Source organism: Streptomyces capitiformicae, from assembly GCF_002214185.1.
Lineage (GTDB): Bacteria > Actinomycetota > Actinomycetes > Streptomycetales > Streptomycetaceae > Streptomyces > Streptomyces capitiformicae.
The window spans coordinates 10479191-10594533 of sequence record NZ_CP022161.1 but is presented as its reverse complement, the minus strand read 5'-3'; the positions used below and the strand labels follow the sequence as shown (position 1 = coordinate 10594533).

The 115343-nt window shown below is 69.9% G+C and carries 72 protein-coding genes and 19 pseudogenes (2 of these 91 running past the window's edge); 43 read left to right on the top strand and 48 right to left on the bottom strand.

Annotated features, from left to right (window positions below):
* On the bottom strand, positions 1-412 hold the start of the coding sequence (locus CES90_RS47430; RefSeq protein WP_189788721.1) for an LLM class F420-dependent oxidoreductase. The gene continues 470 nt to the left of window position 1, outside the view; the window shows 412 of its 882 coding nt (coding positions 1-412); its start codon is at positions 410-412; the stop codon falls past the left edge of the window.
* Positions 413-587: 175 nt separating this feature from the next.
* Between CES90_RS47430 and CES90_RS47425 the strand changes: the two genes are divergently transcribed.
* Positions 588-2120 (top strand): family 43 glycosylhydrolase, encoded by a 1533-nt coding sequence (locus CES90_RS47425; protein ID WP_189788720.1) that lies wholly within the window; start codon positions 588-590, stop codon positions 2118-2120.
* Between the two features lie 325 nt (positions 2121-2445).
* Here the strand turns inward: CES90_RS47425 and CES90_RS47420 are convergent, their stop codons facing one another.
* The 8 genes from CES90_RS47420 to trhA all read right to left on the bottom strand — a co-directional run bounded on the left by CES90_RS47420 (position 2446) and on the right by trhA (position 9540).
* Positions 2446-3267, bottom strand: coding sequence for a PP2C family serine/threonine-protein phosphatase (locus CES90_RS47420; protein ID WP_189784755.1), 822 nt, complete (start codon positions 3265-3267; stop codon positions 2446-2448).
* A gap of 1 nt (position 3268) precedes the next feature.
* Positions 3269-4030 (bottom strand): vWA domain-containing protein, encoded by a 762-nt coding sequence (locus CES90_RS47415; RefSeq protein WP_189784756.1) that lies wholly within the window; start codon positions 4028-4030, stop codon positions 3269-3271.
* Between the two features lie 116 nt (positions 4031-4146).
* Entirely contained in the window at positions 4147-5223 is a 1077-nt protein-coding gene (locus CES90_RS47410; protein WP_229914021.1) for a hypothetical protein, read from the bottom strand.
* 187 nt (positions 5224-5410) lie between these two features.
* Positions 5411-5929 (bottom strand): hypothetical protein, encoded by a 519-nt coding sequence (locus CES90_RS47405; RefSeq protein ID WP_229914022.1) that lies wholly within the window; start codon positions 5927-5929, stop codon positions 5411-5413.
* Positions 5916-6896 carry a serine/threonine-protein kinase gene (locus CES90_RS47400; protein WP_229914023.1) on the bottom strand — a complete coding sequence of 327 codons (981 nt, stop codon included), beginning with the start codon at positions 6894-6896 and terminating at the stop codon, positions 5916-5918. The genes CES90_RS47405 and CES90_RS47400 overlap by 14 nt, the downstream gene beginning before the upstream one ends.
* 337 nt (positions 6897-7233) lie before the next feature.
* Positions 7234-7959, bottom strand: a complete 726-nt coding sequence (locus CES90_RS47395; RefSeq protein WP_189784760.1) for a Mut7-C RNAse domain-containing protein — start codon at positions 7957-7959, stop codon at positions 7234-7236.
* 33 nt (positions 7960-7992) lie between these two features.
* Positions 7993-8673, bottom strand: a complete 681-nt coding sequence (locus tag CES90_RS47390; protein ID WP_373313450.1) for a TetR/AcrR family transcriptional regulator — start codon at positions 8671-8673, stop codon at positions 7993-7995.
* Between the two features lie 129 nt (positions 8674-8802).
* Positions 8803-9540, bottom strand: coding sequence for a PAQR family membrane homeostasis protein TrhA (gene trhA, locus CES90_RS47385; protein ID WP_189784762.1), 738 nt, complete (start codon positions 9538-9540; stop codon positions 8803-8805).
* Positions 9541-9900: 360 nt separating this feature from the next.
* Between trhA and CES90_RS47380 the strand changes: the two genes are divergently transcribed.
* Positions 9901-11736, top strand: coding sequence for a phosphoenolpyruvate carboxykinase (GTP) (locus CES90_RS47380; RefSeq protein WP_189784763.1), 1836 nt, complete (start codon positions 9901-9903; stop codon positions 11734-11736).
* A gap of 643 nt (positions 11737-12379) precedes the next feature.
* Here the strand turns inward: CES90_RS47380 and CES90_RS52325 are convergent.
* The 4 genes and pseudogenes from CES90_RS52325 to ilvA all read right to left on the bottom strand — a co-directional run.
* Positions 12380-12490: pseudogene (locus tag CES90_RS52325) on the bottom strand (AbfB domain-containing protein); the annotation flags it as partial.
* 76 nt (positions 12491-12566) lie between these two features.
* Positions 12567-13412 (bottom strand): ABC transporter permease, encoded by an 846-nt coding sequence (locus CES90_RS47370; protein ID WP_189788042.1) that lies wholly within the window; start codon positions 13410-13412, stop codon positions 12567-12569.
* Entirely contained in the window at positions 13409-14389 is a 981-nt protein-coding gene (locus tag CES90_RS47365; protein WP_189788043.1) for an ATP-binding cassette domain-containing protein, read from the bottom strand. The genes CES90_RS47370 and CES90_RS47365 overlap by 4 nt, the downstream gene beginning before the upstream one ends.
* A 207-nt stretch (positions 14390-14596) precedes the next feature.
* Positions 14597-15826: a threonine ammonia-lyase gene (gene ilvA, locus CES90_RS47360; RefSeq protein WP_189788044.1), complete on the bottom strand. Its 1230-nt coding sequence runs from the start codon at positions 15824-15826 to the stop codon at positions 14597-14599.
* Between the two features lie 163 nt (positions 15827-15989).
* Between ilvA and CES90_RS47355 the strand changes: the two genes are divergently transcribed.
* From CES90_RS47355 to CES90_RS47345, 3 genes are all read left to right on the top strand, one after another.
* Entirely contained in the window at positions 15990-16484 is a 495-nt protein-coding gene (locus CES90_RS47355; protein ID WP_189788059.1) for a MarR family winged helix-turn-helix transcriptional regulator, read from the top strand.
* A 184-nt stretch (positions 16485-16668) separates the two neighbouring features.
* Positions 16669-17142 carry a sigma factor-like helix-turn-helix DNA-binding protein gene (locus CES90_RS47350; protein WP_373313611.1) on the top strand — a complete coding sequence of 158 codons (474 nt, stop codon included), beginning with the start codon at positions 16669-16671 and terminating at the stop codon, positions 17140-17142.
* On the top strand, positions 17139-17387 hold the full coding sequence (locus CES90_RS47345; RefSeq protein ID WP_189788046.1) for a hypothetical protein: 249 nt from the start codon (positions 17139-17141) through the stop codon (positions 17385-17387). The genes CES90_RS47350 and CES90_RS47345 overlap by 4 nt, the downstream gene beginning before the upstream one ends.
* 118 nt (positions 17388-17505) lie before the next feature.
* Here CES90_RS47345 and CES90_RS47340 read toward each other — a convergent pair whose 3' ends face one another.
* Positions 17506-18660 carry a cystathionine gamma-synthase gene (locus CES90_RS47340; protein ID WP_189788047.1) on the bottom strand — a complete coding sequence of 385 codons (1155 nt, stop codon included), beginning with the start codon at positions 18658-18660 and terminating at the stop codon, positions 17506-17508.
* A gap of 199 nt (positions 18661-18859) precedes the next feature.
* Positions 18860-20144, bottom strand: a pseudogene (locus CES90_RS47335) (IS701 family transposase).
* Between the two features lie 157 nt (positions 20145-20301).
* Between CES90_RS47335 and CES90_RS47330 the strand changes: the two are divergent.
* The 5 genes from CES90_RS47330 (at position 20302) to CES90_RS47310 (ending at position 22313) form a co-directional block, all read left to right on the top strand.
* The gene (locus CES90_RS47330) at positions 20302-20472 is read left to right on the top strand and encodes a hypothetical protein (protein WP_189788048.1); all 171 of its coding nucleotides are present in this window, start codon (positions 20302-20304) and stop codon (positions 20470-20472) included.
* Between the two features lie 150 nt (positions 20473-20622).
* The gene (locus CES90_RS52320) at positions 20623-21141 is read left to right on the top strand and encodes a recombinase family protein (RefSeq protein WP_408646649.1); all 519 of its coding nucleotides are present in this window, start codon (positions 20623-20625) and stop codon (positions 21139-21141) included.
* Positions 21135-21296, top strand: coding sequence for a helix-turn-helix domain-containing protein (locus CES90_RS47320; RefSeq protein ID WP_208921727.1), 162 nt, complete (start codon positions 21135-21137; stop codon positions 21294-21296). Before CES90_RS52320 ends, CES90_RS47320 begins: the two co-directional genes overlap by 7 nt.
* 187 nt (positions 21297-21483) lie before the next feature.
* Complete coding sequence (locus tag CES90_RS47315) at positions 21484-21903, top strand: hypothetical protein (protein ID WP_189788049.1); 420 nt, start codon at positions 21484-21486, stop codon at positions 21901-21903.
* Positions 21904-22025: 122 nt separating this feature from the next.
* Positions 22026-22313: a hypothetical protein gene (locus tag CES90_RS47310; protein WP_229914447.1), complete on the top strand. Its 288-nt coding sequence runs from the start codon at positions 22026-22028 to the stop codon at positions 22311-22313.
* 21 nt (positions 22314-22334) lie between these two features.
* On the opposite strand, the pseudogene CES90_RS47305 reads toward CES90_RS47310, so the two are convergent.
* The 4 genes and pseudogenes from CES90_RS47305 to aztA form a co-directional block, all read right to left on the bottom strand.
* A pseudogene (locus CES90_RS47305) lies at positions 22335-22802 on the bottom strand (transposase); the annotation flags it as partial.
* A gap of 17 nt (positions 22803-22819) precedes the next feature.
* Positions 22820-33718, bottom strand: a pseudogene (locus CES90_RS47300) (type I polyketide synthase); the annotation flags it as partial.
* A 152-nt stretch (positions 33719-33870) separates the two neighbouring features.
* Positions 33871-34797: pseudogene (locus tag CES90_RS50940) on the bottom strand (IS701 family transposase); the annotation flags it as partial.
* 139 nt (positions 34798-34936) lie between these two features.
* A complete protein-coding gene (gene aztA, locus CES90_RS47295; RefSeq protein ID WP_373313641.1) occupies positions 34937-35677 on the bottom strand; it encodes a zinc ABC transporter ATP-binding protein AztA in 741 nt (246 codons plus the stop codon).
* Positions 35678-35691: 14 nt separating this feature from the next.
* On the opposite strand from aztA, the gene aztB reads away from it, so the two are divergent.
* From aztB to CES90_RS47265, 7 genes and pseudogenes are all read left to right on the top strand, one after another.
* Positions 35692-36606, top strand: a complete 915-nt coding sequence (gene aztB, locus CES90_RS47290; RefSeq protein WP_189788544.1) for a zinc ABC transporter permease AztB — start codon at positions 35692-35694, stop codon at positions 36604-36606.
* 31 nt (positions 36607-36637) lie between these two features.
* Complete coding sequence (locus tag CES90_RS47285; RefSeq protein WP_189788543.1) at positions 36638-37849, top strand: hypothetical protein; 1212 nt, start codon at positions 36638-36640, stop codon at positions 37847-37849.
* Positions 37846-38805 carry a zinc ABC transporter substrate-binding protein AztC gene (gene aztC, locus CES90_RS47280; RefSeq protein WP_189788542.1) on the top strand — a complete coding sequence of 320 codons (960 nt, stop codon included), beginning with the start codon at positions 37846-37848 and terminating at the stop codon, positions 38803-38805. The genes CES90_RS47285 and aztC overlap by 4 nt, the downstream gene beginning before the upstream one ends.
* A gap of 97 nt (positions 38806-38902) precedes the next feature.
* Positions 38903-40102, top strand: coding sequence for a zinc metallochaperone AztD (gene aztD, locus CES90_RS47275; RefSeq protein ID WP_189788541.1), 1200 nt, complete (start codon positions 38903-38905; stop codon positions 40100-40102).
* A gap of 556 nt (positions 40103-40658) precedes the next feature.
* A pseudogene (locus CES90_RS50935) lies at positions 40659-41033 on the top strand (aldo/keto reductase); the annotation flags it as partial.
* Positions 41034-41125: 92 nt separating this feature from the next.
* Positions 41126-41440, top strand: coding sequence for a hypothetical protein (locus tag CES90_RS50930; protein ID WP_229914533.1), 315 nt, complete (start codon positions 41126-41128; stop codon positions 41438-41440).
* 142 nt (positions 41441-41582) lie between these two features.
* Entirely contained in the window at positions 41583-42860 is a 1278-nt protein-coding gene (locus CES90_RS47265; protein ID WP_189788540.1) for a DUF418 domain-containing protein, read from the top strand.
* A 660-nt stretch (positions 42861-43520) separates the two neighbouring features.
* Here the strand turns inward: CES90_RS47265 and CES90_RS47260 are convergent.
* On the bottom strand, positions 43521-44000 hold the full coding sequence (locus tag CES90_RS47260; protein WP_189788539.1) for a TIM-barrel domain-containing protein: 480 nt from the start codon (positions 43998-44000) through the stop codon (positions 43521-43523).
* A 182-nt stretch (positions 44001-44182) separates the two neighbouring features.
* On the opposite strand from CES90_RS47260, the pseudogene CES90_RS47255 reads away from it, so the two are divergent.
* The 3 genes and pseudogenes from CES90_RS47255 to CES90_RS47220 all read left to right on the top strand — a co-directional run.
* Positions 44183-44965, top strand: a pseudogene (locus CES90_RS47255) (heparan-alpha-glucosaminide N-acetyltransferase domain-containing protein); the annotation flags it as partial.
* Positions 44944-54735, top strand: a complete 9792-nt coding sequence (locus CES90_RS50925; RefSeq protein ID WP_408646648.1) for an SDR family NAD(P)-dependent oxidoreductase — start codon at positions 44944-44946, stop codon at positions 54733-54735. The pseudogene CES90_RS47255 and the gene CES90_RS50925, both read left to right, overlap by 22 nt.
* Positions 54736-54826: 91 nt before the next feature.
* Positions 54827-56185: pseudogene (locus CES90_RS47220) on the top strand (type I polyketide synthase); the annotation flags it as partial.
* A gap of 624 nt (positions 56186-56809) precedes the next feature.
* Here the strand turns inward: CES90_RS47220 and CES90_RS47215 are convergent.
* Positions 56810-59077 (bottom strand): glycoside hydrolase family 97 protein, encoded by a 2268-nt coding sequence (locus CES90_RS47215; protein ID WP_208921723.1) that lies wholly within the window; start codon positions 59075-59077, stop codon positions 56810-56812.
* A 796-nt stretch (positions 59078-59873) separates the two neighbouring features.
* Here CES90_RS47215 and CES90_RS47210 point away from each other — a divergent pair.
* The 4 genes and pseudogenes from CES90_RS47210 to CES90_RS47195 form a co-directional block, all read left to right on the top strand.
* The gene (locus CES90_RS47210) at positions 59874-61301 is read left to right on the top strand and encodes a glycoside hydrolase family 43 protein (protein WP_208921721.1); all 1428 of its coding nucleotides are present in this window, start codon (positions 59874-59876) and stop codon (positions 61299-61301) included.
* A gap of 583 nt (positions 61302-61884) precedes the next feature.
* Complete coding sequence (locus CES90_RS47205; protein ID WP_208921719.1) at positions 61885-63261, top strand: glycoside hydrolase family 43 protein; 1377 nt, start codon at positions 61885-61887, stop codon at positions 63259-63261.
* A 706-nt stretch (positions 63262-63967) separates the two neighbouring features.
* Positions 63968-65392, top strand: coding sequence for a family 43 glycosylhydrolase (locus CES90_RS47200; RefSeq protein ID WP_208921717.1), 1425 nt, complete (start codon positions 63968-63970; stop codon positions 65390-65392).
* Positions 65393-66515: 1123 nt separating this feature from the next.
* Positions 66516-67967: pseudogene (locus CES90_RS47195) on the top strand (alpha-L-fucosidase); the annotation flags it as partial.
* A 67-nt stretch (positions 67968-68034) separates the two neighbouring features.
* On the opposite strand, the gene CES90_RS47190 reads toward CES90_RS47195, so the two are convergent.
* Positions 68035-68406: a hypothetical protein gene (locus CES90_RS47190; RefSeq protein ID WP_229914546.1), complete on the bottom strand. Its 372-nt coding sequence runs from the start codon at positions 68404-68406 to the stop codon at positions 68035-68037.
* A gap of 146 nt (positions 68407-68552) precedes the next feature.
* Between CES90_RS47190 and tap the strand changes: the two are divergent.
* The 3 genes and pseudogenes from tap to CES90_RS47175 all read left to right on the top strand — a co-directional run.
* Positions 68553-70484 (top strand): annotated as a pseudogene (gene tap, locus CES90_RS47185) (telomere-associated protein Tap); the annotation flags it as partial.
* Between the two features lie 13 nt (positions 70485-70497).
* Positions 70498-71055 carry a telomere-protecting terminal protein Tpg gene (gene tpg / locus CES90_RS47180; RefSeq protein WP_189788711.1) on the top strand — a complete coding sequence of 186 codons (558 nt, stop codon included), beginning with the start codon at positions 70498-70500 and terminating at the stop codon, positions 71053-71055.
* Positions 71056-71293: 238 nt separating this feature from the next.
* Entirely contained in the window at positions 71294-71935 is a 642-nt protein-coding gene (locus CES90_RS47175) for a nucleotidyltransferase domain-containing protein (RefSeq protein ID WP_189788712.1), read from the top strand.
* A 28-nt stretch (positions 71936-71963) separates the two neighbouring features.
* Here the strand turns inward: CES90_RS47175 and CES90_RS47170 are convergent, their stop codons facing one another.
* The 6 genes from CES90_RS47170 to CES90_RS47145 form a co-directional block, all read right to left on the bottom strand.
* On the bottom strand, positions 71964-73502 hold the full coding sequence (locus tag CES90_RS47170) for a hypothetical protein (protein WP_189788713.1): 1539 nt from the start codon (positions 73500-73502) through the stop codon (positions 71964-71966).
* Positions 73499-73831 (bottom strand): helix-turn-helix domain-containing protein, encoded by a 333-nt coding sequence (locus CES90_RS47165; RefSeq protein WP_189788714.1) that lies wholly within the window; start codon positions 73829-73831, stop codon positions 73499-73501. Before CES90_RS47165 ends, CES90_RS47170 begins: the two co-directional genes overlap by 4 nt.
* A complete protein-coding gene (locus CES90_RS47160; RefSeq protein ID WP_229914548.1) occupies positions 73828-74955 on the bottom strand; it encodes a tyrosine-type recombinase/integrase in 1128 nt (375 codons plus the stop codon). Before CES90_RS47160 ends, CES90_RS47165 begins: the two co-directional genes overlap by 4 nt.
* A gap of 287 nt (positions 74956-75242) precedes the next feature.
* Complete coding sequence (locus CES90_RS47155; protein ID WP_208921715.1) at positions 75243-76115, bottom strand: recombinase family protein; 873 nt, start codon at positions 76113-76115, stop codon at positions 75243-75245.
* Positions 76116-76285: 170 nt separating this feature from the next.
* Positions 76286-77950, bottom strand: coding sequence for a serine/threonine protein kinase (locus CES90_RS47150; protein WP_189788716.1), 1665 nt, complete (start codon positions 77948-77950; stop codon positions 76286-76288).
* Positions 77951-78066: 116 nt separating this feature from the next.
* Positions 78067-79671, bottom strand: coding sequence for a Tn3 family transposase (locus CES90_RS47145; RefSeq protein WP_268257091.1), 1605 nt, complete (start codon positions 79669-79671; stop codon positions 78067-78069).
* A gap of 329 nt (positions 79672-80000) precedes the next feature.
* Here CES90_RS47145 and CES90_RS47140 point away from each other — a divergent pair, with 329 nt between their 5' ends.
* From CES90_RS47140 to CES90_RS47130, 3 genes are all read left to right on the top strand, one after another.
* Positions 80001-81662 (top strand): M4 family metallopeptidase, encoded by a 1662-nt coding sequence (locus CES90_RS47140; RefSeq protein ID WP_189785794.1) that lies wholly within the window; start codon positions 80001-80003, stop codon positions 81660-81662.
* Between the two features lie 100 nt (positions 81663-81762).
* Entirely contained in the window at positions 81763-82305 is a 543-nt protein-coding gene (locus CES90_RS47135) for a DUF1990 family protein (protein ID WP_189785795.1), read from the top strand.
* A 76-nt stretch (positions 82306-82381) separates the two neighbouring features.
* Positions 82382-83470, top strand: a complete 1089-nt coding sequence (locus tag CES90_RS47130; RefSeq protein WP_189785796.1) for a hypothetical protein — start codon at positions 82382-82384, stop codon at positions 83468-83470.
* Positions 83471-83479: 9 nt separating this feature from the next.
* Here the strand turns inward: CES90_RS47130 and CES90_RS47125 are convergent.
* Both CES90_RS47125 and CES90_RS47120 read right to left on the bottom strand, forming a co-directional pair.
* Positions 83480-83623, bottom strand: a pseudogene (locus tag CES90_RS47125) (IS5/IS1182 family transposase); the annotation flags it as partial.
* 43 nt (positions 83624-83666) lie between these two features.
* A pseudogene (locus CES90_RS47120) lies at positions 83667-84216 on the bottom strand (transposase); the annotation flags it as partial.
* Positions 84217-84582: 366 nt separating this feature from the next.
* Here CES90_RS47120 and CES90_RS47115 point away from each other — a divergent pair.
* Together CES90_RS47115 and CES90_RS47110 are read left to right on the top strand one after the other, a co-directional pair.
* Complete coding sequence (locus CES90_RS47115; RefSeq protein WP_189785797.1) at positions 84583-85059, top strand: hypothetical protein; 477 nt, start codon at positions 84583-84585, stop codon at positions 85057-85059.
* 519 nt (positions 85060-85578) lie between these two features.
* Positions 85579-85806 carry a hypothetical protein gene (locus CES90_RS47110; RefSeq protein ID WP_189785798.1) on the top strand — a complete coding sequence of 76 codons (228 nt, stop codon included), beginning with the start codon at positions 85579-85581 and terminating at the stop codon, positions 85804-85806.
* Positions 85807-85863: 57 nt separating this feature from the next.
* Here the strand turns inward: CES90_RS47110 and CES90_RS47105 are convergent, their stop codons facing one another.
* Positions 85864-86511, bottom strand: a complete 648-nt coding sequence (locus CES90_RS47105; RefSeq protein WP_189785799.1) for a dihydrofolate reductase family protein — start codon at positions 86509-86511, stop codon at positions 85864-85866.
* Between the two features lie 329 nt (positions 86512-86840).
* Positions 86841-89483: a glycosyltransferase family 1 protein gene (locus tag CES90_RS47100; protein ID WP_189785859.1), complete on the bottom strand. Its 2643-nt coding sequence runs from the start codon at positions 89481-89483 to the stop codon at positions 86841-86843.
* A gap of 511 nt (positions 89484-89994) precedes the next feature.
* Between CES90_RS47100 and CES90_RS47095 the strand changes: the two genes are divergently transcribed.
* Together CES90_RS47095 and CES90_RS47090 are read left to right on the top strand one after the other, a co-directional pair.
* Positions 89995-91206, top strand: coding sequence for a S8 family peptidase (locus CES90_RS47095; RefSeq protein ID WP_189785800.1), 1212 nt, complete (start codon positions 89995-89997; stop codon positions 91204-91206).
* 230 nt (positions 91207-91436) lie between these two features.
* Positions 91437-91994: pseudogene (locus CES90_RS47090) on the top strand (maltotransferase domain-containing protein); the annotation flags it as partial.
* Here CES90_RS47090 and CES90_RS52315 read toward each other — a convergent pair.
* Positions 91980-92099 (bottom strand): annotated as a pseudogene (locus CES90_RS52315) (ADP-ribosylglycohydrolase family protein); the annotation flags it as partial. The pseudogenes CES90_RS47090 and CES90_RS52315 overlap by 15 nt on opposite strands.
* A gap of 44 nt (positions 92100-92143) precedes the next feature.
* A pseudogene (locus CES90_RS47085) lies at positions 92144-92761 on the bottom strand (transposase family protein); the annotation flags it as partial.
* A gap of 9 nt (positions 92762-92770) precedes the next feature.
* On the opposite strand from CES90_RS47085, the pseudogene CES90_RS47080 reads away from it, so the two are divergent.
* A pseudogene (locus CES90_RS47080) lies at positions 92771-92887 on the top strand (IS5/IS1182 family transposase); the annotation flags it as partial.
* 40 nt (positions 92888-92927) lie between these two features.
* Complete coding sequence (locus CES90_RS47075; RefSeq protein ID WP_189788169.1) at positions 92928-94445, top strand: recombinase family protein; 1518 nt, start codon at positions 92928-92930, stop codon at positions 94443-94445.
* Positions 94446-94626: 181 nt separating this feature from the next.
* Here the strand turns inward: CES90_RS47075 and CES90_RS52540 are convergent.
* Positions 94627-94763: pseudogene (locus CES90_RS52540) on the bottom strand (IS481 family transposase); the annotation flags it as partial.
* Between the two features lie 827 nt (positions 94764-95590).
* Positions 95591-96070, bottom strand: coding sequence for an aldehyde dehydrogenase family protein (locus CES90_RS47065; protein WP_373313617.1), 480 nt, complete (start codon positions 96068-96070; stop codon positions 95591-95593).
* Here CES90_RS47065 and CES90_RS47060 point away from each other — a divergent pair.
* From CES90_RS47060 to CES90_RS47045, 4 genes are read left to right on the top strand one after another with little or no spacing between them, the layout of a single operon-like run.
* Positions 95967-96575, top strand: coding sequence for an amidohydrolase family protein (locus CES90_RS47060; protein WP_308437939.1), 609 nt, complete (start codon positions 95967-95969; stop codon positions 96573-96575). The two genes, CES90_RS47065 and CES90_RS47060, sit on opposite strands and share 104 nt — an antisense overlap.
* On the top strand, positions 96572-97231 hold the full coding sequence (locus CES90_RS47055) for an RraA family protein (protein ID WP_189788172.1): 660 nt from the start codon (positions 96572-96574) through the stop codon (positions 97229-97231). Before CES90_RS47060 ends, CES90_RS47055 begins: the two co-directional genes overlap by 4 nt.
* Positions 97218-97883, top strand: coding sequence for an RraA family protein (locus CES90_RS47050; protein WP_189788173.1), 666 nt, complete (start codon positions 97218-97220; stop codon positions 97881-97883). Before CES90_RS47055 ends, CES90_RS47050 begins: the two co-directional genes overlap by 14 nt.
* On the top strand, positions 97880-98482 hold the full coding sequence (locus CES90_RS47045) for an RraA family protein (protein ID WP_208921712.1): 603 nt from the start codon (positions 97880-97882) through the stop codon (positions 98480-98482). The genes CES90_RS47050 and CES90_RS47045 overlap by 4 nt, the downstream gene beginning before the upstream one ends.
* Here the strand turns inward: CES90_RS47045 and CES90_RS47035 are convergent.
* Positions 98467-99912: a transposase gene (locus CES90_RS47035; RefSeq protein WP_229914464.1), complete on the bottom strand. Its 1446-nt coding sequence runs from the start codon at positions 99910-99912 to the stop codon at positions 98467-98469. The two genes, CES90_RS47045 and CES90_RS47035, sit on opposite strands and share 16 nt — an antisense overlap.
* Before the next feature lie 90 nt (positions 99913-100002).
* On the opposite strand from CES90_RS47035, the gene CES90_RS47030 reads away from it, so the two are divergent.
* Positions 100003-100494, top strand: coding sequence for a branched-chain amino acid ABC transporter permease (locus CES90_RS47030; RefSeq protein WP_208921710.1), 492 nt, complete (start codon positions 100003-100005; stop codon positions 100492-100494).
* A 502-nt stretch (positions 100495-100996) separates the two neighbouring features.
* On the opposite strand, the gene CES90_RS47025 is transcribed toward CES90_RS47030, so the two are convergent.
* The 11 genes and pseudogenes from CES90_RS47025 to CES90_RS46975 all read right to left on the bottom strand — a co-directional run bounded on the left by CES90_RS47025 (position 100997) and on the right by CES90_RS46975 (position 110887).
* Positions 100997-101902, bottom strand: coding sequence for an NADP-dependent oxidoreductase (locus CES90_RS47025; protein ID WP_189788175.1), 906 nt, complete (start codon positions 101900-101902; stop codon positions 100997-100999).
* A 335-nt stretch (positions 101903-102237) separates the two neighbouring features.
* Positions 102238-102687, bottom strand: coding sequence for a nitroreductase family deazaflavin-dependent oxidoreductase (locus CES90_RS47020; protein WP_189788176.1), 450 nt, complete (start codon positions 102685-102687; stop codon positions 102238-102240).
* A gap of 84 nt (positions 102688-102771) precedes the next feature.
* Positions 102772-103080 (bottom strand): annotated as a pseudogene (locus CES90_RS47015) (lysine transporter LysE); the annotation flags it as partial.
* A gap of 19 nt (positions 103081-103099) precedes the next feature.
* Positions 103100-103861 carry an SDR family NAD(P)-dependent oxidoreductase gene (locus tag CES90_RS47010; RefSeq protein ID WP_189788177.1) on the bottom strand — a complete coding sequence of 254 codons (762 nt, stop codon included), beginning with the start codon at positions 103859-103861 and terminating at the stop codon, positions 103100-103102.
* Positions 103858-104352, bottom strand: a pseudogene (locus tag CES90_RS47005) (oxidoreductase C-terminal domain-containing protein); the annotation flags it as partial. The gene CES90_RS47010 and the pseudogene CES90_RS47005, both read right to left, overlap by 4 nt.
* Positions 104353-104422: 70 nt before the next feature.
* Entirely contained in the window at positions 104423-104860 is a 438-nt protein-coding gene (locus tag CES90_RS47000) for an RbsD/FucU family protein (protein WP_208921708.1), read from the bottom strand.
* Positions 104851-105753, bottom strand: coding sequence for an amidohydrolase family protein (locus tag CES90_RS46995; protein WP_208921706.1), 903 nt, complete (start codon positions 105751-105753; stop codon positions 104851-104853). Before CES90_RS46995 ends, CES90_RS47000 begins: the two co-directional genes overlap by 10 nt.
* Positions 105746-107080 carry an L-fuconate dehydratase gene (locus CES90_RS46990; RefSeq protein WP_208921704.1) on the bottom strand — a complete coding sequence of 445 codons (1335 nt, stop codon included), beginning with the start codon at positions 107078-107080 and terminating at the stop codon, positions 105746-105748. Before CES90_RS46990 ends, CES90_RS46995 begins: the two co-directional genes overlap by 8 nt.
* A 101-nt stretch (positions 107081-107181) precedes the next feature.
* The gene (locus CES90_RS46985) at positions 107182-108225 is read right to left on the bottom strand and encodes an ABC transporter permease (RefSeq protein ID WP_208921702.1); all 1044 of its coding nucleotides are present in this window, start codon (positions 108223-108225) and stop codon (positions 107182-107184) included.
* Entirely contained in the window at positions 108218-109780 is a 1563-nt protein-coding gene (locus CES90_RS46980) for a sugar ABC transporter ATP-binding protein (RefSeq protein ID WP_208921700.1), read from the bottom strand. The genes CES90_RS46985 and CES90_RS46980 overlap by 8 nt, the downstream gene beginning before the upstream one ends.
* A 45-nt stretch (positions 109781-109825) precedes the next feature.
* Complete coding sequence (locus tag CES90_RS46975) at positions 109826-110887, bottom strand: sugar ABC transporter substrate-binding protein (protein ID WP_208921698.1); 1062 nt, start codon at positions 110885-110887, stop codon at positions 109826-109828.
* A gap of 464 nt (positions 110888-111351) precedes the next feature.
* Here CES90_RS46975 and CES90_RS46970 point away from each other — a divergent pair, with 464 nt between their 5' ends.
* A complete protein-coding gene (locus tag CES90_RS46970) occupies positions 111352-113583 on the top strand; it encodes an alpha-L-fucosidase (RefSeq protein WP_208921696.1) in 2232 nt (743 codons plus the stop codon).
* A 138-nt stretch (positions 113584-113721) separates the two neighbouring features.
* On the top strand, positions 113722-115343 hold the 5' portion of the coding sequence (locus CES90_RS46965) for a glycosyl hydrolase family 95 catalytic domain-containing protein (protein ID WP_208921694.1). Its footprint extends 1267 nt past the window's final position; 1622 of the gene's 2889 nt are visible here — the first part of the coding sequence; its start codon is at positions 113722-113724; the stop codon falls past the right edge of the window.

The following is a 115343-nucleotide window of genomic DNA, read 5'->3' as shown; positions in this document are numbered from 1 at the left end:
CGGCGAGGACGCGGCGGTCGGCGGGTACGCCGGCCGCGTCCAGGGCGTCCAGGTAGGCGACCATCGCCGAGTAGGGGCGGCGGTACTCTTCCGCCAGCTTGGCGTGGCTCACGCCGAGGCCGAGCAGGAAGCGGCCGGGGTGGGCGGCCTCCAGGTCGGCGAAGGCCGCCGCCGTGTCGGTGGCCTCGTACTGCCAGATGCTCTGGATGCCGGTGGCCACGGTGATCCGCTTCGTCGCCTCGACGAGCGGTACCGCGTGGCGTACGGCGGTGCTGCCGCCGAGCCAGATCGCGCCGAAGCCCAGTTCCTCCAACTCGGCCGCCGCTTCGGCCAGTTCACCGGCCCGTGCCGGGTCCTCCGTGCGCAGCCCGATGCTGAAGATGCCGTACCGTCCCAGGTTCTGTTCGCTCATGCAGGCGCCAACCCGGAAGTCCGCGCATACTATTCCGCGACCCGTTCCGAGACATGAAACGTGTCGCAACCATTGACGTCCCTCCCGCCTCACCTTTACCTTCTGGCCGAAGTTACGTACAGCATTCGAAGTTTCGAACATTGTCGTTTCGAGTCGCTCCCGGAAGAGACTTGTCGTGTCCCCCACCCCCGCCCGCGTCCGCCCGCGCCCCTGGTCGACGCCTCGACACCTGTTGACGCTGGCTGCAGCGCTGCTGGCTCTCTTCGCGTCGCTCCTGGTGGTACAGCCCTCGCAGCCCGCTGTCGCTGCCGACGGCAAGCCGTACACCAACCCGGTCAAGTCCCAGAAGGGGGCCGATCCGTGGCTGGAGTACTACAACGGCAACTACTACCTGGTGACGACGTCGTTCACCGGTGAGCTGACCATGCGGAAGTCGCCGACGCTGGCGGGGCTGAGCACGGCGCCCAGCGTGCAGGTGTGGTCGGACAGCACCAGCAGCCGCAACTGGAACATGTGGGCGCCGGAGATCCACTTCTTCGACGGCAAGTGGTACCTGTACTACTCCGCCGGTCCGCGCGGCGCCGCCTGCTGCGACGACCAGCGCACCCATGTGCTGGAGAGCGCGGGCTCCGACCCGATGGGGCCGTACACCTACAAGAACATGCTCGCCGGGTCGAACCTGAACCCGGGCGGCTGGCTCATCGACGCCAGCGTGCTCAAGCACAACAACAAGCTGTACCTGGTGGGGAGCGGGTCGGCCGGTGGCAGCAAGCAGAGCCTCGTCATCGCGCCGCTGACCAACCCGTACACCCTCGCGAGCTCCACCTTCACCGTGATCTCCAGCCCGACGCTCAGCTGGGAGACACAGAGCGGTGAGGTCAACGAAGGGCCCGAGCCGCTGTACCGCAACGGGCGTACCTTCCTCATCTACTCCGCGAGCGCCTGCTGGGGCCCCGACTACAAGCTCGGCCAGCTGGAGCTGACCGGTTCCGACCCGCTCCTCGCCTCCTCCTGGACGAAGAAGCAGACCCCGGTGTTCCAGAGGAACGACGCCGCCGGCGTGTACGCGCCCGGTCACAACGGGTTCTTCACCTCGCCCGACGGCACCGAGAACTGGATCGTCTACCATGCCAACGACGCCGCGAGCGACGGCTGCGACAACGGCCGTACGACCCGCGCGCAGAAGTTCACCTGGAACGCGGACGGCACCCCGAACTTCGGCACCCCGGTCGCCCTCGGGACCACCATCGCCGGGCTCTCCGGTGAGACCGCGACGACCCCGACCGCGTACACCATCGTCAACCGCAACAGCGGCAAGTGCCTCGACGTCAACGGCGGCAACACCGCCGACGGCACCAACATCTTCCAGTGGACCTGCAACGGCGGCGCCAACCAGAAGTGGCGCATCGAGGACCGCGCCGACGACACCAGCCGCCTCGTCAACGTCGCCACCGGCAAGGTCGCCGACGTCGCCGACTGCGCCACCGCCGACGGCACCGACATCCGCCAGTGGTCCTGGCTGAACAACAACTGCCAGAAGTTCCGCATGGTCTACCTCGGCGGCGACTACGTCCGCATCGTCAACGCCGCCACCGGCAAGGTCATGGACGTCGCCAACTGCGGCACGGCCAACGGTACCGACGTCCGCCAGTGGTCCTGGCTCAGCAACACCTGCCAGCAGTGGCGGCTCGTCCCCACAGCCGCCTGATCCCGAAGGGCCGCAACACAAACATGAGACATCTCGCCAGACGGGTTCTGGTGGCCGCGGCGGCGGCGCTCGCCGTGCTCACCACCGTGACGACCCCTGCCCAGGCCGCCGTGCCCGCGTCCCCCGCCGTCACCTTCACCAACACCGGACCCGAGCCGCCGTCGCCACCCGTCACCGGACCCGAGCCGCCGTCGCCACCCGTCACCGGACCCGAGCCGCCGTCGCCCACCCTCACCAGTCCCCACCACCCGCCATATCCCGGCTTGTCCCGCCTTGTTCCGCCATCCCCCGCACCCCTCGGCCGTCACCGACAGGCCCCGCTCGCTCATCTCCCGGGCGTGCGTACGGCACGCAGCAGGGTCTTGTCGTCGGCGTTCAGGGCGGTCAGGCGGTCCGAGCGAAGGAGGGCGGCCAGGCTGCCGTCATGGGTGTTCCGGTCGTCCTCGGCGGCGGTGTCGAGGGAGCGGAAGACGGCGTCGGCGAAGGACGTGTTCGGGGACTGGGCCCCGCCGGCCGGCCGGTTGAGCATGGCCTGCGCGAGCCCGTCCGTCGACAGCAGCACCCCGTCGAGCCCGTCGTCCGCCACGCACTCGGTGTGCGTCCAGCGGGCCACGTCCGGCGAGGTCAGGAACACCGTCTCGTTGCTGTACTCGCTGGCCGCCGCGGCCTGCGGCAGCAGATGGAACTGCCGCTCCCCGTTCTCCGTCCCCGCCCGTACGACGACGAACCCGTCCCCCACACTGAGATGCCCCAGCCACCCCGGCGCGAGCACCACCACGGTCAGTGTCGTCGCGAAGTCCTGCGCGTCCGCGCCGGTCCGGCCCAGGAACTCCTTGCTGACGTCGTGCAGGGCGTCCCGCAGCAGCTCGTGCACAGCTTCCCCGGGCCGCACCTCCACAGCCGCCCCGGCCCGCCGCGCGAAGTGCTCCGCGGCGAGCTTCACCGCCAGCTGCGCCCCTTCCTCCGACCGCGGCCGGCTTCCGGCCCCGTCGGCGACCGCGAGCACGGCGACGTGGGAGGTGGTGGCGTAGGCGCAGGCGTCCTGACAGGGCAGGCCCTGGCGCCGGTGCCGATAGCCTTCGACGCTGAGCCCGTGGATGCGCCAGGGCGGGGCAGTCGGGGCAGTCGGGGCGGTCGGGGCGGTCACCTCACGCCTCCCAGGCCGGGCGTTGCGTCTTGAACTGGCTGAAGATCTTCTCGAACACCTCGTCCCCCGCCCCCTTCTGTTCGGCGTTCGCACTGGCGGACATCATCTGGAGCAGCTCCCGGAACGGGAATCCCTGCAACCGCGCGTTGAACTTGGGCGCGAACGCCCGCAGCACCTGCTCCCCCATGTCCGTGATCCCGCCGACCCCGATCGCGTACAACCGGAACCGCCGCGCCCGCTGCTCCTCCTCGAGAACGGGGACCAGCCGGTGCCAGGAATCGGTGAGATGACCCGTCGGGTCGGTCGGCAGTCCGTCCGTGACGAGGCAGATCTGCGGCCGGTAGTACTGCAGCCCGGAGGCTCGCAGCTCCGCCTTGCGGGCCGCGACGATGTGCATCGACAGCTCCAGCGCCTCGGTCATCAGCGTGACCCCGGCGGCGGCGAGCTGCGGCGCCTGGAAGGCGTGCGCCGGGATGAAGGGACTCACCCGGGTGCGCGGGTCGAGGAGCTGGGGCCCGCGCCAGGCGCCGACGCCCTGCCCGCCGAAGGTGACGACGGCGACCTCCACGCTGTAACTGAGGCTGACGTCGTCGTGGAGCTCCCGGGTCCACTCGGCGAGCGCGTTGTTGAGCATCTGTATCGGCGGGCCGGCCATGGAGCTGGAGGTGTCGAGGCACAGCACGAGCGGCATGCGCTGGGCGTTGTTCTCGAACTCGATGTCGGCGTACTCCGCCGGCATGGTGGGCGGGTATTCGCTGTGCATCGGTCGTCCCCCTGATGTTTCTGGTGTTTCTGGTGTTTCTGTGTTCCTGGTTGTTTCTGTGTTCCTGGTTGTTTGTGTTGTTTCTGTTGTTCGTGGTGCTGCTTCGGCTGTCAGGGCTATCGGGGCGTGCCCTTGGCGTGGCGTGCGGCGGTGGGCGGGAAGGCGTACAGGACGTCGGAGTCCGGTTCGTGTGTGTCGGTGACATCGACGAGTGAGCCGGGCGCGGGCGGCGGGCGGCCCGGTTCGGCCCACACCGCTCGGTGGAGCACCCGGTCGACCTCGACGTAACCCTGCGGGTGCAGTTCGGTGCGTACGACCGCGGTCCGGGCGTGGGCCGGGCGGGCACCCACCTGCCGGCCGTGGCGCGGTGTCGGCGCCACCCGCAGCCGGGTGGTGCGCTCCTCGCCGCGTACGGCGGCGGGGGCGCGGGCGTGGCCGACGGCGGGCCGCCTGGGCGGCGCGCGGTGGCCCACCGCGACGGGGCCCCGGGAGCGACGGACCACGATCACGAAGGCCAGGAGCAGAAGACCGAGAAGGAGCGCCATCCAGAAGGCGGTCCAGGTGGAGGTGCTGTAGCCGGAGGCCTCGGGGTCGGGGTTGGGGACAGGGCTGGGGTTGCTGGTCTCGCGAGAGGTGGAGCCCGGGTCCGGCGACACGGGGACGATGGCTTCGACGTGGGTGGACATGTCGGCGACGAGCCCGTCCTCGATCAGCTTCCGGCCCTTCAACGGCTGTGTGTCGCGGCCGCTTTCGGTGACCAGGTTGCACAGCAGCTGCGGGACGCAGACGCCCGCCTCGCGCAGTTCGTCGACGGCCCACGCCGGTACCCGGTCGATGGTCGCGTCGGGATGGACCATACGGCCCCCGGCCAGGACGAGCAGTGCGGTACCGCCGGGTCCCGTACGGCTGCCCTTCGGCACCTCCACCACGAGCTGGTGCCGACGTTCCTGGACACGGTTCTTGAGAATTGTTCGCTGTCGCCGGCCGGGCTCGACCAGCGACAGCTTCTCGTTCAGCGTGACGACGTAGGGCCCGTTGCCCTGGACCCGCTCGTCCCAGCACTCCAGCCATTTCTCGACGACGGGATCGGTGCACGGCTCCACGGCCCCCGTGGCCCCCGTGGCCTCCGTGGCCTCCGTGGCCTCCACGGCCGAGGCTGTTCCCCACGGCACCAGAGCGACCAGCAATCCCACAAGCACACCGAGAAAGCCCGAACGCCCGACAGCACCCATCGCACCAACCCCCCGTGGCCTGAAAGGCGCGCCCCCGCGGCCCTGAAAGACCCACCCAATAGTGGAGCAGACGGCCGGGCGACCGGAAGGGTTTGGATATTTTCACCGGCGGACTTCCGGTGATTTCCGTTTGGTTCGCGATTCACTTCTACAACTTGAACACCTGATGGCAACGACTGAACATCTGCCGCGCCCGATCGACCCAGTCATTGGCCAGGGCATCGAAGTCCGCCTGGGTGATACGGCAGGTCAACGGGAGGTCGCAGACCCCGGCGAGACAGGGGCGCGGCCCTCGTACGTCCCACACGGAAAGCATGGGGTTCAGTTGTTCGGTATTCCATGCGTTCGATGCCGCGGCGGCGATGGCGAGTTGGTCCTGCCGTAGGTAGTTCCCGTCCGTGGCGAAGGCGACGAGGAGTTTCTTGGTGGTCATGAATCTCACCGTGACCATGCGTCCCGCTTCATGCAGATCGAATTGCAGGGAGACGGACACGGTGTCGTCAGCCGTGTGGTAATTCCGCCGGGCCACCCAGTTCTGCACCAACTGCCGCCAGTGCGTGCCGAGGTCGAAGATCTCGGGGTTGCGCCCCGGGTAGGAGTCACGCCCGGCGTACGGGTCGCGCCCCGCGGACGAGTCCCGCCCGAGGTAGGAGTCAGGCGCCGTCACGGACCACCGCCTCGGCGACCATGGCATCGGTCAGCCCGGCGTCGAGCAGCGCCTGGGCGTGCAGCAGCAGACAGGAGGGCACGGACTCACTCGTCCCCGTACGGCGTCGATGCCGGTCCTTCAACTCCTCGTACCGCACCTCGATCGTCCGGGCCACCTGCGGCGGCGGCCACGCCACCACGGTCGGCGCCTCCGCCACCAACTCCTCCAGGATCTCCGTGAGTTGCGGCCGCTCCTCGGGCCGCTTGGCCAGGCACCGGGAGATGATCGGCCGCAACCGTGCAGGCACCCCGTCAAGTTGAGGTGTCCCTCGTACGACTTCGACCCGCACGCCCTCTCCGCTGCCGTGCGGCGGCCGCCCCGTGAGCGCGTACACCAGGACCCCGCCCAGCGAGAACACATCGCTCGGCGGGCCGACCCGGGCTCCCCTGATCTGCTCCGGCGACATGAACGGCGGGGTGCCGACGACGATGCCGACCCTGGTGAGGCCGGGGGCGCCGTCCACGCGGGAGATGCCGAAGTCGATGACGCGGGGGCCGTCACCGGCGAGCAGGACGTTCGCGGGCTTGAGGTCGCGGTGGACGACACGCGCGGCGTGGATGGCCTGCAATGCCTCGACCAGGCCGGCGCCGAGGGAACGGACCTGGGCCTCGGGCAGCGGGCCGTCCGCGCGGACCGCCTCCGCGAGGGAGGGGCCGGGCACGTAGAGCGTGGCCAGCCAGGGGAGTTCGGCCTCGGTGTCGGCGTCCACGACGGCCGCGGTGTACGCGCCGCTGACCACACGGGCGGCGGCGACCTCGCGGGCGAAGCGTTCACGGAACTCGGGTTCCGCGGCGAGTTCGGGGCGGACGACCTTGACGGCGACCTCACGCCCTGCGGGCGAGCGGCCGAGGTAGACCCATCCCATGCCGCCCGACCCGAGTCGGCCGACTATGCGGTACGGCCCGATCTTCATGGGGTCACTCACGGGTGTACGCACCCCGCTCACCTCATTTCGGGGTTCGGTGCGGATGTCCCGAGTGTCCCGCGAAATCCCACGCGTGGGGGGACTTTTCACCCCCGAGAAGGGCTGCGCCGCTTCACCCCCCGGGGAAGAGCACGGGGATGGGGGTGTGTTGGCGTGTGCGGGTGAGTTGTGGTTGCTCGCGCAGTTCCCCGCGCCCCTGAAAGACACGGCCCTGCGGGCCGATGAAAAGCTGGGGCGCAGCCCCGCTTTTCGGGGGCGCGGGGAACTGCGCGACAAGCCCTCACCCACCCGCACCCGCAAGTGACGCCCGACCCACAACGGCGCCTGGGCGATCCGCTCACGCCGACCGCATGGTCAGCGCCTCCCGAACTATCGCCTCCAACTGCTCGTGGTGCGCGCCCTTCCAATAGGCCCGCCCACACTCCTCGCACTGTGCGAACACGTCGTACGACCGATGCGTACCGTCTTCGAGACGTTCGGCGACCTCCTCCTTCGTCGCCGGCCTGAGCAACCCGTTGCAGGCGGTACACCGCGTCCAGGGCCGCAACTCGGGCGTGAACCGATCCAGCACATCCCGGAGTTGGTCCTCCGGCCGCGTGCTGTAGATGAACGCCCCGGCCCACAGCTCACGCCGCCGCAGCAACCCCCGATCGCGGCTGAGCATGACGCGCCGCTCGGCGGCGGAGCGCGCGGCCAGCGCGGGGTCGCCGATGTCCGTCGACTCGTACGCCGCGTCGACGCCCAACAGCCGCAGGCGACGCGCCAGCGTGCCGAGGTGGACGTCGAGGAGGAAGCGGAGCGGGGCGCCGGGGACGGGCTGGGGGCGCCGGACCGGGCGGACACGTACCGACTCGCCGTGGACCGGGATGTGCGACACCGGCACCTCGCGGCCGTCCACGACCAGCGCGCCGACCTCCGTCAGCGGGATACCGAGGGACTCGATGACATGGCCGAGGGTCGAGACCCCGTCGGTGGCGAGCGGCGTCGCGCCCCCGCGGCGGCCGTGCGGGACGAACAGGTCCAGCTCGGGGGCGATTTCGACGTGGATCTCGGCTGCGTTCACCTGGTCAGAATGGCATGGACGGGCCGGCCGGACTCAGCGGTTTTCCGTGAGGCCTTCCGTGGGGCTTTCCGTGGGGCTTTCCGTGAGGCTCTCCGTGAGGAGGCCGTGTTGCAGGACCTCCAGCGTACGGTCGACGAGGGAGGCGAAGTCGTCGCGGTGGTGGTTCTCCGCCCAGTACAGGGAGGTCTCCATGAGGCCGCCGATGAGGGACATCGCGTAGACCCGTACCTCCAGACTCTCCGGATCCCGGCCGGTGCGCTCGGCGACGGCGGTGCAGACCATACGGCCGGTGACCGACATGCTCTCCATCATCCGGGACCGTACCGCCGGGACCTGGACCATGAGCTGGGTGCGCAGCTTCGCCACCTCCAGGTCCTCCTCGATGCCCGTACGGACGGCCTCCCGCATCACGTGCCGGATGGTGTCCGGCCACGGTTCGTCCGCGGGCCGGGCCCGGAGTTCCTCCAGCAGGACAGGGTCGTACTCGTCCGTGAGGACGATGTCCTCCTTGGTCGGGAAGTAGCGGAAGACGGTCGACGGCGACACTTCGGCGCGGTCGGCGATCTGCTCGATCGTCGTGGCGTCGTACCCCTGCTCCCCGACCAAGGCGTAGGTCGCGGTGCGGATCGCCTCACGGGTCTTGATCTTCTTCCGCTCACGGAGCCCGAGCGGGGGGCGATCTGCGGGGGACGTGGGGGAATGTGCTGCCGTCATGCCGATCATTGTCGGCCATCGGTCTTCGCGGCGACCACGGCAGCACATGGCGTGGACGTACGAACTGTGGCCGCGGCTTGGTCAGCCGCGGCCACAGAAGAGCGCCCGAGCCCTCCGTCGTCCGGAGGGTCAGCCGTGCTGGTACGCCACCAGCGAGATCCCCACGTAATGCACGACGAACGCCGCCAGCGTGAAGGAGTGGAAAACCTCATGGAAGCCGAACCATCGCGGTGACGGATCCGGCCGCTTGAGGCCGTAGATGACACCGCCCGCGCTGTACAGCAGACCCCCGACGATCACCAGGACGAGAACGGCGATGCCGCCGGTGCGCATGAAGTCGGGCAGGAAGAAGACGGCCGCCCAGCCCATCGCGATGTAGCAGGGGGTGTAGAGCCAGCGCGGGGCACCGACCCAGAACACCCGGAAGATGATCCCGGCGAGCGCGGCCGCCCAGATGCCCCACAGGAGCCACTGACCCTTGGCGCCCGGCAGGAGCAGCATCGTCAGCGGGGTGTAGGAGCCCGCGATGATCAGAAAGATGTTGGCGTGATCCAGACGGCGCAGGATGCCGTCCATGCGCGGGTTCCAGTTGCCCCGGTGGTACAGCGCGCTCACGCCGAACAGGAGGCAGGCCGTGAGGGCGAAGATCCCGCAGGCGATGCGTCCGCGCGTGGAGTCCGCGAGAGCGGTGAGCACCAGTCCGGCGACGAGAACGGCCGGGAACATGCCGAGATGGAGCCAGCCCCGGAGCTTGGGCTTGATCTCATCCGTGATTTGGTGGGCGATCTGATGTGGCAGGGAGTGCGCGTCGGGACGGTGGCCGTCGGCCGGCGTCTCCGTAGGCGCGTCGGGGACGGACGCAGTCATGCCCCGCATCGTATCTACGGAACCGTAAGTAGCGGGATGGTACGGGCTGTTCGCCTATCCGGAAGTGGCCATCGTCTCACGCTGAGCTCATGCGACGTCCGGATCGGCGTTACACGGGTGAATTCACGGATACCAAGGGTGAACCGGTGGTGACACGTGGAAACCCTCCGGATGGACGCGAATGAGTGGCGATGCTCACGATGCTCAGGTGTGCGGCCCTCTGGACATATGGGCATCACCGTCGGATGATCAAATGAGTGCGGTCGGCACCGGATGAGCGCCAAGATCTCCCACCGTGAAGCATCCGGGCCGCAGCCCCCACGGGGCCTCCAACAAAAAATCCCTCATTTAGGAGCAATCGTGGCGCGCGACATCGCGGCTCCCCCGTCAACCGTCCCCACCACCCACCGAGAACTCGTCGCATGGGTGAACGAGATCGCCGAACTGACGCAGCCGGACAACGTGGTCTGGTGTGACGGATCCGAGGCCGAGTACGAGCGCCTGTGCGAGGAGCTCGTCGAGAAGGGCACCTTCCGGAAGCTCGACCCCATCAAACGCCCGAACTCCTACTACGCGGCCTCCGACCCGACCGATGTCGCCCGGGTCGAGGACCGTACGTTCATCTGTTCGGAGAAGGAGGAGGACGCCGGCCCGACCAACCACTGGAAGGCCCCCGCCGAGATGCGGGAAGTCTTCCAGGGCTCCGGAGGGGAAGGGGGCCTGTTCCGCGGCGCGATGCGCGGCCGCACGATGTACGTCGTCCCCTTCTGCATGGGCCCTCTCGGCTCTCCCCTCTCCGCGATCGGCGTAGAGATCACGGACTCCGCGTACGTAGCCGTGTCGATGCGCACGATGACCCGCATGGGCCAGCCGGTCCTCGACGAGCTCGGCTCCGAGGGCTTCTTCGTCAAGGCCGTCCACTCCCTGGGCGCCCCGCTGTCGGAAGGGGAGGCGGACGTCCCCTGGCCCTGCAACAGCACCAAGTACATCTCCCACTTCCCCGAGAGCCGCGAGATCTGGTCGTACGGCTCCGGATACGGCGGCAACGCACTCCTCGGCAAGAAGTGCTACGCCCTGCGCATCGCGTCCGTGATGGCGCGCGACGAGGGCTGGCTGGCCGAGCACATGCTGATCCTCAAGCTGACGCCCCCGCAGGGCGAGTCGAAGTACGTGGCGGCGGCCTTCCCCTCCGCCTGCGGCAAGACAAACCTGGCGATGCTGGAGCCGACCGTCCGGGGCTGGACGGTCGAGACGATCGGCGACGACATCGCGTGGATGCGCTTCGGCGAGGACGGCCGCCTCTACGCCATCAACCCCGAGGCCGGCTTCTTCGGCGTCGCCCCCGGCACCGGCGAGCACACCAACGCCAACGCGATGAAGACGCTGTGGGGCAACTCGGTCTTCACAAACGTGGCGCTGACGGACGACGGTGACATCTGGTGGGAGGGGATGACGCAGGAAACCCCGTCACACCTGACCGACTGGAAGGGCAACGACTGGACCCCGTCCTCCGAGACCCCGGCCGCCCACCCGAACGCCCGCTTCACGGTGCCGGCTTCCCAGTGCCCGATCATCGCCCCCGAATGGGAGGACCCGAAGGGCGTCCCGATCTCGGCGATCCTCTTCGGCGGTCGCCGCGCGACCGCGGTCCCGCTGGTGACGGAGTCCTTCGACTGGAACCACGGCGTGTTCCTGGGCGCGAACGTGGCGAGCGAGAAGACAGCGGCGGCCGAAGGCAAGGTAGGCGAGTTGCGCCGCGACCCCTTCGCCATGCTCCCCTTCTGCGGCTACAACATGGGCGACTACATGGGCCACTGGGTCGACGTAGCCAAGGGCAAGGACCAGTCCAAACTCCCCAAGATCTACTACGTCAACTGGTTCCGCAAGAACGACGAGGGCAAGTTCGTCTGGCCGGGCTTCGGCGAGAACAGCCGCGTCCTGAAGTGGATCGTGGACCGCCTGGACGGCAAGGCGGAGGGGGTCGAAACCCCGATCGGCATCCTGCCGACGGCCGAGGCCCTGGACACGGAGGGGTTGGAACTATCCGCGTCCGACCTCGACTTCCTCCTGACGGTCGACAAGGAGGTCTGGCGCGAGGAGGCCTCCCTCGTCCCGGACCACCTCAACACCTTCGGCGACCACACGCCGAAGGAGCTGTGGGACGAGTACCGGGCGCTGGTGGAACGCCTGGGCTGATGCCCTCCGAGGGTGTCCCCCGCTGGGGGACACCCGCTCGGGCTGACGCCCTCCGAGCCGATGCCCTCTTGGGCTGACGCTCCCGCTACTCCGCGGCCGGTCGTGTATATGGGTTGCCCTGACCAGCGACGTCTCCTCGACCGGCCGCGGATTCTTCTGCCTTCAGACGCTGAAGCCACCCTCGACTGCCTGCGAGCCACCCTGTTCGGCCATACACCGCTGCCTGCTCCACCGGGAGATCTAGGCTGCGCGCTGCCCGCTCGGCGCCGTGGTTCCCCGTGGTTTCCGGCTGGATCGGACACGGATGGGGCACGGATGCCTTCTTGTCCGTAGCTCTACAGAGATCGGTCATTGAAGGTGATGCAGGCTGCCGGGAAAGCCCTAAGGGCCGGTGTCGGTCGCTGCGGTTGCTGTACTTCGCTGCTGTACCGCATCACAGATCCACACGGGACTCCGTCTCACGGCTCCCCTGCCGCAACACGACGTACGCCGGCCTGAACGGCAGGCATGACAGTGAGCCACCCGCGCGCCGCCCTGAGGTGACGCGCCGATGGCTCACTGATCACATAGCTCTTCGCTCAACCCGGTCGCCCGGCCCGGTTCCGGTCCCTCGCGGAAACCCGATCGGTGCGTCCGGCCGGTCCTACTCCTTGTAGAAGGTGGCGTCCTGCTGGCCGACGGTGGTGGTCACCGGCTGGGTGTAGAGCAGGTGGTTGTAGTGCCGGATGTACCGGCCGGGGAAGTTGTACGACTCGGCGGCTCATACCGGCCGCCAGTCACCGCTCACCCCGTCCGCCGGATCGCGGCTCATACCGGCCGCCAGTCACCGCTCACCCCGCCGCCGAGCGGTACTTCCGTACCGCCAGGGTCCGGAATATGACGATGATGAGAATCGAGTAGATCAGGGAAGCCCATACCGGATGCTGCATGGGCCAGGCGTCTGACGGTGACACTCCCGGGTTGCCGAACAGCTCGCGGCAGGCCTGGACTGTGGCGCTGAACGGGTTCCAGTCGGCGACGTGCTGCAGCCAGGGCGTCATCCTGCTGGAGTCCACGAACGCGTTCGAGATGAAGGTGACGGGGAAGAGCCAGATCAGTCCACCGGAGGTGGCCGCCTCGGGGGTGCGCACGGAGAGGCCGATGAGTGCGCCGACCCAGGTGAACGCGTATCCGAGCAGGAGCAGCAGCCCGAAGGCGCCGAGCACCTCGCCGATGCCGGTGTGGGTGCGCCAGCCGACGAGTAGGGCGACCAAGGCCAGGACGGCGAGGGTGAGCGCCGTCTGGACCAGGTCCGCGAGCGTCCGTCCGGTCAGGACGGCCCCGCGCGCCATGGGCAGCGACCGGAAGCGGTCTATCAGCCCCTTGTGCATGTCGTCGGCGATACCGGCGCCCGCTCCGGCGGTGGCGAAGGTGACGGTCTGCGCGAAGATGCCGGCCATCAGGAACTCGGTGTAGACATCCGGGTCGGTGGTGCCGCCGATGTTCATGGAGCCGCCGAACACATAGGTGAACAGCACCACGAACATGATGGGTTGAATAAGCCCGAAGATGACCATTTCTGGAATTCGAGACATACGGATCAAGTTCCGTTTTGCGACGACCAGTGAGTCCCGGATGGACTGAGTGATCGGATTGCCGGGCGGCGCGACCCGCACGGCGTCGGTGACAGCGCTCATTTGACAACCTCGCCGTTCTCCTCGGCTTCGTCCTTGACCTCGGCGATGTGTCCCGTGAGGGAGAGGAACACGTCGTCCAGGGTGGGGCGGCGCAGGCCGATGTCGTCGATCTCGATGCCGCGGAGGTCCAGCTCTCGGATGACTTCGGCGAGGAGCTTGGCGCCGCCGGTCACGGGCACGGTGAGCTTGCGTGTGTGCTCCTCGACGGTGGTCTCGCCCTTGCCGAAGCCCGCCAGCACCTCTCTCGCGGGCGCTATCTGCTCGCGCTCATGCACGACGACCTCGACGCGCTCGCCGCCGGTGCGGGCCTTGAGTTGGTCGGAGGTGCCGCGGGCGATGACACGGCCGTGGTCGACCACGGCGATGTCGTGCGCCAGGTTGTCGGCCTCTTCGAGGTACTGGGTGGTGAGCAGCAGGGTCGTACCGCCGGAGACGAGTCGCTTGATGACGTCCCACAGCATCTGGCGGTTGCGCGGGTCGAGTCCGGTGGTCGGCTCGTCCATGAACATCACCGGCGGTGAGACCACCAGCGCGGCAGCCAGGTCGAGTCGGCGGCGCATACCGCCGGAGTAGGTCTTGGCGGTGCGGTCGGCGGCGTCGGTGAGGTTGAACTGCTCCAGCAGTTCACCCGCGCGCACCTTCGCGTCCTTGGCCCGCATCTGGTAGAGCTGGCCGACCATCTGCAGGTTCTCACGGCCCGTCAGATACTCGTCCACCGCGGCGAACTGGCCGGAGAGGCCCACGGAGCGGCGTACGGCGTCGGGATGCTTGAGTACGTCGATGCCCGCGACGACGGCTTTGCCGCGGTCGGGCCGCAGGAGGGTCGTGAGGCATCGGACGGCGGTCGTCTTGCCCGCGCCGTTCGGCCCGAGCAGCCCCAGGACGGTGCCCTCGGGTACATCGAGGTCGACACCGTCCAGAGCCCTTACGTCACCGAAGGTCTTCACCAGGCCTTCGGCATAAATAGCGCCTGGCATGTGATTTCTCCACGTCGTCGGGGTTCCTTCGCAAAGCCTGTGTTTGTACTTTTTGCTCCACCTGACGGGCGGCGCGAGCCACACCGTCGAGCAGCCACACGACACACCATAACGCGATGTATCGCGTCTCTCAATGGAATTGGCCGAGTACCCCCCGATCGAGTGAGAACGGGGCTCTGACCTGGTTCGATGGGCTCCTGGCGCGGTTCAGTCGATGACCGTGTAACCCGCCTCGCGGAGTGCGAGACCGACCTCGGCGCAGTGCTCCGGACCCCTCGTCTCCAGGTGCAGCTCGACCTCCACCTCCGTGAGCCCGAGCCGGGGATCGGTCCGGACATGGCTCACGTCGAGGACATTAGCGTCGACCACTGACAACACCCCCAGCAGCGTCGCGAGGGCGCCGGGGCGGTCGGTGAGGCGGAGGCGAACCTGCAGGTAGCGGCCACCGGCGGCCATGCCGTGGCGCAGGACGCGCTGCATCAGCAGCGGGTCGACATTGCCGCCGGAGAGCACCGCGACGACCGGGCCCTCGAAGGAGCGCGGCTCGCGCAGCAGGGCCGCGACGGGGCTGGCGCCGGCCGGCTCCACGACCAGCTTGGCCCGCTCCAGGCAGAGCAGCAGGGCGCTGGAGAGGTTGTACTCCGAGACCGTGCGGACCTCGTCGACCAGTTCGGCGATGATCTCGAACGGCACGTCACCGGGACGGCCGACCTTGATGCCGTCGGCCATCGTGGCCGGGTTCGCGACGGCCACGGGCGTCCCGGCCGCGAGCGAGGGCGGGTAGGCTGCCGCGCCCTCCGCCTGGACGCCGATGATCCGGACGTCCGGGCGGAGCGACTTCACCGCGACCGCGATACCCGCGGCGAGTCCGCCGCCGCCGATGCCGACGACGATCGTGCGCACCTCGGGGCACTGCTCCAGGATCTCCAGGCCCACCGTGCCCTGGCCCGCGATGATGTCGTGGTGGTCGAAGGGGTGGATGAACACCGCGCCCGTCTCGGCCGCGTACTCCTGGGCGGCGGCCAGCGTCTCGTCGACCACCGTGCCGTGCAGGCGCACTTCGGCGCCGTACTCGTCGGTGGCGCTGATCTTCGGCAGAGGGGCGCCCTTCGGCATGAAGACCGTGGAGCGCACGCCGAGCAGCGAGGAGGCGAGGGCGACGCCCTGGGCGTGGTTGCCGGCGCTCGCGGCGACGACCCCGGCGGCACGCTGCTCGGGCAGCAGGCCCGCGATGCGCACGTATGCGCCGCGCAGCTTGAAGGAGCCCGTCCGCTGGAGGTTCTCGCACTTGAAGTGCACCGGCGCGCCGACGAGCTGCGACAGGTGCCTGCTGCCCTCCATCGCGGTGACACGTGAGATGCCCGTGAGCATCTTCTGGGCGCCTCGCACATCGTCGAGCGTCACCCGCGGCAAGGAGTCAGCCGTGCTGTAGCTCATGACACCAGTCTCGCAGTTCACAGCGGGGTGGCGCGGTTGTGACCAACCCCCGGGACGGGTTTCAGCGGCGCCGGTACAGCCTGCGGTCGGTCCGCGTACTCTGTCCCCCAACCCAGCGCCCCACGCATGAATTGAGCCTTTGGCCATGCCCACAACACCTGAAATGTCGATGGACATGACGACCGTCGGTGACACCGGTCTTCTCGACACGCTGCAGCACGAGGTCGCGGTGTTCGCGCGTCGTGCCGAACAGACCCGGCTCGGCGGCGTCGGGCAGGTGCGCAACTCCATGGACCGCGCCGCGTACCTGCTGCTCAACCGCCTCGACAAAGAAGGCCCGATGGGCGTCAAGGCGCTCGCGGCGAGCATGGGGATCGACTCGTCGACGGTCACCCGCCAGGTGGCGCCGCTCGTGGACACCGGTCTCGTCAAGCGCACCTCGCACCCGGAGGACGGCCGCGCTGTGGTGCTGCAGCTCTCCCCGCGCGGGCTCTCCCGCCTTGAGGAGGTACGTTCCTCCAGGCGCCAGTTGATGGCCGAGCTGACGCAGGACTGGGCCCCCGAGGAGCGCGAGGCGTTCTGCTCCCTCCTGACCCGCTTCAACACCGCGCTCTCGGCGCGCATGGCGGCTGCCCCGGAGGCGCCGACGCCGTCCTGAGCCGCGCGGTCGCACGGGTACGCGCGTGTACGCGCGCGCGTGCCGCCCCGTACGGGCACACGCGTATGCGCGTACGCGTGTGCTGCCCGGCTCTTGACCGCGCACCCGCTTCTGGCCTCATATGAGACTGGGTGTTTCCCTCAGGATTCCGTCTCGGGCGGGAGGCGCGGTGCGAGAACGACGCATGGCCCAAGGCGCCCGCAGGGCACGGGAGTTCGAGGCGTTCGTGGCGGGTGCGGCGGGGCGGCTGCTGCAGACCGCCACCCTGCTCACAGCGGAGCCGCCGAACGACAACCCGCACGCGCGGCGGCTGCTGACCCACGCCCTCGCCAACACCTACGCCACCTGGGACCGGTTGCGCGGCGAGGATCCGTACGACCGCACCCGGCGGCAACTGGCCGTCCGTTTCGCCCGCGGGGCGTGGCACCGGCACGGTCTGTTCCGCCCTCCCCCGGGCGGCGTCCTGGGCATGCTCAGCCCTCAGGAGCGACTGGTCCTCGTCCTCCAGCTGTACGAGGGGGTCGCCGAGGAGCAGACGGCGGCACTGCTCGGGCTGCCCGCCGAACGCGTACGGGCGATCTGTCTGCGGGCGATGGCGACGGTCCTGCATCCCCCGCGCAAGGCCGTCCCCAAGGTGGTGGAGGTGGCGCCGTCGTGAATCGGCGGGGGCGGGAGACGGCCGTACGGGAGATCCTGGAGCGCGGGTCGGTCCAGGTGCCGCCCGAGCTGTGCGCGGACGCGATGCGGCGCGGTGGCCGTATGCTGCGGCGCCGGACGGCGGCCAGGCAGCTGATGTGGCTGGTGCTGCTGGCCGCGGTGATCGCGTTCGTCGTGTGGGCCACGATGACCCGCCCCTGGGTGGAGCCGCCGTTGGAGACGACTCCACCGCTGACGGGCTGGTGAACGCCGGCCCCTTCGGGGAACGCTGTCCCCTTGAGGAAGCGCCATCCCCTTCGGGGAACGCTGTCCGCCTTGAGGAAGCGCCATCCCCTTCGGGAAGCGCCATCCCCTTCGGGGAGGCCTAGCCCAGGGCCTGCTGGAGGTCCTCCAGGAGGTCGTCCACGTTCTCGATGCCGACGGAGAGGCGTACGAGGTCGGCGGGGACCTCCAGGGCGGAGCCGGCCGCGGAGGCGTGGGTCATGCGGCCCGGGTGCTCGATCAGGGACTCGACGCCGCCCAGGGACTCACCGAGGGTGAACACCCTGGCCCGGTCGCAGACCGCGACGGCCGCCTCCTCGCCGCCGGTGACCTGGAACGACACCATGCCGCCGAACGCCTTCATCTGCTTGGCGGCGACCTCGTGGCCGGGGTGGTCGGGCAGGCCCGGGTACAGCACGCGGGACACGCGCGGGTGCCGGGAAAGCATGTCGGCGATCTTGGTGGCGTTCTCGCTGTGGCGGTCCATGCGGACGGCGAGCGTCTTCGTGCCGCGCAGCACGAGCCAGGAGTCGAAGGGGCCGGCGACGGCGCCCATCGCGTTCTGGTGGTACGCCAGCTCCTCACCGAGTTCCTGGTCGCCGACGATCAGGGCGCCGCCGACGACGTCGGAGTGGCCGCCCATGTACTTGGTGAGCGAGTGCACGACGGCGTCCGCGCCGAGCGCGAGCGGCTGCTGGAGGTAGGGCGTGGCGAAGGTGTTGTCGACGACCAGCTTCGCGCCGGCCTCGCGGGCGACCTGGGCGACGGCGGGGATGTCGGTGATGCCGAGCAGCGGGTTGGAGGGGGTCTCCACCCAGACGACCTTGGTCTTCGGGGTGAGGGCGGCCCGTACGGCGATGGGGTCGCTGGTGTCGGCCACCGACCAGTCCACGCCCCAGCGGGAGACGACCTTCGCGAAGAGGCGGAACGTGCCGCCGTACGCGTCGTTGGGGATGACCACGTGGTCGCCGGGGCTGAGGAGCGTACGCAACAGGCAGTCCTCGGCCGCCAGTCCGGACGCGAACGCGAGGCCGCGGCGGCCGCCCTCCAGGGCGGCGAGGTTCTCCTCCAGCGCGGTGCGCGTGGGGTTGGCGCTGCGGCTGTACTCGTAGCCGCCGCGCAGGCCTCCTACGCCGTCCTGCTTGTAGGTCGAGACCTGGTAGATCGGCGGGACGACCGCGCCGGTGAGGGGATCCGCGGTGTTGCCGGCGTGGATCGCGAGGGTCTCGAAGTGCTGGCTGATGTGGGTGTCGCTCATGGGTACCGAGCGTAAGCGCTCCGCTCGCCGCCGGGTGCCTTGGGACTCGGGGGTGGAGAGGGCCGGCGAGGGTGGGCGCGTGATAGCTCGGGGAGCACTGTGGTTCGGCGACTGCGGGTGGGGCGCCTTATGACTCGGGGGCGAGTGTTGTTTGGCGCGTGCGGCTGGGGTGCCTGATACTCCAATGCGGTTTCGTGATCTATCCAGTCGGTTCGTCGTTGGAGCGTCGTCGGTAGTGGCTGCGACGGGCCGTTTCCTGGTGTTGTCGCCGCCAGTTGGACCAGTGCAGCAGCTTCGCCGCTGACGCGGCTGGTGGGTTGAAGACGGTGGCGAGTAGGTGTCGGATCTCCGGCACGGTGAGCGTGATCAGGCCGTGGCTGCCGGTGGGGTGGGCCGGCTGGGCGGGTCGCTCGGGGGCTGAGCTGGCGGCGAGGGCGGTCAGGAAGGCCAGGGCGAGCATGGCGAGGGTGATGTGCCGGTGCCAGGAGGTCCAGTGCCTGGCCTGGTAGTGGTCGAGTCCGACCTGGCTCTTGGCGGCCTGGAAGGACTCCTCGACGCTCCAGCGGACACCGGCGACGCGGACCAGCTCCGCAAGAGTGACCGTGGCGGGTGACCAGCACAGGTAGAAGGCGACTTCGCCGGTCGTGCGGTTGCGGCGGATCAGCAGATGGCGGTGACTGTCGCTGCCGATGTGGACCCAGGCCCAGTCGTAGTAGCGCGGGCCCTTCGCACCGGCTCCGGCGCTGTGCCGCTGCCAGGCGGTGGCGGGCAGGCGCTCGGCGACGGTGTCCGCGCGGACGGGGGTGCGGCCGTGGTTGATCCGCACCCGCGTCGAGCACGCAACAGCCATCACATAGCCGGTGCCGCGGGCTTCCAGGGCGGCAAGGAGCTGCGGGTCCTGCCCGTAGACTTCGTCGCCGGTCACCCACCGTGCCTTCACCCCGGCATCCAGCGCGGCGGCGATCATCTCCCAGGCCAGGCGGGGCTTGGTCGCGAACTGGATCTTTTCAGGTATCCCGGCAGCGTGGCGGCGCTCGGCGTCAGCGCACCAGGAGTGCTCGGGCAGGCAGAGCCTGCGGTCGATCAGCGTCCGCCCCCCGGCGGGTGGCGCAGGCGAGGAAGACCCCGACCTGGGAGTTCTCGATGCGTCCCGCGGTGCCGGTGTACTGGCGCTGCACTCCCGCCGAGGCGTGGCCCTTCTTCACGAAACCGGTCTCGTCCACGATCAGGACACCACCGTCGGTGCCGAGGTGTTCGACGGCATAGGCGCGGATGTCGTCACGGACGGCATCGGCGTCCCAGCGGGCATAACGCAGCAGCCGCTGCATCGGCCCCGGCCGGGCCAGGCCGGCCTGTTCGGCCAGCTGCCAGCAGTTCTTCCGCTCCGCCTTCGACAGCAGCCCGAGCAGATAGGCGCGGGCACTCGCCCTCGGTTCAACTCGGCCGAACCGGCCCGCGATCCGGGCCATCACCTGGTCGAACATCGCCCGCCAGCGGGCAGGGTCTACGCTATGGCCCGCGGCCACCGCACGATCTTCGTTTGTCCACACACCAACCGATGATCACGCGGTGGCCGTACCCGTCCCCGGCCGGGTACGGCCGCAAGATCGCGAAACCAGACTGGAGTACTAGGAGGCGGCGGTGCAGCGCCTCATGCTGGGTGTCGCCGAGACCGAGGAGGCCTCCCTCCTTCGGGTCAGCGTCGACGAACTACACCCGCCGCTGACCTGGGTCGCCGAGCAGTTGGAGCGGGTCCTGGGGTACCCGGATAGTCGAACCCCCAGGTTCCGCGCCTGGGTGCGGCTTGCGTAGGTCCATCGGGCGGATGCGGCGGCCGGGCCGGCGGCGTCGGATCTGGGTCGAGTAGGACCGAGTGCAATTTGGTGTCATACGAGGCGATACCTATTCGGTCAAGATCAGGAATCGGGGCGGCAGCGCACTCCAATCGCGTGTCTCACAAGCATGGATCTGACACAGGACTTCGGTGATCGAACGGTGATCACGTTCCCGCAGGTCGGCCCGTGTCAAAACCTGGTGCCACAAGCATGTGTCAGAAGCCGCACCACGGCGTCAAGTTGTGGGACGGCGGCCCGTATGGATCTCGCGTATTGCAGAGTCAGCACCACCGCGCAGGACCTCGCCCGGCAGATCGACGCGATGCGCGCCGCCGGAATCGCCGAGGAGCGCATCTACGTCGACAAGCGCACCGGCGCGAACATGGACCGCGAGGGCCTGACCGTGCTGCTCGCCTTCGCCCGGCCCGGCGACCGGATCAACGTGCTCACCCTGGACCGGCGGCCGCAACATGCGCGAGACCCTCAACCTCGTGCACGACCTCACCCAGCGCGGCATCCACCTGCGTACCCTCGGCGACAAACTCGCCGTCGACACCAGCGAGCCCGGCCCCGGCACTCCGCGCCGCCGGCGCCCGCGCCGCCAAGCAGGCCCGCGGCCTGCCGACCGGGCGCCCGGCGATGCTGAACGCGACCACCCGCGCTGGAGCCGCTCAACGGATCAAGGACGGCGTGATCCCCGAGCAGGTCGCCGCCGAGCTCGGGGTGAGCCGCTCCACCCTGTACCGGGAACAACGCAAACACCGCGAGAGCGTCACCGCACAAGTCGGACAGGAAGACTGATCGCCACCCAGCCCCCATCCCCGCTGGCCAGCGATATCCGTTGTTTCCGCGGCCGTTACTACCGGGACCCCGGGACGGCATCCGGTTCAACCGGACCGAGCGGGGACTTCGGCGTAGGCATCGGCGGGGTGAGCTTGTCTTTTAACCGGCAGGGATCGAACGGAACGCGTACCTGTAGCGTCTGAGGATGAAGATATCGCGCCATATCGCCGTCCTGCTTCTGAGTGCCGGGGTGCTGCTCTCAGGGTGCTCGTCACCGTCCGACAACCGGGGTGACGACTCCGCCGGCCGAACCCTGCCCGCCCGTACTGTCGTCGAGGGCAAGTGGCAGGAAGGACCGGCAGATCCCAAGCAGCACAAGCCGTACCCGTACGATATCTATACGCACTGCGGGATCAAATGGGTGAAGTTCGACGGCCGCTGGTGGGTTTTGGACTCCGTGTTCCCCGGCGCTGAGCAGGTCAAGGGGGAGCCGCGCTCACAAGACAGCCAGAGGCTCGCCGGCTACATGACTCTGATCGGTCCGGATACTGCCAATTTCGATGCCGCCGGGATGCCCACGATGCAATTTGTACCGACCGAGGATGAACCGGCGGGCTGTGCCTAAGGCTTGCCCCGAAAGCCCCCGTGAGGCCTTCGACGGCTCCCAGGGGTGGTCAGGACGTCGCGGCTACTCTGTAGACCTTCGTGAGGATGGCGATCTTTGGGGGCCCGGTGGGACGCAGCAGGATGCCTGTGAAGAACTTGGGCGCCAGCGAGCTGTGTCTCTTCATCGAACCGTACGGCGAGGACTACTGGCTGAAGCCTGGAGAGGCCCTTACTGTCGGGCCGGAGGCCGAAGGGATCGACGTCTGGTTCGACACCTACGTCTCGACGGACTGCATCACCGTGTGGCTCTACGAGGGCGGTGACCCCACCAAGGTCGTTCTCGACTACGTAGTCGTTGACGCCGACGGCACCCGGCTGGATTGCGGACATCAGAGGCCTCCGCGGCTGGCTGACCCTGATCCGGTCTGACCTGGTCTGTCTCTGCTTTGATCACCCGGTCAGAGCGAGGTTGTGCAGACGGGCGACGCCGAGCATGGCGTGGTGGACGCCGTCGCCTTTGAGTCGGCAGTCCCGAAGGATCTTCCAGGTCTTCATGCGGGCGAAGACATGCTCGACGCGGGCACGCACCTGTTTGTGGGAACGGTTGTGTTCCTCCTTCCAGGCCGGGAGGTCGGTCTGCCCACGCTCCCGACGGTGCGGGATGACGAGCCCGGTGCCGGGATAGCCGCCGTCGGCGATTGTGATGGTCCGACCGACGGCGGCTTTGGCACCAGATTCCGCCCATGCCTTGCAGTCGTTGCGGTTGCCGGGCAATGGCCGGCCGACTACGACGACCAGTCGAGTGTCGGCGTCGATGACGACCTGATGGTTGGTGGAATACCGGTAGTTCTTAGTGGGCGGTTCGTGAGTCTTTGAGTGGTTCTGCTGTCGCCTGATGGTGTGGCGGCGGGGCGGAATCTGCCGGTCCGCGCCCCACCGAACACCACCTCCCGCAGCGGGCGCGGCAGTTCGGTGTCGAGATGGGCACAGGCCGCGTCGAAGGCATCCGCGAAGGCGGCGTAGGACTCATACAACTCCCAGCCCATACTCAGGCGTTGCGAGCCCTGGCCCGCGAACAGGAAGGCGGTGCGTACGTCGCGACGGGCGGTGCCGATGACGGCGTTGCCCGCTTCTTCGCCGGCAGCGACCGCCTCCAGGGCGCTCAGCAACTCCGTACGATCCGCGCCCCACACCACGGCCCGGTGATCGAACACCGACCGCGACCGGACCAGAGCCCCACCGACACCGGAGACGCTCAGTGTTTCGTCAGCGGACACGAACTCCACGAGTCGCCCGGCCTGGGCCCGCAGCGCGGCGGCCGTACGGCCCGAGACGATCCACGGCACCACAGTGTCGTCGGCGGGGGCGTCCGGCGTGATCGCCTGCTCCTCCAGGCCCGGCGGCTCCTCCAGCACCACATGCGCGTTGGTGCCGCTGAGGCCGAACGACGAGACACCGGCCCGTCGGGTCCTGCCCTCGACGCGCGGCCAGTCGGCGTTGTCCGTCAGCAGGTCGACCGCGCCGGCGGACCAGTCCACGTGGGTGGAGGGTTCGTCGGCGTGCAGGGTGCGCGGGAGCACGCCGTGCTGAAGGGCGAGGACCATCTTGATGACACCGGCGGCCCCGGCGGCGGCCTGGGTGTGGCCGATGTTGGACTTCACCGAGCCCAGCAGCAGGGGCTGTTCGCGGTCCTGGCCGTACGTGGCGAGCAGGGCCTGCGCCTCGATCGGGTCGCCCAGCGACGTGCCCGTGCCGTGCGCCTCGACCGCGTCGACGTCCGAGGGCTTGAGCCCCGCACCGGCCAACGCCGCGCGGATCACCCGCTGTTGGGAGGGACCGTTCGGTGCCGTGAGGCCGTTGCTCGCGCCGTCCTGGTTGACCGCGCTGCCGCGTACGACGGCCAGGACCGTACGTCCGGCCGCGCGGGCGTCGGAGAGGCGCTCGACCAGCACCAGGCCCGCGCCCTCGGAGAAGCCGGCGCCGTCCGCCGCGTCCGAGAACGCCTTGCAGCGGCCGTCGGCCGCGAGGCCGCGTTGCTTGCTGAAGTCGAGGAACAGGCCAGGCGTCGACATCACGGTCACACCGCCCGCCAGTGCCAGGTCGCACTCCCCCGCTCGCAGTGCCTGGGCCGCGAGGTGCAGTGCGACCAGGGCGGCAGAGCAGGCCGTGTCCACGGTGACCGCCGGGCCTTCCAGACCCAGGGTGTACGACACGCGGCCGGAAACGATGCTCGCCGCGTTGCCGGTGCCTAGGTGGCCGCCGACGTCCTCGCCGGAGGCGACGAGGAGCGGGGTGTAGTCGTTGCCGTTGGTGCCGGCGAAGACGCCGGTGCGGGAGCCGCGCAGCGAGAGCGGGTCGATGCCGGCGCGTTCGAACGTCTCCCAGGCCAGTTCCAGCAGCAGCCGCTGCTGCGGGTCCATGGCGAGGGCCTCACGCGGCGAGACGCCGAAGAAGGCGGGGTCGAAGTCGGCCATGTTCCGCAGGAATCCGCCTTCGCGGGCCGTGCAGGTGCCGGGGTTGTCGGGGTCGGGGTCGTAGAGGTTGTCGACGTCCCAGCCCCGGTCGGCCGGGAAGGGGGCGATGGCGTCGCCGCCCTCGGCCAGGAGGCGCCAGTAGGCCTCGGGGGTGTCGGCCCCGCCGGGGAAGCGGCAGCTCATCGCGGTGATGACGATCGGGTCGTCGGTCATCGAGGCGACTGTGGCGGCATGCGCGGAAGCCGTCCCGGTTGTCGCGCCTGCCTCACCCGCGACACCGGTCTCGCCCAGTTCGCCGAGCAGCATCCGTGCCAGGTCGGCGCAGTTGGGGTAGTCGAACACCAGCGTGGCGGGCAGGCGCAGGCCGGTGAGCTTGTTCATGCCGTTGCGGAGTTCGACGGCGCTGAGCGAGTCGAAGCCGAGGTCGCTGAAAGCGCGGGTGGGCTCGACGGCCTCCGGGCCGGGGTAGCCGAGGACGGTGGCGACGTAGGCGCGTACGACGTCGAGGACGGCGTCGGCGCGGTCGGTGCCGGTGCGGCCGGCCAGGTGGCGCAGGAGCGCGGGACGGTCGCCGTCGGCTGTGTCGCCGCCGAGGGTGTCGTCGGCGGTCCGGGCCGAGGACGTGCCGGGGGCCGGGTCGAGGACGCGGCGGGCGTCGGGGAGGTCGCGCAGCAGGGCGCTGGGGCGGGAGCCGGTGAAGGCGGGGGCGAAGCGTTCCCAGCCGATGTCGGTGACGGCGATGGTGGTCTCGCCGTGGTCGAGGGCCTGTTGGAGGGCCTGGCAGGCGAGTTCGGGCCGCATGTCGTAGACGCCGTAGCGGCGCAGACGTTCGCCGACCGCGCCGTCGCCCATGCCGCCGTCGGCCCAGTGGCCCCAGGCGACGGCGGTGGCGGGCAGGCCGAGGGCGTGGCGCTGCTGGGCGAGGGCGTCGAGGAAGGCGTTGCCGGGGGCGTAGTTGCCGAGGCCGGGGCCGCTGATGGTGCCGGAGGTGGAGGAGAAGAGGACGAACGCGGACAGGTCGAGGCCGGCGGTGAGTTCGTGCAGGTTCGTCGCGGCGGTGGCCTTGGTGCGCAGCACGGGGTGCATACGGCCGGGGTCGAGGGCGTCGATGACGCCGTCGTCGAGGGAGCCGGCGATGTGCAGGACGGCGTCCAGCGGGTGTGCGTCGGGGATCGAGTCGAGGAGGTCGCGCAGGGCGTCACGGTCGGCGACGTCGCAGGCGGCGAGGGTCACCTCGCCCGCGCCCAGCGCGGTGAGCTCCGCCTTGAGTTCGGCGGCGCCGGGCGCGTCGGCGCCCCGGCGGCTGGTGAGCAGCAGGTGGTCGGCGCCGAGGCCGGCGAGCCAGCGGGAGATGTGGCCGCCGACGGCGCCGGTGCCACCGGTGACGAGGACGGTGCCGCGCGGGCGCCAGCTCTCGGCGGGCGGGGTGGCACCGGCCAGGGGTGCGCGCAGGAGGCGGCGGCCGTAGGTGCCGGAGGCGCGCAGTGCGGTCTGGTCCTCTCCGTCGGGCCGGGCGAGCAGGGCGCACAGCCGGTCGGCGGCCCGGCGGTCGAGGGCGGCGGGCAGATCGATGAGGCCGCCCCAGCGGTCGGAGTGTTCCAGGGCGGCGACCCGGCCGAGGCCCCAGACGAGGGCCTGCGGGGCGCTGAGTACGGTCTCCGAGCCGGTGACGGCGACGGCACCGTGGGTGGCGCACCACAGGGGGGCGCCGACGCCGAGGTCTCCGAGGGCCTGGACGAGGGCGAGCGTGCCGGCGAGTCCGGTCGGTACGGCGGGGTGGTCGGGGTGCGGTTGCTCGTCGAGGGCGAGGAGGGACAGGACGCCGCCGAGGTCGGCCGGTTCGAGGGCGGGTTCGTCGGCGGTGCCGACCAGGGCGCCGGTGAGGAGGGTGGCGAGGTGCTCGCGGTCGGTGCCGTCGACCAGGACTTCCCGGAGGGGGATGCCGTGGCCGGTGAGCGCGTTCCGGGTGGCGTCGATCAGCGGGTGGCCGGCGGCGGGGACGACGAGGAGCCAGGTGTCGGCCGGGGGTGCGCCGGTGGTGTCCTGGGTGAGCGGGGTCCAGCCGACGGTGTAGCGCCAGCCGTCGACGGTGGACTGCTCCTTGCTGGTGCGGCGCCAGGCGGACAGCGCGGGCAGCACCTCGCGCAGCGGGGTGTCGCCGCCGAGGTCGAGGGAGGCGGCGAGGGATTCCAGGTCCTCTTCCTCCACGGTCTGCCAGAAGCGGCTCTCCACCTCGTCGACGACGACCGTGCCGTCCTCGGCGGCGGGCTCGGCTTCCCGCAACTCGGGCCAGAACCGCAGCCGTTGGAAGGCGTAGGTGGGCAGGTCGACGTGGCGGGCGCCGGTTTCGGCGAAGACGGCTCGCCAGTCGACGGTCACGCCCTGGGCGTGGGCCTCGGCGAGGGAGGTCAGGAAGCGGTCGAGGCCGCCCTGGTCGCGGCGCAGGGTGCCGAGCACGGCCGCGTCGGCGGCGGCGTCCTCGATGGTCTCGCGCAGGCCGAACGCGACGACGGGGTGCGGTCCGACCTCGATGAAGGCGCGGTGGCCCGCCGTGAGCAGGCCGCGTATCGCGTCCTCGAAGCGGACGGTCTCCCGCAGGTTGGTGTACCAGTAGGTGCCGTCGAGGACGGTGTCGTCGTCGAGCCAGTCACCGGTCACCGAGGAGCGGAACGGTATCTCGGCGGGCCGGGGCCGCAGTTCGGCGAGCGAGTCGAGGATCCGCTCGCGGAGGGGTTCGACCTGGGGGGAGTGGCTGCCGTAGTCGACGGCGACCTTGCGGGCCTGGACGCCGTCGCCGGTCAGTTCGGTGAACAGCCGGTCCAGGGCGTCCCGGGCACCGGAGACGACGACCGATCCGGGGCCGTTGACTGCGGCGACGGCCAACTGGTCGCCGTACGGCTCCAGTCGGGGCCGTACCTGGTCGGCGGGGAGCGGGACGGACATCATGCCGCCGTCGCCCGCGATGGCGGTGATGGCCTTGCTGCGCAGGGCGGCGACGCGGGCCCCGTCCTCCAGGGTGAGGGCGCCGGCGACGACGGCCGCGGCGATCTCGCCCTGGCTGTGGCCGACCACGGCGGCGGGTTCGACGCCGTACGCACGCCACAGGTGGGCGAGGGAGACCATGACGGCCCACAGGACGGGCTGGACGACGTCCACCCGGTCGAGGTCGGGCGCGTCCGGGCCACCGCGCAGGGCGGCGGTCAGCGACCAGTCGACGTGCGGGGCGAGGGCCTGCTCGCACTCGGCGATACGGCGGGCGAACTCGGGTGCGGTGTCGAGGAGTTCGCGGCCCATGCCGACCCACTGGGCGCCCTGGCCGGGGAAGACCAGCACGGGTCCCGTGCCGCGCCGGTCGACGCCTCGGACCACGTCGCTGACCATGCGGTCGTCGGCGAGGTCGCGCAGCCCGCGCTCCAGGGCGTCCCGGTCGGCGGCGAGCACGACCGCCCGCTGCTCGAACGCGGTCCGGGTGGCGGCGAGGGACAGGCCGAGGTCGGGCAGGCCGATGGCCGGGTGGGCGCGCAGGTGGGCGAGGAGCCGGTCGGCCTGGGCGCGCAGGCCGTCGGAGGTGCGGGCGGACAGGACGGCCGGTACGAGCGGGAGGGTGGGGCAGGCGTCGGCGGTGTCGCTCGGGGTTACGTCCCGGTGCTCCCGGGATGTGGTCTCCTCCGGCGCCTGTTCGATGATGACGTGCGCGTTGGTGCCGCTCATGCCGAACGAGGAGACGCCGGCCCGGCGCGGACGGCCGGTCTCGGGCCAGGGCACGGCCTCGTCGAGGAGCCGTACGGTGCCCGCGGACCAGTCGACCTCGGGGGTCGGGTTCTCGGCGTACAGGGTGGCCGGGAGGATCCCGTGGCGCAGGGCCATGACCATCTTGATGATGCCGCCGACACCGGCCGCCGCCTGGGAGTGGCCGATGTTGGACTTCAGCGAGCCCAGCCACAGCGGGCGGTCCTCGGGGCGCTCCTGGCCGTAGACGGCGATGAGGGCCTGGGCCTCGATGGGGTCGCCGAGGGTCGTGCCGGTGCCGTGTGCCTCGACGACGTCGACGTCGGCCGGAGTGAGTCCGCCGCCGGCCAGCGCGGCGCGGATGACGCGCTGCTGCGAGGGGCCGTTGGGGGCCGTGAGGCCGTTGGAGGCGCCGTCCTGGTTGAGGGCGCTGCCCTGGACGACGGCGAGGACGGGGTGGCCGTGGCGCCGGGCGTCGGACAGTCGTTCGAGGACGACCATGCCGACCCCTTCGGCCCAGCTCGCCCCGTCTGCGTCGGCGGAGAACGGCTTGCAGCGGCCGTCCTCGGCGAGCGCCCGCTGGCGGCTGAACTCGATGAGGGAGCCCGGCGTCGACATCACGGTGACACCGCCCGCCAGCGCCAGGTCGCACTCGCCCTGCCGCAGCGCCTGCACGGCGAGGTGCAGTGCCACCAGGGACGACGAGCAGGCGGTGTCGACGGACAGCGCCGGCCCTTCCAGGCCGAGGGCGTAGGCGATGCGGCCGGACAGGACGCTCGGCGAGTTGCCGGTGCCGACATACCCTTCGAAGCTGTCCTTCGCGGCGCCCAGGATGCTGATGTAGTCCTGGTAGGTGACGCCGGCGAAGACGCCGGTGAGGCTGCCACGCTGGGACGCCGGGTCGATGCCGGCCCGCTCCAGCGCCTCCCACGAGGTCTCCAGGAGCAGCCGCTGCTGCGGGTCCATGGACAGCGCCTCGCGCGGGGAGATCCCGAAGAAGCCGGGGTCGAAGTGGCTGGCGTTGTGCAGGAATCCGCCTTCGCGGGCGTAGCAGGTGCCGGGGTGGTCGGGGTCCGGGTGGTAGAGCGCCGCGAGGTCCCAGCCGCGGTCGGCCGGGAGCGGGGAGATGCCGTCGCCCCGGTTCGCGACCAGGTCCCAGAGTTCTTCGGGGCTGCTGATGCCGCCCGGGTAGCGGCAGGCCATGCCGACGAGCACGATCGGGTCGTCGTCGAGCCGGGCCCGGGACGCGGTGGGCGCCGTGGAGTCGGGTCCGGTGCCGAAGAGTTCCTGGTCGAGGTGGGCGGCGAGGGCGAGCGGCGTGGGGTGGTCGAAGACCAGGGTGGCGGGGAGTTGGACGCCGATGTCGGCGCTGAGCCGGTTGCGCAGCTCCACCGCCGTGATGGAGGCGAAGCCGAGGTCCTTGAAGACCCGTGAGGGCTCCACCTCGTCGACGTCGACGTAGTCCAGTACGGCGGCCACCGTGCGGCGCACCATGTCGAGCAGCACGCGCTGCCGCTCGGCCGGGGAGCGCCCGGCGAGCCGGTCGAGCGGGCCCGACTCCGGGCCCGCGCCGGCGGAGTCGGCGGCTCGGCGGCGGACGGGGCGTGGCGGGGCGGCCACCGCGGCTTCCGTCGGGGCCACTGCGGCTTCCGTCGGGGCCACCGCCGCTTCCGTCGGGGAGTGCTCGCCCGTGGCGGTGGGCTGCCGGTCGGCGGTGGGGCGCAGCCGCAGCGAGTCGACGACGAGGACGGGCTGCCCGGTGGTGTCGGCGGCGTGGAGCGTCACCGCGTTCTCGGCGCACCGGGTGAGCTTGACGCGTAGCGCGCCGGCGCCGTCGGCGAGGAGGGTGGCGCGCTGCCATGCGAACAGCAGCAGTCCGTCGCCCAGGCCTTCCGGCAGGCCCAGCCCGAGCGGGTGCAGCGCCGCGTCCAGGAGTGCCGGGTGCAGACCGAACCGCCGGGCCTGCTCACGGGTCTCCTCGCCGAGGGCGACCTCGGCGTACACGTCGTCGCCGTGCCGCCATACGCCGGTCAGGGCGCGGAAGGCGGGGCCGTACTCCAGGCCGGAGTCGGCCGCGAGCCGTTCGTACAGGTCGCCGATCTCGACCGGTTCGGCGCCGGTCGGTGGCCAGACGGCGAACTCGGTGCTCCGCGCTTCGACTGCCGCGGTGTCGCCGGGGGTGTCGCCGGGTGTGAGGAGACCGCTCGCGTGGCGCGTCCAGGCGGTCTCGTCGTCCAGCGGTGCGCCGTCTGGGCTCGAATACACGGTCAGGGCGCGGGTCCCCCGGCTGTCAGGCTCCTCGATCCGCACCTGGAGCCGGATCGCGCCCTGCTCGGGCACCGTCAGCGGTGCCTCCAGGGTGAGTTCGCGTACCTCGGCGCAGCCGACCCGGTCGCCCGCGTGGACGGCGAGTTCCAGGAAGGCGGTGCTGGGCACGACGGCGACTCCGCCGAGCCGGTGGTCCGCCAGCCAGGCGTGCGAGCGCAGGGACAGCCGTCCGGTGAGTACGACCGTGCCGTCCCCGGCGACGGGCAGCGCGGCGGCGAGCAGCGGGTGGCCGACGGCGGCGAGCCCGAGCGCGGAGGCGTCGCCGGACCCTGCCGGTACCTCCAGCCAGTAGCGCCGGCGCTGGAAGGCGTATGTGGGCAGGGCGATGTACGGTTCGCGGGCCGGCGACGGCAGCGGCGCCGTCCAGTCCACGTCGGCGCCCCACGTGAACAGGGCGGAGACGGCGGAGAGCAGGGCCCGGGGCTCGGGGTGGTCCTTGCGCAGGGCGGGGACCTGTACGCCGTCCGTCGTGGGCAGGCACGACTGGGCCAGGGTGGTCAGGGTGCTGTCGGGGCCGAGTTCGAGGAAGCGGGTCACGTTCGCGGCGGTGAGGGCGCGTACTCCGTCCGCGAAGCGGACCGTGTCCCGGACGTGCCTCACCCAGTACTCGGGGGAGGTCAGTTCCTCGGCCGTGGCCGGGGCGCCGGTGACGTCGGAGACGACGGGGATGGTCGGCTCCGCGTAGGCGACCCTCTCGGCGACGGCCCGGAAGTCGGCGAGCATCGGCTCCATCAGCGGCGAGTGGAAGGCGTGGCTGACCCGCAGTCTCCGGGTCCGCCGGCCCAGCGCCTCGATGGCCGCGGCGACTGCGGTCACGGCCTCCTCGGTGCCGGACACCACCACGGACAGCGGGCCGTTGACGGCGGCGATGCCGACACGGTCGTGGCCGTGGGCGTTCAGCAGGGGCAGTACCTCGTCCTCCGAGGCCTGTACCGACACCATGGCCCCGCCCTCGGGCAGCGCCTGCATCAGCCGGCCACGGGCGGCGACCAGACGGCAGGCGTCCTGAAGCGTCCAGACACCGGCGACATGCGCGGCGGCCAGTTCGCCGATCGAGTGACCGAGCAGCACGTCGGGGCGTACGCCCCACGACTCCAGCAGCCGGAACAGGGCCACCTCGAAGGCGAAGAGTGCGGGCTGGGTGAACTCGGTCCGGTTCAGGGCGGTTTCATCGTCACCGAAGACGATGTCCCGCAGCGGCCGGGGCAGTTCGGCGTCCAGGTGCGCGCACACCGCGTCGAAGGCATCCGCGAAGACGGGACAGGTGTCGTACAACTCCCGTCCCATGCGGAGTCGTTGTGCGCCCTGGCCCGCGAAGAGGAAGGCGGTACGACCGTCCGGGCGCGCGGCGCCGACCACGGCGACGGCATCGTCGGTTCGCTCGCCGTCCGCGACCGCCCTCAGCGCACGCAGCGCCTCGTCGCGGTCGGCGCCCCACACCACGGCGCGGTGCTCGAACATCGACCGCGAGCCCAGCAGGGACGCGGCGATCCGGGCCTGTGTGGCCTCGGGCCGCTCCTCGGCGAACCGCACCAGGCGTTCGGCCTGGGCGCGCAGCGCGGCGGCGGTGCGGCCGGAGACGATCCATGGCAGGGGGGTGGCGTGGCCCGTCGGGGCGGCGTTCTCCGCGGTGGCACCCTCGGCAGTGGCGCCCTCGTCCGCCGGTTGTTCCAGGATGACGTGGGCGTTCGTGCCGGAGACGCCGAACGCGGACACACCGGCCCGGCGCGGGCGGCCCTCGGCCGGGGACCACTCCACGTTCTCGGTCAGCAGTCTGACGTCACCGGACGACCAGTCCACGTGGGTCGACGGCCGCTGTGTGTGCAGGGTGCGCGGCAGCAGGCCGTGGTTCATGGCCAGCACCATCTTGATGACGCCGGCGACTCCGGCGGCGGCCTGCGTGTGCCCGATGTTGGACTTCAACGAGCCGAGCCACAGGGGCTGTTCGTCCAGCCGGTCCTGCCCGTACGTGGCGAGGAGGGCCTGCGCCTCGATCGGATCGCCCAGCGTCGTCCCCGTACCGTGTGCCTCGACCGCGTCCACGTCGGCCGGTGAGAGCCCGGCACCGGCGAGGGCCTGGCGGATGACGCGCTGCTGGGAGGGGCCGTTGGGTGCGGTGAGGCCGTTGGAGGCGCCGTCCTGGTTGACGGCGGAACCTGCGACCACGGCCAGCACCCGGTGGCCGTGGCGACGGGCGTCCGAGAGCCTCTCGACGACCAGGACGCCCACGCCCTCGGCCCAGCCGGTGCCGTCGGCGTCGTCGGAGAACGCCTTGCAGCGGCCGTCGGCCGCCAGTCCGCCCTGCGCGCTGAACTCGACGAACGCTCCCGGGTCGGCCAGTACCGTCACCCCGCCGACCAGCGCCAGGTCGCACTCGGCGGACCGCAGTGACTGCGCCGCCAGGTGCAGCGCCACGAGCGAGGACGAGCACGCGGTGTCGACGGTCACCGCCGGTCCCTCGAACCCGAAGGTGTAGGCGACCCGACCGGACACCACACTGCCGGCGACACCCGTCAGCAGCTGGCCGCCCAGCCCCTCGGGCACTTCGCGCAGCCCGGCGCCGTAACCGGAACCACCGGCGCCGACGAACACGCCCGTACTGCTCCCGTGCAACGACTCCGGCCTGATCGTCGCGTGTTCCAGAGCCTCCCAGGACGTCTCCAGCAGCAACCGCTGCTGCGGGTCCACGGCGACTGCCTCGCGCGGCGAGATCCCGAAGAACCCGGCGTCGAACTGCCCCGCGTCGTAGAGGAATCCCCCGGTGCGGGTGTGGCTGCGGCCCTGGCCCTGCCCGTCGCCGGTCGTGGAGCCGTACAGGGCGTCGAGGTCCCAGCCCCGGTCGGTGGGGAACTCGGAGATCGCGTCGCCGCCCGCTGTGACCAGCCGCCACAGATCGTCCGGGCCCTCGACCCGGCCCGGCAGCCGACAGGCCATGCCGACGATGACGATCGGGTCGTCCGTGGTGGACGTCAGGGCCGGGACGGGCAGTGACGCGTCCGCCGCGGCCTCGTCGACGGTCCCGGCCGTGCCCTCGGCGTCCGCGAACAGTTCCTGTCGCAGCAGCCGTACGAGGGCCGCCGGCGTCGGATGGTCGAAGACCAGGGTGCTGGGCAGCTTGAGGCCGGTCTCGGCGGCGAGCCGGTTGCGCAGCTCGACCGCCGTGAGCGAGTCGAATCCCAGGTCCCGGAAGGACCGCGTCGCCTCCACTCCCCCGGCATCGGCGTGGCCGAGCACCTCGGCGGCACGACCCCGCACCAACTCCAGCAGCGCCCGGTCGCGTTCGGCGGCAGTCAGTCCGCCGAGCCGGTCGAGCAGAGCCGAGCCGGCGGTTCCACCGGCATGAGCAGCCGGGCCGGTGACGTGGTCGACGTGTGCTTCGGGGAGGTCGGTGAGCAGCGCGCTGGGGCGGCTGCTGGTGTACGCGGGCGTGAACCGTGCCCAGTCGACATCCTGTCGGCCGGGCAGTAGGCGATGTAGTAGGAGATCTCCTCGGGCCTGCTCACGCTGCGGCGGGCGAGAACCCAGTGCCGGCGGCCCTCGCGGTGCCAGGGCCGCACCTCGACGCGGGCCCAGTCGTAGACCCGCCGGCCGTGGGCCCCCTCGCCGCAGGAGCGGCGTTTCCACTTCTGCCGTGGCAGGCCGGGAAACAGTTCGTGCACGGGGTGGTCGAGTGCCCAGCGGGTGACGACGGTGTCGTGGCGGGTGGTGGCCATGACATGGAAGACGTCGGCCTGCTCCAGCTCGAACCGCCACCCTTTGCTGTAGCCGTAGGCGGCGTCCGCCGTCACCCAGCCGAACGGGACCTTCTCGGCGATCGCCTGGCGGACCATCGCCTTGGCCATGGCCACCTTCGTCTCGAACCCCACCGTGTCGTCGATGCCCGCCCGGCGGCAGCGATCCCGGTCGTTGGTCCAGGAGGCGGGCAGATACAGGCGGCGGTCGATCAGCGTGCGTCCGCGGTCGGTGGCGCAGGCGAGGAACACACCGATCTGGCAGTTCTCCGTGCGTCCGGTGGTGCCGGAGTACTGCCTTTGCACCCCGGCGGAACGGATGCCCTTCTTCAGAAATCCGGTGTCATCGACGATCAAAACGGCCCCGCTGTCGCCGAGGTGTTCCACGACGTAGTCACGTACGTCGTCCAGGACGTCGTCGGCGTCCCACTCGATCCGGTTCAGCAACCGGTGGATGCGATCGGGACCCGCGTGCCCGGCCTGTTCCGCCAGCGTCCAGCCGTTCTTGCGCTGCAGCGGCGCGATCAGTCCTCTCATGTAAGCCAGCGCCGACTGACGCGGCTCCTCCCGGTTGAACCGGTGCACGAACCGCTCATGCAGCACGTCCAGTTCGCCGGCCCACAACCTGACATCGGCAAGGTCCCCACCCATAACCCCACCAACGACAGATCTGGCCAGCAATCACGGCAAGCACCGTTGCAGTACTAGGGCCCACCCCTAGCCACTACTTCGGTGAACTGATTCGGTGCGGGACTGGGCGAGTGCGCTCGAAGGGCGCGGGGCCGTCGTCTCACACCGGTTGCCAGATCCGGGCGAGCGTTGCTCCGGTGAGAAGTTGCTCGGGGTGTCCCTGCCCTGCCAGTTGACCGTCGCGGAGCAGGAGGCAGGCGTCCGCCGAGCGTGCGGCTTCCAGGTCGTGTGTGGCTTGGACGACGGTGACTCCGTCGGCGACCAGTTCCGTCAGCAGCGCAGCGATCCGGTCCCTTGCTTCCGGGTCCAGGCCCGTGGTCGGTTCGTCCAGGAGGAGCAGGTCCGATTCCTGGGCGAGTCCTTGGGCGATCAGGGCGCGTTGCCGCTGTCCGCCGGACAGTTCTCCGAGTTGGCGGGTGGCGAGCTCGGTGATGCCGAGCCTCTCCATGGCCTGGTCCACGGTGGCCTGGTCCTGCCGTGTCAGCCGGCGCCATGGCCCGCGGTCGCTCCAGCGTCCCATCTCCACCGTCTGCCTGACCGTGAGCGGCAGTGCGTCAGCGACGGAGCTGCGCTGCGGGACGAACGCCGGCCGGTCGCCGGCGTGGTGGAGCTGGCCTGATGTGGGTTGGATCACTCCGGCCATGACTCCGAGCAGGGTGGACTTCCCGCTCCCGTTCGGGCCGACGAGGGCCGTGATCGCCAACGCCGGTATCTCCGCGTCGAGTTGATGCAGAACGGGGCGGCCGGGATATCCGGCGGAGAGCTCCGTGAAGCGGACGCGGGGCGTCCGGATCTCGGCGACGGCGGGAGAGCGCCCCTGTGTTTCGAACATGGTTTTCATTATAGTGCGCTTACATGGAGTGGTTGACGGGTCCCTTCGAGGTGACCTTCGTGCAGAGGGCCCTGTGGGGCGGGATGCTGGTGTCGGCGATCTGTGCCCTGGCCGGCACCTGGGTGGTGCTCAGGGGGATGGCCTTCCTCGGTGACGCCATGTCGCACGGGCTGCTGCCCGGAGTCGCGCTCGCCGCGCTGTTCGGCGGCAACCTGCTGGTGGGGGCGCTGCTGAGCGCGGCCGTCATGACCGTCGGCGTCACGGCTCTCAGCCGCACCCCGCGGCTGTCCCAGGACACCGGGATCGGGCTGCTGTTCGTGGGGATGCTGTCGCTCGGTGTCATCATCGTGTCGCGCTCGCAATCCTTCGCGGTCGACCTGACCGGGTTCCTCTTCGGTGACGTCCTCGCCGTCCGCGAGCAGGATCTGCTGCTGCTGGGTGGGGCGCTGCTGCTGGCACTGGCCGTCTCGGTCCTCGGCCACCGGGCCTTCCTCGCCCTGGCCTTCGACTCACGCAAGGCCCAGACGCTCGGCCTGCGGCCCCGCCTGGCCCACGCCGTGCTGCTCGGCTTGCTGGCGCTGGCCATCGTCGCCTCCTTCCACATCGTGGGCACGCTGCTGGTGCTGGGCCTGCTCATTGCGCCGCCGGCCGCAGCGCTGCCCTGGGCGCGCAGTGTGCGGGGCGTCATGGCCCTCGCGGCGCTCCTCGGCATCACCGCCACCTTCGGCGGCCTGCTGCTGTCCTGGCACCTGAGCACCGCGGCCGGCGCGACCATCTCGGCCCTCGCGGTGAGCCTGTTCTTCCTCTCCCACCTGGCATCCGGCCTCCGCCACCGCAGCCGTGCGCGCTCCCTCGGCGCTCACGCCACGGCGACCGACTCCGCAGCCGTGCGCGCCACCTCGGCGCTCACGCCACGGCGACCGACTGAAAGAACCTGAGGCGATCCCTTTGCTCGTCCGAAGTAACGTCATGCCTTGGGCGCCCGCCGCGCTCGTGGCGATCTCCCTGCTCACCACGGGTTGCGCGAGCCACGACGACACCGCGTCCGCCCCGCGGGCCACCGCCTCGGCCTCTGCTCCGCACGGCTACGTCGAGGGGGCGCAGGAGAAGGCCGAGCAGCAGTCGCGGCTGCTGCTCAACGACCCGGCCACCGGCGACACCCGGGTACTCGATCTGATCACCGGCAAGACACACGAGGTGTCCCGGACGACGGACACCACCGGGCTCACCGCCGACGGCCGCTTCGGCTACTTCCACACCGGGGGCGGCACGCGCGTCCTGGACGGCGGCGCCTGGATGGTGGACCACGGCGACCACGTCCACTACTACAGCGCGGCGATACGTGACGTGGGCCGGCTGCCCGGAGGACCGGGCACCCGCGTCCGCAGCGATGCCGCCGTCACCGCGGTGACCGACGAGGAGGGTCGAACCAGGATCTATCGCCGGGCCGGTCTGGAGAAGGGCAAGGTCGGTTCCGCCCGCATGCTTCCCGGGACGCACGTGGGAGCTGTCGTGCCGTACGCGGAGCACCTGCTCGGCGTCACGGACAACGGGAAGGTCCTGGTGTACGACCGCGAGGGCCGGCGGGCCGCGTCGCCGGACGCCCGCTGCGAGGAGGTGCGGGGCGACGCCGTCACCCGGCGCGGCATCGTCCTCGGCTGCGCCGACGGCGCCCTGCTCGTCCGTGAGGACGACGGCACCTTCACCGCCGAGAAGATCCCCTACGGCAGCGACGTATCCGAAGCGGAACGGGCCACGGCCTTCCGGCACCGGCCCGGCAGCGACACGCTCACGGCACCGGCCGGGAAGCGGATGGTGTGGGTCCTGGACGTCAGCGAGCGCACGTGGACACGGGTGAAGACCGGCCCAGTCGTCTCCGCCAACACCGCCGGTGAGGGCTCCGTCCTGATCGTCCTTGAAACCGACGGAGCACTCCACGGCTACGACATCGCCACCGGCAAGCAGGTCTCCAAAACGAAGCGGCTTCTGACAGGCGCCCCCGACGCCGACCGCGAAGGCAGCAGTGCGGGACCGGTCATCGAAGTCGACCGCAGCCGCGCCTACCTCAACGACCCCAAAGGCAAACGCGTGTACGAGATCGACTACAACGACAACCTGCGCATTGCGCGCACCTTCGCCTTGGACGTCGAGCCGGCCTTGATGGTGGAGACCGGACGATGACCACACGAACGCGAGGGTCACGGCGACTGCACACCCTCCCGCTGGTCCTGCTGACCCTCGCCCTTGCCGGCGCGGGCACCGGCTGCACGAGCAGCGACGACCGGCCCCGGGTGGTCGTGACGACCAACATCCTGGGCGACATCACGCAGGAGATCGTCGGCGACGAGGCCGACGTCACCGTGCTGATGAAGCCGAACGCCGACCCGCACTCCTTCGGCCTGTCGGCCGTACAGGCCGCCGAGTTGGAGCGGGCGGACCTGGTGGTCTTCAACGGGCTGGGTCTGGAGGAGAACGTACTGCGGCACGTGGAGGCCGCTCGCGAGGCGGGGGTGCCCACCTTTGAGGCCGGCAAGGCGGTCGACCCGCTCACCTTCCAGGCGCATGGCGACGGCGGCCCCGAGGAGGAGGCCGGGCAGCCCGACCCGCACTTCTGGACCGACCCCGACCGCGTCCGCAAGGCCGCCGGCCTGATCGCCGACCAGGTCGCCGAGCACGTGGACGGCGTCGACGAGAAGACGATCCACGCCAACGCCGACCGCTACGACGCACAACTCGCCGACCTGACCACCTCGATGGAGGAGTCCTTCGACCGCATACCCGAGAAGCGGCGCGCGTTGGTGACCAACCACCACGTCTTCGGATACCTCGCCGAACGCTTCGGCTTCCGGGTGATCGGCGCGGTGATCCCGAGCGGCACGACGCTGGCCTCTCCCAGCTCCTCCGACCTGCGCTCGCTCACCGAGGCGATGCGGAAAGCAGGCGTCCAGACCGTGTTCGCGGACTCCTCCCAGCCCACGCGCCTGGCCGAGGTCCTGCGTACCGAACTGGGCGGCCAGGTACGCGTCGTCGAGCTCTACTCCGAGTCCCTGACAGAGAAGGGCAAGGGCGCCGGCACCTACCTGCAGATGATGCGTGCCAACACCACCGCCATGACCGACGGCCTGACCGGCGCCTGAACCGCGCCCCTGACCTGCCACCGGCCGACCACGGCCCTCACGCACTCCCCACCCCCACCCCATGCCGCGCTCACGCGGCACAGAAAGGAACACACCGGTGAACACGCCGATACGCAACCGAGCCTTCACGGGCACGGCCCTCGCCCTGGCGGCTTCCGCGGTCCTGACCGCATGCGGAGGAGAGGACACCCCCTCGTCCGACACGAAGGCCAAGGCGGCGCCGAGGACGAAGGCCGTTGCGGTCAAGGACCCGGTGGTCGCCACCTTCGACGGCGGCCTGTACGTCCTGGACGGCGAAAGCCTGAAGCTGGCCAACACGATCGAGCTGCCCGGCTTCAACCGTCTCAACCCCGCCGGCGACGACTCCCACGTCATGGTCTCCACCGACGCCGGGTTCCGCGTCCTGAACGCCGCCGAGCAGACCCTCACCAGCGTCGAGTACAAGGGCGCCAAGCCCGGCCACGTCGTCCAGCACGCCGGCAAGACGGTGCTCTTCACCGACGGCACCGGCGAGGTCAACGTCTTCGACCCCGCAGACCTCAAGGGCGGCAAGAAGCCGGAAGGCCGCACCTATACCTCCGCCGAACCGCACCACGGCGTCGCCATCGAACTGACCAACGGCGAACTCCTCACCACCCTCGGCACCGAGGAGAAGCGCACCGGCGCCCTCGTCCTGGACAAGAACAACAAGGAGATCAAGCGCAACGAGAACTGCCCCGGCGTCCACGGCGAGGCCGCCGCCAAGGACGAGGCCATCGGCATCGGCTGCGAGGACGGCCTCCTGATCTACAAGGAAGGCAAGTTCACCAAGGTCGACGCCCCCGACGACTACGGCCGCATCGGCAACCAGCGCGGCAGCGACACCTCGCCCATCCTCCTGGGCGACTACAAGACCGACCCGGAGGCCGAACTGGAGCGGCCCACCCGCATCTCCCTCATCGACACCGAGACCGCGAAACTGCGCCTGGTCGACCTCGGCACCAGCTACTCCTTCCGCTCGCTCGGCCGCGGACCCAACGGCGAGGCCCTCCTCCTCGGCACGAACGGCGCCCTCCACGTCATCGACCCGGAGACGGGCAAGGTGGAGAAGAAGATCCCCGTCGTTGACAAGTGGCAGGAGCCGCTGGACTGGCAGCAGCCCCGGCCCACCCTCTTCGTCCGCGACGACACCGCGTACGTCTCGGAACCGGGCAAGCGCCAACTGCACGCCATCGACATCGAATCGGGCAAGAAGGTCACGTCCGTGACCCTGCCCAAGAGCACGAACGAACTGTCCGGCACCGTCACCGGCCACTGATCCTCCGACTCGGCGAAGCCGCTCCGCACCCGGGGCCGACGGCCTACGACGGCCCCGGGTGGCAGAGAGCCACGGTCTCGACGGTGGGGCCCTCTCCTCATGCGCGGCCAGGCAAAATGCCCCACCCCGACAGCCACCACCGATTCAGACGGCCTCACATCGGAGAAACAGCAAAGTCAGACGTTTCAGAGAGATGTGCTCCTCCAGCAAAGTGCCGCACGTCAGAGGCTCTCAAGCAGCCGACGCAGACCTCACTCATGCTGGTTGTGAACGGGCAGCGTCTGGGACGAGGGAACGGTAAGCAGCACGCGCCCGGGCCGCCCCCTCAGGCAAGCGAGGGGGCCGGTTCCTCACCGGTGTCTCTTCCGGACGCGGCAGACACGACGGCAAGATCCCGTGAGCCGAGTCGGTGATCGCCTGAGCGAGACGGTCCAGCATACGGATCCCTCGACTGCTCAGCCCGCGCTCCACACGCCGGCCATGGTGAGACGACCAGACAATCTTACGCGAATGGTGCCAATGACCTGCGGATACGTGGACCCCTAGCGTCAGGGGCATGAACGCACAGCACGATACAGAGCACGCCATGCCGGTCCGCTCGCTCGGTTCGCAGGGCTTGACCTCTTCAGCGCTGGGCCATGGCACGATGGGCATGACCATGGGATACGGTCCGGCCGACCCCGATGGCGGGATCGCCGCCATCCGCCGCGCTTTCGAGCTCGGCGTCACTCACTGCGACACCGCCGAACTGTACGGGCTGGGCGGCGATACCAGCGAGCAACTGCTCGGGCGGGCGGTCAAGGACTTCCGCGACGAGGTTGTCCTGGCCACCAAGTTCGGCTACGACCTGACCGACATGAGCCGCCTCGGCCGCGCCTTCAACAGCCGACCTGAACACATCCGCGCCGTCGCAGAGGCAAGCCTCCTGCGGCACCTGGGCACCGACCACATCGATGTCCTCCACCAACACCGCGTCGATCCGAACGTGCCGTCGAGGACGTCGTCAGCGCCGTCGGCGAGCTCGTGGCCGAAGGCAAGGTGCGCGGCGACCGGACCCATCACGGTGCGCGTGCCGGGTTGCGGCTGTTGCTGTCCGAGTGGCCGTTGGTGGTGGCGACGGCGCCGCCCCTGGTCCTGCTGCTCGGCGCGGCCTGGGGGTGGTGGCCCTCGGTGGGCATCGAGTACGTGGCCTTCGCCGTGAACGTGGCGCTGCTGTTCGCCTGGGGCCTGTTCGCGGGCCGCGCCGCCGGTCGCACGTGGGACTCCGCCTTGAAGATCGGCACGGTGGACGCGTTGCTCGGGCTGGCGGTCGTCGTGGCCAACGCCGTCATCAAATAGAGGAAGTGTGCCGGCCGGGCCCGCCGGCCTGTCGGCGCGGCGCGGTCCCGCCGGTCGGCGGGGCAGTCCCAGCCGGTCGGCGGGGGCGTTGCCGAAACCTGTCGGATGTTCCACCGCCTGGCGGCACCGAAGGATTCGTCGTATGACACAGGTAAAGCCGCCGCAGGAGCTGTCGGCTCCGCAAGGGAACGCGACTCCACCGCCGCAGGCCTCGTCCGAGTCCGCCGGGCAAGTCTCGGGCCGCCCCTCGATGGGACGCATGGTCGGGCTGGATCTGGCCCGTGCGCTGGCGGTGTTCGGCATGTACATCGTGCACATCGCCCCGATGGACTCCCCCCAGGGCAGCGTCGGCAGCTGGGTGTACTTCCTGGCCGAGGGACGCTCCTCGGCCCTGTTCGCCACCCTCGCCGGGTTCTCGCTGATGCTGATCGCCGGCCGCCGTGAGCCGAAGACCGGCCTGGCGGGCCGGCAGGCGAAGGCCCGCATCGCGATCCGCGCCGTGATCCTGCTGGCCCTGGGCACCGTGCTGGCGATGGAGTACGGGGACATCATCATCCTCGCCTACTACGGCGTCTACTTCCTCCTCGCACTGCTCCTGGTACGACTGAGCGCCAGGACACTGGCGCTCATCGCGGCCGGGATCGCGCTGGTCATGCCGCAGCTGGCGTTCGTCTTGAAGATGTGGCTGAGCGACTCCGTCCAGCAGACCATCAACGCCTACGACCCGCTGGAACGCCTCAGCACCGTGGGAGTACTCGATCTGCTGCTGACGGGCCTCTACCCGACCATCACGTGGATGGCGTTCGTGACCACCGGCATGGCTCTGGCCCGCCTCGACCTGTCCGCCCCCGTCGTCCGGCGGCGCCTGGCCGTCCTCGGTGCTGGCCTCGCCACAGCCGCCTACGGCCTGGCCACACTGCTGACCGGCGCGAGCGCGGTATGGAACGTCGGCGGAGGTGGGGGACCCTCCAGCGGCTCCGGTCCGGGCTCCATGGGCAGCGGCTCCGCGGTCTCCGGCTCCATGGGCAGCGCACCCGGCGGGCCCGAGCTGTCGGCCTCGGACCTGCTGGGCGCCGTGTCCCACACCGGCACCACCTTCGACACCATCGGCTGCGCGGGCATCGCGATCCTCGTGATCGTGGCCGCGACGGCGGCGATGGACCGCCTGCCGCTACTGCGCCGCCTGGCGAAGCCGGTCATCGCCGTGGGCACCATGTCCCTGACCGCCTACGTAGGCCACTTCCTCGCACAGTCCGCGTGGCCCGCTTCCGGCGCCGGCACCACGACGTCCTGGGTACCCGTGCTCACGTACATCCTGACAGCGATCGTGTTCGCCACGATCTGGTCCCGCTTCTTCCGCCGCGGCCCTCTGGAGTATCTGCTCAACGCCGCCACCAAACCCGCCAAGTACATCCGCTGATGTCCGGTCGGGGTGGCTCGGCTTCCTGCCCCACCCCGGCCTGCACGGCCCGCTCGGCCCGCAAGGGGACAGCCCTTGCGGGCCTCGGCAGTGGACCTGGCCGACTGATCTCAGCTCCGCCTGTCGCCGACCTGCCGTCCGCGGCGCGGCCTGGGCAGTGGCCGGCCATGCCTGGGCCAGGGGCCGGGACATGGTCCCCGGGGCAGGGTTGGGCGCGGGCCAAGACGCGACTGCCGCCGATGCGGCTGAGGCCACGACGGATACACCCAGGTTGGTGAACCACGGAGTTGGCGGCCAAATGCCTCTCGCCGCCTCATCTGGTCGAAGGAGCAGCGGCGGTTGCCCACGCGTGTCGAGGCTGGTGATTTCCGCCCAGGTCGTAACTCGCGGTGAAACGCAGAGCGCCCGTACTCGACGGAGGTCAGCTGAGCCAGGCGGCGACGTCGTCCCCCTTCCCGGATGAACACAGGAATCCCTATCAGCGGGGACTGCGCGGGCGTGCGAGGGAGCCGAAGGTGGTGGGGGATGTCACCGGACCGCAGCAGGGCCCCGTACCTCTGGCTGCCCGCCCACGCGAGCGGACCAGCGACAGTAGCCGGTCCTCGCCAGCCACGCGCAGGCGGCCGGCCACGTGTGGGTGTGCAGCACGGGGTAGTCAAGTCAGAAGCACTCCACGCTCAGCGAACGGTAGTTGGCGTTCAGCCGCCGCCACAGCGCGGCGCGTGCCCCGGGGGCGTTGCAGTACGCCATCGGGAGCGTTGGCGCCTCGTCGGCCTCCCGGGTTGGCCACGCGAAGGTGAGCAGACCGCGCTCCGCGTCCCGAACGAGGTGTCCGGACGCGCGAAGCTCGTGATAGGTGTCGCTGCCGGGTTCGACGGTCTGCCACATCGAGACGGCGACCTTCACCTCAAGATCGGCCAACTGCTCGGCCATAGCCGCGAGGTCGGGCCACTCGCTCTCCTCGAAACGCCGGTCGCCCGGCTCCGGCCAGCGGAAGAAGTCGCAGATGATGCCGGACAGCGGCAGTCCGCGCTCCTTGTGCTGCCCAGGGTGTCGCCGGCGGTGATCCAGCAGTCGAGTGCCCGCCGCCGTCGGCGGTCCACCGGGTGGTGGCGGCGCTCGATACCCCAGGCGATACATGATCTTGTGGTCGTGAGCCTGCTGGCCCGCGGCATCCCGGTGGCTAGCTCGACGACCACAGTCGTTCATGTAGGCCGAGACCGCCCCCCGCCGATCGGAGGGGGTCGGTGGGTCGACTGGCAGGGCACCTCCTGAAGCCTGGCGGATGGTCGACCGCCCACGTCTCGGCAAGGTTGTCCCGGGTGACCGAGATCGAAAGCGCCAACAAGGCGCCTGCCCAGCCCTTGCACGTACCCGAGCCTGTCACGGCGATGGAACGCCCTTCGTCGGCGGCGCGGCTGGTCGGGGTGGACCTCGCCCGTGCGGTGGCCGTGTTCGGAATGTTCGCCGTGCATGTCGGTCCCTTCAACCCCTTCCCCACGTCCAGCGACGGTGTTGGCACCTGGTCCGTCTGGCTGGCGAGCGGCCGGGCCTCGGCGCTGTTCGCCACCCTCGCCGGGTTCTCGTTGGTGCTGATCGCCGGCCGTCTGGAGCCGAAGACCGGGCTGGCCGGCCGGCAGGCGAGGGCCCGGATCGTGATCCGGGCCGTGATCCTGCTCGTGGTGGGGACCGCGTTGGCGATGACCGACTTCGGCGGCGGCGTCATCATCAACTTCTACGCGGTGTACTTCCTGTTGGCCCTGCCCCTGCTGCGGTTGCGCGCCAGGGCGCTCGCGATCATCGCGGTCGCGCTCGCGCTCGTCATGCCGCAGGTGGCGTACGCCCTGCGGGCGCTGCTCAGCGAGTCGACCGTGAACACCATCGACTCCTACGACCCGATCGCGCGCCTCTCCGGCGTGGGTGTGCTCGACTTCCTGCTCACCGGCTTCTACCCGGCGATCACCTGGATGACGTTCGTGGTCACCGGTATGGCGCTGGGCCGGCTGGATCTGTCCTCCGGTGCGGTGCGGCGGCGGCTTGCCGTGGTCGGTCCCGCGCTGATCGCGTTCGGATACGGCGTCTCGTGGCTGGCGCTCCGGGTGACTTCCACTCGCCGCTGATGGAGCCGATGCTGGCCGACTTCCGCGAGGTCGCCGAGAGCCTGACGTACGCCGAGCCCCGTCTGCCGATCGTCTCGACCGTCACCGGCGAGGTGGCCACCGCCGACAGGCTGATGTCGCCCGAGTACTGGGTGCGGCACGTCCGCCAGTCCGTCCGTTACGCTGACGCCGTCCGCAGCCTTGTGCAGCAGAAGGTGACCAGGTTCGCCGAGCTGGGTCCGGACGGGACGCTCACCGCCCTCGCCGCAGCGCTGTTCGAGGACGACGACCGGCGGGTCGCGGTGCCGGTCCTGCGCAGGGACGTGAAGGACGTACCGGAGGCCGAGAGTCTGCTGCGGGCGGTCGGGTCGCTGCACGCGTACGGGCACAGCCCGGACTGGTCCGCGCTCTTCCCCGGTGCGGATCGCCGCGTCGAACTGCCGACCTATGCCTTCCAGCGCCGCCGGCTGTGGCTCGACCCCGTCCCCGGGCGCGGACGGCAGGGCATCGGTCATCCGTTGCTCGGTGCCTCGGTGACCCTGGCGGACTCCTCGGCCGTACTGTCCACCGCGGAGTTCTCCGTCCGTACCCACCCCTGGCTGGCCGACCACGCGGTGGCGGGCACCGTCGTGCTGCCCACGGCCGCGTATCTCGACTTCGCGCTGCATCTCGGCGGGCGGGTCGGCTGCGACCACCTGGTCGAACTCGTCCAGGAGCGGCCGCTTGTGCTGGATGGGCCCGAGTCCGTCGAGATCCAGGTGGTGCTGGACGGGCCGGGCGAGGACGGGGGCAGGCCGTTCGCCTGTTACTCCCGGTCTGTAGAGGTCATGGCTGCGGCTGCCGTCTCGTCGACGTCGGACGACGACGGTGGGGCGGACCGGCCCTGGACCCGTCATGCCCATGGAGTGCTGGCTCCGGCCGGTTCCGCGCCGAGTCCCGTGGAGAGCGACGAGACCTGGCCGCCGCCGGGTGCCCAGGCGGCCGACACCGACGAAGTGGACGAGATCTACGAGGGGTTGTGGGAGCGGGGGCTTCAGCACGGCCCCGCCTTCCGGGGGCTCACCGCGGTGTGGCGGGCCGGGGACGAGGTGTACGCCGAGGTCGCCGTACCCGAGGAGTTCCGGGCCGACGCCCTGCGGGTCGCGTTGCACCCCGCGCTGCTGGAGGCCGCCCTGCACGCGGCCCCGTCCCTCGGGCATCCGGGCGGGTTCGCCGTGTCCTGGACGGACTGCACCCTGTACGCGGCCTCGGCGGAGGTGCTGCGCGTCCGGCTGCGGCCGCTGCCCGACGGGCGGCTGCGGCTGGACCTCGCGGACGAGTTCGGCGCCCCGGTCGCCACCGTCGGCGCGGTCGCCCTGACGCCGGCCACCGAGTTGTCCCTGCCCGTCGCCGACGCCCCGGGTTCCGTGGACCTGTTCGCTGTCGAGTGGGCCGAACTGCCGGTCGCCGCACGGCCCGTGTCACGGCCGGTGATGGCCGTCGCGGGTGACGGACCGGCCCTGCCCGACGCGGTCCGCCATCCGGATCTCGACGCCTTCCTCGCCACCCTCGACGACACCGGCGCGGTGGCGCCCGAGCTGGTCCTCGTGTCCTGGCAGGACGCGGCGAAGGATGTCGCGGAGGCCGCCGAACTGCCCGCCGCCGTACATGAGTCGGCCGCCGCTGCCCTGGAGTCGTTGCAGCGCTGGCTGGCCGAGGAGCGTACGGCCGACACCCGCCTGGTCGTGGTCACCCGGGACGCGGTGGCCGCCCGGCCCGGCGAGTCGGTCGCCGATCTCGCCGCGGCTGCCGTACGAGGCCTCGTGCGCTCGGCGCAGTCGGAGAACCCCGGCAGGTTCCTGCTGGTCGACACCGACACGGATACCGAGACGGGTACCGACGCCGATACCTTCCTCGCAGCCGTGCTCGACGCGGCGCACAGCGGGGAGACGGAGATCGCCCTGCGCGCGGGGCGCGCGTACGCGGCCCGGCTCGGCCGGCACGTCCCCGACCCGGCCACGTCCGGTCCCGCCGCCGTGCCGGCCCTCGACCCCGAGCGCACCGTCCTGATCACCGGCGCGGGCGGCACCGTCGCCGGGGCCGTCGCCCGGCATCTGGTCGCCGCGCACGGCGTACGGCATCTGATGCTGATGAGCCGGCGGGGCCAGAACGCCCCCGCGACAGTCGGGCTGTGTGCCGAACTGGAACGGGCGGGCGCCGAGGTGACCGTCGTCGCGTGCGATGCGGCCGACCCGGCCGCGCTGGAGGAGTCGCTGGCCGCCGTACCGGAGCGGCATCCGCTCGGTGCCGTCTTCCATGCGGCCGGGGTGGTCGACGACGGGGTGGTCCCCGCGTTGACCCCGGCGCGGCTGTCGGCCGTGCTGCGGCCCAAGGTGGACGCGGCGGTCCATCTCGCCCGGCTGACGCGGGAGACGGATCTGTCGGCGTTCGTGCTGTTCTCGTCGGCGGCCGCCACCTTCGGCGGGCCCGGACAGGGCAACTACGCCGCCGCCAACGCGTTCCTGGAGGCGATGGCCGCCACGTTGCGGGCCGAGGGGCGCCCCGCGCTGGCCCTCGGCTGGGGGCTGTGGGAGGAGGAGAGCGGTATGACGGGCGGCCTCGGCGACGCCGACCGTACCCGGATGGCCCGCTCCGGCATCGCGCCGCTGCCCACGGCGGACGCCCTGGCCCTGCTCGATCTCGGGCTGGCACAGGACCGCCCCGTGCTGCTGCCGATCCGCCTGGACCTGGCGACCGCCCGCGCCGCGACCAGCCCCACCCCGGCCCTGCTGCGTGACCCGGCCGCGGCCCGCCGTACGGTGCGGGGAGCCTCCGCCCGTTCCGGCGGACGGCTGGCCCGTACGATCGCCGCGCTGCCGGAGTCGGAGCGGCCCGGCGCCCTGCTGCGGCTGGTGCAGACGGAGATCGCGCAGGTCCTCGGCCATCCCGCGGGCGCCCCGGCCGCCGACCCCGAACGGGCCTTCCGTGACCTGGGCTTCGACTCGCTGACCGCGGTCGACCTGCGCAACGCCCTGGAACGCCGGACCGGTCTGCGACTGGCGCCCACCATCGCCTTCGACCACCCCACCCCGGCCGCGCTCGCCGGCCATCTGCTGCGGTCCCTGCCGACCGGCGGCGGCCCGCGCACCCCCGTCGTCACCGGCCGTGCGGCGGCCGGACAGAGCGGCGCGGACGAGCCCATCGCCATCGTCGGCATGGCCTGCCGGCTCCCCGGCGGCGCCGACACCCCCGAGTCGCTGTGGGACCTGCTCGCCTCCGGCGGCGACGGTCTGCGGGACTTCCCCGACGACCGGGGCTGGAATCTCGCCTCCCTCTACCACCCGGACCCCGAGCACGAAGGCACCAGCTACACCCGAACCGGCGGCTTTCTGAAGGGAGTCGACCGGTTCGACCCCGCCTTCTTCGGGATCTCGCCGCGCGAGGCCCTGGCGATGGATCCGCAGCAGCGGCTGCTGCTGGAGGTGTGCTGGGAGGCCGTGGAACGCGCCGGAGTCGATCCGAGGTCGCTGCGGGGCTCCCGTACGGGCGTCTTCGCGGGCACCAACGGGCAGGACTACCCGGCCCTGCTGCGGTCCTCCGCCGAGGACGTCGACGGCTACCTCGGCACCGGCAACGCCGCCAGTGTCGTCTCCGGCCGTATCTCCTACACCCTCGGCCTGGAGGGTCCGGCCGTCACCGTCGACACCGCCTGCTCGTCGTCCCTGGTCGCCCTGCACTGGGCGGCGCGGGCGCTGCGCGCGGGGGAGTGCGACCTGGCGCTCGCGGGCGGGGTCACCGTGATGTCGACGCCGGCGGCGTTCCTGGAGTTCAGCCGGCAGCGCGGGCTCGCGCCGGACGGGCGCTGCAAGGCGTACGGGGACGACGCGGACGGCACCGGATGGGGCGAGGGTGCCGGGATGCTTCTGGTGGAGCGGCTGTCGGACGCACGCCGCAACGGGCACCGGGTGCTGGCCGTGGTCCGGGGCAGCGCCGTCAACTCCGACGGTGGCAGCAACGGCCTGACCGCCCCCAACGGCCCCTCCCAGGAACGGGTGATCCGGGCCGCGCTGGCCGATGCCCGGCTCACCCCGGCCGACGTCGACGCCGTCGAGGGGCACGGCACCGGGACCGTCCTCGGCGACCCGATCGAGGCACGGGCACTTCTCGCGACGTACGGACAGGACCGGCCGGACGGACGGCCGTTGTGGCTGGGGTCGGTGAAGTCGAACATCGGACACACCCAGGCCGCCGCCGGTGTCGCCGGAATCATCAAGACGGTGCTGGCGCTGCGCCACGGCGAGCTGCCCGGCACCCTGCACGCCGACCGGCCCTCCCGCCACGTCGACTGGACGTCCGGCGCGATACGGCTGCTCACCGAGCGCCGACCGTGGCCGCGGGACGAGCGCCGACCGCGCCGCGCCGGTGTCTCCTCCTTCGGCTTCAGCGGCACCAACGCCCATGTGATCCTCGAAGAGGCCCCGCCAGAGCAGGTCGCCCCGGTTTCGCCCGGTGCCGACCGGCCGTCCCGGCACGGCACGATCGCCTGGCCCCTGTCCGCGCGTACCCCCGAGGCGCTGCGCGCGTACGCCGGGCGGCTGCTGGACCACGTGGAGCGGCACCCCGACCTGTCCGCCGCCGACCTCGGCCACTCCCTGGCGACGACCCGCCCCGCCTTCGAACACCGGGCGGTCCTGCTCGGCACCGGACACGACGACCTCCGCGCCGAACTGGCCCGGCTCGCGTCGGGCGAGCTGCGGAGCGACGAGATCGGCGCCGCCGCGCGGGCCGGCCGTACCGCCTTCCTGTTCACCGGGCAGGGGGCCCAACGCCCCGGTATGGGGGGCGAGTTGTATGCCGCGTTCCCCGTCTTCGCGGACGCCTTCGACGAGGTGTGCGCCCACTTCGGCGCCGATGTGCTCGACACTCCGCTGCGTGAGGCCGTCCTCGGCGAGGCCGTCCTGGACGGTGCCGTCCTGGGGGACACCGGACAGCTGCTGGACCGTACCGGATACGCCCAACCAGCCCTGTTCGCCATGGAAGTCGCCCTGTACCGGCTGGTCCGCGGCCTCGGCGTCACCCCCGACTATCTGCTCGGCCACTCCATCGGCTCCCTCGCCGCCGTGCATGTCGCGGGCGTCCTCTCCCTCGCCGACGCGTGCACACTGGTCGCCGCCCGGGGCAAGCTGATGGACGCCCTGCCCGACGGGGGCGCCATGGTCGCGCTCCAGGCCGCGGAGGACGAGGTCCTGCCGCTGCTGGACGGCAGGGAGCACCAGGTGGGCGTCGCCGCCGTGAACGGGCCCCGGTCGGTGGTGGTCTCCGGTGAGGAGGCCGCCGTACTCGATGTCGTGGGGCACTTCGAGGCCCTCGGCCGGCGTACCAGGCGGCTGCGGGTCAGCCACGCCTTCCACTCGCCGCTGATGGAGCCCATGCTCGGCGACTTCCGCAAGGTGGCCGCCGCGCTGGAGTACCGCGAGCCCGTCGTCCCCGTGGTCTCGGACGTCACCGGACGGCCCGCCACCGCCGATGACCTCGGCTCACCCGACTACTGGGTGCGGCATGTGCGACAGACCGTGCGGTTCCACGACGGCGTACGCAGCCTGCGGGACCTCGGAGTCAGCCGGTACCTGGAGATCGGCCCCGACGGCACGCTGACCGCGCTGGCCGCAGATGCCCTGGCCAACTCGGCTGACGTCGCGAACACCACCGATGCCGCCGCGATCGCACTGCTGCGGCCGAAGCGGGGCGAGCCCGCCAGCCTGCTCTCCGGCCTGGCCCGTGCCCACGCGCACGGTGCCGACATCGACTGGAGCGCGGTCACGGAGGGTTCCGGCACGGTCGTCGACCTGCCGACCTACCCCTTCCAGCGGCAGCGCTACTGGCCCGCCACCGGCGGCCGCGGCACCGGTGACCTCGCGGCCGCCGGACTCGCCGACCCCCGACACCCGCTGCTGGGCGCCCGTGTCGACCTCGCCGACACCGGCGGACACCTCTTCAGCAGCCGGCTCGCGCTGTCGGACCAGCCGTGGTTCGCCGATCACGCCATCGGCGGCACCGCCGTACTGCCCGGCACCGCCCACCTCGACCTGGCACTGTTCGCCGGGGACCGCGTCGGCTGCCCCAGGGTCGCCGAACTGACCCTGGTGGAACCCCTGTTGCTGCCTCCCGGGCAGGCCGTCACCCTGCAACTGCGGGTCGGTGCCCCGGACGCCCACGGCAACCGGCCGCTCGGTGTGCACTCCCGGCCCGCCTCCGACGACACCGACACCGACGCCGCCCAGGACCGGCCCTGGACCCTGCACGCCGACGGGATCCTCGCCCCCGACGCCCCCCAGGAACCCGACGACGCCCCGCCCGCCGCCTGGTTGCCCGCCGGCGCGGAGGAACTGACCGTCGACGACCTGTACGACCGTCTCGCCGAGGCCGGCTTCGGCTACGGGCCCCTCTTCCAGGGCCTGCGGGCCGCCTGGCGCCACGGCGACGACGTGTACGCCGAGATCGCGCTCCCGGAGCGGGCACACACCGACGCCCCCCGCTACGGCCTCCACCCGGCGCTCCTCGATGCCGCCCTGCACGCCACCGCCTACCTCCCGATGGACGACTCCACCCCCGGCCGACTGCCGTACTCCTGGCGGGACGTGACCCTGCACGCCACCGGCGCCACGGCCCTCCGGGTCCGCCTCGGCCTGCGCGGGGACGACTCCGTCGCCCTCGACGTCACCGACCCCGAGGGCCGGTCCGTCGCCTCCATCGGCTCCCTCACCCTGCGCGCCCTGGACCCCGGCAAGCTGCGCGCCCGGTCCGACCGGGGGGCCGCCGACCTGTTCCGGCTCGACTGGCAGCCGCAGCCGGCCGCCGAACACTCGGACACCGATGAGCGTGCGCGTGTGCTGACGGTTCTGGGGGACGCGGCGGGACAGGAGTTCGCCGCCGCGCTCACCGCCGCCGGCGTACCCACCGAGCTCACCGAATTCGACGGAACCATCGAGGGAACCACCCCGCCCGGCACGCTCCTCGCCGTCCTGCCCCACGACGACGGTCCCCTCGAACAAGCCGGGCAGTCGGCGGCACAGCACGCCCTCACCCTCGTACGCCGGCTGCTGGCCGAGCGGAGCCCGGACGGAACCCGGCTGGTGCTGGTGACCCGGGACGCCGTCATGCCGGACGGCCCCGCCGGGCCAGGGGTGCGTCACCCCGCCGCCGCGGCGGCCTGGGGCCTGGTCCGCTCCGCGCAGTCCGAGCACCCCGGCCGCTTCGTCCTCGTCGACACCGACCTCGCGGCCGCCTCACTCACCGCACTGCCCGCCGCCCTCACCCAGGACACCGCGCCTCAACTCGCCCTGCGCGAAGGGGTGGTGCACCTGCCCCGCGTCGCCCGGGCCGAGCCCGACGAGGCGCTGCGCCCGCCGCGCACCGACGGGACCGGCGCGGTGGAGGCCTGGCGGCTGGACATCGTCCGCAAGGGCACCCTCGACGGGCTGGAACTCGTCGCCGCGCCGGAGGCCGAACGCACCCTCGGCGAGGGCGAGATACGGATCGCGGTCCGCGCCGCCGGGGTCAACTTCCGTGATGTCCTCAACACCCTCGGCATGTATCCCGGCCCGGCCCGCGACTTCGGTCTGGAGGGCGCCGGTGTGATCACCGAGATCGGCCCCGGAGTCACCCGACTCGCCGTCGGCGACCGCGTGATGGGCATGTTCCCGGCCGCGTACGGCCCGGTGGCCGTGGCCGACGCCCGCACGGTCGCCCGCATCCCCGACGGCTGGACCTTCGCGCAGGCCGCCACCGTACCGATCGTCTTCCTCACGGCGTACTACGCCCTCGTCGACCTCGGCGACGTCACCGAGGGGCAGTCCGTCCTCGTCCACGCCGCGGCCGGCGGTGTCGGCATGGCGGCCACCCAACTCGCCCGTCACCTGGGCGCCGAGGTGTACGCCACCGCCGGGCGCGGCAAGTGGGACACGTTGCGTGCGGCCGGGCTGGACGACACACACATCGCCTCCTCCCGGGACCTCGACTTCGAGGACGCCTTCCGTACCGCTACCGGCGGCCGGGGTGTCGACCTCGTGCTGGACTCGCTGGCCGGTGAGTTCGTGGACGCGTCCCTGCGGTTGCTGCCGCGCGGCGGACACTTCCTGGAGATGGGCAAGACGGACGTCCGCGACCCCGAGGAGGTGGCCGCCCGTCATCAGGGCGTCCGCTACCGGGCGTTCGATCTCATCGAGGCCGGCCCGGACCGTATCGGCGAGATGCTCACCGCGCTCGTCGAACTCTTCGAGGCCGGGGTGCTCACCCCGCTGCCGGTCACCCCGTGGGACGTACGCCGTGCCCCGGAGGCCTTCCGGTACATGTCACAGGCCCGCCACGTCGGAAAGGTCGTCCTGACCGTCCCCGCCCCGCTCGACCCCGACGGCACCGTCCTGATCACCGGCGGCACCGGCGGCCTCGGTGCACTGCTCGCCCGCCACCTGGTCACCGAGCACGGCGTACGCCGCCTGCTGCTCGCCGGACGCCGTGGCCCCGAAGCGCCGGGTGCCGAGCAACTCGCCGCCGAACTCGCAGAGTTGGGCGCCGACGACGTACGGATCGAGGCGGCCGACCTCGCCGACCGCGCCCAGGCCGCCGCGCTGCTCGCCTCCGTGCCCGACCACCACCCGCTCACCGCGGTCGTGCATGCCGCCGGAGTCCTGGACGACACGGTCGTCGAACGGCTCACCCCCGAGCGGCTGAACACCGTCCTACGGCCCAAGATCCACGCCGCCGCCCATCTGCACGAGCTCACCCGTTCCCTCGACCTGTCCGCCTTCGTCCTGTTCTCCTCCGTCGCCGGCACCCTCGGCGCCCCCGGCCAGGGCAACTACGCCGCCGCCAACACCTTCCTCGACGCCCTCGCCGACCACCGGCACGCCCTGGGCCTGCCCGCCCTGTCCCTGCCCTGGGGCCCCTGGGCGCAGACCACCGGCATGACCGGCACCCTCACCGACGCCGACCTGCGCCGCATGGCACGGGCGGGGCTGCCGCCGCTGACCGCCGAGCAGGGGCTGACCCTGTTCACCGAGGCCCTGGAACAGCCGGCCGCCGTACGGCTGCCGCTGGCGGTGGACACCGCCCGGCTCGGCGTCGACGGGCCGGTACCGCCGCTGCTGGCCGGGTTGGTTCGCACGCCTGTCCGTACGCGGCGCAGTATCGGCGGGCCGGGGGCCGGGGCCGGGACCGATACGGGTGCTGCTGCGGGTGATACTGCCGCTCTTGCCGCCGAGTTGGCCCGGCTCGGTGGTTCCGACCGGCTGCGCAGGCTGGTCGAGGAGGTCTGCCGTCAGGTCGCCGCCGTCCTGGGGCACTCCTCCGCGGCCCGGCTCGACCCCGACCAGTCCTTCAAGGAACTCGGCTTCGACTCCCTCACCGCCGTCGAACTGCGCAACCGGATGAACGCCGCCACCGGGGTGCTGCTGCCCGCCACGCTGGTCTTCGACCACCCGACACCGGCCGTGCTCGCGGACCACCTGTACCGGGAGCACTTCGCGGGTGACGAGCCCGGGTCCGGAGCCGGGGCCGGGGCCGGGGCCAACGAGGGCGATGCCGACGAGGCGGCCATTCGCCGGATGCTGTCCTCCATCCCGATCACGAAGTTCCGTGAGTCGGGACTGCTGGCGGCGCTCATGGCGCTGGCCCCGGCCGAGGCCACCGCCGCCGCCTGTGGCGGCCATGTCCCGGTCACGGCCGACGCCATCGAGGTGGACGTCGACGACATGGACGTGGACGACCTCGTACGGATGGCACTGGGCGCCGACGACTGAGCGCCCGCCCGATCCGGCCGTTCCTTCCCTCCTTCCTTCCTGCCCGTCCGGTGCTTCGGGGTCTCCCGGAGCACGAAGTGTGGAGCTGAGCATGTCCTCCGAAAAAGTCGTCGAAGCCCTCCGTGCCTCGGTCCGGGAGAACGAACGGCTGCGCAAGCACAACCAGCAACTGCGGGACGCGATGACCGAGCCGGTCGCCATCGTCGCCATGGCCTGCCGATGGCCGGGTGGCACCGAGACCCCGGAGGACTTCTGGCGGCTCCTCGCCGACGGCACGGACGCCATGACGGACTTCCCCACCGACCGCGGCTGGGACCTGGGGGGTGTTCTGGAACCTCCGCACAGCGCCCACGGCGGTTTCGTACGCGGTGCCGACCGCTTCGACGCCGACTTCTTCGGCATCTCGCCCCGCGAGGCCCTCGCCATGGACCCGCAGCAGCGGCTTCTGCTGGAGGTCTCCTGGGAGGCCGTCGAACGGGCGGGCCTCGCCCCCGCCTCCCTGCGCGGCAGCCGCACCGGTGTCTTCGTCGGTGCCAGTAACCAGGAGTACGGCGCCGGACTGCGCGAGATCCCCGAAGGGGTCGAGGGCCACATCCTCACCGGCAACACCGCCTCCGTGGTCTCCGGCCGAGTCGCGTACACGCTGGGCCTGGAGGGTCCGGCGGTGACGGTGGACACGGCGTGCTCGTCGTCGCTGGTCGCCCTGCACCTCGCCGTGCAGGCGCTGCGGGCGGGGGAGTGCGACCTGGCGCTGGCCGGTGGCGTGACCGTCATGTCGAGCCCTGCGGTGTTCGTGGAGTTCGCGCGGCAGCGGGGGCTCGCGGGGGACGGCCGCTGCAAGGCCTTCGCGGACGCCGCGGACGGTACCGGCTGGGGCGAGGGCGTGGGCGTGCTGCTCGTGGAGCGGCTGTCCGACGCACGCAGGAACGGCCACCGGGTGCTGGCCGTGGTGCGGGGCAGCGCGGTCAATCAGGACGGCGCCTCCAACGGTCTTACGGCGCCGAACGGTCCCTCCCAGCAGCGGGTGATCCGCGCCGCGCTGGCCGGTGCGGGGCTGTCCGCGGCGGATGTCGACGTGGTGGAGGCGCACGGTACGGGGACCTCGTTGGGCGATCCGATCGAGGCGCAGGCGCTGCTGGCGACGTATGGGCAGGACCGGCCGGACGAGCGGCCGTTGTGGCTGGGGTCGGTGAAGTCGAACATCGGGCACACGCAGGCCGCCGCCGGTGTCGCCGGTGTGATGAAGATGGTGCTGGCCATGCGGCACGGCGTGCTGCCCCGCACCCTGCACGTCGACACCCCCTCCACCCATGTCGACTGGTCCGCGGGAGAGGTGCGCCTGCTCACCGAACCCCGGGAATGGGCGCGTACCGAGGACCGTCCGCGCAGGGCGGGGGTGTCGTCCTTCGGGATCTCCGGCACGAACGCGCATGTGGTTCTGGAAGAGGCCGGTGAGGGGGACGCGGAGGAGCCGAGCGTCGGTGCCGGTGCCGGTGCCGGTGCCGGTGTTGTGGTGTGGCCGGTGTCACGCAGCTCCATCTGTGGGACTGCCACGGCGGCTCCAACCAGAAGTGGACCACTCTGACCGCCGGATGACGCCCGCTCCCGGGGCCTGAGCCCAGCTCAGGTCCTGGGAGAACATCGGTGGCGGGCACCGCCGGGTGCGGCGCCCGCCGTGGCTGAGGTCAGTAGTCCTGGGCGGACTCCGGCCAAGAAGGCGGGGGTTCTACGTTTCTGACCGCGGTCACGCTCGCGTCGGAAGCGGGGCGGTCCTCAGCCACGGCAGCGCGGCCGGCACGGCCACCTCGCTCGCCCCGCGAAGGCCAGGCGAGCTGTCGACGCCTGGGGCGGCGGGCGTCAGACCGCCCGAGCCGCCCCAGGCACCGCCGCACACGGTACCGGCCACCGTGGCCATGCCCCACGCTGATGCACCTGTCCGGGCCCTTGAGAAAATGTTCAGGCCGGGAAGTGGACCCCCGTCGACCGCAGGCGGAGTACGACCGGCTGCTCAGTGCTTACGGCGGGCAAGAGAGTGCCCTGGGCACCGGTTACGTCCGCTCGCATGTCAGCTGCATCAGGAGACGGTGAACTCCTGGTGGTCGGCGCCGTCGAACGGGCGCTGCTCCAACTGGTCGCCCTGGGCGCTGCCCGCGGTGAGGTAGAGACCGCTGTGGCGGTTGAGGAGCCGGATACGGCCGTTGCCCGCGTCTTCCGCCAGCCATTCGTCGTTGGTGTTCGCGTTCGCTTCGTACGTGTACTGGACGGCCTTCGCGCCCGCGTCGCGGGAGGCCCACCGGATGACGACGTCCTTGCCACTCTCCTGGTTGACGATCCGCGTGTATCCGTCGCCGAGGGGGACGAACGCGAAGCGCTGGTTGGTGCCGCCGGTGCTGGTCCAGCGGATGATCGGGGCGTCGTTCACGAGGCTTCTGCTCTGCACGTCGAATACGTGGCTGCTGCCGGCGATGGTCACCGTGCGGTTCCCGGTCGGGATGACCGGAACCTTGGTCAGCCTGACCACGTGGCCGCCGCCCGCGACCGCCGGGACGCTGAGTGTGTCACCGGCCTGGATGACCTTGCTGGTGCGGGTCAGGCCATTGGAGCCGTCGGTGGTGATCTCCGCGTGCCAGGTACCGGAGCCGAGGAACGTGGTCGGGTAGCTGATGGTGGTGGCGCCGCCGCGCCTGAAAGCCCCGACGAACCACCGGTCGCCGTCGCGGCGCGCGATGACCCCTCCGGTGAGCGGGTCGCCCGAGACGTACTTCGTCTCGTCCCACACGGTCGGCAGCATGCGCATCCACCGCTGTGCCTCGGGCCGGGCCTGGTAGTCCGAGATGCGGCTGCCGGGCAGCATGATGCCACTGTCCAGGAGTACACCGAGGGCGAGTTCGGCGGCGTCGCTGTTCGGGTTGCCCTGCTGGAAGCTCATCGGCGAGTAGTCGGCCGGGCCCAGTACGCCGCGAGTGAACGGGAGCGCGGCCACGTGCCCGATGTCCCGGCCGCCGGGGTATTCCTCGCCGCGGACGGCCTCATTGGTCAGCACGTGCGGCCAGGTGCGGTGGACACCGACGGACAGGCGCGAGCCGTGCAGGTCGACCATCAGCTTGTAGCGGGCGGTGTCGGCCAGGGCCGCGTCGTACCACTGCTGACGGGCCCGGGTCTCGGAACCCATGAAGTCCATCTTGACGCCGACGGCTCCCCACCCGGTGATCTTGGTGAACTGGGCGTCCCGCTCGGCGGCGGTGTCCAGGTCCTGCCAGTGGTACCAGAGCATGATCCGCACGCCCCGCTCCCGTGCGTAGGTCACGAGCTCGGGAATGATCGCCTCGTTGGCCTTCCACCCGTCGTCCACCAGAAGGTAGGGCCAGCCCTGTGAGGAGGCGTAGTCGGCCCACTGCTTGAGCTTGGTCAGGTCGCGCTGGGTGGCCCACATGCCGTCCAGCCACGGCCACGCGGCGATACCCGGCTTGATCCACGAGGTGTCGGAGATCTTCGACGCGGGCGCGACGTCGTCGACCAGCGTGGACTCCACGACCGTCGCCGTGCTGCCGATGATGGCGGTGCGCCACGCTGTGGTGAACGCGCCGGATCGCACGATCTGCGCGTCGGCCAGCGCGACGGTGAACCGGCCGGTGCCCTGGGTGTGGGTGAACCAGCCACCCGAATAGTTGCCGTCCACACCGGACTCGGCGAGCAGCACCCTCGCGCCGTTGGCCTGCTGGGCGAACATGCCCATGTCGTAGGAGCCGGTCGGGACGTCGGCGACCGTAGAGGTCGCATAGCCCCTCTCGTGATCGGGACTGAACACCTGCCGGGACAGCTGGGCGTCAGTCGGCAGTTCGAACGACGTCGCCTCTCTCAGCACCGTCGCACCCGACGGCAGCTCGTAGCGCAGCGCCATACCATCCGCGGAGGTGCGGACGTGTACGGTCATCTGCGCGGAGCCCTTCGCGAACACCAGTCTCGTCTCGGTCGCGGACCGCGTCCGGTCGCGGGACTTCCCCGCTTTGACCTCGTAGTTGTACGAGACGGGGGTATCCGTGCGTCTGACGAACTCCAGTCCGGTGGTGAAGTCGACCTGACTGGTCACCAGCCCGATCGGAGCGGGTATCAGGGCTTGGCGGCAGTTCCAGGTCGCGCCGAGCGAGAGGGCGCCGTTCACATCCAGCGCCACGGTGGCGCGCACACCGTCACAGCCGGTCTGCGCAGCACCGGGCTGGACCGACGTCCAACTCCCCGGCGTGGCGGCGGATGCGGGCACCGCGGTGACCGAACCCATGCCGGCGAGGAGGGCAGCCGCCGTACCGGCGACTCGAATCCCGCTTCGTTGTAGGAGTTTCATGCGGCCCTCCGGGTGAGGTGGGTGAGGTGGTCCGCCGCGTGTCGCTCGCGCCGGGAGTCGGACGGAGATTGCCCTTACATCCCATCACTGTCAAGGGATACGTCCCCAGATCCCGGAGTTACCCGGCGGTCACGGCTTACAGCCCGGCTTTTTATGGGATGTCTGGCGTCGACTGGGTGCACTCGGCTGCCGGCACCAGTGCCGTGTGACCCGACTGGCGGGCCAACTCTGCAATGTGGTCGAAGAGTTGGTGGGCAAAGCGGGCGCCCGCCTCTTCCGTGGGCAGACGGGGGTACGGGACGGAGCCGTTTGACCGGACAGGCCCGTTCGATAAGGGACCACTGATGTCGAATGTATTGACGCACCCTGTTTCCCTCACTTAACGTCTGCCGACCTTACGAACGCTGTTCGATATATCAAACAATTCGGCTGGCCGGAAACCGAGTTGGCTACGGCGCTTCCCCCGACCACGAGCACGGGGAGGGAACGCCGCCGCAACAGCGGTCAGCACCAAGAGGAGGAGCCCTCCTGATCACCACGACCGCCCCGCCCGGTCGACAGCCATGACTTAGCCCCACAAGCCGTACCACCACCGACGCACCGGCTCACATGCCCAGCCCCGCCGTCACCACAGCGACGCCCACCACACACGGGAGACACACCGTCGCCCGCATCCCCCCTTCCGGATCGCGCGGCAACCGGCCCTGTCCCGCCCACACCGAGAAGCCGATCTTCCCCCGCCACCCGCTTTCCCCCTCCGCTCGAGGTGGCACTTGCAGAACGACAGGAGATGCTCATGTCCGTGGTTCTCTCCCGGCTGGCGGCGATAATTGTCGCCGTCGGCCTGCTCTTCACCTCCCAAACCCTCGCCACACCCGAGCGGGCCGCCGCAGCCGACCCCGGCTACCTGATGGTGCACTTCACCGGCGATTCCGCGACCGGACAGAGGCTGTACCTCGGGCACAGCACGGACGGCCTGCACTGGAACGACCTCAACGGCGGAGCGCCGGTCCTGCACTCCCCGATCGGCACGAAGGGGGTGCGTGACCCCGCACTGGTGCGCTCTCCCGACGGCAGCAAGTACTGGATCATCGCGACCGACCTGTGCATCCGCTGCGGCTCGACGTACACCAACGGCAGCCCCAACTTCGTGGTGTGGGAGTCGACGGACCTGGTGACCTGGTCGAAGCCCTGGCTGCTCAGTGCCGCCGGACTGATCCCCGGCGGACGCAACGCGTGGGCGCCGGAGGCGATCTGGAACCCCGAGACCAACGACTACGTCCTGTACTGGGCGACGAACGCCACGGTGAACGGCGTGTTCAAGTACCGCATCTACTACGCCCGCACCACGGACTTCCGCACCATCACCACCCCGCAGATCTGGATCGACCCCCCCGGCACCACGCACGTCGTCGACACCCAGATGACCGAGGTGCCCGCCGGTGTCGGCAACTACCGCTACGTGCGGGTCTCCGGCGACGGTCAGAACACGGTCGAGGGCAGCAACTCGATCCTGGGAACGTGGACCAACCTCGGCAACCTCTCCAGCCTCGGCCTCACCGGTAACGTGGTCGAAGGCCCGGTCTGGATGAAGTTCCGAGACCGCAACGAGTGGGCCCTCTACATCGACTACAACAGCCCACAAGGCGTACGCGAATACAGGCCGATCCTGACGACCAACCCGTCCAGCGTCAGCACCTACCGGCTTCAGGATTCGACCGGCTACGACATGGGCGGCACCCCGAAGCGCCACGGCGCGATCATGACCCTCACGGCCGCCGAGGAGAGCCGCGTGCTCGCCCGCTGGCCCAACACCCCGGCCCAGCGGCTGCAGTCGTACAACTTCCAGGACCGCTACGTACGCCACACCAACATGGACGTACGCATCGACCCCGACGTCATCCCCGCCGACGACGCCCAGTTCCGGCTGCGGCCCGGCCTGGCGGGCACCGGCACCGTCTCCTTCGAGTCGGTGAACTACCCCGGCTACTTCCTGCGGCACGCCAACTACGACTTCCAGCTCGCCTACAACGACGGCACCACCCGGTTCGCCGCGGACGCCACCTTCCGCAAGGTCGCCGGCCTCGCCGACTCGACCTGGTCGTCGTTCCAGTCGTACAACTACCCCGACCGCTACATCCGCCACTACGCCTACCAGCTGCGCCTCGACCCGATCACCACCGCGACAGGCCGCGCCGACGCCACCTTCCGTGTGACGAACTGACCCGACACCCACAGGGACGCCGGCGCCTCCGGGGAGAGCGCCGGCATCTCCCGGCATCCGCCGCCCAACGCCGTCCTGCTCGACTTCGCCCACATCGCCGAATACACCTGTACCGCTGCCCACGTCTGCCTCGCACCTGGCAGCCAGGAAGCCGAGACTGGGCCGCGCCCCGCCTGACCACGATCCTCGCAGGCCCGGCCGACCGAGCCGCCCACAACATGCTCGCGCAGGCCGCCCACGAACACCCGCCCCGTTCTCACCACGAGGCCGTCATCGCATGCCACCGCTACCTCACCGGCCACCTCGACCAGCCGCCCCACGACACCACACTCGACGCCCACCGGGCCCACCACACCACACACGAGCACGAACGGCTTCGCTTCAGAAGCGCCGCATCCTCTGGCGGTAATGCGCCAGCAGTGGACCATGCGGTCCCGCAGACGGTCGGCGACCGATCCTGCGAAGCCCTTTCCGTGCGGCATTGGCGTCCGATCACTTCACCGAACGACGTTCGACATGTTGACCAAGGTGGTCTTTCGATACGACCACTTCCCCGGCTTTCCACACACCTTGGAGGCACCAGATGAGCGCAACCCCCCTCCCGTCGCGCCGGCTGTTCCTCGGCATGGCCTCGGCCGTGCCGCTGTCCATGACCGGCGCGCTGACCATCGGTAGCCAGTCCGCGAGCGCCGCGACGGCCTCCCCGTTCGTCATGGCCTACTTCACCCAGTCGCCCAGAGGCCTCGGCACGGACTACGGCCTGCACCTCGCGGTCAGCACCGACTCGCTGCAGTGGATGCCGCTGAACCAGAACAACCCCGTCGTGACCCCGACCGGGGGTGACGGTGGTCTGCGCGACCCCTTCATCCTGCCCAAGCAGGACGGCACCTTCGTCGTCCTGGCGACCAACCTGAAGGGAACCGACTGGACCAAGCAGAGCCAGGTCATCCACGTCTGGGACTCCGCGGACCTGCGCTCCTTCGACAACTACCGCCTGCTGAAACTGCACTCGATGGCCACCCACAGCTGGGCGCCCGAAGCCTTCTGGGACGCCTCCCGCGGCCAATACGGCATCATCTACTCGGCAGTCAACAGCAGCGGGCACAACGTGATCATGGTCAACTACACCACGGACTTCCAGACGGTGACGTCGCCGCAGGTCTTCTTCGACCCGGGCTACGACGTGATCGACGGCTCCCTGGCCATGAACGTGAACGGCGTCAACTACCTGTACTTCAAGGCCCGCAACAGCCTCGTGGGTGCGAGGTCCACCTCACTCAGTCCCGGCAGCTTCACCGTCTACACCTCGGGCCTGGCGCCGCAAGGAGGCATCGAGGGCCCGATCCTCGCCCAGGCCAACGGCACCTGGTACCTGTGGGGCGACGCCAACGCGCTGTTCTACACCTGGCAGACCAACGACCTCTCCACCGGCACCTGGACCGCCACCGACCGACGCGTCTACACCCAGCCGCTGAACTCCAAGCACGCCGACATCAAGCCGATCCCGCAGACGGTGTACGACAACATGGTCGCCAAGTGGGGCAAGCCCGCCTGGAACCGACTGAAGTCCTACAACTTCCCGGACAGATACTGGCGGCACGCCGACTACATCGGCCGCATCGACCCGTACCCCTTCGACCCGTACACCGACTCGCAATGGAAGCTGGTGCCGGGACTGGCCGACCCCTCCGGCGTCTCCTTCCAGTCCGTCAACAACCCGACCCGCTACCTGCGGCACGCCTACTACCAGCTGCGACTGGACGTCAACGACGGCACCACGAAGTTCGCGGCGGACGCCACCTTCCACAAGACCGCCGGACTCGCCGACCCGTCCTGGTCGTCGTTCCGCTCGCACAACTACCCGGACCGCTACATCCGGCACTACAACTACGTGCTGCGCATCGACCCGATCTCCAGCGCCGTCGGCAGGGCCGACGCCACGTTCTCCATCTGGTACTGACGCAACACGCCACGGAAGCCCGCGAAGCCTGCTCGCCAAGGGGTAAGCGGGCCGGCCGCGGCGGCGTCGGGCGGTCACGGCCGAGGCTGAGTGACGAATCGGGCAGCACCAGCAGGGTCTTGCGGGTGATCCTTACCTCCTCGGCGGCCCGGCCGGCTCGTCCAGCCGTGCGGCCGGCTGCCGGATCTGCTCCCTCGTCGTCTCGGCCCGCGCGGCAGCGCTACGCCGCGGCGGCCGTGAAGGTCACCGAGGGCGGCAGCGCCTGCTGCGAACCGCAGCCGGCCGAGGGCGACGAGGCCGATGTCTTCCGTGCGGAGCCGCGCTGCACGGACCAGCCTTCCGCACCCAGGGCTGGACATCTGACGCCCCGCCACCTCAAGCCCTCCGCCCTCGGCTTCAGGAGCTGCACCGTGTCCTCTCCCCCTCTCCGAAGGTTCGGAAAGGTGATTGGCTTCAGGTTCTCCTCCTACCTCGGTGACTGCACGTGGGTGTTCCGCGGCGGAGCCATGACGGAGTCGCGGTCTGGTTTTGAAGAACCGGCACCCCAACCGCTCGGCGGAGTGTCCGGCTCGCCGGCCCGCACCCCGGCATCAGCGAGATCCCCACCCATGGCCCTCACGGCCACAACGACGGCCGGGCCGCCCGGCCGTCGCCACAGCGTGCCGCCGCAGCACCAGTCCACCCACGGAAGTCAGGAACAGCAACCATGATTCTCAACGCTCACATCACCCCGGGGGGCCATGTCCCGCCGCGAAGATGGATCACCACCGCGGTCTCCGCGATGATCGCCATGGTCATGGCGATGACAGCGGTTCTCTTCACCGGCGCTCCGGCGCAAGCAGCCAACCCCATAGTCACCGATCGGTTCGTGGCCGACCCGTCGGCACATGTCTTCAACGGGCGGATGTACGTCTACGCCACCCATGACTCCGACAACAGCGGTACGTACTGGGACTCCAAGGACTGGCGCGCGTACTCCACGGCCGACGGGGTGAACTGGACCGACCACGGACAGGTCTTCTCGCTCAGCGGGTTCAGTTGGGCCACGCGCCTGGCATGGGCGCCGGCTGCCGCGCAGCGCAACGGCTACTACTACCTCTACCTGCCAGTGGACCGCACCAAGATCGGTGTTGCCCGCAGTACCTCACCCACATCAGGTTTCAGCGACGTTCGCGGGACGCCCTTGATCGATACCGCACGCGACGCGAACACCGGGGTGGAGCCCATCGACCCGATGACCTTCATCGACGACGACGGACAGGCGTACCTGTACTTCGGCAGCAGCCGCCAGCCCAAGGTCGTCCGGCTCAACTCGGACATGATGTCGACCAGCGGCCCCATCATGAACGTCACGGTCAACGGTGCTCCCGGCCAGGGCTTCGCCGAAGCCCCCTGGATGCACAAGCGCAACGGTCTCTACTACTTCTCGTTCTCGACCGGCTGGCCGGGACAGATCCAGTACGCGACCGCGACCAACCCGCTCGGTCCGTTCACGTATCGCGGCGTCGCGATCGACTATGTGAACGTGAACACGAACCACGCGTCCCTCCTGGAGTTCAACAACAAGTGGTACGCGGTCTACCACAAGAAGGCTCTTGAGGGCGGGAGCAACCACCGCCGGTCGATCGTCGCGGACTACCTGCACTACAACGCCGACGGCTCCATCAAGACGGTGGTCCAGACGGCCATCGGAACCGAAGGGCCCTATGGCCCGTACGAGATGATCACCGGTCGGCAGAGCGGCAAGGCCATCGACGTCCAGAGCGGCAGCACTGCCGACGGCGCACCCATCATCCAGTGGTCGCCCAAGCCCCTCGCCGCGAACCAGCACTGGTTCTTCCGCAGCACGGGCGACGGCTACTACAGCCTGGTCAGCCGCAACACCGGAAAATGCCTCGATGTCTCGCGCGCCAGCACCGCGGACGGCGGGAACGTCATCCAGTGGCCGTGCAAGGGCACTGCGAACCAGCAGTGGTCAGTGGTCACCGTCGACAACTACGTGCAACTGGTGGCACGACACAGCGGGAAGTGTCTCGAGGTCAGGTCCGCGAGCACCGCCGACGGCGCCGCGATCATCCAGTGGACCTGCAAGGGCTCGACGAACCAGCAGTGGACCAGAACCGCGATGTGACCCGCACGGGCAATGAGCGGCCGGAGGTCTGACCCATGTCGGCGTATGCGGCGCGGGTCGGACCTCCACCCTCCCTCGCTCCGGCCCGGACGGCCCGCATGCGCACTCCAACTCTGGCTGGTCAACGGGCGAATCGCGCACATCACGAGGGCCTGCCCACAGCGGCCGTCGTGCGCGCGCGCCTCGTCAGCATGCGCGGGGGGAAGGGTCTGTCGGCGCGGCCCGTGCCGTGCCGTGCCGTGCCGTGCCGTGCCGTGCCGTGCCGTGCCGTGCCGTGCCGTGCCGTGCCGTGCCGTGCCGTGCCGACAACAGCGTAGCCGGAGCCGAATAGCCGCGACTGGGGGTCGCCTGGGACGCTCTGGCCTTTGAACGGTCTCGGTGTTTGAGAGACAGGACCGGCTGTCGCACGACGCGAAAGGGGCCGACTGGATCCGGGTAACGGTGGCTCTCCCGCGTGCGGTGCACTTCGCCATGGTGACGGCGGGACTTGACACACGATGCCGGCGCGTTTCGTGGTGACGGCTTGTGGGGTGATGGCAGAGCGCGCGTGGGCGCGGTGCGGCGAGACGGCCTGGCGCTTCTTCCGGCGCCTGTGAGGTGGCTCTTCTCCTGTGCCGCTTCGGCGTCCTGTTCTCGTGCGACTCCTGTTTCTCTGCCGGAGGAAGCCTCCGTGGCCGACTCCCTGTCCACCGAGGCGAGTTGTCCGGTAAATCGAACGCCGTTCGTACTGTCGGGCAGACGTTAAGTACGGGAAGCGGGATGCGTCAATACCTTTCGACAGCAGTAGTCCATTCCGGGTGACCCAGGTGGATGGAGGCGCTAGACATGCGATGTCTAGCGACGGGTGAATCGCAATATCACTGCCTTTAACGGGCAAAACGACTTCCCGTGAATGGCAGTTCATCCCTGCACGCCCGTTGACACAGACGGGTCACATGGACGAACTTCATGCGTAACATCCGGTACCCGACACCCAGGAGTACCGCGCCACTCGTGTGTTCTCCCCGTCAAGGGACCCCCACGTGCCCAAGTCGTCGGGGTGTGCGGCTTCCCTCCCGCGAACGGACGAAGCGGTTTCCCGTGGATGCAGGCGCCGAATCCCCTGAACGTAGGAGTAAGCCCCATGTCGTCAGGAAGACTGTCCCGTCGCACGCTGCTGGGTGCCGCGGGCGCCGCTGTGGCCACGACCGCGCTTCCCGTGATCCCCGCGTTGTCGCCCCTGTTGGCGCAGGCGGCTGCCGCGGACCCCCAGACCAACCTGGAAAACCTGGTGAACATGCGGTTCGGCATGTTCAACCACTTCAGCCTGGGCACATTCACCAACGAGGAGTGGGCGGCCCCCAACCAGGACCCCGCCAAGTTCGCCCCCCCGACCGTGGACTGTGCCCAGTGGGCGGCCGCCGCCGCGGCGGCGAAGATGAGCTACGGCCTCCTGACGACCAAGCACCATGACGGCTTCGCCCTGTGGCCGAGCGCCTACGGCACCCAGAACGTCGCGAACAGCTCCTACAAGCACGACGTGGTGAAGGCGTACTGCGACGCCTTCCGGGCGGAGGGGCTGAAGGTCGGGTTCTACTACTCGATATGGGACCGCACCTACGGCGTCGAGGCGTGGGAGAGCCGGCACAAGAACGTCGGGCTCGAACCCACCGATGCCATCCAGCCCAGCGACATGACCTTCATCCTCGGCCAGATCACCGAGCTGCTCACCAACTACGGCACCATCGACATGTTCGTCACCGACGGTTGGGCGTGGCAGATGGGCCAGCAGGCCGTCTCCTACCAGCGGGTCCGTGAGCTCGTGAAGTCGCTCCAGCCGAACATCGTCATGATCGACCACGGTGCGCTGTCGCAGCCGTGGCTCGGCGACGCGATCTACTTCGAGGCGCCGATGGGCATCAGCGCGCCGGCCGGGAACACCTACGCCGCCACGCAGGGGCAGACGATCAGCAGAGGCTGGTTCTGGCATCCGCACACGGCGACCGAGGACCCGATGAGCAAGGAGACGATCCTGGCCCACCTGGCGGACCTGGAACCGAAGTACACCTCCTTCATCCTCAACTGCCCGCCCAACCGCAACGGCAAGCTGGACACCAACATCGTCAACCGGCTCGCCGAAGTCGGGGCGGCATGGAGCCCCGACACCTCCAGGCCGCCCCTGCCGGCCCAGCTGCCGCGCCCCCAGTACCCCGTGACGCCCGTCAGCGCCTACGCGACCGCGTACCGTGCGGGTGAGGGACCGCTCAACGCCATCGAAGGACTCAGCGACAAGGGCTACGAATTCTGCTGGTCGACGTGGGGGCTGGCCTCGCCCCTGCCTCACTCGATCACGATCGACCTGGGCGGGGTGTGGAGCAACGTCTCCACCCTGGAGTACCTGCCCAAGCAGTGGGGCCGCACCAACTCGACCGACGGGGACATCACCTCGTACACCATCTCCACCAGCACCGACGGCACGAACTTCACCCAGGTCGCCTCCGGCACCTGGGCCGGCAACCAGACCCTCAAGGTGGTCGAATGGCCCGCCCGGAACGTCGGCTTCGTGCGGCTCCAGGCGAAAGCGGCCACCGGCGGCTTACTTGCTTCCCACCTGGTGCTACTTCCTCTGGAACCTCTAGATCCCAGTCTCCAGGTGTCCACGATCAAGGGGAAGCTTCAAGATCGACCGGAGTGCCGCCCTCGGTGAGCTTCTCCCAGGCTTGCGCCATCTTCCGCAGGATCGACGGGCCGCCGCGATCGCTGAGCTTGAGCAGGTAGTCACCGTTGACCGGGGTAGAGCTGTCCGCGGCGTACTTGACCTGCATGTAGGTGTGCGGCGGCACCTGCCGGTACAAGACGACATCGTCCAAGTTCCCCGCGTCGTCGACCTCGGCGCCCACCGCCACCACCGGGTTGGACGCACGCAGCGCCGCATCCCGGACAGCGGCGACACACCCCTGCCACGCAGCCAGCCACTGATAGCGGTCACCAGCAATACGGACACCCGTCGAGCTCGGGGCAGGCAGGTCTCGCACTGAAACGATCTCCCAGGCGTCGGGCCGCCGCGCTTACGGCCATCGGCATGCTCAGCCGATCATCGCCGCAAGCAAGGCCAAGTGGGAAGCCTCGCACCCACCGGCAGTCGGGCGGGGCCACAGGCTCTCGCCCGCCCACCGGCATACCGCCCAGGACCCCGAAAGCCTTCTCGGTCGCTGCTTCATACCGCGTCCGAGAGCAGTTGATGTGTGTCCGGATCAAGTTGCGGCGTGCCAGGTCAGAGGACCTCGAATCAGAGAAGCAGCAGGTCAGACGTTTCAGAGAGTCGTCCGGCCCTAGTCGAGATCCCGCAGGCCAGAGGCTCTCAAGTCGTCGACGCAGGCCTCACCTCTGGCTGGTCGTGACACTCGACGCCGACACCGAGCGGCAGGTGACCGGCTACGGCGTCGGCGGTCTGATCCTGGACGTGCCCGCCAAGTCGCTGCCCGCGCTGGTGGAGTGGACGCTCACCGAGGCGCAGCTCGGGGCGGAGAGGCTGCACGGTTCGGGCAAGGACGCCGACCCGCTGCTGGTGCTCACCGAGGCCGCGTGTGAACGCTACGGGCTGCCCGCCGCCCTGTCGGATTCCGAGCGGCTCGCCGGACGGCTGCCGGAGGGACACAAGGTCATCAGGCAGCTGGAGCGTGCCGACTGGCAGCTGACCAAGCGCGGGCTGGGGCCGTGGGCGCGGATCTACCGCCCCGCCCAGGGCAGCCGCAGGCAGTGCGTGCAGTTGTGCATCCCCTCCTGGCGTGCCCTGGACGGCCGCGCCTGGGGCCATGCCGCGCAGCTTCCGCCGCCGGAGCTGGCCCGGGTGCTGGGGGTGTACGCGGCCCGGGTGATGACGCCGGTCGGCTCCACCGCCGTGACGGGGCTGCAGCTGATGACCGCGCTCAGCCCGCCGACCCGCGCGAGCGAGCCGGACGAGAGCGGCAGGCGGCACCGCGAGCACCGGCCCGGCTCGCTGGGCAGCGAGCCGGTGGACCCCGCGCCGTGCGAGGCGATCGACGGGCACCCCGTCCTGGACCAGCTGCCCCGCTTCCACGTGCGCGGGCCCGGCGAGAGGCTGTTCGAGGAGGCCTACGACTGGGCGCGGGATCTGACCGATGCCGAGTGCATGCAGCGGTACCTGGTCGGCCTGGATGTGAACCTCGCCTTCGGCGCGGCCGCCAACGGGGCGGTCGTCGGTCTGGCCACGCCGCCCGTGCACGTCACCCGCCCGGTCTTCGATGCGGCGGTGCCCGGCTCCTGGCTGGTCGACCTCTCCCACGTCGACCTGTCCCGGGTGAAGGTCGGCAAGCAGTGGCGTGACCTCGACGGCGCGCTGCTGCCCAGCCCGTTCACGCCGACCGGCGAACGCCCGACCGGTCCGGCCTGGTACGCCACGCCCACCGTGGCGTATGCCGTCGAGCTCGGCTACGACATCACACCGCTGGAGGCATGGGTGCGCCGTGAGAGCGGCCGGTTCCTGGACGGCTGGTACAAGCGGCTGCGCGATGCCTACGTCGCCACCATGGCGGACCTCGGCGTCGCGGAGAAGCTGTCCCCGCAGGAGTTTTTGGAGGCGATGAACGGCTACAAGAGCCGTGATCCGGAGCTGGGGATCGTGGTGGACGCGGTCAAGATGACCGTGAAGGGCGGCATCGGCAAGCTGCAGGAGAAGGCACGCGGGGGCGGCTGGAAGCCGGGGCAGGCCTGGACCGCCCTCGCCCGCCCGACCTGGCGCCCGGACATCCGCGCGACCGTCATCTCCCGGGCCCGGGTCAACATGCACCGCAAGATGCTCGCCCTGGCGGCGGCCACCGGCCGTTACCCGGTCGCGGTCCTCTCCGACTGCGCCGTGTACGCGGCCGACGGGCCCAGCCCCCTGGACGTGCTGCCGTACGGCGCCGACGGCAAGACCGTGCCGGGCTCGTTCCGGCTCGGCGTCTCGCCCGGGATGGTCAAGCACGAGGGCACCCAGAGCGTGCTGTGGGGGGCTGACGTCCTCGAACAGCTCGGCGCCGACGGCCATGTCGCCAACCTCGCCCGCTACATCAAGACCGGCGAGGTCACCGCCAAGGACACCGGAGAGTAGGAGAGTTACGCCGATGGTCACGGTCGGGGAAGAACTCGACAGGGCGGTGCAGGGCGCGTTCACGCGGCCCATCCCCAAGTCCGCCGGGGCGCAGATGCGTTACCTCCTCAAGAAGCACGGCGGCCGGACGATGCCGGTGGCCGAGCTGCTCGGCATCAGCCAGCGCACGGTGGAGCGGTATGTGAAGAACCAGATCAAAAGGCCCCGGCCGGAGCTCGCCGACCGGCTGGAGCGTGAGGTCCGCGTGCGCTGGCAGCCGCAGATCAGGGCGAAGGCGAAGGAGGCTGCGGCCACCACGAGCGGCATCATGATCGATGTGCAGGCGAGGTTCGGCTACACCGCCGCCGCCGGCAGCACCGACCAGGCCCGCGTGCGTCACCTCACCCTGGCCCTGCCGCCCCGGCACGCCGCCCGCCTCCTTCAAGCCCAGGAAGCAGGCGTCGACGAGGACGACCTCCGCGATCTCGCTGCCGAGGCGTTGGGTGAGGTGTACTTCCGTGACGGCGGCCGCCGTGCCCACGGCCTCGAAGTGGAACTCAAGGACATCGTCGACCTGCAGTTTGAGCTGTAACCCCGTCAGGGGCGCCAGGACAGGAGACCAGGAACAGAAGCCGAAAAGAGCTGTGACAGCAGGAGCGTTACGGGGTCCCATACTGGTGGGCTCGCGTATTCAACTGTCGCCGGTTCCCCGAGGAACGCAGCCCGCTGGTGACCGGCTGTGATCGCCAGCGGCGTACAACTCCAGGACTCGTTCATCGCCTTCATCGACTACGGCCAGGGACGTTCGAGTCCGCTGATAGATTCCTTCGGTGAGCGAGCAACTACCCAGCGGCGGCATCGAGCTGTCACCCGACGAGATCGAAGTCCTCCCCGCCAGGTGGTCATCATGCTGGACCCCGAAAGAGGTCGCGCAGCAGCTCGCCGGGATCAGCACGCCTTGGTACGTGGCCGCGGGCTGGGCGCTGGACTTGTTCCGCGGCAAGCAGACGCGCACTCATGGAGACATCGAGATCGCGATTCCGGCCGGGAGCTTTCCAGAGGCCCGCCACCGCTTCCCCGGCTACGTCTTCGACGCGGTAGGCAGCGGCCGGATCTGGGAGGACGCCACACCGGAGGTGCTGGCCGCCGTGCATCAGACATGGCTTCGAGATCCGGCCACCGGAAACTACCTGCTCGACGTGTTCCGCGAACCGCACGACGGCGACACCTGGATCTGCCGACGCGATGAGAGGATCCGGCTTCCCTACAGCGACATCGTCCATCACACACAGGACGGCATCCCGTATCTGGCGCCGGAACTGGTCCTGCTGTTCAAGGCCAAGCACGCCCGCCGAAAGGATCAAACAGACTTCGAAGCGACCGTCCCGCACATGACCTCGGCTCAGCGCGAGACCCTGGCCGAGCTACTCGCCCGCGTACACCCGGGACACCCTTGGATTGCGGATCTGTAGCCGACGCTCTACTGGTGGGCTCGCCTATTCAGCTGTCGCCAGTCCCCCGAGGAGTCCAGCCTGCTGGTGACCGTGTGGGGTCCCCGGGGGCGTAACGGCTCCAGGTTCCTCCGGCTTCCGCTGCGAGCTTGGTCGTGGTGACCTGGTGGTAGCCGAGGGCGTCAGCGACGACGGGAGCGGGCATCTCCAGCACTTGTTGCCGGATCGCCGCCGTGCGGCTGGCGGTCGTAGGGACACCGATGTCGTTGATCAGCTCGGAGAGAGCGAAGGGATGCAGCGGCTGACCTGCCCGTCGGCCGGGGAAGATCCAGCGGGAGCCATGGTTCGTCCCGGTGTTCATGTTGTCGCGGTTGTCGATCCAGGCCAGGAGGAGCTCGGCGAACGGCGCGGGCACCGGGGAGGGCGGCTCGCCGAGCCGCAGCCGGACCTGGCCGTTCTCGTGGACGACGTCGTCGACGGTAAGACGGACGACCCTGGTGCAGGGTTGGGCATAGAGAAGGACGATGATCCCGGCGACACGGCTGCGCAACGGCAAGCTGTCGTCGGTGAGGAGCTGACCGAGCAGGTCCAGGCGCTCGTTCTGGGAAAGCGGGGCCGCCCGGCGAGTTGGCGGTGACGGCAGCCGAAAACGTCGGGTGAGCTTGACGTTCTGGCACCACAGCAGGAAGGGCCGGATGGTGTTCCGCTCGTGCTCCTTGTGCTCGACATGCCAGAGGTCGATATCGACCTGGCCGCAAGTGGCGAACGTCCGGTCGTGGTCGGCGAGCCACTCAAGGAAGGACGCTGCCCGCTTGACCTGGTCTGCGGCGTACTTGCGGCTGCCGGGGGTAAGCGGGCGGCGGTCGGCGCGGGCCCGGAGTTTCGGCAGGACCTCCCATGTAGCGAACCGACGGACGATCTGACGGTGTTCAGGGTCGGAGACGGAGGCGAGACGGCCGGTGAGCCAGCCCTCGAAGAGGCAGATCTGTTTGTCAATGGCGGGCAGGATGCCGCAGGCCATCAGGAGTTCACGCAGGTGGGAAGCGGCCCGCCAGGGCTGGAGGGTGTGGAACGCCTCGTGCTTCAGACCGATCTCGCCCCGGCCCAGGCGCCGCAGCAGGTCCTCGGCGGAGCCGGTCTTGCCTGTGCGCATGTAGAGCCAGGTCAGGATGGACAGCGGGCTGTCCGCGGTCAGCAGCAACTCGCCCAGGGGGACGAGTTCGGGACGGATGCGGCCGGTGCCGTCGTCGAGGAGCTCGGCGAGCTTGTCGGCGAGAGTGCAGCGGGTGCAGAGCCGCCCGCCGTGGAGTTTGCCCTCATGCCCACAGCGTGAACAGCGGTAGGACGTCATGAAGTCCGCGCAGTCCGGGCAGATCAGGGCCCCATCACCAGGTCGGATGCCCGGAAGTACACGCTCTCCGCCGCAGTCGGGGCAGCATCCACGGACGCGCAGGGCCTTGTCATGGCAGGTGCGGCAGACATAGCCGTCGGGCCAGCGGGCGGCGAACCATCCGTGGCGTCCGCAGCGGGCGCAGTGCCGCTTGTGCCAGCGTTCGACCTGCTCAGGCGTCTTGTAGGCGGGGCTCATGAGTCGGGCAGGATCCGCGCTCGGCGGGGCCGCAGCGGGGTGGCGGCCAACGTGGTCGGAAGGTCGCCGGTGGCGGTCTTGCGGACCCCGGCGTTCTCGGCGGCGGTGGTCACGAGGTCGGCCGGGGTGCACTCGAAGATGTCGCAGAGCGCGGCCAACACCTGGAGCGAGAGACGTTCGGGAGTCCCGGAGACCAGGCGGTGGACCTGGGATGCGGACAAGGTGACGCCGCGATCGTGCAGCTGCGGAATCAACTCGGTGGTGGTGAACATGCCGTGGGAGGCCATCACTTCGCGCAGCTTCCAGGTGTAGCCCACCCGGCGTTTCACGCCGGCCTCCGGTTCTGGGCCTCCAGAGCGGCGGCGACGGTGTCGTCCAGGTGTCGGCGCAGGGTGCGGGTGCGGAAGTCCGAGCCGACACACGTATAAAGGGCGGTCGTGGAGGCATGCTCGTGTCCGACTTGTTCCTGCACGAACCGGGGGTCCCAGCCGTCCTCGATCAAGTGCGTCACGTACGACCTTCGCAGCGAGTGGAAATCCAGACCTTTCTCGTCCAGGCCGAGTTCCTTGCGGTAGGCGCCGAAGCGGGAGTTGAGCCGCTGGCAGCCGACCCGCAGGCCCCGCTCCGAGGGCCAGGCCGCGGGGTTCCCGTCGGTGCCGAACAGGGGCCTGATCTCGGTGAACCACTCGTCCAGGATGTCGGGGCTCCAGTCCCACACGGTCAGCACGCTACGGCGCTTGGGCGGTGAGCCCTTCTTCGCCTTGCCGAAGCGGACCCGGCACAGACCGAACTCGCCGAACTCCGGGCCGTGCGGGTTACGGCCGAAGTCGACGGCGTCCAGCATCCGCGTCTCGTTGCGCCGCAGCCCGTAGGCGTACGCGGTCTTGAACAGCACCGCGTCCCGGAAGGCGGGCAGCCATCCCTTGCGGCCGCGGGCCCGGATGCGCTCCACCTGCTCGTCGGCGTGGTCGAAGAGCGCCTGCAGTTCGGCTCGGGTGAAGGCCCGCTTGGCCGGGTCGGACTCGTTGTCCTGAACGTGAACGGCGGTGTTCCACTCGTGCACGACCTGCACCGGGTGGGTGCCAAAGCGTTCCTGGCAGGTGTCCGCCCACTCATACAACGGGTCGGTCGCGAAGTAGCAGAAGGCCCGGACGGCCTCGGAGTACGAGCGGATCGTCGACCGCGCCAGATCGCGCAGCGAGCGCAGGTCGCCGAGCCACTCGTCCACCATCGCCGGCGTCCACTGCCATGGGAAGGCGTTGACGTACGCGGCGAACGCCTTCACCGCATTCTCCCGGCCCTCGACCGTGGAGCGGGCCAGATTCCGGGCCAACTGCTGGTTGGCGAAGCCCTGCATCATCGCGTTGAAGACCTGCTCCTCCGGCCTCAGCAGGGCAACCCCGCCCACCAGTTCAAGCCTCGCCGCCCCCGGAGCCACGACATCGATCCGCACCGGTCCACCACCTTCCGTCACTCGCATGGGATGCGAGAAAACCGCATCTGATGCGAGTCGGCGGGCGATCCGCTGGTCAGTCAGTCGTACGAGTGACACCGACTGGCGATCACGCACCGCGAGTCGCTACGGTCGCTTCCGCCTTCCGAGCCCAACGGCCCTGGTCACAGGCAAGGAACTGCCGCCCGTCGACGGCGAATCGCAAAGTGTCGCGAGTTCGCATCCGATGCAATTGGCGGCAGTTGTAGTACTCGCCGAAAAAACAACGCTAAGGGCTGCGCCGCAGGTCAGGATGTGGGTTCCATCGCGGTTGTGTGCTCGTCGTGTTCGCGCAGCATCCGCATGACGGTCGCGGGCGAGGGGTGCTGTCCCTTCTTCTTGCCCGTGGTGATGACGAGCCGGGCGGCGATGTCGCGCAGGCTCATCTCATGCTCTCGCAGGTGGAGGGCCATGGAGAGCATGTGGTCGTCGGTGACGCCCGCTCCGCCGATGGTCTTGCCACGCTTGCGGGCGGACTCGTGGCCTTCGAGGGTGCGGTCGCGGATGTACTCGCGCTCCATGCCAGACAGGGCGGCCAGCACGGTGAACACGACTCCGGAGGGGTCGTGCGAGCCCTGGAGTTCTCCCGTGAGGAACTCCAGGCCGACGTCGCCCGCCTTGAGTTCCTCGGCGAGCGTCGCCAGTTCGATGCCGCGGCCGAGCCGTTTGTGCTCGTGGACGACGAGGGTGACGCGGACGCCGGAGGCGCGCAGTTCGCCGGCGAGGGCGACGGCCTTGTCCAGTTCGGGGCGCTGGGTGGCGCGGGTGGAGATCTTCTCGGAGAAGATGCGGGTAACCCCGGCTTCGACGAGCGAGTCGAGTTGGGAGTCGAGGGACTGCCGGGCGGTGGATGCACGTGCGTACCCCAGGCGGGCGTGCCCGACGGGTTCTGCGCCGGCGTTCCTCGGCCGGGGCAGCTCGGCCCAGGCGGAGCCGGGCTTGCGCACGGTGGGGGTCGGCACGTTGAGGGCCTTGGCGAGTTGGGGCACGAGTCGGAAGCGGGCGGTGTGGTACTGGATGGCCACCTTGCTCTTGCCGGTCCGGCACGGCGAGCCCGCGGGGGCGGCGCAGGTGGACATCGGGCAGGCGTGCGATTCCACCCGCTTGAAGTCGTCGCTCACGAGCCCCGACTGTTTCATGAGTGGTTTCAAACTGTCGAGCCGTTTGCAACAACTCATGAAACACGGTTCGCCCTGGACGCGTCCACCGGGTGACGGTGTTTCACAGGCGAAACACCTATGAAACGCTCTGCCCGGATCCCGTGCGCCGCACCGTGGGCCGACGGGGCGGTTCAGCCCCAGATCGGTTTCTCGTGGTTCTCTGGCTCATCGTTGAGGAAGATCTCCAGGGACCTGGCGAACCCTTTCGCGCGCTCTGTGACCACAGTTTTGTTGTCCGTCTCGTTCAGCGGGACCCCGAACTCTCTGTATGACACATCAATGAAGAGTCCTTCGTGCCGGAACCAGATCGTGGTCGAGTTGAGTCTGCCCGGCTTCCCCTCCTTCGCGATGGACTCGTCGGTGACCCACTGCTTCGCCTCGTCCGCTATCCCCTCCAACTGGCTCACCGTTCTGCCGATGTCTTGCGTAGCGCGGCCGAGCTTGATCGAGGCCATCTCCTCGGCCGCTCCCTCCTTGCTGAGCAGCGTCGCGCTGAGTGTCATTTCGAACCCACTCGTGCTGGAGTCGGGGCTTTTCCATCCGCAGTTCGCCTTTTTGCTGGTGTTTTCGGTGTCCGATCCCAGTTCCGATGCCGTCATTTCCTGTCGCCCCCGGAACTGGTTGCGCTGGAGGTACCCGCAGAAGTCCGGCATCCTCAGGTACTGGGCCGCCGCAGTGGCGCTCTCGCTGGGCGAGGTGCCGGTGGTGTCGCGGTGGCGGGCCGCAGAGGAGTAGTAGGTGACGGCGGTCACCGCCAGCACAAGGGATACGGGCAGGGCCGCCGCCAGGAGTCGGATGCGTCTGCTTGCGGTCCATCGGCGCGCGGAGACTGGAGTCTTCGGCGGCTCGGCGTCCGTGCTCCGGGCCGCGTCTTCAGCCTCCGGCCGGCCGGTGCTGAGCTTCAGAGTCGCCGCGGGCGGCGCAACGGACTCGGTCTCGGCCTCGCCAATGTCCCGGCCGGCCGAAACCGTGCGCAGACGGGTGAGGCGCTGCCGGACTGATACGGCCGTTCTGGGGCGGTCCTCGGGGTCACGCCGCAGGAGGTCTGTCAGTAACTGGGCAACCGGTGCGGGGACATCAGGGCGCAGTGCGGCCACCGGACGGGGTTCTTCATCGAGTTTGCGGCGGATCACCGACAAGGGGGTTCCGTCGGCGAACGGGGGCTCCCCGGTGAGCATGGCGAAGAGGACGCTGCCCAGGGCGTAGAGGTCAGAGCGCTCGTCGCCGCGTTGGTCCAGGAACTGTTCCGGCGCTCCGTACTGGGCGGTTCCGACCGGGGAGAGCCCGGTGGTGGGCGCGACGGTGAAGGTGTGGGTGTGGGTGAAGCCCGCGATGCCGAAGTCCACAACCTTGATGGAGCCGGTGGCGGTGAGCATGACGTTGGAGGGCTTGATGTCGTAGTGGACGACATTCGCCGCGTGTGCGGCGACGAGGGCGGCACAGATCTCCTGGGCGATCTCCAGGGCCCTGTCCAGGTCCAGGGGGCCCTGACGGTGAAGGTACTGGGCCAGGCTGGTGCCCTCAACGTGCTCCATGACCAGGAACTGCAGGTGGCCGTGCGTGCCGCGGTCGTAGAGGGCAACGATGTTGGGGTGATTGATCTGGGCCGCGGCCACTGCCTCGCGCTCGAAGCGCTGGACCAGCTCGGGTTGAGCGTTGTCGTCCCGGTGCAGGAGTTTGACGGCGACGCTGCGGTGGAGCTCACGGTCACGGCCGGCCCAGACCTCACCCATGCCTCCTCGGCCCAGCAGTTCGGTCAGCTCGTACCTGCCCGCGATCAGGGCGCCCCGTTCCACCTGCCACCTCCAGTGACCTGTCCACGCCGAGAACCTCAGCATCACCGATCACGCTGGCGTCCAGTAGGTGGTTCCCACAAGTTTCACAAGCGCAACAGCTTGACCGACGCCTGCTGTTACAGCCCGGCTCCGGGCTCGTCCACGGCTGCGGTTCGCAGCGGCCGGTGGCCCTGTTCGTCAAGCTGGGCCAGTTCGTGTTCGTAGTCGACGGTGATGGAGCCGTAGTAGTTGACCACCGAGCTGCGGGCCGGAGAGATGTGCGCCAGGACCTCGGCGTCCACCTCGCGGCCGGCGCCCCGCAGTTCGCCGACGGCCAGGCCCATGTACTCGGTGTGCCAACAAACGACCGCGTTCGTCACCACGGTCAGGCACCATGCCTGCTCGCTCTGCTGCTCGGGCTGACGGCGGGTGACCTTGCCCTCGCGTGCGTAGTGGAGCTGGCGGCGCAGGGCGTGGAGGGACTCGCCCTTGTTCAGCTGCCGGGCGATCTTGCGCCGGTAACCCTCGTCCGACAGGTACTTCGCCGCGTAGATCGTCCTCCTGATCGCCCCGTACTCCTTGAGCGCGGCGGCCAGCGCGTTCTGCCGGGAGGACGCGGAGAGCTTGCCGACGATCAGGGAAGCGGTGGCGTGCCCATACTTCAGCGACCCTGAGAGACGGAGCAGGTCGTCCCAGTGGTCGGCGACCAGGTCGAGATTGGCCTTCTTCGTCAGCAGCGGTCCTGCCTTCGGGAACCGCCCCTCGTAGTCGGCCTTGGCGCCCATCCGGTACAGCGTGATCTTGCCCAGGTCGCGGATGCGCGGGGAGAGCTGCTTGCCGACCAGGTCGAACAGGCCGAAGTTGACCAGGGTGACGCCATGCGTGTCGGTGGCGTGCTCGGTGATCGGCAGGTCCGTGGCGTTGCCCAGGATCTCGTCCAGCACATAGTGGGCCTCACGGTGCGTGGCCACGATGACCTTCGTGCCGAACGTGGAGTGCTGGTCGGAGACGTGGGTGTAGGTGGAGATGCCCTCGGACACGAAGTACTTGTTCAGGTGCCGGGCGGTGATCGACTTGCCCCGGGTGGGGAACCGCTGCCCGTCCGAGGAGGACAGCGTGCCCGAGCCGAACATCGCCGTCACCGGCAGCTGGTGGTGGTAGTTGACCAGGCAGATGTTCGCCTCGCGCAGCGTCTCCTCACGGATATACCACTCCGCCGTCCACGCCAGCACGTCGTACGGGATGCCGCAGGACGCGGCCATCCCGTGCAGACCCAGATTCGTGGAGAGCCCGATGAGGCAGGCGATCAGATTCCTTTTGAGCTGCGGGGAACGGGCCTGCTTGCCGCCGGCGTGGACGAAGCAGTCCAGGAAACCGGTGTGCCGGTCCATCTCCACCAGCAGCGAGGCGATCGGCACGTTCGGCAGCATCCGCTCCAGCTCGGCGTGCAGGTCCTCGGCCTCGGTAGGGATGTCCTCCGCGGTCAGCGGGGAGATGACCAGCTCCCCGTCGTCGTTCAGCCGGACCGGCCCGTCGCCGCGCTTGAGTACCTCCTCCAGGTCGGTGAGGGCCTCATCCAGTTCGTCCATCACCAGCGGCAGGGCCTCCGAGGCGTCGGGGCTCTTGCCGACCAGGTGGCAGAACTCCGTACGGTGCGTCTCCCACTGGGCGGGCTTGAACAGGTAGGCGGCCGGGTTGTCGTAGCGACGCGAGCCAGGCACGAACACATCCCCCGAGCGCAGAGTGGGCGGTTCCCGTGCCTGGTCATGCTGCGCTCACCTCGGGACGCTCGACGAGGTAGCCGTTGTGGAATGTGGCGCCGTTGGAGCCGGCGGACCGTCCCGTAGTTCACATGACGGCCGAACAGCAGGCGTCGCCCCGGCGGGTCAACTCCCGCCGGGGCGACGCCCGTTCACGCCTCCACGCCCGTTTACATTTCTGAAACGTTCACCGGACAGTCGACTTTCGGTCAACATCATCGCGAACTCCTGACATGAACACGCCTCAAGTGTCACTCTTCCTCCACCCGCCGCACCAGCACCAGAGCACCTCCCCCACATAAGGAGCTTGTGTGACTCCCCTCTACGCGCGTCACAAGCGCACCACGCTGGCCATCGCGACCGCCGTCGCCGCCGGAGCGCTGCTGACCACCGGGCTGACCTCCGGTGCCACCGCCCAGCCCGCCCCCGTCGCGGACAAGGCCCAGCCGGCCGGCGCCCCGGTCCTGCTGACCCCCGCCGCGCGCACCGCCCTGATCAAGGAGGCGGACGCGGCCACGGCCGAGACCGCCGACGAGATAGGCCTGGGTGCCAAGGAGGAACTGGTCGTCCGCGATGTCCTGAAGGACGCGGACGGCACGGTCCACACGCGCTACGAGCGCACGTACGGCGGACTGCCGGTCCTCGGTGGCGACCTGGTCGTCCACGAGTCCAAGGCCGGCGACATCAAGAGCGTCACCAAGGCGACGAAGGCCGCCGTCGAGGTCACCGACCTCACCGCCGAGGTCACCAAGGCCACCGCCGAGAAGCAGGCCCTGAAGGCCGCCCGGGCCGAGGGCTCCACCAAGACCGCGGCCGACAAGGCCCCGCGCAAGGTCGTCTGGGCCGCGAGCGGCAAGCCCGCCCTCGCCTACGAGACGGTCGTCGGCGGCTTCCAGCACGACGGCACCCCGCAGGAGCTCCACGTCATCACCGACGCGGAGACCGGTAAGAAGCTGTACGAGTGGGAGGCCATCCAGACCGGCAGCGGCAACAGCCAGTACAACGGCTCGGTCACCATCGGCACGACGCTGTCGGGCTCGACGTACCAGCTCAGCGACGCCACACGCGGCGGCCACAAGACGTACAACAAGGCCCGCGCCACGTCCTCCTCGGCCGGCACGCTCTTCACCGACTCCGACGACATCTGGGGCACGGGTACGGCGACGAGCTCCTCCACCGACCAGAACGCCGCGGTGGACGCCCACTACGGCGCCCAGGTCACCTGGGACTTCTACAAGAACGTCCTCGGTCGCAACGGCATCAAGAACAACGGCGTCGCGGCGCATTCCCGCGTCCACTACGGCAACGCGTACGTCAACGCCTTCTGGTCCGACAGCTGCTTCTGCATGACGTACGGCGACGGCTCGGGCAACGTCAAGCCGCTGACCTCTCTGGACGTGGCCGGCCACGAGATGACCCACGGCCTGACCTCCAACACGGCCGGCCTGAACTACTCCGGCGAGTCCGGCGGCCTGAACGAGGCCACCTCCGACATCCTCGGCACGGCGGTCGAGTTCTACGCCGCCAACTCCAAGGACCCGGGCGACTACCTCATCGGCGAGAAGGTCGACATCCGCGGCAACGGCACCCCGCTGCGCTACATGGACCAGCCGAGCAAGGACGGCAACTCGGCCAACTACTGGTCGTCGTCCCTGGGAAGCATGGACGTCCACTACTCCTCGGGTCCCGCGAACCACTTCTTCTACCTCCTCTCCGAGGGCAGCGGCTCGAAGACGATCAACGGGGTGACGTACAACTCCCCGACCTCCAACGGCGCCACGATCACCGGCATCGGCCGCGACAAGGCGGTGCAGATCTGGTACAAGGCGCTGACGACGTACATGACGTCGACCACGAACTACAAGGGCGCCCGTACGGCGACCCTGAACGCGGCGTCCTCCCTCTACGGCGCCAGCAGCGCGGAGTACGCGGCGGTGAACGCGGCGTGGGCGGCGGTCAACGTCACGGCGTGAGGTACATCTGAGTCGACGCACATCTGAGTCGACGCACATCTGAGTCAGGGCGGTACCCGGAGAGAAGGCGACTCCGGGTGCCGCCCTAGGCTTTGGCCTCATGCCCCACAGCGACGCCGCCCGCCCCGACCTCCCCGAGGGCCCCTTCACCTACGCCGACGTCGGCGCGACCCGAGAGGGCCGCTGCCCGCCCGGTTTCAACCCGTTGCAGGTCAGAACCCGTATAGGCGAGGGCACGGACGTGTTCACCAGGGCCGCCGAGGCGGTCCTCACCTGGGAGATGCACCGCGCGATGGGCGTGGGCATCAGGACGGACGCGGCGGAGGCGGCCCCGGGCGTCGACGTCACCGTCACCCTGGGCGGCGTCATCAAGGCCCCCTGCCGTGTCGTGTGGACCGTGGACGAACCCCGCCGCAAGGGCTGGGCCTACGGCACACTCCCCGGCCACCCGGAGTGCGGCGAGGAGGCCTTCGTCGTCGACCGCACGGGCGACGGCACGGTCTGGCTGACGGTCACGGCCTTCAGCCGCGGCGCCAAGTGGTACGCCCGCGCGGGCGGCCCGGCGACCAGGGGCTTGCAGCACGCGTACGCACGCCGGTGCGGGGTGGTGCTGCGGCGGCTGGCCGGGAACCCCAAGGACTGAGACGGGCGTCTCCGACACCGGGGCGCGGCTGTGTGACCCTGGACTCTGCTGAGTGGCGTACGTATACGGGGGTGTCGTGAGTCAGGTGCGGTATGGCGAGCGGTCGAGGAATCCGCTGGCGCGGACCGTGGAGTTGACCGAGGAGCATCTGCGCAAGGGCGGCAGGATCACGCCGTTGAGCGAGCTGAACCTCGGTGCCATGGCCGAGGCGTTCCAGCGCGGGTACTGGGTCGGGGGCGGCGGGACGGAACGCCCGCTGACGCGGCTGCCGAACGGCCCCGGGGTCGTCCCCGTGACCCGCGTCACCGGTACCTCCACGCCCGTGAAGGTGCGGCAGGCCGCCGAGTTCGCCCACAGGCTGGGGGAGTTGGCGGTACAGCGGTGCGGTGGGCCGGCGCAGGTGGCCGCCCTGGCGGAGCGTGCCCGGGCCGAGGGCGTACCGCTGTGGATCGCGCGCCGGTACGCGCCGGGCCCCGCCGGGCCGGTGACCGTCGCCGTGGACCGGCGTCTGGTTCGCGTGGACGTGTGGGGGCCACACGCTCCCGTCGTACGGATCCGGGCACCGCACGGCTTCCACAGGGACGCCCCGGAACCGTCCAAGGGCCTGACCCTGACCGTCGGCGACGTCACGGCCCACCTCGCCCTCACGAAGCGGCTGCGCAAGTCAAAGAGCTCTGTGGAGGTGCGCCTGCCCGGGAGCCACTGGGTGCTGCGCCGGGAGAGCGCGAAGAGTTCGTGGCTGCTGCGCGACGAACGCCGCGTCGCCCTTCTGACCCGTCCATTTCGCCACCAGGTGCTCGACCCGGGCTCGGTGCTCCTCCCGCTGGCGCCCGTCCACCACGAGAGCCCCGACCCCCTGGACGCCGTCATGGCCCATGTATTCTCCGTCGCCTTCGGCATCGGCGACACGACAGGCCTGGCCCGCTTCCCGTCCAACCGCAAGCGCCCCTCACACGAGAGCGAACCGATCGCCCTCGATGAATGGTGGGACCGCACGTGGTTCAGCAACCTCGGCAACAGCAGCGACGACAACGAGCCCGGCGGCAGCGACGGCTGGGGCTCGGACGGCGGGGACTCCGGCGGCAGCGGGGACGGCGGGGGCTGGGGTGGGGACGGCGGCGGTGGCGGTGGGGACGGCGGCGGTGGCGGTGGCGGTGGCAACTAAGGCCCGTCTTCAAACGGATCTTGCCCAGAGCAGGAATGACGCAAGACTGACCGCTGCTTCGTAGGAGGTGGCGGTCCTGTCGTATCTGGTGGCGATTCCGCGGAAGCCTTTGAGGCGGATGAAGCAGCGTTCGACGAGGTTGCGTCGGCGGTAGCTCTGCCGGTCTTGCGCAGGAAGTCACCCTGCAGCGCTGCTAGGCGGCCCCGAGCATGACCTTGCGGATGGCCTTGACAAGCCCTGAGTGGTGGTCGCCGATGACGAGCCGGACCCCGGTCAGACCGCGTTCGCGCAGGTGACGCAGGAACTCGGTCCAGAGAACAACTCGGTCTGGCTGTCACCGACCCTCACGCCCAGCACCTCCCGGCCGCCGTCCTCGGTGATCCCCGTGGCGAACACCACGGCCCGGGACACGATCTGGTGCTCGACCCGCGCCTTGGCCGCGTGGACACGCCGTGGATGTAGGCCTCCATGATGACCGCATACAGGGCCTGGTCGATGCGGCGGCGCCGCTCCAGCAGCGCGGGAAAGAAGCTCCCCGACCGCAGCTTGGGAATCGCCAGGTCCAGGTCGCCGGCCTGGCTGCTGAGCGTCTTGTCGCGGTGGCCGTTGCGCAGCGCGGTGCGCGTGTCGGTGTGCTCGTTCCACTCCGCGCCGATCCGGGCCGTGGCCTCGGCCTCGGCCTCGATCAACTCCTGGAGCATCCGCTCGGCCGGTTGCGCGTCGGCTGGAGGTCTCGCGGCTTCCACGTCCCTGGCCCCGGGGCTCGCTCGACCTTCACCTGCACATTGGCTGGCTCAGCTACCCGGCAGAGCCGCCGATGCGGTATTGGTGCGCCCGCTCGCCGGGCACGTGCCTGCGGGTACGGCCTTGTCCGGGCCTGCTCGCCAGGCAGTGACGTCGGCCAGCCCCGAATGCCACACCCTGACATCTGTCAGGGTCGCGACGTCCCTGACGCGGCCTACAGTTCGAGGCGCTGACTCGGGGGAGCTCTTGGCCGCTACGGCATCTTGAGCAGGGGATGTGAGCGATCCGGTCGGGTAACAGCAGCAGCCGTGGTGACGACATCTCGCCGTTGGAACGGCTGCATCGGTTGCGACTGCAGAGGAGATCAAATGAGCTTGAGAAGAATCGGAAAACGGGCGGCTGCAATGGTCGTGACGATGATCGCCGCGGTCCTTGTTCCGCTGGCGGTGTCGGCACCAGCACAGGCAGCACAGAACGTTGCGGCCGGAACGACCGGGTGGACACCCGAGATCTACCCGCTGTTCTCAGGCGAGTGGGTAAAGCGGGATGTGTCGAGTGCCCAGCGGGACAGTGAGCTGATCTGGTGCTCCCGGGCATCTGGAATCGCCTGCGTGGCGATTGGTCAGGGCGACGGCAAGCACAGCATCTTCCACCTGTTCAAGTGCGATACGCGGTCGCTCTCGAACTTCATCGACGCGCTCTCTGTTCGCAACAACCAGACTGGCGGAGCCCAGGTCCGTTTCTGGGGTCCCAACACCAACCCGTACTACGCCCTCGCGGACGGCAACATCTACAACTTCCCGGACCAGGCGACGTACGACTTCAATCGCCTCGATATCTGCTGAGGGCACATCGACCCGGGCACGCTGATCATGGTGTCCGGGTCGGAAGCCTTTGCAGTGACGGCTGCGGAGTGACGACTGTCTGACGTACAGGTGGTCGAGACCCTGGTTGACCACGCTGCGCCGGGCGATGGTGAACAGCCAGGCCTCCTCCACGGCCGCATCCGCTACGACGCGGCCACCACGTTCTCCCACACCGCCGCCTGGTCTGGGCTCTCGGAGTGAAGCCGCTGATCGCCCGGCGGGGCACCGAGCATGGCTCCGGCTTGGGCAGCCAACCCGGGGGCGTGGAGCGCGTGTTCGCCCATCTGCACTGGTTCCACCGCCTGCCGATCTGCTGGGAGATGCGCGACGACATCCACGAGCGAAAGCTAGTCGGCCGTTCGATGCCCCTGGTCAGTGTGGACTCCATTTCCGCGCAGCGATCATCTGGATCGGCAGCCTCCTGCCAGCCTGTTGATCACGACAGGCCCTGGCGTCATCCTCGGGTCGCCCCTTCCCCTACCGCAGCGTGGAGATGCCATGACCGACGCCTCACCCTCGCGGTTCCTGCGCATCGTCCTGCGTGCCGACTCCTTCACCACGTCCTCGGCCGGGACGATCACGCTGATCGCGGTCCTGCTCGCGCTCCTCTTCACCGACACCGTCGCGGGCACCCTCGCCGCGACCGTCCTCTTCGCCGCATGGGTGGCTGTCGGTTGGACCGGCCGCAGGTATCAGCGGCTCACTGGGCGGAACCGGAACAGCTGAAGACCGATGACGCCCACGATCTGCCACCTGTTGATCACACCACGTTGTCTCTCTTGGTCATTTGCGCCAGAAAAGGTGGTGCGTCACGCCGCTCGGGCTGGGCACGACCTCCATGTGGAACCGGTCCAGCAGCTGTTCGGGCGAGTCCCAGAGGCGTAGCCCGGACCCGAGCTTCACCGGTGAGACGGCCACATGCATGGTGTCGACGAGGTCGGCGTCGAGGAACTCCCGGATGGTGGTCACGCCGCCGCCGAGCCGGACGTCCTTGCCCTGCGCGGCCTCCCGCGCCTGCGCGAGAACGGTGGCGGGGTCGCCGCCCACGAAATGGAACGTGGTGTCGGAGAGCGTGAACGATGGACGCTTGTGGTGGGTCAGGACGAACACCGGCGTGTGGAAGGGCGGCTCGTCACCCCACCAGCCGCGCCACTCGTGGTCGCCCCACGGGCCGCGCTGGGGTCCGAACTTGTTGCGGCCCATGATCTCGGCGCCGATGTTGTGGCTGAAGTCCCGGGTGAAGTAGTCGTCGAGGCCCCGGCTTCCCCCGGGCTCGGTGCGGATGGGCCAGCTCGCCGTGGCGCCGGCCCAGGCGAAGAGCTTTCCCGGATCGATGTTGTGGCCGAAAGGCCGCTCCAGACTCTGGTCCTCGCCGGCGGCGACGCCGTCGCTCGAGATGGTGAAGTTCTGCACTCGCAGCAGCTGATCCATGTGTTGCCTCATCAGGTCCTGTCGCCTCCTCGTATGGCGATGCGATGCGTCCTGCATGAGGATGTCGAACGGGACATGGCTGGATCGACAGCGGCGCGTAGGTTCTTCCAAAGCGTGCCCCGCGCGACCGTTCACCTGCGTCGTTCGGCGGCATCCCGGTGCCCACTGGTGCGGCGCCGAGTCGCCAAGAGGCGCGGGGACGGCATTGCCTGCGCGGGGGCAGCCCATCAGACTGCGACACGGGTGATCGCGGTTGCCCTGGGCGCGGCGACGAGGCCACGCCCAGGGCACCGGGGCCGACGGCCGACGCCGTGTCGCCCGAGGTCACCTCACCGCATCAACACCCCCGCCCCCTCCCCCATCTCCTCCGAAGGCACCACCACCAGCCCCAGCTCGGCGGCGGAGGCCAGCAGTCGGTGGGCCGGGAGGATGCGGACCGTGTAGCCGAAGGGGCCCGTGCGGTCCAGGGACAGAGGGCCCTCGTAGGTCCAGCGGCCCTCCTCGTCCGGGCCGTTCGCCGGTTTCAACGGGACCGCTGACGCGTCCGTGATGCGGTCCTCGGAGTCGACGCGGCCCGAGACGGCCTGGACCTCGACGTCGTCCGGGGCCAGCTCCCCCAGCCGCACGCGCACGCGCAGCACGAGCGACGCCCCGAGTTCCGCCGCCCTGCCGGTCGGGGCGGCGGAGGTCTCCACGTGGTCGACCGCCACCCGGTGCCAGGCGCCCCGCACCCGCGCCTTCCACTCCGCCAGCTCCCCTGCCACATCAGAAGCCGTATCCGGAGCCATGGACCGGTGTGCCCGAGCCGCCGGCGCGTACAGGCGCTCCACGTACTCGCGGACCATCCGCCCCGCCAGCACCTTCGGGCCCAGATGCGTGAGCGTCTGGCGGACCATCTCGATCCAGCGGTCGGGCAGGCCGCCCTGGCCGCGTTCGTAGAAGCGCGGGGCCACGCGCTGTTCCAGCAGGTCGTACAGCGCGGCCGCTTCCACGTCGTCCCGGCGGTCCTCGTCCATCGCCGCCCCGTCGGCCGTCGGGATCGCCCAGCCGAAGTCCGGCTGGAACCATTCGTCCCACCAGCCGTCCAACACGGAAAGATTCAAACAACCGTTCAGGGCCGCCTTCATCCCCGACGTCCCGCATGCCTCCAGCGGCCGCAGCGGGTTGTTCAGCCACACATCGCACCCCGGATACAGCTTCTGGGCCATCGCCATGCCGTAGTCGGGGAGGAACACGATCCGGTGGCGTACGCGCGGGTCGTCCGCAAAGCGCACCAGCTCCTGGATGAGGCGCTTTCCGCCGTCGTCCGCCGGGTGTGCCTTGCCCGCGACCACGATCTGGATCGGACGGTCGGCATGCAGCAACAGGTCCATCAGGCGGTCCTGGTCGCGCAGCATCAGCGTCAGACGCTTGTACGACGGGACGCGGCGCGCGAAGCCGATCGTCAGCACGTCCGGGTCCAGTACGCCCTCGATCCAGCCCAGTTCGGCGGTGCCCGCGCCGCGCTGGCGCCAGGAGGCGTACAGGCGTTCCCGTACTTCCGTCACCAACTGCTCGCGCAGGCTCCTCCGCAGCTCCCAGATGTCCTGGTCGGGGATGTCCCCGACCGCGTCCCAGCGGTCCGACCCGCCGACCGACATCGCGTCCTCGGTCCGTTCGGCGCCGATCTGGCGGGCGCCGAGGCGGAAGACCTCGGGGGCCACCCACGTCGAGGCGTGCACGCCGTTCGTGACCGACGTGATCGGGACCTCGTCCGGGTCGAAGCCCGGCCACAGGCCCGAGAACATCTCCCGGCTGACCTGGCCGTGCAGAAGCGACACGCCGTTCGCCCGTTGTGCCAGCCGCAGGCCCATCACCGCCATGTTGAACACGTTCGGGTCGCCGCCCGAGTACGTTTCCATGCCCAGGCCCAGAACGCGTTCGACGTCGATGCGCGGGAGCTCGGCGTCGGGGCCGAAGTGCTGGGCCACCAGTTCCCGGTCGAAGCGGTCGATGCCGGCCGGGACGGGGGTGTGCGTGGTGAAGACCGTGCCGGAGCGGACCGCCTCCAGGCCGGCGTCGAAGTCGAGCCCCTGGTCGCAGAGTTCGGCGATCCGCTCCAGGCCGAGGAAGCCGGCGTGGCCCTCGTTGGTGTGGAAGACCTCGGGGCCGGGGTGGCCGGTGAGGCGGCAGTACGTACGTACGGCCCGGACTCCTCCTATGCCGAGCAGCATCTCCTGGAGCAGGCGGTGTTCGCTGCCGCCGCCGTAGAGGCGGTCGGTCACGGCCCGTTCGCCGAGGTCGTTCTCCTCGACGTCCGAGTCCAGCAGAAGCAGCGGTACGCGGCCGACCTGGGCCTGCCAGACGCGGGCGTGCAGCCGGCGGCCGCCGGGCAGGGCCAGGTCGACCCGGGCGGCCGAGCCGTCGGCCTCCTGGAGCGGCACGAGGGGCAGCTCGTTGGGGTCGAGCACCGGGTAGTGCTCCTGCTGCCAGCCCTCCCTCGACAGGGTCTGCCGGAAGTAGCCGTGCCGGTAGAGCAGGCCGACGCCGATCAGCGGTACGCCCAGGTCGCTGGCCGCCTTCAGATGGTCGCCGGCGAGGATGCCGAGGCCACCGGAGTACTGCGGCAGCGCGGCCGTGATGCCGAACTCGGGCGAGAAGTAGGCGATGGCGGCCGGGAGTTCGCCGGTCTGCGCCTGCCCCTGGTACCAGCGGTCCCCGGTGACGTAGTCACGCAGGTCGTCGGCTACGGCGGTCAGGCGGCGCAGGAAGCGCCGGTCCTCGGCGAGTTCGGCGAGACGCCGGGGGGAGACGGAGCCGAGGAGTCGTACGGGGTCGCCGCCGGAGGAGACCCAGCGCTCGGGGTCGACCGACTGGAAGAGATCACGGGTCTCCGCGTGCCAGGACCAGCGCAGATTGCGCGCCAGCTCGCTGAGCGGGTGAAGGGCTTCGGGGAGGACGGGTCGGACGGTGAATCTGCGGATGGCCTTCACAGAGGATTCCACCTTCACACCTGGACGTACGGGCCGGGGCGCACCGAAGCCAGTGGCCGACAGCCGGCGGTCACCGGCCACTGGAGCCGTGCGCCCGTCATCACCCACGACACCCTCGACGGTAGCGGCACGGGGGCCCGGCAACCACGGCACGTACCCACGGCACTTACCACGGCACGTACCTACGGCGCTTACCACGGCACGTTCCTGTGGCACGTCGTACGGCACGCACGACCGCACGTCCTACGGCACGTCCTACGGCACCTGCTCCTGCGCGTCCCTCGGTATGCAATTACGGCGCATCCGTACCCCGACCGCCCCGCCGCGCAGTCCACCCCCACATGTTCAGGCCTGATTTCGCCGCGACCTTCACATGTACACCACGGGCGATATGGCCGATTCCGCCCCTCTGTGCGACCTTGTGGCACTTCACACCACACGAGACGCTGCCCAGTGGCGTACCTCCCGACTCCGGTGACGGTGCGCCGAGTTGAGGAGGGGGTTCTCACACATGCGACACCCGACAGAGGCGAGAAACAGGCGTCTGCGCCGGGCGGGAGGCCTGACGGCGGTCATCACGGCCGCGGCACTTTCGGCCATCACCCTGCCCGCGCACGCCGCTCCGGAGGGGTACGTCCTCGGAGCCGGTGGTCCCGGTTCCGTCGGCGGCAGTTACATCGTGACCCTCAAGGGGGGAACGAAAGCCCCGTCGAAGGCCGGAAAGGATGTAGCGTCCAAGTACGGGGCGAAAATAGGCCACACGTACAGCTCGGCCCTGAACGGATATTCCGTGAAGGTCGACGCGAAACAGGCCAGGCGGCTCGCGGCGGACTCCCGCGTGGCCTCGGTCGTCCAGGACACGACGGTCACGTATGACCACAACCAGCAGAATCCGCCCTCGTGGGGCCTGGATCGAATAGACCAGCCGAAGCTGCCGCTCGACAAGAGCTATACGTGGCCGGAGTCGGCGGGCAAGGGCACGACCGTGTACGTGATCGACACCGGCATACGGATCACGCACAAGGACTTCGGCGGGCGGGCGAGCAACGGCTTCGACTTCGTCCAGAACGACAAGACCGCGCAGGACGGCAACGGTCACGGCACCCATGTCGCGGCGACCGCCGTCGGCACCAAGTACGGCGTCGCCAAGCAGGCCAAGGTGATCGCCGTACGCGTCCTCGACAACGCGGGGGAGGGCACGACCGCCCAGGTCATCGCCGGCATCGACTGGGTCACCAAGCACGCCGAGAAGCCGGCCGTCGCCAACCTGAGCCTGGGCGGCTTCGCCAACGTCCAACTCGACACCGCCGTACGCAACTCCATAGCCTCCGGCGTCACCTACACGGTCGCCGCGGGCAACGACGCGCTCGCCGCGGGCCTCTACTCACCCGCCCGCGTCAAGCAGGCGATCACCGTCGGCGCCACCGACAAGAAGGATGTCCGCGCGGAATTCTCGAACTGGGGCCCGAGCCTTGACCTGTTCGCGCCCGGCGTCTCCATCACCTCCGCCTCACACAAGAGCAACACGGGCAAGGTGACCTTCTCCGGTACGTCGATGGCGAGCCCGCACGCCGCCGGGGCCGCCGCGCTCTACCTGGCCGACCATCCAGGGGCGTCACCGGCCGACGTGAGCAAGGCACTGGCGAAACGCGCGGTTTCGGGCAACCTCAAGAACACCTATCCGGGCTCACCGAACAAACTCCTTCAGGTCAACAACCCGTAGGGCCCCTGTAACACCACAGGTGAACGTCCCTTTACCCAGAGCGACTACAGTGACCGGTCTCGTCTTCCTTGGACGAGGCCGGTCTTGTGTGTAGACATACGCGTGAGTAGTTAACAAAGTGCCGGAATGCCCACCCGCACTCTGTGGGAAGGCTCCACCGGTACGTCCCGCTGGCCCCACCTCCCCACACCCTCATCCGCCCACCCACGTTGACGCGGACAGGAGCGGTCATGCCCGCCACGCACCACTCGTCAGCCCTCCCGACGACCAGTACGCCCCCCGCCCCGACCCAGAGCACCGACGCAAGCTCCGCGAGCCGGGCGCACGACGGCCCGCCCGCGCCGACCGCGCCGCCCCCCGAGAACCCGTCGTCGGACGCGCTGCACAACACGCCGGCGCACGCCCCGTCGTCGTACGCCCCGTCGTCGTACACCCCAACTCTCGGGCGCATACCGGTCATCGACGTACGGCCGACCGTCCACCACGGCCGCCGTCCGGCGAAGGCCGTCGTGGGCGAGGCCTTCGAGATCTCGGCCGTCGTCTTCCGCGAGGGCCACGACGCCGTCGCCGCGAACGTCGTCCTCAGGGACCGCGAGGGCCGCCCGGGCCCCTGGACCCCGATGCGCGAACTCGCCCCCGGCACCGACCGCTGGGGCGCCACCGTCTCCGCACCCAGCGAGGGCCTCTGGACGTATGCCGTGGAGGGCTGGGGCGACCCGGTGGCCACCTGGCGGCACCACGCCCAGATCAAGATCCCGGCCGGCATCGACACCGAGCTGGTCCTGGAGGGGGACGACCGTCAACGCCTGGTCCACCGCCTCTCGCACGGTGGGCGCCGTGAACGCCGCCGAGATCAGCGCCGCCGCCCACATCGCCCCGTACACGCTAAAACCCCGTTCTTGGCGCTACCCTGGAAGCGTTCAGGGAGTGGGCCTTTTCAGCGTTGCCGCTCCAGGGTGAGGACGTCGGCGGCGATTGACGTCATTCGATTCAGGCTGCACCGAGCTCCGCGGAAGATCCGCCAGGACTTCAGCCGTGCGACGCCGCGTTCAACCGGTGCCCGTGCCGCCGATAGCGCCCGGTTGACGGTTTGTTGAGTCGGTGTGAGGTCGCGGCCCGGCGGCGTCTGAGGGGCGTGGTCACCCAGGGCCGGCTTCCATGTAGGCGCGGTCGGCGAGGATAGGAACCCTGGCGTTCGGAGATCCGGACGATCCGGTGGGCGCGGGCCGCAGTGAGATCGTGCGCGCGGCCGGGCAGCGTCGGCGAGATCCACAGCAACCGTCCGGCCGGGTCGGTCACCACCTGCACGTTTACCCCCTGGCGGCGGTGCTTGTGCCAGAAGTCAGCCCGGCTGGCGCCGACCCGGTCGCACTCCGCGAGGGTGCCGTCGAGCAGGACGTAGCCAGGGTCGGCTTCGCGCAGGGCGCTGCAGCAGGCCGGGCGCGCGGTTGGCCAGCAGGTCGACGACGGCTGCTACGTAGGCGTGGGCGGTGCCGACGGAAAATCCGAAGCCGACTGCGAGCTGGGCGAGGGTGTCGTGTCGGCGGAGGTACACCCCGCACGCTTGCTTCCCTATCCTGCCGCACTCGACCTGCCGCATGCCTTGGTCGAGTGGGCCACCCTGCTCATCGTCACCCGGGAGGGTGACCGCCGATGCAAGCTCCCGCCGCACCACAGATCAGGGGCCATGCTGAGAGGGCTCAGCGCCCCGGGGAGGACCGATGACCACCGCCACGGCAGCGCTCACCGCCCGCGAGTACCTGCGCGTCAGCGTCGACAAGTCGGGCACCGAGCGCAGCCCCGAGCAGCAACACTCCGAGCACGCGGAGACGGCTGCCGAACTCGGCATCACCCTCGGCAAGCCCTACAAGGACATCGGCTCCGCCAGCCGCTACGCCAAGAAGGCCCGCGACGACTTCGAGCGGCTGCTCGCCGACCTGCGCAACAACCGGTTCGGCGCCGACCTGCTGTGGCTGTGGGAGTCCTCGCGCGGCAGCCGGAAGACCGGCGAGTGGGTGACGCTGCTCGACCTGTGCGAGGAGAAGGGCGTGCGCTTCTACGTGCAGACCCACGAGCGCATCCTCGACCCTCGCAACGGCAACGACCGGCGGACGCTGCTGCTGGACGGGGTCGACTCTGAGTACGAGAGCTACAAGACCCACAAGAGGGTGACGCGCGGCGTGAAGACCAACCTCAACCATCCCGGCGGAGCCAGGGGCCACGGCGTATGCCCCTTCGGCTACGAGCGCGACTACGAGCGTGTTCGGGACGCCAGTGGCCGCCGGGTCATGCGCCCCACTGAGCAGAGGCCCAAGCGCGACGAGGCGCAGGCCGTCATCGAGCTGTTCTTCCGCATCCGGGCCGGGCACTCCATGGCCGCCATCGAGCGGGACTTCAAGGCGCGCGGCCTCGTCGGCCGACAGGGCAAGCCCCTGAGTACGCGGACCATGCGCGGCATGGCGCGGCGGGTCGCCTACATCGGCAAGCGCACCCACAAGGGCAAGGAACTGCCTGCCTCGTGGCCCTGCGTCGCTGACTTTGAAGGCGCCTCGTACGACGGCAAGCCCGTCAGCGTGGCGGAGTTCGTCAAGGTGTTCCACGAGGTGCAGGGCATCCTCAAGGACGGCGACCGGCGCACCAACTTCTCGGGCGGTGCCCGGCACGCCTTCAGTGGCGCGCACGTGTGCGACGTCTGCGACGCCCCCATGACTGTCACCTACCGCAAGGCGGCCGGTAGGCCCCAGCCCCCGGCCTACCAGTGCCACGGCAAGGGCTGCACCCGCATCAACAAGGAGAAGACGGACTGCCTGCTCCGCACGGTGATGCTCGCGTACCTCGGCGCGGAGCTGGTTACCGTGCAGGCTGAACTGATCCTGAAGCGGAGCCAGTTGGAGGCGTTCGAGGCCGAGGACCCGGAGACCCCGGCCGAGGCGCGGCTCATCGGCCGCAAGATCGAGAGGCTGACCGGCGAGATCCGTGAGCTGGAGAAAGGCGAGACGGAGCTGACGCCCGGCCCGTCGCCGCTGGCCGCCCTGTTCGGCTACGGGCTCGACGTGGAGAAGCGCTGGGATGCCACGCCTGTGGAGGCGCAGCGCTCCATCGCCCGCATGCTGCTGGCGCCTGACGTCCTCGGACAGGTGCGGGTCAAGCAGGTGTCCGCCAGCGCCTCGCCGAACGTCACCGACCGGCTCAGGTGGGTGGACGCCGACGGGCGCGACGTGACCCCGTTGAGCCGCTGAGCGGCCGTCGCGTGACGGGGGCGCAGTGCTATGCGGGGGACTACTTGCCTCGGTGACACGCGCATCTGCACCGGTGCACGAGCAGGATGCGGCCGCTGTGGATCAACGGCACGTCCTTGGGCTGGCGGCAGTCGGCGTGCAGGTCGGCGTACTCGGGCCCGAACTCCGCCACGGTGCACTCCGCCTGCCGGCTGATCCCGAAGTACCGGCAGGACATAGCGAGACGTTCCCGGTGACCTCTTCGACGTGGCGTATCATCGTCAGGCGCCGCTTGGCCTCACGGTCAAGCGGCGGAGTGGTGGGAGTGGACTTCGGCATGCGGATCTCCATAGCGATCGGAGACCCAGGTGTCAACGATGATCGTCAGTTCTAGACCGACACACCCCCGAGACCGACTTCGCCGCCGTCGTGGCCCTGTGTCAGCGCGGCCTTCAGGAACTTAGCCGTCTCACTTTTACCGTCGCTGGCATCAGGCTCTGGAAAGGGCAGGTCTCCTTCCGCGAACACGCTTCCATAAACTGAAGCGCTTTTACACTTCCACGCTCGCCATGTCAGGAGAGCACGACTCCAAGACTGTGCGGCTGCTGTCCCGCCACGCCAGATTCTCTGAAACCTGGGACACGTATGCGCAACTCCAGTGGACTGCCGCAGAGCTGAGGGTCAACGTTTTCAGTGGCGCATTCAGCGTGGCGAGCTGACGCCGTATGGCATGCCGCGCGGCGGGGCCTGCCGGGAGGACGCTCCCCGGGTTGCCGTGGTGCCTCTCGGCCCTCAGCCCCATGACAAGGCCTCTGTCCCGTACGTCAGAAGCACCGCAGGCGATGGCCCATGGGCGGAGGCCGCCGAGATGTGACGTGAGGGTCCCAGGGGGAGGAGCACGGCCGATTTTCTACCGCAACGGCCGGATGATTCTAGCCATTCTCTGAATGCCGTCTGGCGTTGCCGAATGGCCGACGTCACTCTTATGTCTGAAGAGGTACGTCCGCGTGTTCAGGGGGAGGGACTGCCGTGAAAGACGCTCTGAGTGCTGCGCAGATACTGGAACGCCTCTTGGATTCGGTTGTGGTCGCTGCGGATTCCAAGAACGCACTGATCGGCAGCGTGGAAGCAGCGGCTCGCGCCGAGGACAAGAAACGGCAGCGGAATCAGCCGAGGCCGGTGACGACCTGGAGGACCGGACGGCCCACGGCCTCCTCGAATCGCTCGGCGAGCCACACGCCCACACCCGGGGTGTACTCGCTGGGCTTGAAGACCACGGCGTTGCCGGCTGCCAGCGCGTAGGCGATCGACCCCAGCGGTGTGAAGACCGGGTAGTTCCACGGCCCGATCACGCCGATCACCCCCAGCGGTTTGTAGGCCACCGACGCGGACTGGTGTGCCATAAGCAAGCCGGGGGACACCTTGCGCCGGCCGAGCACTCTCCTCGCGTGTCCGGCGGCCCACCCGATGTGTTCGATCGCGAGCCCTGCCTTGAGCGTCGCGTCGCCGACCGGTTTGCCGGTTTCGCGGTGCACCGTTTCGATGAGCTCGGGCAGTCGCTGGACCATCGCGGCTTTCCACGCCGTCAGGTGCCGCTTGCGCACCGTGAAGCCGAGGCCGGCCCACCAGGCGGCCTCTGAGAGCATCCACATCCACTCCGCCGGCTGCTACTCCGACCGCGAGACCTACTCCGAGCACTTCGTCACCGAGGAGTCCATCGCGATCCTCGCCATGCTGCGCAGCGAGGTCTTCACCGACTTCCCATCGCTGCGGGTGATGATCTCCCACGGCGGTGGTTCCGTGCCCTACCAGGTCGGACGCTGGCAGGCCGAGGTGCTGCACCCCGGCCTGGGCGGCAACCCGGACTCCGAGCGCTTCGAGACCTCACTGCGGCGCTTCTGGTTCGACACCGTCCTGCACTACCCGCCGTCGCTGGAACTGCTGCTCAAGCTCGTAGGCCCCGACCGAGTGCTGTTCGGCACCGAGAAGCCCGGCTCCGGCAGTGCCCCGAACCCGGAGACCGGCCTCGACTTCGACGACATCAAGCCGGTCATCGAGGGCTTCGACTTCCTCACCGACGCCGACCGGAAGGCCGTGTTCGAGGACAATGCGCGAGCCTTCTTCCCCGGCCTGAAGAACCACCTCGCATGAGCGAGGTGGACCGGCTCCGGGCGTTGGACACCTGTGCGGTGTCAGACGCTCTGGACCGACATGGGATCCACGGCGTCGTGCGCGGGCTGCGACCCTGGGCAGCCCCCGGAACCGTGGCGGGCCGTGCGGTGACGGTGCTGCTCGGCCCGCCCGCCGAGGGCGCCGCCACCGCCACCCGCCACCTCGGCACCGCCGCGGTCGACGCATCGGGGCCAGGTCAGGTCGTCGTCGTCGCCCATCAGGGCCGGACCGACTGCGCCGGCTGGGGCGGTCTGCTCTCCCGCGCCGCCGCGGCCCGCGGGATCGAGGGCGTGATCGTGCACGGCGCCGCCCGCGACCTCGCCGAGGCCGCCGAGGCGGGCCTGCCGGTCTACGCCGTCACACCCACGCCCGTCACCGCCCGCACCCGCGCGGTCGAGCACAGCTGGGACGAGCCGGTGCAGCTCGACGACGTCACCGTGCACCCCGGCGACCTCGTCCTGGCCGACGGCGGAGGCGTGGTCGTCGTGCCCGCCGCCCGCGCCAAGGAGGTCCTCGCCACCGCCGAGCGGATCGCCGCCACCGAGGCCGCGATGGCCCAGGCCATCGAGGGCGGCGCCCGGGTGTCCGACGTGATGGGCAAGTCCTACGAGGAGCTGACCGATGGTCACCACTGAATCCGACACGCTGACGCGGCTGCGCGCGCTGTCCACCTCCGGGGTCTCCGACGCCCTGGACAAGCTCGGCATCCCAGGCCAGGCGCTGGGCATCGCGCCGCTGGACCGCAGCTTCCGGCTGGCCGGGAGAGCCTGGACGCTGCGCTACGGCCCCGTCGGCCAGGACCGCGGCACCGTCGGCGACTACATCGACGACCTCGGCCCGGACGACGTCGTCGTGCTGGACAACCAGAGCCGGGTCGACGCCACCGTCTGGGGCGACCTCCTCACCACCGTCGCCCACCGCCGCGAGGTGGCGGGCACGGTGATCGACGGCGTCTGCCGGGACGTGGACCGCTCGCTCGAGCTCGGCTACCCGGTTTTCTCCCGCGGCAACTGGATGCGCACCGGCAAGGACCGGGTCCGCGTCGAGGCCACCGGGGTACCGGTGTCCATCGGCGGGATCCGCGTCGAGCCCGGTGACCTGCTGCTCGGCGACGGCGACGGGATCGTTGTGGTCCCCGCCGCGCGGGCCGAGGAGGTGCTCGCCGCCGCCGAGGAGATCGAGCGAGCCGAGCAGGCCATCCGCGACGCCGTCGAGGCCGGCTCGTCCCTGCGGGAGGCCCGCGTCGCGCACCGATACCACGACCTGCAGCACGGAGCCGGATCGTGAGCGCGACGACGACCGTGCTGAGCTCGGCCACCGTGCACGAGGCGGCGGGCCGCACCGGCGCGCTGCCATCCGCGATCAAGCCACTGCATCCGTCGATGCACCTGGAGGCCCCCGCCTTCCCTGTGAAGGCCCCACCCGGGGACAACCTCTGGCTCCACCGTGCCGTCTATGCCGCTTGCCCCGGCGATGCCCTCGTCGTCGACACCGGCGGGGGCCTCGAGTTCGGCTACTGGGGCGAGATCCTGGCTGAGGCCGCGATCGCTCGCGGGCTGGCCGGGCTGATCATCCACGGCGGCGTCCGGGACTCCGCACGGTTGGTCGAAATGGGCTGGCCGGTGTTCGCAGAGCGCGTCTGCATCCGCGGCACCGGCAAGGACCCCCACGGCTACGGCGAGCTCGGCGAGCCCGTGCTGATCGGCGAGCAGGCCGTGCGGCTCGGCGACCTGATCGTCGCCGACGCCGACGGAGTGGTCGTGGTCCCCGCCGAGCGGGTCGCCGAGGTCCAGCGGCTCTCCGCGGAACGAGAAGCCGCCGAGGCGGACTACCTGCGCCGTATCCGCTCCGGCGAGTCCACCCTGGACATCTACCGGCTGCCCTGAGCCGCCCCGCCCAGGAGAACGATGACACCCCTACAGCTGCCCGGCAACGGACAGAACTGGATCGCGCAGATCGACCGGCACGCCCTCCTCGCGCCGGAGTGCGTCGCGCTGGTCTTCCAGGGTGCCTCGCTGACCGGAAAACTCGAGGGTTCGATGGGTATTGTCGGCGTACGAGTTGAAGTGGCTCTGGCAAGATTTTCGTAGGCGGAGATCATCTGGGTGCCGTGGTCGGCCGGTCCGCGTAACGGCGGCGGAGGTGAGCAAACAGGACGATGCGGTGGCGCAGGAGCGGAACGCCAGCACGTCCTTGCCATCAGGCGTTTCTGGAGTTTGACGTCGGTGATGCGGCCTTCGTTGACGCCGGAGCTGTAGGTCGTGGAGATCCCCTGGGCGACGGCGTGCTGGTCTTCGCGCAGGGCTCCGGCGATACCGGCAAAGGGTGCCAGTCCGCTGCGGGAGAGCTCGTCGAGCCAGGACGGCAGGGGTGCGGCGTCACGGTTGTCGAGCATGGCGGCGAACCGGCGGACCAGGTCGTGAGCGTGCTTGAGTTCCGGGCAGTGCTCGAGGAGCCGGTGCAGGCGGTGGGTGACGTCAAGGCCGCGGCGGTCCGGGTGGGTGGCGATCCAGCGTGCGGTCTCGCGTGGGGACGGCGGGCGCTCGCGGGGCTGGTCCAGCGGCAGCCCGCGTCGCAGGGGCGCGATGGCCATCTTCACGCGCTGGTAGTGCCCGAGGTAGCCCTTGGTGCGGAGTTCCTGATGGGGGACCATCGCATTGTGCTCGCCCTCGTCCCAGCGTTGTTGCAGGTAGTCTCGGTAGGGATCCAGGGTGCAGGGCTTGCGGGGCGGGCGGCGCACGACCTCCTGCCAGGTGCGGGCGCGAGCATACTTGCGCACGGTGCGGCGGTCCAGGGCGAGCTGCCGGGCCACGGCGCTGTAGCTCTGGCCGGATCCGGTCAGGGCGTGGACAGCCTGGAACAGTCTCCTGGCGTGCTGCCCGGCTCGTGTGTCCGCTGCGGCATCCTCGGTGGTTGCCTCGGCCGGTGCTGGAGCGGCTTCTTCGGCCGGTGGGAGGGCTGCGGGCAGGCAGCCCCGGTGGGCGGCAGCGATGTCCTGAACACGACGTGACAGCCCCTGCCACAGGTGGAAGCGGTCGCTGACCTGCACGGCATCGGGGGCGCCGGCGGCGATGCCCTGCCGGTAGGTCAGCGCACCGTCGCGGCAGACGATCTCGACGCCGGGATGCTCACGAAGCCAGCGGCTGAGCTGTTCGGCGTCCCGTCCCTCCCAGAGCGTGAGGGGCAGACGGGTCGTGGCATCGACCAGGAGGGTTGCGTAGGTGTTGCGGTAGAGGGCGAAGTCGTCCACGCCCAGCACCCGCGGAGTGATCAGGGGCGGCAGCGGCTCCGCATCAGCTGCGACAAGACGGTGCACCGCGAGAGCGTGACGTTCTTCCCACGATTCTCCGCCGGAGGTACGTAACTCGGCGAGGACATCCACTACGCCTACCTGGCGTGGGCCGCCGTGGCCCTCACCGTCCTGGTCGCCCGCAATGTCGTCGCCTCACGGGCCGGCCGCGGCCTGCGCGCGCTGGCCACCAGCGAGACTGCGGCGAGCGCCAGCGGAGTGCCGGTGGCCCGCTACAAACTCGCCGTGTTCACCCTGGCCGCCGCGTTCGCCGGGCTCGCCGGAGGGATCTACGCCTTCTTCATCGGCTACATCAATCCGGGGTCGTTCCCGGTCCTGCTGTCCATCCAGTTCCTGGTGATGGCCGTCGTCGGCGGGCTCGGCACCATTTGGGGCGCGCTCCTGGGCGCCACCGCGATCACGCTGATCGTGCAGTTCCTCAACGACCTGGACTCCAGGCCGGGCATGCCCGCCAGCGCCCCCAGCATCCTCAACTACGCCGTGTACGCCGCCCTTCTCATCCTCGTCGTGCTGTTCCTGCCGCGCGGCATCGTCCCCGCACTGCGCGACGCGTGGCAGCGCCGCGTCGCGGGGCGAGCGTCCTCGTGATACCTCACCGCTGAGTTTCGCGTACGGCCGCCCGTTCTCGCCCGGCGACCGCGGATTCGGTGCCTGGTCCCGCAGCTCCTGCTGCGGGACCAGGAATGTGTGCTCGGGCGCGCGGCATGAGCCGTTCAGGGCCGACCTCCGGGGCGGCTTCGTCCGCCGGGGTGGGTCTGCGCGGGGGAGGGAAACGGTCAGGGCGGCGATGCTCTGCGAGTGCAGGGCATCGCTTCTTCGGCGTCGGAAGGGGAAGCCGCTGGGGGCGGGTGCGAGGCCATTCCCCGAACTGACGCGATCGGCTTCGGATCGGCAGAGCTGGTCCCTCTTGCAGGCTTTCGGGACGCAAGGACAGGAACAGACAGGCAAGGTCGAGAGGGGCCGACATGGCTCGCGCCGTTTGACCTGCAAAAACATCATGGATCGGCAAGGGCCGCCAAGATCCTCAAAGGATCCCGAGCCGCAGGGCCCCGAGCGGTGGGGCCCCGAGGGGTGGGGCAGGCTCAGCTGCTCACACGCTGACCACGATCTTTCCCTGCGTGTGTCCGCGCTCGGCGTATGCGTGCGCTTCCGCGATCTGTTCGAGCGGGTATGTCCGCTCGATGCGCGGGGTGTAATGGCCCTGTCGGCCGAGTTCGCCCGCTTGGGCGAGGAGTGTGGGGTCGTTCTCCACGTTGGGTAGGTGCACGCCCAGGCGATGTGCGTTGGCGTGGTCGGCGATCGTCGACACGCGGGCGGGGTCGCCCACGATCGCGACGAGGTCGGCCAGGGAACCGGAAGCCGCGGTGTCGAGCGCGGCGTCGGCTCCGTCCGGAGCCAGGGCGGTGAGGCGCTGCGCGAGGCCGGTGCCGTAGGTGGTGGGAACGGCTCCGAGCGAGGTGAGGAAGGCGTGGTTGCGCTCACTGGCCGTCCCGATCACGGTGGCGCCGTGAGCCACCGCTATCTCGACAGCGGCACTGCCGACGCCTCCGGCGGCGCCCTCGATGAGAAGAGTGCGGCCCCGCAGGGGACCGAGTGCCTTCAGTCCGCTCATCGCGGTCACGGATGCCAGAGCGGCGCCGGCGGCCTCCTCGTCGGTCCACGTGGCGGGCGCGTGGGCCCAGGCCGAGAGCACGGCCGACTCCGCCGTCGCGCCGGTGAGGCCGCCCAGCCCGAAGACACGGTCACCGATGCTCACCCCCTGCACGCCCTCACCCATCTGGTCAACGACACCGACGGCCTCACGCCCGGGAATCGCGGGCAGGTCGATGGGGAGCGTTTTGCGCCCGGCACCGGAACGCAACTTCCAGTCGATGGGATTGACGCCGGCCGCTGCGACACGGATACGGATCTCGCCGGGCCCGGGACGGGGCTCCGGCACCTGCTCGACCACGAGGGTCTGCACTCCGCCGTACTCGTGATAGCGGACTGCGCGCATGAGGTTCTGCCTTTCCACGGGGCCTGGAAGGGCCGTTCGTGAGATCAGTAGGTGAAGCGGAGAGTGGACTCGAATCCGTCGCGGCCTGCGGTTCGGGCAAAGGTTCCGCGGGACGGTGACGGCAGTCCCGAGACCGGGTGCGATCGGGATCTTCGTCGACATCGGTCTTCCGGTCGGAGGGTTCGTCGGTGTTCTGCTTCTGCCGACGGTCGCGGAACGCCGGCCAGGCCAAGGAACCGAGGCCGAATTCGAGGTCTGGTGGGCCGATCAGCGGGTGCTCGGAGGGGAGGAGTTCATTCCACCGGGCGCCGGATTGTTTCTCCGTCCGATGCGGATCAGTTTCCGGCGGGCGGTTCGAGGACGAACACGGGGATCTCGCGGTCGGTCTTCTTCTGGTACTCGGCGTACTCGGGAGCCGTGGCGACCGCCCGCTTCCACCACAGGGCCTTCTCCTCGCCCGTCACCTCACGGGCGACCATGTCCTGGCGCACCGGTCCGTCCTGGATGTCGACGCGCGGATCGGCGAGGATGTTGAAGTACCAGGCCGGATGCTTGGGCGCGCCGCCCAGCGAGGCGACCACCGCGTACAGGCCGTCGTGCTCCACCCGCATGAGGGGAGTCCTGCGGAGCTTGCCGCTCCGGGCGCCCCGGGTGGTGAGCAGGACAACCGGCCTGCCGGTGTCGAGCAAGGTCGTTCCCTCGGTGCCGCCGGACTTCTCGTACAACTCAACCTGATCACGCACGAATTGGGTCGGACTGGCTTCGTACTCGCCCTCAAGAGGCATGGAATTCGTCCCATCGTCTTTGTCGCGTATGACTGCTGTGTAGAAAGGTCCACCACGCCGGCGGCCCGGTTCCCTGTGTCCTCGTCAGGTCGGGGACATCACCATCCGTACCGCCAGCGCCATGATCACCGCGCTGGACGCGAGGGCCGTCACCAGCCGTCCGCGCCGGCCTGTCAGCGGCCGGCCGAGCAACGCGCCGCCGGAGGCGATCAGTACCTGCCGGCTGGCCGAGGCGATGAAGGCTGCGAGCACGAGCACCCCCTGTTCCCGGGGGGACACGGCGTCCGAGGCCCGGCTGCCGAGCACCAGCGCGGCGAAGTAGATCACGGTGGTGGGGTTGAGCAGGTGGATGTCGAAGTGGCAGATGTGTCCGGCCCCGATGTGTGGGCCGGGCACCGCATGGGTGGCTGGGTCAGACGGCCGACCAGCCGTTGTCGACGGGGAGCACGGCGCCGCTGATGTTGCTCGCCGCGTCGGAGGCGAGGAACACGATGGCCGCGGCGACTTCCTCCGCCGCGGCCACGCGGCCCACGTTCTCCCGGTAGCGGCCCATGATCGAGGCGCCGTCGCCGTCGAAGGTGACCGTGTCGGTGATGGAGGTTTGGGTGTCGCCGGGGGCGACGGCGTTGACGCGGATGCCGCGTTCCCGGTACATGACCGCGGTCGACTTCGTCAGGCCGATGATGCCGTGTTTGGAGACGGTGTACGCGGTGCCGGCGGCGCTGCCGCGCAGGGCTGCCTCCGAGGCCGTGTTGACGATGGCGCCGTTGCCGCGGGCCAGCAGGTGGGGCAGGGCGGCGCGGGTGAGCAGGAACGGAGCGGTGAGGTTGATTCGTATGACCCGTTCCCATTCGGCGTCGCTCACCTCGGCGGTGGCGGTCATGCTGTCCATGATCCCGGCGTTGTTGACGAGCACGCTGAGGTGGCCGAAGGACTCGACCGCGGTGGTGATCACCTCGTCGACCGTGCGCTGGTCGCTCAGGTCGCCGATGACCGTGCGGGCGCTGCCGCCGCTCGCCTCGATCTGCTTGGCGACGGCCGCGGCGCCGACCGGGTTGATGTCCGCGATGAGAACCCCGGCTCCCAGGCTCGCGAACCGCAGCGCGGCGGCGCGTCCGATGCCGGACCCGGCGCCGGTGACGACGACGCCTCGTTCCTCGAATTCGCTGTTCATGCTGCCACTCCTGTGGACGATGTGGGTACGGCGTCCTGCCAGCGGGCGCGCAGGGCGATGGATTGCCGCCAGGCCAGGGTGCTCTTGGGTGGCATGCCGATGGACAGGACGCCGGTGAGGCGGTCGCCGGTGCGGTAGATGGCGGTGAACTTGCGTTCTTTAAGGCTTCCTTCGGCGATCCGCATCTCGTCGTGGCCGCGCAGGTAGCCGTAGGCGCGGATCTTCAGGTCGTACTGGTCGGACCAGAAGTAGGGGACGGGTGCGAACGGCCGTTGGGCGCCCAGGAGGTTGCGGGCGGCGGCCATGCCCTGCTCGGCGGCGTTCGTGCGGTGCTCGATGCGCATCGACGTGTCGAAGAGCGGGTTGTGCCAGCGGGCCACGTCACCTGCGCCGTAGACACCGGGCGCGGCGGCGCAGAACTCGTCGCAGACCAGCCCGTCTTCGAGGGTGAGGCCGCTGCCGGTCAGCCATTCGGTGTTGGGCCGGGACCCGGACCGGGCCGCGCACTGAGTACGGCAGCCGTGTCCAAGGTACGAGCGGCTGTGTAACGGACGGCGAGTGTCATCGTGTTGTCAGGGTCCCTTCAGCGCGGACGCCGATGGTCAGCAGCAGGTTGGCGTAGGTCCGGGTGTCGGCGGTGACAATGGCCAGTGCCAGGTCGGGCGAGCGGGCGGCGTCGTAGAACTCGAAGCGGCCGAGCGTGTCGACCGGGACGGGCGCCAGCATCGAGCGGTACTCGGCGATGGCGGGCGGCTCCGGTTCGCCCTCGGGCGGCACCATCACATGGGCCGCCTCGACGGGCAGGGCGCGCAGCAGGACGTCGAGCACGGTGGTGACGTCCAGCAGGCCGGGGGCCAGGTTGAGGTGGACGGTCCGGGCACGCTCGCCGGTGGCGGTGCTCGCGGGGTAGTGGCCGTCGGCCAGCAGCACACGGGCGCCGTGGCCGGCGCCGGCCAGGGATTCGAGGATCCCGGGGTGCAGCAGTTCGGTCAGGAGCACGGCGTCCCCTCCTTCGTCGGGGCAGGGGTCAGGTGGTAGAAGGCGGTCGCGGTGCCGGCGAGCACCGCGTGGATCTCGGTGCCGGAGCAGCCGTCCAGGAGTTCCTCGACGGTGGCGGCCCAGCGGTTCCAGCCGCCGGCGAGGACGCAGACCGGCCAGTCGGAGCCGAACATCAGCCGGTCGGGACCGAAGGCGGAGAGCAGGACGTCCCATACCGGGCGGATGTCGTCGACGGTCCACTTCTCGTGGTCGGCCTCTGTGACGAGACCCGACACCTTGCAGCGGACCTGGGGATGCCGGGCCAGTGTCCGCAACTGCTGTGCCCAGTCGGTCAGTTCCCGCCGCGCGATGGGGGGCTTGCCGGCATGGTCCAGGACGAGCGGCAGCTCGGGGAGCCGGTCCGCGAGGCGGATCGCCTGCGGGAGCTGGTGGCTGCGGATCAGCACGTCGTATCCGAGCCCGCGTTCCCCGACCGCTCGCAACCCGCGCTCGACGTCGGGCCGCCCGAGCCAGTGCGGGTCCGACTCGCCCTGTACGACGTGCCGTACGGCCCGCAGGTACCGGCCCGCGGGCCCGGTCCGCAGGTCGTCGAGTTCGTCGCCGATCGCGGGGGACGTCAGGTCCGCCCAGCCGACAACGGCACCGATCAGCGGGTCGCTGTCGGCCAGGGCGAGGAGGTCCCGGGTCTCGGGCACGGAGGCGATGCACTGGACGACCACCGTGCTCGTCAGTCGCCGTCCGGCGATCGGCCGGGTCGCTTCCGATCGCAGCGCGTGCGAGCCGAAACTGCGGCGGATCGGCTCGTGGCCCGGTTCGTCCAGCCAGGGCTGCGGCCGGACGTCCAGGTCCCACACGTGGTGGTGGGCGTCGACGAGGGCCTGCGTGTCAGACACGAGCGGTCCAGACGGGGCCGTCGGGGTAGGCGTACTCCTTGAGGGACTCGGGGTGCATCTGCGCGCTCAGCCCGGGAACGGTCGGCGCCAGGTAGTGGCCGTCGGCGATGCGCACCGGGTCGATGAAGTGCTCGTGCAGGTGGTCGACGTACTCGATGACGCGGTCCTCGGTCGTGCCGGATACGGCGACGTAGTCGAACATCGACAGGTGCTGGACCATCTCGCACAGGCCGACGCCGCCCGCGTGCGGGCAGACCGGCACGCCGAACTTCGCGGCGAGCAGCAGGATCGCGATGTTCTCGTTGACGCCGCCGACCCGCGCGGAGTCGATCTGCACGATGTCCACCGCGCCGGCCTGCAGGAGCTGCTTGAAGACGACCCGGTTGGCGATGTGCTCGCCGGTGGCGACCTTGATGGGGCTGACGGCCTTGCGCACGGCGGCGTGACCGAGGATGTCGTCGGGTGAGGTGGGCTCCTCGATCCAGTACGGCTGGTAGGGGGCCAGCGCGCTCATCCAGTCGATCGCGGGCTGGACGTCCCACCTCTGGTTGGCGTCCACCGCGATGCGGATGCCGTCCCCGACGGTCTCGCGGGCGGTGCGCATGCGCCGTACGTCGTCCTCCAGGTCCGCGCCGACCTTGAGCTTGATCTGCGTGAAGCCGTCGGCGACGGCCTCGCGGGCGAGGCGGGCCAGCTTCTCGTCGGAGTAGCCGAGCCAGCCGGGGGTGGTGGTGTAGGCGGGGTAGCCCCGGTCGAGCAGGTGGCCGATGCGCTGTTCGCGGCCGGGTTCGGCACGGCGCAGGATCTCCAGTGCCTCCTCGGGGGTGAGGGCGTCGGACAGCCAGCGGAAGTCGACCTGGGCGACCAGGTCCTCGGGCGACATCTCGCCGAGGAAGCGCCACACGGGCTTGCCTGCCCGCTTGGCGGCCAGGTCCCAGGCGGCGTTGACGACCGCGCCCGTGGCCATGTGGATGGCGCCCTTCTCCGGTCCCAGCCAGCGCAGTTGGGGGTCGTGGACGAGGGAGCGGGAGAACGCGCCGAGATCACCGCAGACTTCTTCGACCGAGCGGCCCACCACGTACGGGGCGAGGGCGGCGATGGCGGAGGCCTGGACATCGTTGCCGCGGCCGGTGGTGAAGGCCAGGGCGTGGCCCTCCAGACCGTCGCCGGCGTCGGTGCGCAGGACGACGTAGGCGGCGGAGTAGTCGGGTTCTGGGTTCATCGCGTCCGACCCGTCCAGGTGCTCGGAGGTCGGGAAACGCACGTCCAGCACGTCGAGGGCGGTGATGCGGGCAGCGGCCGGGGAAGCGGACAGGGCGGATGACATGGCGGCAACTCCTGTGAGGTGCAGGGGCGAGCGATACGACCCCTTGCGACGAGATGTGGCGTGCTGCGGAGGGTGTCGGGCGGCCCGGACGGCCGCCCGGTTCACTCCTGGACCTTGCCGCCCGTGATGCGCGAGATGGTGAGCGCGACCAGGATGATCAGGCCGTTGAGGGCGCCGATCCACTGCGCGGGGACGCCGGCGAGGGTGAGCACGTTCTGGATCATGAACAGCAGCAGGATGCCGCTGAACGCCCCGAACATGGTGCCTTTACCGCCGTTGAGGCTGATCCCTCCGATGACGGCGGCGGCGAAGACGGTGAAGATGTAGCCGTTGCCCTGCGCCGAGGCGACGGAGGCGAGGCGTCCGGAGAGCATCAGTCCGGCGAGGGCGGCGAGCACGCTGCCGGTGACGATGACGATCCACAGCACCCGGTCGGTGCGGATGCCGGCCGCCTTCGCGGCGTCGACGTTGCCGCCGATGGCGTACAGCGAGCGGCCGAAGCTGGTCCAGCCGAGCACCACGATCGCGACGGCGAACAGCACCAGGCAGATCCAGATGGACGCGGGCATACCGAACCACTGTGCGGTGCCGAGGTAGAGCATCGACGGCGGCAGCTGGAAGAAGGTCTGGCCGCCGGAGATGCCCGTGAGGACACCGCGCAGCACGATCAGCATGCCGAGGGTGACGATGAAGCCGTTGAGGCCGAAGCGGATGATCAGCAGGGCGTTGATCACGCCTACGAGGGCGCCCACGGCGAGGGTGACGGGGATGGCCCAGGCGCCGGAGAGCAGTCCGAGTCCGTGGCCCGCGCCGACCGGCACCACCAGCCAGGCCGCGACGCCGGGCGCGAGCCCCATGGTGGACTCCAGCGACAGGTCCATCTTCTTGACGATCAGGACCATCGTCTGGGCGAGGACCAGCAGGGCGATCTCGGACATGGTCTGCAGGACGTTGATGAGGTTGTCGGCCTGCAGGAAGACCGGGTTGACGATCTGTCCGACGATCGCGATGACCACGATGGCCGGGACGAGCGCGAGGTCGCGCAGCCGGGCCAGGGGTATCCGGCCGCCGAGCAGTGCGGTCCGCCTCCGCTCCGGCTCCGTGCCCTTGACCGCGGCGGTGTCCGCGAGGACGGTTTCAGGCATGCAGGTCCACTCCTTCCATCGCGGCCACGAGGTCGTGGTCGTGCCAGCCGCGGGCGATCTCCGAGGTCACACGGCCCTGGAACATCACCAGGACCCGGTCGCACATGCGCAGGTCGTCGAGTTCGTCGGAGGCGATGAGCACTCCTGTGCCGGTTTCCGCGGTCTCCTCGACCTTGTCGAGGAGGAACTCCTTGGAGCGCACGTCCACGCCCGCGGTCGGGTTGATCAGGACCAGCAGCCGTGGGTCGTCGGCGAGGGCACGGGCCATGACGACCTTCTGCTGGTTGCCTCCGGACAGGGCGGAGACGGGCAGATCGGGACCGGGAGTCTTGATCGCGAGGTTGTCGATCAGGCCCTCGGCCAGCCGGTCCCGGCGGCTGCGGTTCAGGAACCCCTTGGGGCCCAGCCGCTTCGGGATGGACAGTGTGGCGTTGTCCGCGATCGACATGTCGGGAACGAAGCCCTGGTGGTGCCGGTCCTGGGGGACGAACCCGGCGCCGGCGGCGAGCGCCGCGGGCACACTGCCCGGCCGAGGCCGCGACCCGGCGATCTCCACGTCGCCCGCCGTTGCCGCCCGCAGCCCTACGACGGTCTCGGCGACCTCGGTGCGCCCGCTGCCGGCGGCGCCCGCGAGGCCGACGATCTCGCCGGCCCCGACCTGGAAGCTGACGTCGTCATACCCGTCGCCCCCCAACGCGCGGACGCTCAGTGCGGCCGTGGCGCCGGGGTCGAGGGTGGCGGCCCGTTCCTCGCGCCGGTCGGCCGCCGCCTCGCCGGTCATGGCGGCGACCAGGTCGGCACGGCCCAGTTCCGCGACCGGTGCGGTCACGATGTGCCGGGCGTCGCGGAACACCGTCACCATGTCGCAGATCTCGTAGATCTCCTGGAGATGGTGGCTGATGAACAGGAAGGTGACGCCCTGGCGTTGCAGGTCGCGGATGCGGTCGAAGAGGCGGCTGATGGCAGCCGCGTCGAGTTGGGCGGTCGGTTCGTCGAGGATGATGAATCGCGCCCCGAAGGACAGCGCCCGGGCGATCTCCACGAACTGCCGCTGCTCGACACTGAGTTCTCCGGCCGGGGTCTGCGGGTCGACGTTCACCGACCACGTCGACAGCAGCTCTTGTGCGCGGCGGCGGGTGGCCTGCCAGCTGATGAGTCGGCCTCGTCCGTGGTCGTGCCGGTTCAGGAAGAGGTTCTCGGCGACGGTCAGTGTGGGGATGATCGTCGACTTCTGGTAGACGCAGGCCACGCGTTGCCGCCAGGCGTCGCGGTCGCTGAGCCGGGGGGCCGGTGTGCCGCCGAAGGTCACCGTTCCCTCGTCGGGGGCCTGCAGGCCGGTGAGGACCGACACCAGGGTCGACTTGCCGGCTCCGTTGCGGCCGACGAGCGCGTGGGTCTCGCCGGGCCTGATGATGATCCGGGCGCCGTTCAGGGCCACCGTCGGACCGAATCGTTTGACTATGCCCGTCGCCTCCACGACGGGCGGGTCCGAGGGGACCCGTCCGTCGTCCGCCGGGGCGGGCGCGGGGGTGACTGCTCGCTCCCCGTCGCTCATGTCAACCGCCTTGTTCTCGTGAGCTGTTGGATTCGAGGTGAGGGATCAGCCGAGGTTGTTGCCCCACAGCGACTTGTCGTCGCTCTTGACGCTGGGCACGCCGCCGTAGGTGCCGCCGTCGGCGGTGACGAGCGGGGCGGAGAGCTGGTCCTCGAGCAGGCCGTCGCGGACCTGGATGATGGTGCTGTCGTGGTCGGTCTTGCCGGGCTTGAACGTCTTTCCGTCGATCGCGGCCTTGAGGTAGTACAGGGCGTACTTGGCGTAGAGGTCGGCCGGCTGGGAGACGGTCGCGTCGATCTTGCCCGCGGCGATGGACTTGAGCTCCTCGGGGATGCCGTCGTTGGAGACGACGAACACGTGCTTCTTGTCCTCCGGGCCGACCAACAGGCCCTTCTGCTTGAGCACCTGGAGGGTCCCGGACAGGGCGAAGCTGGACTGCATGTAGACGCCCTTGATGTCCGGGTGCTGGGTCAGCCGCGTCTGGAGCTTCTGTGCGGCGACCGCACCGTCCCAGTTGGTGGCCTCGCCGAACACCGTGATGTCCGGGTAGTTCTTCTTCATGCACTCGTTGAACGCCTCGGTGCGGTCACGGCCGTTGATGGAGTCCAGACCGCCCTGGAGCATGACGACCTTGCCCTTGCCGCCGAGCTTGGTGCCCAGGTACTGGCAGGCCTTCTCGCCGTAGGCGCGGTTGTCGGCACGTACGACCATGAACACCTTGCCCGTGTCGGGGCGGGTGTCGACGGTGACGACGGGGATCTTCTTCGCCTCCATCTGCGCGAGGGTCGGGGCGATGGCGGCGGTGTCCTGCGGGGCCATCGCGAGGCCCTTGACGCCCTGGCTGATGAACGTCTGCGCGTTGGCGGTGAGCTTGGCGACGTCGTTCTGCGAGTTGGTGGTCTTCAGGTCCAGCCCCAGTTCCTTGCCGTACTGGGGTGTGTACTTGATGTAGGAGTTCCAGAAGTCGGTGTCGGAGCGCGGGTAGTCGACGCCGACCAGCGGCGTGTCACTCGACGACGCCGTGGTGGAGCCGCTGCCGCACGCGCTGAGCAGCGCCAGTGCGGACAGAGCGGAGACGGCGGAACAGAGGGCGGTTCTGAGTCTCATCGGTGCTTCCTCGCGCCGGTCCCGTAGCGGGAGATGTTTCGCCTCGACGACTTCTGTGTATCGCCGCGCGGTAGAGATGGGATGTTTATAGAGGCGTCTCCGGCGTGTTGTCCAGACCCTCGCTCGAACCTCAAAGAAGTCCCAGGCCAAAGGTGACTCAGGAACTGACCCAGAATCTAGAACGGAATTGATCCATCCCATCAATCGGTGCCACTCGATGACTCGAACTGGCCATAGAGCACTGCCAGACATGCGATGTTTGACTGGCGATAATTCCTCTCAAAAACGAGTCGAATGGGACAAAATGCCTGACCCCGTAGCGCTTTTCATCCCTGCACGCTGGTTGACATCCCAGGGAGACATGACCGACCTTCATGCGTAACACACGGCGCCCTATGCACAGCGGCCACGCCGACTCGTTTCCTCTGTCTTCCCCTGTCCTCCTCTGCACCAGGGATGTGTCCATGCCGAGTCCGATCAACAGACGCCACTTCCTGGCCGGCGCCACCTGTGTGGCCGCGGCGGCCGTGGCCGGAGGTTTGTTCAGCGCCGGTGTCGCCCACGCGGCACCCAGCACGTACACGCCCGACTGGAACTCGGTCGACCAGCACCCGCCGGCTCCGGAGTGGTTCCAGGACGCGAAGTTCGGGATCTACTTCCACTGGGGCGTCTTCAGCGTCCCGGCCTTCGGCAACGAGTGGTACCCGCGCAACATGTACCGGGCCGGCGACAACGCCAACCAGCACCACATCGCGACCTACGGCCAGCCATCGGCGTGGCCGTACCACAACTTCATCAACGGCGCTCAGGACCTGGCGGGCAACTTCGTGAAGTTCGCGCCGAAGCTGAAGTCGGCCGGCGGGAAGTTCGACCCGGACGAATGGGTGCAGCTGTTCGTCGACGCCGGCGCCAGGTTCGCCGGCCCTGTCGCCGAGCACCATGACGGCTTCTCCATGTGGGACAGCCAGGTCAACGAGTGGAACTCGGTGAAGAAGGGCCCAGGCCTTGACCTGCTGAAGCTCTTCTCCACGGCCATCCGCGCCAAGGGCCTGAAGCTGCTGGTGGCCATGCACCACGCGTACAACTTCACCGGCTTCTACGAGCACGCCCCCGCCCAGACGGACCCGAGCCTCAAGAAGCTCTACGGGCAGCTGGGCCCGGCCGCGGAGAACCAGCTCTGGTTCGACAAGCTCAAGGAGGTCATCGACCGCGCCCAGCCCGACATCCTGTGGCAGGACTTCAACCTGGACGACGTCGACGAGCAACAGCGCCTCAACTTCCTGGCGTACTACTACAACCAGGCCAACAGCTGGGGCCGTGAGGTCGTCACCACGTACAAGGACGGCATGCACGGCAAGGGCGAGGTCTTCGACTACGAGCGCGGCGGCCCGGCCGACCTCACCAGCCCGTACTGGCTGACCGACGACAGCATCTCCAGCAGCAGCTGGTGCTACACGCAGGGCATCGGCTACTACACCATCCAGCAGATGCTGCACTCGTTCATCGACCGGGTCAGCAAGAACGGCAACGTGCTGCTGAACATAGCGCCGATGGCCGACGGCACCATCCCCCAGGCGCAGAAGGACATCCTGCTCGGCATCGGCGACTACCTGAAGCGCTTCGGCGAGTCGGTGTACGCGACCCGCGCCTGGACCGCGTACGGCGAGGGCCCGACGAAGATGGGCGGCGGCTCGTTCACCAATCCGACGGCCGGCACGGCGCAGGACATCCGCTTCACCCGCAACAAGGCCAACAACGTCCTGTACGCCACCGTCCTGGGCTGGCCCGGCAGCTCGCTGACGATCAAGACCCTCGGTTCGGACCGGATCAACCTCTCGTCGCTGTCCTCGGTGAAGCTCCTCGGCTCCACCGCCGGAACCTACATCGACCTGCCCACGCCGGTCCAGAACTCCTCCGGCCTCACGGTCACCCTGCCGTCCTCCGCGCCGTACAGTGCGAACGCCTACGTCCTGAAGCTCTCTTTCTCCGGCACGATCCCGGGCCTGCGGCCGCTCGCCGGCGCCATCGGCTTCACGAACGTCAACTACAGCGGCGACTACGCCGTGCTCCCTGTCGGCGACTACACCGCGGCCGACCTGACCGCGGCCGGACCGGGCCCGCGCACCCTCTCCTCCCTCCGGCCGGCCCCCGGCTACCGGGTGGTCGGCTACTCCGGAGACAACTTCACCGGCACCTCCTGGACCTTCACCGCCGACAACCCCGACCTCAGGGTCACCGGCAACAACGACCAGATCACCTCGCTGAGGGTCCAGTTCAACCCGGCGACGTACTTCCGGATCAGCAACGTCACCAACGGCCTGGCCCTGGACAGCGGCGGCAACGTGGCCTCCGGGTCCAACCTCAAGCAGTGGACGTGGGACGGCAGTCCCAACCTGCAGTGGCAGGCGGAGGCGGTCGGAGGCGGCTACTACCGGCTGGTGAACCGCACGAACGGCATGGTCGCCGACGGCTGGGGCGCCACCGGCGACGGCTCCGCCGCCCGACAGGCCCCCTGGAACGGTGGCACCAACCAGCAGTGGACGATCACCCACCGGGGCAGCGACCGCTACTCCATCGCCAACCGCACCACCGGCCTGGTCCTCGACGGCGGCGGCAACGTCGACTCGGGCTCCGTCACCAAGCAGTGGGCCTACAACAGCAGCACCAACCTGCTGTGGACCTTCACGGCCCTCTGATCCGCGGGTTGCGCGAGCGGCTGCGGCAGCGTACTCCTCATACGCTGCCGCAGCCGCTGTCACGCTGCCGCCCGGCTCGGCTCGCCTCTTTCTGTCTCCCCCACTACCCCGCAGCGCCTTCCGTACCAAGGAGTCCCCGTGACGGGCAGTTCCCTCGACCGCAGACGGTTCCTCACCGCCGCCACACTCACCGCAGGAGCCGCCGCCCTGCCCGGCGGCCTGTGCGCCGGCAGGGCGGCCGCGGCCGTCCCGCCGCAGATCACGCTCCCCGAGCGCGGCATATACGACACGTCCCCTGCCTCCTCCTGGACCGACGGTTTCCTCACCGGCAACGGCGACTACGGCGCCGTGCTGTACGGCGCTCCCGCCCTGGAGAAGGTGGTTCTCAACCACCACCGGCTGGTACTGCCGAACGGCACCCGTGACGTGGCCCCGCCGGTGATCTCCGGCCGCCTGGAAGGCGCACGCGACAAGGCACTCGCGGGTGACTACGCGGGAGCCAACCAGGACTTTGCCGCGGGCTGGTCGCTGCGCTGGACCCAGGCCTACCATCCCGCCTACGAACTGCGCATCGACACCCCGGGCATGACCACGGTCAACAACTACGGGCGGGTCACCGACTTCCGTACCGGCGAGGTGAGTTCGAGCTGGACCGACCAGTACGGCACCTGGACCCGCCGGGCGTTCGTCTCCCGGGCCGACAAGGTGGTCGTCCATGAGCTGATACCCGCTTCCGGCCGCACCGTCGACACCACACTGAGCGTCCACACCGCGCTCGCCGGGCTGCCCACCAGCCTGAGCTTCACCACGCGGGCCACCGTCACAGGCGGCTCCGGCTACCTGAATCTGCGCGGCACCTACCCCGCGGGAAAGGGTGCCTTCGGCTACGAGGGTGTCACCCGTGTCGTCGCCACGGGCACCGGCGCCACGGTCACCGTCAACGGCTCCACGATCGTGGTGGCCAGAGCGGCCAGGGTGCTGCTGCTGACGAAGCTGGGCCGCTACGAGACGTCCACCGGCTGGGACTCCGAGCCGCTGCACACCCAACTGGCCGCGCTCGGCACCGACTACGTCACCCTCCGCTCGCGGCACACCGCCCTGCACACCGGTCTCTACGACCGTTCCCGCCTCGATCTGAACGTCCCGGCCGCCGACCGGCAGCTCTCCGTCAGCGAACTGATCGCCCGTCAGAACGCCGACCGCAGCGTCATCGACCTCGCTCTGCTGGAACGTCTCTACGACTCGGGCCGCTACTTCTTCATCAGCTCCAGCGGCATCCTGCCACCCCGCCTCACCGGCATCTGGGCGGGATCGTGGGGCGCCGCCTGGGCCGACGACTTCACCACGGACGCCAACGTCAACCTCCAGGTCGCGGGCGGCAACATCCTGGACACGACCGAGGTCATGGAGGGTTACTTCAGCCTGATCCTCGGCCAGCTCGACGACTGGCGCACCAACGCGAAGAACCTCTACGGAGCCCGCGGCTTCCTCGCCCCCTCCCGCACCGACGGCGAGTACGGCCACATGCTCCACTTCAACGGCGGCGGCTTCCCGGGCCACTGCTGGACCGGCGGCGCCGACTGGCTGCTCTACCCGCTCCTTGAGTACTACGAGGTCACCGGCGACCAGGCGTTCCTGCGCGACAAGCTCGGTCCCGCGCTGATGGAACTGGCCCTGTTCTACGAGGACTTCCTCACCCGCACGGACGCGAACGGCAAGGCGGTCTTCGTGCCGTCCTTCTCCATGGAGAACTCCCCCGG

Coding starts and splice junctions, on each gene's coding strand:
- CES90_RS47415 (WP_189784756.1), bottom strand. CDS start 4,030: ATGCACAGCGAATACCCGCCCACCATGCCGGCGGAGTACGCCGACATC.
- CES90_RS47390 (WP_373313450.1), bottom strand. CDS start 8,673: ATGACGGCAGCACATTCCCCCACGTCCCCCGCAGATCGCCCCCCGCTC.
- trhA (WP_189784762.1), bottom strand. CDS start 9,540: ATGACTGCGTCCGTCCCCGACGCGCCTACGGAGACGCCGGCCGACGGC.
- CES90_RS47370 (WP_189788042.1), bottom strand. CDS start 13,412: ATGAGCGCTGTCACCGACGCCGTGCGGGTCGCGCCGCCCGGCAATCCG.
- CES90_RS47365 (WP_189788043.1), bottom strand. CDS start 14,389: ATGCCAGGCGCTATTTATGCCGAAGGCCTGGTGAAGACCTTCGGTGAC.
- ilvA (WP_189788044.1), bottom strand. CDS start 15,826: ATGAGCTACAGCACGGCTGACTCCTTGCCGCGGGTGACGCTCGACGAT.
- CES90_RS47355 (WP_189788059.1), top strand. CDS start 15,990: ATGTCGATGGACATGACGACCGTCGGTGACACCGGTCTTCTCGACACG.
- CES90_RS47350 (WP_373313611.1), top strand. CDS start 16,669: ATGGCCCAAGGCGCCCGCAGGGCACGGGAGTTCGAGGCGTTCGTGGCG.
- CES90_RS47340 (WP_189788047.1), bottom strand. CDS start 18,660: ATGAGCGACACCCACATCAGCCAGCACTTCGAGACCCTCGCGATCCAC.
- CES90_RS52320 (WP_408646649.1), top strand. CDS start 20,623: ATGGATCTGACACAGGACTTCGGTGATCGAACGGTGATCACGTTCCCG.
- CES90_RS47320 (WP_208921727.1), top strand. CDS start 21,135: ATGCTGAACGCGACCACCCGCGCTGGAGCCGCTCAACGGATCAAGGAC.
- CES90_RS47315 (WP_189788049.1), top strand. CDS start 21,484: ATGAAGATATCGCGCCATATCGCCGTCCTGCTTCTGAGTGCCGGGGTG.
- CES90_RS47310 (WP_229914447.1), top strand. CDS start 22,026: ATGCCTGTGAAGAACTTGGGCGCCAGCGAGCTGTGTCTCTTCATCGAA.
- aztA (WP_373313641.1), bottom strand. CDS start 35,677: ATGAAAACCATGTTCGAAACACAGGGGCGCTCTCCCGCCGTCGCCGAG.
- aztB (WP_189788544.1), top strand. CDS start 35,692: ATGGAGTGGTTGACGGGTCCCTTCGAGGTGACCTTCGTGCAGAGGGCC.
- CES90_RS47285 (WP_189788543.1), top strand. CDS start 36,638: ATGCCTTGGGCGCCCGCCGCGCTCGTGGCGATCTCCCTGCTCACCACG.
- aztC (WP_189788542.1), top strand. CDS start 37,846: ATGACCACACGAACGCGAGGGTCACGGCGACTGCACACCCTCCCGCTG.
- CES90_RS47265 (WP_189788540.1), top strand. CDS start 41,583: ATGACACAGGTAAAGCCGCCGCAGGAGCTGTCGGCTCCGCAAGGGAAC.
- CES90_RS47260 (WP_189788539.1), bottom strand. CDS start 44,000: ATGTATCGCCTGGGGTATCGAGCGCCGCCACCACCCGGTGGACCGCCG.
- CES90_RS47215 (WP_208921723.1), bottom strand. CDS start 59,077: ATGAAACTCCTACAACGAAGCGGGATTCGAGTCGCCGGTACGGCGGCT.
- CES90_RS47210 (WP_208921721.1), top strand. CDS start 59,874: ATGTCCGTGGTTCTCTCCCGGCTGGCGGCGATAATTGTCGCCGTCGGC.
- CES90_RS47205 (WP_208921719.1), top strand. CDS start 61,885: ATGAGCGCAACCCCCCTCCCGTCGCGCCGGCTGTTCCTCGGCATGGCC.
- CES90_RS47200 (WP_208921717.1), top strand. CDS start 63,968: ATGATTCTCAACGCTCACATCACCCCGGGGGGCCATGTCCCGCCGCGA.
- tpg (WP_189788711.1), top strand. CDS start 70,498: ATGGTCACGGTCGGGGAAGAACTCGACAGGGCGGTGCAGGGCGCGTTC.
- CES90_RS47170 (WP_189788713.1), bottom strand. CDS start 73,502: ATGAGCCCCGCCTACAAGACGCCTGAGCAGGTCGAACGCTGGCACAAG.
- CES90_RS47135 (WP_189785795.1), top strand. CDS start 81,763: ATGCCCCACAGCGACGCCGCCCGCCCCGACCTCCCCGAGGGCCCCTTC.
- CES90_RS47115 (WP_189785797.1), top strand. CDS start 84,583: ATGAGCTTGAGAAGAATCGGAAAACGGGCGGCTGCAATGGTCGTGACG.
- CES90_RS47110 (WP_189785798.1), top strand. CDS start 85,579: ATGACCGACGCCTCACCCTCGCGGTTCCTGCGCATCGTCCTGCGTGCC.
- CES90_RS47105 (WP_189785799.1), bottom strand. CDS start 86,511: ATGGATCAGCTGCTGCGAGTGCAGAACTTCACCATCTCGAGCGACGGC.
- CES90_RS47095 (WP_189785800.1), top strand. CDS start 89,995: ATGCGACACCCGACAGAGGCGAGAAACAGGCGTCTGCGCCGGGCGGGA.
- CES90_RS47075 (WP_189788169.1), top strand. CDS start 92,928: ATGACCACCGCCACGGCAGCGCTCACCGCCCGCGAGTACCTGCGCGTC.
- CES90_RS47060 (WP_308437939.1), top strand. CDS start 95,967: ATGAGCTCGGGCAGTCGCTGGACCATCGCGGCTTTCCACGCCGTCAGG.
- CES90_RS47065 (WP_373313617.1), bottom strand. CDS start 96,070: ATGCTCTCAGAGGCCGCCTGGTGGGCCGGCCTCGGCTTCACGGTGCGC.
- CES90_RS47055 (WP_189788172.1), top strand. CDS start 96,572: ATGAGCGAGGTGGACCGGCTCCGGGCGTTGGACACCTGTGCGGTGTCA.
- CES90_RS47050 (WP_189788173.1), top strand. CDS start 97,218: ATGGTCACCACTGAATCCGACACGCTGACGCGGCTGCGCGCGCTGTCC.
- CES90_RS47025 (WP_189788175.1), bottom strand. CDS start 101,902: ATGCGCGCAGTCCGCTATCACGAGTACGGCGGAGTGCAGACCCTCGTG.
- CES90_RS47020 (WP_189788176.1), bottom strand. CDS start 102,687: ATGCCTCTTGAGGGCGAGTACGAAGCCAGTCCGACCCAATTCGTGCGT.
- CES90_RS47010 (WP_189788177.1), bottom strand. CDS start 103,861: ATGAACAGCGAATTCGAGGAACGAGGCGTCGTCGTCACCGGCGCCGGG.
- CES90_RS46990 (WP_208921704.1), bottom strand. CDS start 107,080: ATGTCATCCGCCCTGTCCGCTTCCCCGGCCGCTGCCCGCATCACCGCC.
- CES90_RS46985 (WP_208921702.1), bottom strand. CDS start 108,225: ATGCCTGAAACCGTCCTCGCGGACACCGCCGCGGTCAAGGGCACGGAG.
- CES90_RS46980 (WP_208921700.1), bottom strand. CDS start 109,780: ATGAGCGACGGGGAGCGAGCAGTCACCCCCGCGCCCGCCCCGGCGGAC.
- CES90_RS46975 (WP_208921698.1), bottom strand. CDS start 110,887: ATGAGACTCAGAACCGCCCTCTGTTCCGCCGTCTCCGCTCTGTCCGCA.
- CES90_RS46970 (WP_208921696.1), top strand. CDS start 111,352: ATGCCGAGTCCGATCAACAGACGCCACTTCCTGGCCGGCGCCACCTGT.